Origin of the sequence: Burkholderia diffusa, assembly GCF_902499115.1 — a bacterium.
GTDB classification, from domain to species: Bacteria; Pseudomonadota; Gammaproteobacteria; order Burkholderiales; family Burkholderiaceae; genus Burkholderia; species Burkholderia diffusa.
Genome location: NZ_CABVPN010000031.1, coordinates 1 through 97,276, shown reverse-complemented (window position 1 = coordinate 97,276; position 97,276 = coordinate 1). Strand labels below are relative to the sequence as shown.

The following is a 97,276-nucleotide window of genomic DNA, read 5'->3' as shown; positions in this document are numbered from 1 at the left end:
TGATACTTGCGCTCGGATTCCTTGATCGGCATATCGTTGATGCACGCATAGCGGCGCTGCATGAGGCCATCCTCGCCAAACTCCCAGTTCTCGTTGCCGTAGGAGCGGAACCAGTTGCCCGAGTCGTCGTGCCATTCGTAGGCGTAGCGCACAGCAATGCGATTGCCGCCGAATGCCCACAGTTCCTTGATCAGACGATACTCGTGCTCCTTCTTCCACTTGCGCTCGAGGAACGCCTGCGCTTCCGCTCGATTGTTCGCGAACTCTGCGCGATTGCGCCATTTCGTGTCGAGCGAATAGGCGAGCGCGACCTTGGCGGCGTCGCGCGAATTCCAGCCATCTTCCGCGAGACGGACTTTCTCGATGGCGGATTCGCGTGTGAAAGGAGGAAGCGGCGGACGAAGTTCAGTGTTGGTCGACATGGTGTTACCTCAGTGGCTGGTGGATGAAGACCCGATACCGGGCCGAAGGGTGGATAAGAGCAGTGCTGCGTGTTCTCGATCGCTTAGTCTGGCGATATGTCCGTGTGCAGGGCGGACTTCGCCCGCTTACACCGCGAAGGTGATGTAACCGCCCGAGTGCGTCATGATGTGCGCCCAACGCACGGCTGCGTACAGGCCCTCGGCGGATGCAAAGTCGCTGCCATCAATCGCGACGACCCACTGGTCCTCTTTGAGGCGAAGCGCGAGTCGTTGGTTTTCGACCAAGTCGCTGTACCAGCGCCACGTGGCCGGATTCGACTTATCGGCCTGCAGAGCTTGATGAAGGGCAGTGACTTCGCAATCTGAGGGGCACATGACAGTCTCCTTGACGTACCGACCTTGAATGATTGAGACAGGTCTGTCTCAATATTGGTGTAGACAGGTCTGTCTGTCAAGAGGTTTTTTGAGCCTCTCGACGCCTGTGCAGAGACAGGTCTGTCTGCAATAATGGAGGCATGATTTGGTAAAAAAGGGGCCGAAATGTCACAACCCTCAGCACGCGATCGGATATTGGAAACCGCGGCGCGCCTGTTCTATCAGGACGGGTTCCGTGCCACGGGCATCGACAAGATCATCGCCGAGTCAGGCGTCGCAAAAATGTCGCTTTACCGGCACTTCGCCTCCAAGAGCGAACTTATTGCAGCGTTCCTGGACCGCCGTCATGAGTTCTGGATGCGCTGGTTTGTCGAAGAGGTGGAGGCTCGTTTTGCTCAGCGTGCCGAGTTATCCGTCGTCGCGGAAGCCTTAGGTGAATGGTTCGCGCAGGAAGACTTCCGTGGTTGCGCCTTTATCAATGTGGTCGCCGAAGCCGGATCGACGGGAGACGCGGGGCACCTTCAGCAGGCCGTATCCCATAAGCACGCGCTTGAGCAGTACATTTCTGAACTTGCTGGCCGCCTCGGGCTTCAGTCGCCTGCTGCCGTCGCCGCAGATGCTTTGCTCTGCGTAGAAGGCATGATTGTGCGCTATCAGATGACACATGATTCCACAGTGGTGGATTCGGGCAAGCGTGTACTGGCGAGAATCGAAGAAGGCGCGTCAACAAAGCGCAGGTCCAAAGCTGCCTGACGGGTCTTTTCTGCGTGGACATCAACACTGGTGTCGCGTTTCATGGATGCAGAGCCTCTCGGCCGAGTAACGCAGTTCCTCCACTTGCTCAGAGGCGCCCTGCCGTCGTCCGGCTTTCGCGCCACCGCCTGTCCACTTGCTTCCCGTGTGCACCGTTCGTACGTCTCAGCCTGCTCGGACACCAATGAAGCAGGTCGATCGACTCTCTACATCGGCGTGCGTCGGCGCTTCCCTGCCTGCGTCCCAGTCGCAGCGCAGGCACAGATGGAGCACAAGCTGCAGCTGATCGCGGAACTGCGCTACGAGGCCTATTTCCTGACCGTGTACGACATCGTGCAGTTTGCGCGCCAAAACGGCAACTTGTGCCAAGGCCGCGGATCGGCCGCGAACTCGTGCATGCGCCACGCGCGCGGCGTGACTGAGGTCGCCCCATCAGGCCAATCTATGGTTGACCGCAATCGGTAGGATTGGCGGAGATACCATATCGACGTCGATTTCGAGCATCAGCGTCGCGAAGAGGTCATGCAGTACATCTACCGCAAGTACGGCTGCGATCGCGCAGCGCTGACGGCTGCCGTCACGACATACCGGCCGCGCAGCGCATTGCGGGAAGCCGGCAAGGCGCTCGGCGTGGATCCGGCGATCGTCGATCGCGTCGCGAAGCAGCATCACTGGTTTGACTCGCGCGCCGATCTGCTGCAGCGGTTTGCCGAGGCCGGCCTCGATCCCGAAGCGCCGCTCAACCAGCAGTGGGCCGCATTCGCCGCGCAGCTGCTCGGCTATCCACGGCACCTGTCGCAGCACTCGGGCGGCTTCGTGATCAGCCGCGGCAAGCTCACCCGGCTCGTGCCGGTCGAGAACGCAGCGATGGAGGATCGCTCCATCATTCAATGGGACAAGGACGACATCGAGGCGCTCGGCATCCTGAAGATCGACGTCCTGGCGCTCGGCATGCTGTCGATGGTGCGCCGCGCGCTCGACATGATCTGGGAGAAGCGCGGCGAGACTTTCGAACTGCAGGACATCCCGGCCGAGGACAAGGCGACCTACGACATGCTGTGCGACGGCGACAGCATGGGCGTGTTCCAGGTGGAATCGCGCGCGCAGATGTCGATGCTGCCGCGTCTGCGGCCGCAGTGCTTCTACGATTTGGTGATCGAAGTCGCGATCGTGCGGCCGGGCCCGGTGCAGGGCGGGATGGTGCAACTGCGTACGCGGCTCTGCCGGGCCAAAGAGTGCGAGACCATCATGCGGGTCTTCGGCGGTCTGGCCATAGCCGAACTGAAGCAGAGGCTCGCCAAGGAAGTGAAATACGTCAGTCATGGTGCGGAAGCTCCGTCGCTCGAGGATGCCCGCGCTCACAGTCAGGAAAACACGGCGCTAGCAGTATTACTGGACGCTGCTAGCACTCTTGTGAACGCCGCTAGCAGTGATTGTGAACGCCTACATCATCGAACGGAGGCGGGTGCCGGCGCGCGGCGTTGCCCGATGCGCGGCATGCGGGACCGCGCACGCGATCGCCATGAACGCGATACCGCGCAGCAACCTTTCTGGAGCCTTGCGATCGTCATCGGGACAGGGGAATACCCTGTCTTTTTTTTCTGTTTCTGTTTTATGTATCATGACCTAACTTTTGCAGCATGTACTAATTACAATGATCGACGATTCCTTATCAGAAAAAGGACGATCGGCATGGAGACAGGCAGGACTGCGAATGGCGAACGTCGAGTGCCATGCGACCGATGGCTCGGCCGCATGCGGGCGCGGGTGTTCGCGAACCGGCTCGCGCATCGGGCTCGATGCCCGAGCCGGCGGCAGGGGAAGTTGCTTGAGGTTGTTCAGTCGTCAGATTCCGCGCGTGCGATATGCGCGTGCCGCCCAGGCGGCCGCCGCCCGCGTCATTTCAGGCTGTAACCCGGAAAGACATCATGTCCAGGAAGTCATCCCCCAACGGCGCGGCCAACCTGTCGCGCAGGCAGTGGCTCAAGGCCACGGGCGCCTCCGTCGCGATCGGCGGCCTTGCAATGAGCGCGTCGCGTGCGAGCGCCGATGCGGCGCCCGTACCGGGCGACGTGCTCGACGTCGCGATCGTCGGCGCCGGGCTGGCCGGCCTGACGGCCGCGCGCGACCTGCGCTACGCGGGCTGCGAATCCTTCGCGGTGCTCGAGGCGCGCGATCGCGTGGGCGGCCGCACGCTCAACTACGACGTGGGCGGCGGCTATGTGACGGAAGTTGGCGGCCAGTGGATCGGCCCGGGCCAGACGGCTGTCGCGGATCTCGCCCGCGAGCTGGAAGTCGGCACGTTCCCGAGCTATTACGCAGGCAAGACGGTCATTCTCGGCGGCGACGGGCGCGCCGAGATCGACCTGCAGGGCACGCTCGGCACCGACGAAGCCGTCGCGGCGAAGCTCGGCCGGCTGTCGCGCGACGTGCCGTCGGCCACGCCATGGACCTCGCCGAAGGCGGCCGAGCTCGACCGGCTGTCGGTCGGCGACTGGCTCGCGCAGCAGGGCATCCAACCCGAAGACCGGATGGGCTGGAACGCGTCGATCGCGCTGTCGGGCGGCGTCGCGCCGGCGAAGATGGGGCTGCTGCATTTCCTGTCGATGATCAATTCCGCCGATTGCGATTACGCGCAGCTCGACTCGATCAAGCACAGCGCGCAGGAAACCCGCTTCGTCGGCGGCTCGCAGGCCCTCAGCCTTCGGATGGCGCAGCAACTCGGCGACAAGGTGCGCCTGTCGGCACCGGTGCGCCGGATCGTCGGCTGGGATCGTGATGTCGTCACGCTGCAGACGGACCGCGGCACGGTGCGCGCGAGACAGGTCGTGATGGCGCTCCACCCGGCACTGTGTCACCGGATGCAGTTCGATCCGCCTCTGCCGGCGCCGCGCGCGGCACTGCAACGTGCGTGGCCCGCGCATTCCCCGGCGCGCAAGACGGCGATGGTCTATCGCCGCCCGTTCTGGCGCGACAAGGGGCTGAACGGCCACATCTTCCAGACCAATGGGCCGATCTTCTGGGCCTACGACAATTCGCCGCCCGGCGGCGAGATCGGCGTGATCAACGCGTTCGTCAAGAACGCGATGCTGCCGTCGGATCCGCAGGCGGCGAAGCAGATGCTCGCCGAGCTCTACGCGCAGGCGTGGGGTGCCGACGCGCTGCAGCCGGTGTCGTACCACGATCGTGACTGGGGGCTCGCCGACCCGTGGACGATCACGTGCGTTTCCGCGATTCCGCCCGGATTCTGGACCGCACACGGCGACGCGCTGCGCACGCCGTGCGGCAACCTGATCTGGTCGGGCACCGAGACCGCGAACATCTGGGCCGGCTACATGGACGGCGCCGTCCGCTCGGGTCACCAGGCCGCGCTTCAGGCGCTCAACAAACTGCGCCGCGCGTAGGAGACCGGAAATGAAGAAACGTATCGTGCTGCTCGCCGTGCTCGTGGTCGCCGGCGCGCTTCTGGCCGTCTACGGCCCGACGCTGCTCGGCTTCTATCGCCTGCAGCGCCATATCGACGAGACGGCACAGGCCGACGAGGCCGACGGCGGCCCGTGGCCGCGCACGACCGACGTGTGCATGGGCTGCCACGGCGTGAAGGGCTCGTCGCTGAACGACGCGTATCCGAGCCTCGCCGGCCAGCCCGCGCAGTACGTGGCCGCGCAGCTTCACGCGTTCGCGAGCGGACAACGCGCGAACCCGACGATGGGGCCGCTCGCGATGACGATGAGCGAAGCCGAGATCGCGCGTGTGGCCGGCTACTACGCGAAGCAGGCGCCGTTCGCGAACCGCTATTTCAAACCGGATGCGCGACTGCGCGCGAAGGGCGAGCAACTCGTGACGGGCGGCGCGTGCGTCGCTTGCCACGGCGCGCGACTGACGGGCCAGGCGCAGTTTCCGCGGCTCGCCGGGCAGGGGTACGACTACCTGCGCGTGCAACTCGACGCGTTCGCGAACGGCACGCGCAGCGAGGCGACCGGCACGATGCAGCGCGTCGCGCAGGCGATGTCGGCGGACGATCGGGCGGCGGTGGCCACCTATCTCGCGAGCGTCAGCCCGGTCACGCAGTGAATCAACGGTAGCAATCGACCTCCGGAGTTCGAACCATGGATCACAGATCACTTGTACTTTGTCTTTCCAGCGCGACGCTGGCGGCGACGACCGGCCTGTACGGCCTCAAGTTCGTCCGCAAGCGCAATTTCCTGCTCGGCTTCGAGTGGTGGATCGTGACGATCTCCGCATCCAATGCGGTGATCTTCTTCGCGACCGAATTACCGGTGTCGTACGCCATTTCGCACTTCCTCGACGCGTTCTCGCGCGGATTCGGGATGCCGGTGATCGCGGTCGCCGGTCTGATGGCCGTCACGCACGGCTACCGGCCGTCGATGCGGCAGGACGTGACGCTGTTCGTGCTCGCGACGCTCGGGACGATCGCGCTCGTGGCCGGCGTGTTGCAGAACGCGCTTCCGTACTTCTATGTGGCGATGTGGACGCTGATGTCGATCTATCTCGCCGGCTTCGTGCTGCGGCTCGCGCGTGCCGACCACGTGTTCCATGCGCTGACGACGACGATCGCGCTCGTCGCTTCGCAGGCGATCGCGTGCATCTACGATTTCTACAAGATCCCGGGCGAGGAAACCAACGTGGTGTTCAATTTCTACGTGCTTGCGCTGCTGGCCTGGTCGTACCTGACCGTCACGCTCTATTACGCGTATGGCGCATTGGAGCGCGACGCCGCACGCGGCAAGGTGAACGCGAACGTATTGTCGTATCCGAAATGAATAGGCGTACTGAGGAAGAGGATATGATCCGGACGAAGTGCGAACCCGGCCGCGGAGACCGCGGAGCGCGCGGATGGCTCCGGTCAGGCTGACCCGCGCGCAGCGACGCGATGCGACACGCGAACGCCTGCTCGGCGCCGCGCGCGCGATCTTCGCGGAGAAGGGCTATGCGGCCGCGAGCGTCGAGGATATCGCCGCGGCGGCCGGGCATACACGCGGCGCGTTCTATTCGAACTTTCGCAGCAAGACGGAGATGCTGTTCGAGCTGCTGCGGCGCGATCACGACGATGCCGCGACGGCGCTGCAACGGATCGCCGGCATGCCGGCGGGTTCGGCGGAGGACGCGCAGCGGACGCTGCTCGCCTGCTGGCGGCGGCGTGCCGCGCGGGATGCGTCGCGGCTGATATGGCTGGAAGCGCAACTGCAGGCGGCGCGCGATCCGCAGTTCCGTGCGCAGTTCGGTGCGTTGCTGCATGAGCGGCAAGCGCTCGCGACCGCATGCATCGATGCATTCGCGGCGCGTGCCGGCGTGTCGCTGCCATTGCCCGCGTGGCTGCTGGCGCTCGGCCTGACCGCGCTGTGCGACGGCGTGCACGCGTGTTGTGCGGCCGACGCGCGCGGCACCGTGGACACGCTGGCCGATGCCGTGCTGGTCGGCTTCGTCACGCATACGGTGTTCGACCGCATGCGCGGATGACGTGTCGGCGACGCCGCGGCCGGCGTCGCCGCCCGACTGTATGAAAGCTGAAAGCAGGTTGTCATGGCGGGACGGCAAACCGCCACGACGCACGTTCGAACAAGCAGACGAAACAGGGAATACCCCCTCTTTTTCTTTCTCGTACTTTTGTCATGATGACCTAACATTGTCACCATGTTCTACTGAAGGTGCCGGCAATGACCGATCACGGCCGGCAGTGGTTGGACGAATCAGGAGATCTACGATGGATGCACTTACACGCAAGGCTTTCTTCGAGGACGGCGCGGTTCTCGTCGAAGGCGTACTCGACGCGGCGCAGCTCGAGCAGTGCCGCGCCGCGTTCGACTGGGGGATGGAGAACCCGGGCCCGATGGCGACGGCGCTGCTCGACGGCACCGAATACCGGTCGCACAACGACAACGCGAACCCGTACGCGAAGGCGCGGCTCGACGAACTGGTCGGCACGCTGCCGTTCGGCAAGCTGTTCGCCGACCTGTGGGGCTCGAAGCACGTGTGGTACTTCGCCGAGGAACTGTTCATGAAGGCCGGTGGCAAGAGCGCGCGCTCGCCGTGGCACCAGGACACGTCGTACCTGCCGTGGGAGGGCATGCACTTCGGCAATGCGTGGATCAGCTTCGAGCACGTGCCGAAGCGCAACGCGCTGGAGATCGTGCGCGGCTCGCATCGCGGCGTGCGCCACGACGGCACCACGTTCCAGAACGCGGAGGACCCAACCGATCCGCTGCACGGCGGCGACGTGTGGCCGCGGCTGCCGAACATCGAAGCGGAGCGCCGCGCGGCGCCCGACGCGTACGACATCATTTCGTGGGAAACGAAGCCTGGCGACGTGGTGCTGCTCCATCCGGGCGTGCTGCACGGCGGTGGCGCGGTGGATGCCGCGTTCCCCGACCGCCACACGCTCGTGCTGCGCTTCTTCGGCGACGACGCGACGTTCAGCCCGCTGCCCGAGCAAAGCCGTTCGGGTTTCACGCCGGCCGGCGTGCTGTTCGTCGACGAGCTCGCCGGGCTGAAGGCCGGCGATCCGTTCCGCGCACCGTGTTTCCGTCAACTCGTCTGAGCAAGGAGTCTTCAATCATGTCAGCTACCCCGAAGCGGCAATCGATCGTTCCGCCGCCGTTCCAGCCGTGGTACGACGCATACCACTTCTCGCCGGCCACGCGCGTCGGCGACACGATCTGGGTGTCGGGCCAGGTCGGACTCGACGCGCAGATGCAGCCGGCCGACGGCGTGGCGGCGCAGGCGCGGATCGCGTTCGAGAGCTTGAAGATGATCCTGGAAGCGGCGGGCGCGAGTCTCGCCGACGTCGTCGAACTGACGACCTTCCATACGAACCTTCAGCAGGAAACGCAGGATTTCGCGGCGGTCAAGGACGCATATTTCCCGGACCGCTACCCGTCGTGGACGGCGGTCGGCGTGTCGCAACTGGCGCTGCCGGGGCTGTGCGTCGAAGTGCGTGCAGTCGCGGTGGCCGGGTCGGGCAGGGACTGAGACAGGCCGCAGTGCGTCATTCCTTCCAGACGGGCATTCGTGATGAATCGCAGTCCTGACGGAATGATGGAGGCGTATCGAAACAGGCAGGCGGCCGTCCGTCATCGGGGACGACCGTCATCAGGGAGCGATGCGATCGCCGGTCGGTGATCGCGAGCGGATTGAATGCGTCGCACCCGGGACGGGCGAGCGAACGCGCAGTGGGAAGGAGAACCATGATGAGCAAGCATCAATTCTGGGCCGCGTCCGCACTCGCGGCCGCTGCATGTCTCGCGCTCGGCACGGCCGTCGCGGCGGACGACCTGACGCCGGCCGGCGCCGATCGCTCGGCGAGCAAGGACGGCTCGGTGCCGGCCTACACCGGCAAGCAGTCGCCCGACGCGGGCTGGGAATGGGGCAAGGTGCGCGCCGATTTCTGGAAGCATCGCAACGAGAAGCCGCTGTACTCGATCGATGCGGCGAACGTCGACAAGTACGCGGACAAGCTGTCGCCCGGGCAGGTCGCGTTGATCAAGCAGAAGAAGGGCTACCGGATGGACGTCTATCCGTCCCACCGCGAATGCCAACTGCCGGATGTCGTCGAGCAGAACTCGAAGGCGAACCTGAGCGCCGCGAAGCTCGGGCCGGCGGGTGACACGCTCGGGGCGGCCATATTGCCGGGCGTGCCGTTCCCGCAGCCGAAGAGCGGCGTCGAGGCGATCCTCAACTACGAGATGCGCTATCGCGGCGAAGGTGTCGACTGGGGGCAGATGGCGACGACCGTGTCGCCTCGTCCGGGCAGCAGCGAATGGATCGACGCGGTCGGCCCGCAGACGTTCTTCTTCCCGTCCGGCAAGCTCGGCAAGCATTCGCCGCAGGACGTCGATCAGCTCAGCACGGCCGTGTACTTCCAGATGAACTCGCCGGCCGCGCTGGCCGGTCAGGCGTTCGTGCAGCGCCAGTATTTCGACAAGCCGTCGGAGACGTACTACTACTTCCCCGGCCAACGCCGCGTGCGGCGCATGCCAGCCTATACGCACGACGCGCCGCTGATCGGCTTCGAGAACCAGTACCTGATCGACGAAGCGAACATGATCAACGGCTCGCTCGACCGCTTCAACTGGAAGCTGGTCGGCAAGAAGGAAATGATCGTCCCGTACAACGCGTTCGGCATGTACAAGTTCAAGAGCAAGCTGCACGACGTCGCGACGCCGGACGGTGTCGCGGCGACGAGCCGGCGCTACGAGACGCACCGCGTGTGGGTCGTCGAGGCGACGCTGAAGCCGAGCGCACGGCACGTCGCATCGAAGAAGGTGTTCTATCTCGACGAGGACAGCTGGCTCGCGCTGGTCGGCGAGGACTACGACGCGCAGGGCAAGCTGTGGAAGGTGCGCGAAAGCTATCCGATCCCGGTGTGGGAGCTCGGCGGCACATGCGACAACGAACCGCTCGCGCAGTACGACATGAACAACGGCCGCTACGTGCTCGATGCGACGTCGATCGGGCAGGGCAAGGACGTTCGCTGGCTCGAACAGGCCGACGATCCGCGCTTCAAGCAGGATTTCTACACGGCGGAATCGCTGCGCTCGGTCAGCGAACGCTGACCGTCATCGGCTGAAGCACAACGGACCGGCGCGCGCAACGACCGTGCGCCGGCATCGCAAAGGGGTGGGAGACGGATCATGGAATCGGCAAGGTTGATCAGGAATACTACGGTATCGGTCGTGCTCGCGGGTGCCGCGGCGTCGAACGCATACGCTTACGACTTCACGACGGGCATCAACGATCTGCAAGGCTCGTGGGTGACCAACCTGACGGCCGGCGCCGGCATCCGTACCAAGAGCCCGAGCTGCTCGCTCACCGGCGATCCGAACGCATACGGCTGCGGCGCGGCGGCGAACACGAATCAATGGGGCTATGCGGACAACGGCGACCTGAACTACCGCAAGGGCCAGCCGTTCAGCACCTACGTCAGCGCGACCAGCGAGCTGCTGCTGAAGATGCCCAGCGAAGGGCTGAAGTTCATGGTGCGCGGCACCGGCATGTACGATTTCCTCGCCGGCAATACGGCGAGAACGCCGCTGTCGAGCACCGCTTCCGCGCAGGTGGTCTACAACGCACAACTGCTCGACCTGTGGGCGCAAAAGGACTTCAGGATCGGCGGACGCAACGCACACGTGCGGCTCGGCAACCAGGTGATCAACTGGGGTGAGAGCATGTTCGCGCAGAGCGGGATCAACGCGACCAACTCGCTCGACGTGCAGAAACTGCTGATTCCCGGCTCGCAACTCAAGCAGGCGCTGCTGCCCGCACCGATGGTGAGCGTTGCTGCAGACCTGTCGCACGGATTCAGCACCGAGGCCTACTATCAGTTCCAGTGGAACGGCAACCGTTATCCGCCGGTCGGCTCGTACTGGTCGGTGACGAACGGCTTCGGCCGCGGCGCGGAGCCGTTCACGCTCAACACGACCAACCTGAACGTGACCGGGCCGAGCGCCGGCTCGATCGCGAATGCGATCGGCGGCGGGGCCGCCGCGGGCAACCAGGGCACGTTGAACGCGATCAAGAACGGGCTCGTGAACGGCGACTATGCGGGGCCGCCGTTCAACGACATCGGGCTGCCGTCCGTCACGAACCTGCCGGCGAAATACCGGCCGCAGTTCGGCGTGAAGTTCAACTACTCGCCGCGCTCGTTCGACGCGAACTTCGCGTTCTATTACCTGAACTACACCGACAAGTCGCCGGTACTCGCGTCGCTCGCGAACGGCACCGAGCAGTGGTCGTATCTCGGCCGCCGCCAACTGTTCGGCGTCAGCGCGAACTTCGGGCTCGGGCCCTGGGCGATCGGTACCGAGCTGTCGTACCGGCCGCGCGATGCGGTCGCGCTGTCGGCCTGCTATGGCGCGGGGGGCCCGCTCGACCTGAACACGAACGGCGTCGCCGGCATCGACTGCCCGCAATGGGTCGACAAGAAGAAGTTCCAGTACGACATCAACGGGCTGCTGGCGCTCACGCGCAGCGAGTATCCGTTCCTCAAATGGCTCGGCGCCGATTCAGCCGCGCTCACGTGGGAGCTCACGTGGATCTACTACCCGGGGCTGAGTCCGAGCGGCGTCACGCGCACGATCAACGGGCAGACCGTCACGCAGGCGCCGCAGACCGGCTACCTGCCGTGGCTGAACAACGGCTCGGCGCTCGGCTACCCGATCGGGAAGGGGCAGGGCACCGCGAGCTCGGTCGGCGCGACGATCGACTTCAACTGGACCTATGACGGCACGCTGATCCCGGGCTGGCAGGTCACGCCGGGCGTGACGTTCTCGGATGGACTGTACGGCTACACGCCGACCTTCACCGCGAACTACATGCAGGGCGCGAAGTCGCTGAACGTCTACGTGCTGTTCAACCAGAACCCGCCGAACTGGCAGGCCGGCATCAATTTCACCGCGTTCTTCGGCGGGCACAACACGGTCGGCCAGCCGTACGCGGACCGCAATTTCGTCGGGCTGTTCGTCACTCGCAATTTCTGACGGTGACGTGCTTACGGGCGGTCGGCGCCGTGCGCCTCCGCCAATCATCAAGGGGTCATGTCGTGCTCAATCGTCTGGTCAGCCGCCTCGAAAGGCTCTTCTTCGGTCATCGCGCGATCGTGCTCGCGGCGATCGCGTTGTTCACCGTCGCGATGGCCGTGTTCGCCGTGCAGCTGCGCATGGACGCCGGCTTCGAAAAGCAGATGCCGATCGGGCACGAGTACATCCGCACGTTCCAGCAGTATCGGAACGACCTGCTCGGCGCGAACCGGATCACGGTGGTGGTGCGCGCGAAGCACGGGTCGATCTGGTCGAAGGAAGGGCTGACCCGGCTGTACGACGTCACGCAGGCCGTCACGTATCTGCCGAACGTCGACCGCATCGGCGTGCGCTCGCTGTGGACGCCGAACGCGTTCGTCAACGAAGTGACCGACGAAGGTTTTCGCGCGGAGCCGATCATCCCGGGCACCATCACGCCCGACCAGCTGACGCCGGACATCGTCGCTCGCGTACGCCGCGCGACGACGCTCGGCGGCTACGTCGGCACGCTCGTGTCGCACGGCGAGGACAGCGCGATGATCACGGCCGAGCTGAACGAGCGCGACAGCGCGGGCAAGGTGCTCGACTACGTCGCGTTCAACCACCTGCTCGAACAGAAGGTGCGCAAGCCGTTCGAGGATGCCGGCTACGAGATCCAGATCATCGGCTTCGCGAAACAGATCGGCGACATCGCCGACGGCGCGACGGCCGTGCTCGGCTTCTGCGCGGTCGCGCTGCTGCTGACCGCGCTGGCGGCGTACTGGTACTGCCATTCGGTGCGCTTCACGGTGCTGCTGATCGCGTGTTCGCTGACGTCGCTCGTGTGGCAGTTCGGCACGCTGAAACTGCTCGGCTTCGGCCTCGATCCGCTTGCGGTGCTGGTGCCGTTCCTCGTGTTCGCGATCGGCGTGTCGCACGGCGTGCAGCAAGTGAACTTCATCGTCCGGGAGATCGCGCACGGGCAGAGCTCGTTCGATGCGGCGCGCCACAGCTTCAGCGGCTTGCTGATCCCGGGCGTGCTCGCGCTGATCACCGCGTTCGTGTCGTTCATCACGCTGCTGCTGATCCCGATCCCCATGGTGCGCGAGCTCGCGATCACCGCGTCGCTCGGGGTCGCTTACAAGATCGTCACGAACCTGATCCTGCTGCCGGTCGCCGCCTCCTGCTTCAACTTCACGAAAACATACGCAGACAACTCGCTGAAGCGTGCGCAGCAGCGCGCCAAGCCGCTGCGCGTGCTCGCGCGGGTGGCCGAACCGAAGTACGCGGGCCTGACCGTCGCGCTGACCGTCGCGATCTTCGCGCTCGCCGCGTGGCAAAGCCGCGACCGCGTGATCGGCACGCTGCAGCCCGGCGCGCCGGAGCTGCGGGCCGATGCGCGCTTCAACCGCGACGCGACGTCGATCGCCGGCAACTACGACATGGGCCTCGACTGGCTGACGGTCGCGATCGAATCGACCGGCAAGGCGTGCGACAACCCGGCGGTCGGCCTGTACGAGGACGACTTCTCGGCCGCGATGCGCACCGAGCCGGGCGTGGTGTCGGTGCAGTCGTACTCGGCGATGCTGCGGACCTACAACCAGGGCTACAACGAGGACTACCCGAAGATGAACGTCGTGCCGATCGATGCGGAGAACTACGGCGCGGTGTCGGTCGACGTGTCGCGCGTGAAGGGCTTCATGAACCGCGATTGCGGGATGACGGCCGTGCACCTGTTCCTGACCGACCACAAGGCGACGACGATCAACCGGATCCTCGACGACGTGAAGCAGTACCGCGCGTCGCATCCGTTCCCGGGCATCACCGTGCGGCTTGCAGCGGGTAACGCTGGCGTACTCGCGGCGACCAACGACGAGGTCGCGAAAAGCGAGCTGCCGATGATGCTCTACGTGTACGCGGCGATCCTGATCCTCGTGTTTCTCGCGTACCGCGACTGGCGCGCGATGCTCGCATGCTGCGTGCCGCTGTCGGTCGCGACCTTCATCGGCTACTGGTTCATGAAGGAGCTGCAGATCGGGCTGACGGTGGCGACGCTGCCGGTGATGGTGCTCGCCGTGGGGATCGGCGTGGACTACGCGTTCTACATCTACAACCGGCTGCAGGTGCATCTCGCGGGCGGGCAGGACATCGTGAAGGCGGTGCAGCACGCGATGCTCGAAGTGGGTGTGGCGACGATCTTCACCGCGATCACGCTGGCGATCGGCGTCGCGACGTGGAGCTTCTCGGCGCTCAAGTTCCAGGCCGACATGGGCAAGCTGCTCGCGTTCATGTTCATCGTGAACCTGGCGATGGCGATGACGGCGCTGCCCGCGCTGGCGTCGCTGCTGGAGCGCGGGTTCCCGCGCCGCAAGCCCGCCCGCGCGCCCGGCCTGTTCAGCCATTGACGGCTGCGGCCACCCTCACGGAGATCCTTGCCATGATCAAGACGCTCGTTGCCTCTATCGGATTTTGCGTTGCCGCCGCGGTTCTCGCGCAACCACAGGAAGGAACCGTCGCGGCCTGGGCCGCGAAGCCCGCGCACGCGTGGGCCGCGCCGACCCGCATGATGCTGATGGACGCGACGCACGCCGGTTCGCGGATCGTCGCGGTCGGCGAGCACGGCATCGTGCTGTTGTCCGACGACGACGGAAAGACCTGGCGGCAGGCGCAGCGCGTGCCGGTGTCGGCGACGCTGTCGGCCGTGTCGTTCGCGGACGCGAAGCACGGCTGGGCAGTCGGCCAGTGGGGCGCGATTCTCGCGACCGACGACGGCGGCGACACGTGGGTTACGCAACGTGTCGATACGTCGGTCGACCAGCCGCTGTTCTCCGTGCTGTTCACGAGCGCGCAGGACGGCATTGCGGTCGGACTGTGGTCGCTGATGCTGCAGACCCATGACGGCGGCCGCACATGGACGCGCACGACGCTGCCGAGGCCGCCCGGCGGCGGCAAGGCCGACCGCAATCTCCATCACGTGTTCTCCGACCCCGCGCACGCGCTTTACGTCGTGTCGGAACAAGGGATGGTGCTCAAATCGGCCGACGGCGGCGCGAACTGGACCTATCTGCCAACGGGCGGCAAAGGCACGTTGTGGTCGGGCGTCGCGATGCCGGACGGCCGGATCGTGGTCGGCGGGCTGCTCGGCAGCCTGTTCGAAAGCCGCGACGGCGGAACGACGTGGGCCGCATTGAACACGGGCACGCGCAGCTCGATCACCGCTCTCGTTGCGACCGGCCGCGGGCTGGTCGGCGTCGGGCTCGACGGGATGACGCTGGCGCAGCGGGTCGCGGGCGGCCCGTTCGACGTCGCGCAGCGCGCCGATCGCGCGACGCTCACCGCGGCGTTGATCGATGCGCGCGGCAAGCCGCTTCTGTTTTCGCGGGACGGCGTGCTGGCCGCGCCGTGAGTTGAATCCACAAAAAAAGCCACGAAGGATGGAGTACGCAAGATGAATCGCAAGCACAAGCCGGACACGCAGGCCCGGCGGCAAATACTGCGCGTCGCGGCCGTGGGCGCCGCATCGCTCGCGGCCGGAGACATGTCGTTCGCGGAAAGCACGGCGCCGGCTTCGGCGGAGCGCGGCGTGTTCGATGTCGTCATCATCGGGGCCGGGCTCGCCGGGTTGACCGCCGCACGCGACCTGAAGCGCGCCGGTTGCGAATCGTTCGTCGTCGTCGAGGCGCGCGACCGCGTCGGCGGCCGAACTTTCAACCACGATCTCGGGCACGGTGTCGTGTCGGAAGCCGGCGGCCAGTGGATCGGCCCCGGCCAGACGGCGATCGCCGATCTCGCACGCGAACTCGGCGTCGATACGTTTCCGACGTTCTATGAAGGCAAGACGGTCGTGCTCGCCGGCGACACGCGCGTCGCGCAGGATTTCCACGGCGGCTCGGGCGGCGACGATGCGATCGGCGCGAAGCTCGGCGCGCTCGCGCGCGGCGTGCCGTCCCGCGAACCGTGGACGGCGCAGCACGCGGCCGAGCTCGACAAGCTGACCTACGGCGACTGGCTGCTGCGACAGGGCGTGACCTACGAAGACGGTTACTTCCTCGGCCTCGCGGCGAAGCTGTCGCTCGGCGGCGCGCCCGCGCAGCTCGGGCTGCTGCATTACCTGTCGATCATCAACAGCGCGGAGTGCGACTACGCGAAGCTCGAATCGATCAAGGGCGGCGCGCAGGAAACGCGCTTCGTCGGCGGTTCGCAGGTGTTGAGCCTGCGGATGGCGGGCGAGCTCGGCACGAAGGTGCGGCTGTCGTGCCCGGTGCGCAGGATCTCGGGCTGGGATCGCGACATCGTCGACGTGCAGACCGATCGCGGCGTGATCCGCGCGCGGCGCGTGATCGTCGCGCTGAATCCGGCGCTTTGCGAGCAGATCGCGTTCGATCCACCGCTGCCCGCTGGTCGCGCACAGCTGCAGCGCAACTGGCCCGCGAACGCGCCGATGCGCAAGACGGTGCACGTGTACGACCGCCCGTTCTGGCGCGACGATGGCTACAACGGCCAGATCTTCGAGGTCGGCGGCCCGGTCTTCATGGCGTACGACAACTCGCCGCCGGACGGCTCGGTCGGCGTGCTCGCCGCATTCGTCGCGCCGGGCGCGCTGCCGTCCGAGCCGAAGGCCGCCGAGCGAACGCTGTCGGCCGTGTTCGCGCGCGCGCTCGGCGACAAGGCGCTGCATCCGACGCAGTTCCACGACTACGACTGGGGCCGCGTCGATCCATGGACGCTGCAGTGCATCCATCCGCTGCCGCCCGGCTTCTGGACGAAATGGGGCAGGTTCCTGCGCCCGGAGGCCGGCCGCCTGATCTGGTCGGGAACCGAAACGGCCGACCTGTGGGCCGGCGCGATGGACGGTGCGGTGCGCTCCGGGCACCGCGCGGCGCTGCAGGCGCTCGGCAAGCTGGCCGGCCGCGGCAAGGAGGCGTGAATGAAACGAACCTGGATGATCGGCACCGCGCTCGTGATCGCGGGCGTCGCGACGGCCGGCACGCTGTACGGCCCCGACCTGGTCGACGGCATGCGTTACGAGAAGGCGATGGCCGCGATCGGCGGCGCGGACCACGCGAACGGCGGCGCGTGGCCGCAGCCGCAGGAGACGTGTGCGTTCTGCCACGGCACGCACGGGCAGTCGCGCAACGCATGGTATCCGTCGCTGTCGGGGCAGCCCGCGACCTACATCGCCGCGCAGCTGCGTGCGTTCGCGAGTGACGAGCGTCGCAATGCGTACATGGGGCCGCTTGCGCGTGAACTCGACGGCCCGAAGATCGACGCGCTGGCGACCTATTTCGCGCGGCAGGCGCCCGAGCGCAACGAGGCGGTACCGGCGGACGGGGCGCTCGCGCAGCGCGGGATGGCGCTGGTCACCGCACGAAGCTGCCAGGCGTGCCACGGCGCGGCATTGACGGGCAAGGATCACATGCCGCGCCTCGCGGGCCAGGGGCAGCAATACCTCGAGACGCAGCTGGCGGCATTCCGCTCGGGCCAGCGCCGCGATCCGACCGGCGCAATGAACGGCGTGGCCGCGACGCTGTCCGGCGACGACACGCGGGCCATTGCACACTACCTGGCCAGCCTGTCGCCGGACGGCGCGGGTGGTGCGGGGAGTACGGCCCGATGATGCGGACGGCGCGCCGGGGCCGGGAATACCCTGTCTTTTTCTTCGCTGTTTACTTTGTCATAGTGACCTAAGATTGGTAATGTGTTCTACAAAGAAGTACCCGAATGTGAAGCGGCAGTAGCGGCCGTTCGGCCGAACCGGTTTTCAACAACTCACGTTTCAGGAGACAACCATGGCTAAGCACCCCGTCGTCGTATATGGCGCAAGCGGTTACACCGGCATGTTGATCATGGACTGGCTGATCGACCAGAACATCCCGTTCACCGCGGTCGCGCGCAACGCGGGCCGCGCGAAGGAAATGATGGCGCAGCGCGTCGTGCGCCTCGAATCGGCGGAATACGAAATCATCGAGGCGGAACACAACGTCGATGCGCTCGTGAAGGCGTTTCGCGGTGCGAAGGTGGTCTGCAATACCGTCGGGCCGTTCTCCAGCTTCGGGCTGATCGGCGTCGAGGCCGCGCTGAAGGCCGGCTGCCACCATCTCGATACGACCGGCGAGCAGTCGTATATCCGTGACGTGCGCGAGCAATTCGGCGAGCAGTACCGGCAGGCCGGCCTGCTGGTGTCGTCGTCGAACGCGTACATGTACACGTTTGCCGAGATCGCCGCCGAACTCGCGCTCGAAACGCCGGGCATCGATGCGCTGGAGACCGCCACGCTGACGCGCGGCCCGCGCAACGCGGCTGGCGTGAGCATCGGTTCGACCGCGACGATCTTCGACGGCGTGCGCCACGAGTCCTATTACCTGTGGGAGAAGAAGCTCGTCCCGCATACGGCCGACGCGTCGTTCACCGTCGCGACGCCCGAACTCATGCAGCCGGTGTTCTGCCTGCCGTGGGGCGGCACGTCGCTGCCCATCTACTTCGAACGCGATCCGCGCGTGCGCAGCTGCATCTCGTGCGTGGGCTTCTACGACAACAACGTGATGAAGCTGGTGCACCAGTTCGGCCAGAAGTGGGAAGCCGAGTACAAGCACCTGCCGCGCGAGCAGCAGGACGCGGTGCTGAAGCAGGTCGTCGATTCGACCACGCCGACGATGCCGCCGCGCGAGCGCACGACGATCCAGCGCAGCGTCGACGTCGCGATCGGCCGCGGCCAGCTCGCGTCGGTGCGCGCGACCGTACACGGCATCACGCCGTACATCTCGACCGGCGCGATCCATGCGGCGGGCGCGCTCAAGCTGCTCGACGGCGAGTTCGCGCGCGCCGGCTTCGCGTCGGGCTCGAAGGCGTTCGGCCATCGCTACCTGCTCGGCTTCCTCGAACAGCGCGGGCTCGCGCGCGCCACGGTCACGCAACTGTGACGGCCGCCGCGTTGCCGGTACAGATTCAACGGGACATGTGAAATGGCCATTATCGATTTCTACGACCGCGGGTGGCGCATCAATCCCGACGGCATCGCGTACATCCAGGACGAGCGCAGCTACACGTTCCAGGAGATCGGCGAGCTGTCGTGCCGCATCGCGAACGGGCTGCTCGCCGCAGGCTTCGCGAAGGAAGCGAAGGCGGCGGTGTGGGCGGACAACGACGTGACCGGCTGGAGCTGCGCGCTCGGCATGTGGCGCGCGGGGCTCGCGTACATCCCGGTCAACGGCCGCAATGCGCCGGCCGAGAACCAGTACGTGCTCGACGCGTTCGACTGCGAGGTGCTGTTCTTCCACCATGCGTTCGCGGATGCGATCGACGCGCTGCGGCCGAGCCTGCCGAAAGTGCGGTTGTGGGTGTGCATCGACGCCGACCTGCCGTGGGCGCCGTCGCTCGCGACGTGGAGCGACGGGCAGCCGGCCACGCCGCCGGCCGTCGACTACGCGATGGACGACGTCGTCACGCTGTCGGCCACCGGCGGCACGACCGGCTTGCCGAAGGGCGTGATGAACACGCACCGCTCGTTCCAGACGTATTTCGCGAACTTCATGATCGCGATGTCGTACGGCGCGGAGCGGCCGGTGAACCTCGCCGCGGCGCCGATGACGCACACCGCCGGCATGATGTCGCTGCCGTGCACCGCGCGCGGCGGCACGGTCGTCGTGCTGCCGAAGCCCGATCCCGCGCTGCTGCTCGGCGCGATCGTCAGGCACCGCGTCACCGAGTTCTTCCTGCCGCCGACCGTGATCTACCGGCTCCTCGACATCCCCGGCATCGACAAGGTCGACTTCTCGTCGCTGCGCTACTTCCTGTACGGCGCCGCGCCGATGTCGGTCGAGAAGCTCAAGCGCGCGATCGACGTATTCGGCCCGGTGATGACGGGCGGCTACGGCCAGACCGAGGCGCCCGCGTCGATCTCGTACCTGACGCCGGCCGAACATTTCATCGACGGAAAGCTGGCGCCGGACGAACGGCTGGCGTCGGTCGGCCGCCCGAATCCGCTCGTGCGCGTCGAGATCGTCGGCGAACGCGGCGACGTGCTGAAGCAGGGCGAGACCGGCGAGATCTGCGTGCGCGGCGACCTCGTGATGAAGGGTTACTACCGCGCGCCGGACAAGACGGCCGAGACGATCGTCGACGGCTGGCTGCACACCGGCGACATTGGCCATCTCGACCGGGAGGGCTACCTGCACATCACCGACCGCAAGAAGGACATGATCATCAGCGGCGGCTTCAACGTGTATCCGAGCGAAGTCGAGCAGGTGATCTGGTCGCACCCGGCGGTGCAGGACTGCGCGGTGATCGGCGTGCCCGACGAAAAGTGGGGCGAGGCCGTGAAGGCCGTGGTCGAGCTCAATGCGGGCCAGCATGTGAGTGCCGACGAACTCATCGCGCTGTGCAAGGCGCAGCTCGGCTCGGTGAAGGCGCCGAAGAGCGTGGACTTCATCGCCGCACTGCCGCGCAGCACGGCCGGCAAGGTGCTGAAGAAGGACCTGCGCGAACAGTACTGGCAGGGCCAGCAACGCCGGATTTGATCCGGCTCGACAGGGATTCCAGACGATGAGCAACATCTACATCGCGGGCATCGCGATGACCGTGTTCGGCAAGCACCCCGACCGCAGCGTCGACGACCTCGCGCGCGAGGCGCTGCAGCGCGCGTTGCGCGACGCTGGCTGCCACGCGGATGCGATCCGCGCGGCGTTCTACTCCGGCATCACCAACGGCGCGTTGCAGGGGCAGCTGTCGATTCCCGGCCAGATCGTGTTCAGCAAGATCGGCCTCGACGGCATTCCGATGTTCAACGTCGAGAACGCGTGCGCGTCCGGCAGCACGGCCGTGCATCTCGCCGTGCGCGAGCTGCAGGCCGGCGCGTGCGACGTGGCGCTCGCGCTTGGCGCGGAGAAGATGAACGTCCCGGACAAGGCGAAATCGTTCGCGCTGTTCGAGGCCGGCTGGGACGTTGCGCGCGTCGACGAGAACTTCGCGACGCTCGCGCGGCTCGGCGAAGGGATCGAGCCGCCGCCCGGCTCCGAATCCGAGCGGCCGTACAGCCGCTTCATGAAGATCTACGCGGCGCTGTGCCGGCATCACATGCACACGTACGGCACGACGCAGCGGCAGATCGCGGCCGTGTCCGCGAAGAACCACGCGCATTCGGTGCACAACCCGTACTCGCAGTTCCGTCAGTCGTTCACGATCGACGAGGTGCTCGCGGCGCCGCCGATCACGTATCCGATCACGCTGCCGATGTGTGCGCCGCTGTCGGACGGCGCGGCCGCGGCGATTCTTTGTACCGAGAAAGGGCTCGCGCGCATCGGCGCCGATCGAGGCCGCTGCATCCGGATCGCCGCGAGCGTGATGCGCAGCTTCACGCGCCGCCGCCTCGACGAGCCGCACAAGCACATCGGCCGGCTCGCTGCGCTGCAGGCATACGAGCAGGCGGGCGTCGGTCCGGACGACATGGACGTCGCCGAGGTGCACGACGCGTCGGCGATGGGCGAGATCATCCAGGCCGAGAACCTTGGCTTCGTGCCGTTCGGCGAAGGCGGCCCGGCGGCCGAGCGCGGCGAGTTCACGCTCGGCGGCCGGATTCCGATCAACACGTCGGGCGGGCTCGAATCGAAGGGCCATCCGCTCGGCGCGACCGGCATCGGTCAGCTGTACGAGCTGGTTACGCAGTTGCGCGGCGAAGCGGGTGCGCGGCAGGTGGACGGCGCACGCCATGCGATCCAGGAGAACGGCGGCGGCCTGCAGGGCGTCGAAGAGGCGGCACTGGCGATTCACATTCTCAGCAGGGATTGACGGAGGCGGAAATGGGCGACGCACACGGCACAATCGCGCTCGGGCAAGGAGCGCAGGCAGGGCACACGACGCGACAGACGTCGGGCGGGGTCGGTGCGGCAGCGGCGATGCAGGCTGCGGGCACCGATGCGGGCGGGCCGCTTGCCCGCTGGGGCGAGGAAATGCGTGCCGACGCCGCGTTGCGGAAGTATCGCCCCGTCGGCGGCTGGATCGAGCCGCCCGAGCGTGCGCAACCGACGCTCGAAGGCGACGTGCAGGCGGACGCGATTGTCGTCGGCGCGGGCTTCGCCGGCCTGTCCACCGCGCTGGAACTGGCCGCGCGCGGCGCGAGCGTCGTCGTGCTCGAACGCGAATTCGCGGGCTTCGGCGCGAGCGGGCGCAACGCCGGCTATCTCGCCGGTGGCCAGGGCCTCGAATACGAGCTGTTTCTCAAGCGGGTCGGCCACGAACAGGCGAAGCGGATCGTCGGCTTCTACGACGAAGGCGTCGCGTACGTCGAACGCAAGTTCGCCGAATACGCGATCGACTGCGACTACCGCGCGTCGGGGATGATTCGCGCGGGCGTGCATCCGTCACAGGAAAAGCGCCTGCGCGAGAGCATGGCCACCGGCATCGAACTCGGCTCGCCCGCGCAGTTCCTCGACGGCGCGGCGATGCGCGAACGCGGGATTCCGCCGGCGTTCCTGTTCGGCGCGTACGTGCCGGGCGGCGGCACGCTCGATCCCGGCAAGTACGTGACGGGCTTGCGGCGTGCCGCGCTCGCGGCCGGCGTGAAACTTTACGAGAACACCGCGCTGCTCGATTTCGACGCGGGTGAGACGGTGCGCGTGCGCACCGCACGCGGCAGCGCGAGTGCGCCGGTGCTCGCGACCAATGCGTACACGCCGCAACTCGGCCTGCTCGGCGACAAGGTGATGCCGCTGCGCGTATCGGCGCTCGAGACCGAGCCGCTGTCCGATGCGCAGCTCGCGGCGCTCGGCTGGCCGAATCGAGAGGGCATCGTCACGCCGCATCTGACGATGGAAAGCCACCGCCTGACCGCGCGCAACACGCTGCTGTTGACGACCAAGCGGCTGCACTACGTATACGGCTCGCAGACGCCGAACGTGCCGGACGGCGACACGTATCGCGCGTTGCTGAAGACGCTTCACGCGCGCTTTCCACAACTCGGCAGCGTGCCGGTTCGTGCGTGCTGGAGCGGCTACATCTCGTTCGCGGGCGATGCGTTGCCGGTGGTCGGCGCGGTCGGCGCGCACGCAAACGTGCTCTACACGGCCGGGTGTTCGGGGCATGGCGTCGGCACGCAATCGCTGATCGGGCGCGTGCTGGCCGAGCGCATTCACGATGGACGATCGCCGCTGCTCGACACGTTGACGCACAAGACGCCGTCGGTGCCGCCCGAGCCGCTGCGATGGTGTGCGATGACCGCGATGCTCGGCGTCGCGAACCTGCTGGACGAACGCGTGAACCGCAAAGTGCGGCCGGTGTAGCGGCGCGTGCGATCGTCGCGACACGCCAACGTGCATCCGGCTGGCCCGCCCGATGGAAGGGCGGCTCGATGGAAAATGCAGCGCGCATCGGGTATAGTCGTTGGCGCTCCGTAAGGCAAGGAGTGTCCATTCGGCGAAGCCGAAACGCCATTTTCACGACGAACACGATGACAGTGTCCAACGAGCAGCGCAGCCCCCGAAAGCGGCGCACTTCGACTGCCACCGCCGCAGCGAGCAATACCGACGGCTTGCGGGCGCAAGGCCTGCGCACGCGCAACACGATCATTCGCGTCGCACGCAAGCTGCTGCTCGAAGGCGGCCCGCTCGAATTCTCGCAGCGCGCGGTTGCCGCGGCCGCGGGCATCAGCGTCAGCAATCTGCAGTACTACTTCCCGACCCGGATCGCCGTGTTGCGGGCCGTCATCGAGCCGGTCATCCAGGCGTATCTCGACGACATGAAGCGCGCGATCAGCAGCGATGCGTCGCCGCGCGACGTGTTCGAAGAGATCCTGCAGCGCTCGGTTTCCGATGCGAAGGATGCCAAGTACAACGCACTGTTCCGGCATTTGCTGTCGTTTGCGGCCACCGATGCCGAGTGTTTCAAGCTCTACGACGAGTGGTACGCGACGCTCACGCGCGACCTCGCGCAACTGCTGCGTGCCGTCAATCCGGCGTTCAGCGCGGCCGATAGCCGGCATGCGGCGACGATGCTGATCGCACTGGCCGACGGCCTCGCGATGCAGTACGGCACCGGTCGACAGACGCAGGCGCTCGATGCGTATTTCATCGCGACGTCGCGCGCGATCGCCTACGGCACGCTGACGGCGCCCGCGGCTAAATAGCGGTGCGATCCGCCGCTGCGGCCACGCGCACCGAGACAGGGGAATACCCTGTCTTTTTTTTGCTTCCTGTGTTTGTCATTATGACCTATGTTTAGTATGCATTACTAGATGTGGGATGGCCAGGCGCGTCCGCTGCCGGGTCGACATGATTCGAGTCCAGGAGGAGAACGGAGATGATTCGTCTGAACAAGTCCGCGGCGCTGCCCGTGGTCGGCATGACCGGCTTCGAGACACCGTTGAGCGAAGAGGAAAGCGCAATCCAGCACACGGTTCATCGTTTTGCGCGCGACGTGCTGCGGCCGATCGGCCGCGAGCTCGACCGGATGACGGCGGAGGACGTGATCGCCCCGGGTTCGCCGTACTGGGCCGCGATCGTCGAGAGCGCGAAGCTTGGGCTCGATCCGCAACTTATCGCGCAGTTTCCGCCGGAAACCGCAGTGCGCATTGAGTCGCTGATCGGCGAGGAACTCGGCTGGGGAGATTCGGGGCTCGCCGTGTCAATCGGCGCCGCGACGATGCCGCTGATGATGGCGCATTCGGTCGGCAACGCGGAACTGGTCGAGATGTGTGCGGGCAAGGTGGGCTGCTGGATGAACACGCAGCCCGACCGCGGTTCCGACGCGGCGATCCTGTATCGGCAGGAGCTTGATGCGAATGGTCGGCAACCGGTCGGCAACGTCACTGCGAGAGTCGGTGCTGACGAGATCGTGATCAACGGGCAGAGCTCGGCGTGGATCTCCAACGGCTCGGTCGCGCAGGTCGCGCTCGCTTACATGGCAGCCGACTACGGCGACGGTTTTTACGGCGAGGGGGAGCGTAGCGCGTTCACCAATGGCATCGCAATGCTCCTGCCGCTCGATCTGCCGGGAGTGTCCCGCGGCAAGCCGCTCGACAAAATCGGCCAGCGTTCGCTGCCGCAGGGCGAGATCTATTTCGACAACGTGAAGGTGCCGAGGCGCTTCGCGATCGCGCTGAAAGACGACTATCTCGGCAATCTTGCGTCAGCGTGGTCGTATGCGGGTACGCACATGTGCCAGGTTTTCGTGGGGGTCGCTCGCGCAGCGTTCGAACTCGCGCTTGCGTATTGCCACGAACGCAAGCAGGGCGGCGCACTGCTGATGGATCACCAGATGACGCATCTGCGCATCGGGGAGATGTTGCGCCGGCTGGAGATGGCGCGCGCAATCGCGCGGCGCAGCCTCGCGTTTTCGCGCATGTCACCGCAGAGTCATCCGTACGCGACCGCACAGGCCAAGGTGAGTGTGACCGAGGAGGCGATGAAGGTGACGCACGAGGCGTTTCAGTTGTTCGGCGGCAACGGCACGACGCGCGAATTCCCGATCGAGAAGCTGTTCCGCGATGTACGTTCCGCGCTGATCGAGGACGGAGAGAACTACATCCTCACGGCGCGGCTCGGCGTGCTGGCTGGGAAGCTTTATCAGGAGGGCTGGACGCGGGAATAGGCCCCGCTGAATTCGGTGCGGAGGAGGCGGTGGGACGCGATCCACGTCATGGCCCGCCGTGTCGCTCGCCGCATTGGAACCGTATGGATGGCGGCCAACGCATGTGCCAAGCGCTCGCTTTGGCAGTCGGTCCGAGCGCGAAATGATCGGGTTCCGGCCAGGTCTGCACGAACTCATTCTGGTTCGTGCGTTGCGTCCTGGGCCTGGTTGGAATCATGGTGGGTCGGCCAGCGAATTTCGAAGCAGCTACCGCCGTTGGCCGTCGGACGGCAGGTCGCTTTGCCGCCATGCGCACCTGCTATGGCGGCGACAACGGCCAGGCCGAGACCACTGCCGCCAGGTCGTGATTCGTCGACACGGCGAAAAGGCTTGAAGATCGCGCCTGCAAGGTCGCCGGCAATGCCTGGGCCTTGGTCTTCGACGCGCAGCACATACGTCCCGTTCCCGATGCTTGTTTCGATCCTGATGTCGCCGGATACGGCATAGCGGCGTGCGTTGTCGAGCAAAGCAAGGAGCGCCTGTCTGATCCGGATCGGATCGCAGCGCACCGGTGTCGTATCCAGGTCCACAATCAGATGATGTCCGCTCGACTGCAGCGTCGGCGCGAACGCGTTGGCGACATCCCGAACGTTGGCCGCAAGATCGGTCTTGCGAATGTCGATGCTGAGGTGGCCACTATCTGCCAGGCTGACCACCCGCAAATCCTCGATTAACCGTGTCAATCCTTCGACTTGCCCCAGCAGGCTTCGAAACTGTGCGTCGCTGGGCGTGAATACGCCTTCGGCAAGACCCTGCAGCCGTCCGCGCAGAACGGTGACGGGGGTGCGTAGCTCGTGCGCGATCGCGGCGTTCCAGAAGGCTTGTTCCTGACTCACGCGCTGCAGTTTGCTGGCGAGCTCATTGAAGTTGTCGGCAAGCAGCGCGGCTTCGTGGAGCGAGCGGTCGCCCACGATCGCGCGCGCGTCGAGGTCGCCGCGCGCGACGCGCCGGATGCCGTCCGTCACGGAATTGAGCGGCACGAGGATACGGTGCGCGAGTTGAGCCGCAACGAATACGGCGAGGGCGAGCCCAACCAGCGTGGTCGAGACCAACCAAATCAACTCGGGCCCAGTCGGCACCCATCGCGATGGGACGAACGCGTGTGGCCAGTACCTGTATGCGAAATAATAGAAAGCATAGGCGGTCACCACCACGAGTATAGTGACCGCGAACGCCATTGCAGCCATCGTCATCGCAATCAACCGACTCAGGCCTTCGAGCTTCATTCGCCGCTCCGGAGCTTATAGCCGACGCCGCGTACACTGACGAGGACGCCAGAGATGCCAAAGTCGTCCAGCTTTCGGCGCAGCTTGCTGATGTGACTGTCGACGGTGCGCTCAAGCGCATCGCCTTCCTGCAGACAAGCACTCATAAGCTCGGCTCGACTGAACACACGCTGCGGTGCACGCGCAAGCTGCGTGAGCAGCTTGAACTCGGTGAGCGTCAGAAAAAGGGAACGCTGCACGCCGGCAACGTCGACAGTCGCTTCGTGGCGTTCGAGGTCGATCTCGAACGGAGCCGCGCGCAATACCTGCAGTTTGTCCCCGCGTGAGCTGGGCATCGACCTGCGTAGTACTGCCTGCACGCGCGCGGCGACTTCGGCGGGATTGAACGGCTTGACCACGTAGTCGTCGGCGCCGATGCGCAGGCCGGTCAGCTTGTCGATGTCTTGATCGAGCGCGGTCAGCATGATCACCGGTGTGTTGCCGCGATGGCGGATTTCGGCGAGCACCTTCCAGCCGTCGACGAGCGGCATCTGCACATCGAGCAGCATGAGATCGGGTTTGAGCTGCAGATGCAGCGCCAGCGCGTCGCGGCCGTCGGCCGCTCTTACGCTTCGCAACCCGCTGCGTGAAAGGTAGGCCGTGAGAATGTCGGCGATGTCGGCGTCGTCCTCGGCGATGAGCACGAGCGGCTGACCAGCGGCGGACGAGGAAGAAAGGTCGGACATGACAACACGTTCAGTAGCGTCGAGGGCTTCGATTAAATATCGATACTACCGCATGCGGACTCGCCCCAACGCCTCCGTTTGCACTCGCAGGCCGATGCGCGAGCGACACGCGCCGTCTCGCCGGCACACTTGACCAGATCGACGATCGTCGAAATCAGACAGACGAGCAATACGGCTGCGAGCAACAGGTAAGCCGGCGTGTTCCGGACCATGATGCCAATCTCGTTGTCGGTCGACGTCGTCAGGAAAACCTGTACCGTGCCGTAGACGGCGAACCATCCGATCGCAATGGCCAGCACGATCGAGATCGCACCAAGAGCCCAGATGGTCGCGATCCGACGGCATACCGTACGATCGAGACTCATCCGGATTCCCGAAGACGGTAGCCGATACCGCGCATGACCTCCGGTATGCTGTCGGCCCGCGCAGCGTCGAGCTTCCTGCGCAGCCTGCTGATGTGACTGTCGACGGTACGCTCGAGTGCGTCGGCGTCGGCGAGGCAGGCATCGATCAGTTCGCTGCGCGTGAACACGCGGTTGGGCGAGCCGGCTAGGTGCGCGAGCAGCCGGAATTCGGTCAGCGTCAGCGAGACACTGGTTTCTCCGGTGTCCGTGCGGACCTTCGTCAGATAGCTTTGCATGTCGATTTCAAGGTTGCCGACCGTGATTAAGCGTCCCGACGCGGATGTTTCGTAACGACGTAGGATCGCACGGACGCGCGCGACCACCTCGGCTGGATTGAATGGCTTCGTGATGTAGTCGTCCGCGCCGAAACGCAAACCCTGCAAACGATCGATTTCGCGCTCGAGCGCCGTGACGATGACGATCGGCGTGTCGCCGCGGCGGCGCAGTTCGACCAGGACTTCCCAGCCATCCTTCTTCGGCATCATGATGTCGAGCAGGATCAGGTCGGGCTTCAGCACGGGCCGCACGTCGAGCACGGCCTGACCGTGACCGACGCGGTAGGTGCGAAAACCGTCGTGAGCGAGATAGGCGTCGAGGATCTCGGCGATCTCCGGATCGTCATCGGCGATCAGTATCAATGGGTTCATGGGTTTCACCGGAAATGAGCGTGACCTGTCGACGGGACGGCGGCGTGGCCCGTGTGCCGCCGTCTCTTGCCGGGCATTCGATCGTCACGAACGGAACGACGACCCGTGGCTCAGTGGTTCGCCACGCTGCCGGCCGGCGGCACGTCAGTGTCGATCAGGCCGCCGCCGAGAGCCTTGTAGAGCGCGACCGCGTTGCCCAGTTCGGCGTTGCGCAGATCCAGCAAGGCCTGACGCGCGGCATACAGCTGCCGCTGCGAGTCGAGCAGTTCCAGCCGATCCTCGATGCCGGCGCGATAGCGCAGGTTCACGAGATCGGTGCGGCGCTCGGCACTCTTGACGACCCGGCTTTGCGCGTCGATCTGGCGGCTGAAGGTCTCGCGCCCGGCGAGGCCGTCGGCCACTTCGCGGAACGCGGTCTGGATCGCGCGTTCGTACTCGACCACGGCGCTGGACTTGCGCACTTCCGCAAGATTCAGCTCGGAGCGCAGCCGGCCGCCCTGGAAGATCGGCAACGTGACCTGCGGCGCGAAGCTCCACACGCGCTGGCCGCCGTCGAACAGGCTGCCCAGCCCCGGGCTGAGGAAGCCGATCGACGAGGTCAGCGACAGGCGCGGGAAGAACGCCGCGCGCGCCGCGCCGATGTCGGCGTTGGCGGCGACGAGATTCTGCTCGGCCTGCTGGATGTCCGGCCGGCGGTACAGCAATTCCGACGGCAATCCGGCCGGCAGTTGCGTCATCACCGGCTGGCGTTCCAGCGACAGCGGGTCGGGCAGGGTCTTCGGCAGGTCGGTGCCGACCAGCAATCGCAGTGCGTTACCCGCCTGCTCGACGGCGCGCGAGCGCGCTTCGTGATCGGCGCTGGCGCTCGCGACCTGGCCTTCGGCCTGCGCGATGTCGACGCCGCTCACCTGGTCCGCGAGCTTGAGGCGGCGGGCGAGGTCGAGCGACTGGCGCCAGTCGTTCAGCGTGCGTTCGGACAATGCGCGCTGTTCCTGTGCGAGGCGCTCGGCGAAATACGCGTTGGCCACGGAGCCGACGAGCGCGATCTGCACCGCGCGGCGGCCGTGATCGGTCGCGAGGTAGCGCGCGAACGCCGCATCGGACAGCGATTTCACGCGGCCGAACAGGTCGATCTCGAACGCGCTGACGCCGATGTTCACGCCGTACTGGTTCTGCGTGTTTTCGAGCAGCGGCGGGTTCGATTGCGAGTCGGCCGCCGTGCGCTGGCGCGTGAAGCTCGCGCCAGCGCCGATCGACGGCAGGCGCGCGGAACGCTGGATTCCATACTGCGCTTCGGCAGCCTGGACGTTCAGCGCGGCCAGGCGCAGGTCGCGGTTGTTCTCGAGCGCGAGCTCGATCAGGCGCTGCAGGCGACGGTCGCCGAACATCGTGCGCCAGCCGAGATCGGCCGCGTTCGCGTGCTGGTCTGCCGCGGCAGCGGTCGTATAGGCGGTCGGCACCGGCATCACGGGCTTGACCAGCTTCGGCGCCATCGAGCACGCCGACAGCGCGAGGGCGGTGGAAACCGCGGCGGAAAGAAAAAGCAATCGCATGGCATCAACCTTCTTGTTCGTGGGTCGCGGCGGCGGGCTTCTTGCCGGGTGCCAGCCATGCCGAGATGCGTTCCTGGATGGTCATCACGAACACGAAGAAAACCGGAACGAAGAAAATGGCTAGCACGGTGGCGGTGATCATACCGCCCAGCACGCCGGTGCCGATCGCGTGTTGCGTCTCGGAGCTGGCGCCGGAGGCGATGACGAGCGGCACCACGCCGAGCCCGAACGCGAGCGATGTCATCAGGATCGGGCGCAGGCGCAGCTTCGACGACTGCACGGCAGCCTCGATCAGCCCCTTGCCTTCCTCGCGCAACTGCTTCGCGAATTCCACGATCAGGATCGCGTTCTTCGCCGACAGGCCGATCACGGTGATCATCCCGACCTTGAAGAACACGTCGTTCGGCAGCCCGCGGAGCATCACGGCGCCGAGTGCGCCGATCAAGCCGAGCGGCACCACCAGCATCACCGACAGCGGAATCGCCCAGCTCTCGTAGAGCGCCGCGAGCACGAGGAACACGACGACCATCGACAGCGCCATCAGCATCGGCGCCTGCGATGCCGATTCGCGCTCCTGCAGCGACTGGCCGGTCCAGGCGACCGAGAAGCCCGGCGGCAACTGCGCGGCCAGACGCTCCATCTCGGCCATCGCCGCGCCGCTGGAGTAGCCGGGCGCCGAACCGCCGGAGATGCGCGCGGACGGATAACCCTGGAAGCGCACCATCTGGAGCGGGGCTTCCGACCAGACCGGACGCACCACTTCGGACAGCGGCACCATGCCGCCGGTCGCGTTGCGCACGTAGAGCTTCATCACGTTTTCGATCTGCATGCGTGCCGGCGCATCGGCCTGAATGATCACCTGCTGCATGCGGCCCGCGTTGGGAAAGTCGTTCACATAGGTCGAACCCATCGCGGCCGACAGCGTGTCGCTGATGGTCGTGAACGACACGCCGAGCGCTTCGGCCTTCTCGCGGTCGATGTCGAGCTTCACGCTCGTACCGGTCGGCAGGCTGTCCGGATAGACGCCGGTCACCACCTTGCTTTGCGCGGCCAGTTCGAGCAGCCTGGTTTCGGCCGCCTTGAGCGCCGCGTGGCCCTGGTTGGCGCGATCCTGCAGGCGCATCGTGAAGCCCGAGCTGGTGCCCAGCCCGTCGATCGCCGGCGGCAACAGGCTCATGACCGTGCCTTCGGTCACGCCGCCCATCGCTGCCTGCGCGCGCATCGCCTCGTCCAGCGTGGAGGCACCGCCGCGCTTGTTCCAGTCCTTCAGCACCGCGTAATTCAGTGCAGCATTCGAGCCGAGGCCGGAGAAGCCGTAGCCGATGATGGAGATGCTCGACTCGATGGCCGGACGCGATGCGAGATGTTTCTCGAGCGCCTTGACCACGTCGCCGGTGCGCTCGACGGTCGAATCCGCCGGGAGCAGGACGCCGGTCATGAAGTAGCCCTGGTCTTCCTCGGGCAGGAACGACGACGGCAGCATCCGGAAGCCGAACACCAGCGCGGCAGAAATCGCGACGAACAGCAGCATCACGCGCCCGGTGCGGCCGACCAGCCGGCCGACGCGCGTCTCGTACCATTGCGTGAGGCGGTCGAAACGGCGGTTGAACCAGCCGAAGAAGCCACGCTTCTCGTGGTGCCCGTGTTCGACCGGCTTGAGTATCGTCGCGCACAGGGCCGGCGTCAGCGTCAGCGCGAGCAGGGCCGAGAACATGATCGACACGGCCATCGACAGCGTGAACTGCTGATAGATCACGCCGACCGAACCGCTCGACATCGCCATCGGCAGGAACACGGCCGTCAGCACCAGCGTGATGCCAATGATCGCGCCGGTGATTTCCTTCATCGCCTTGATCGTCGCGTCCTTCGGCGACAGACCTTCTTCCACCATCAGGCGTTCGACGTTCTCGACGACGACGATCGCATCGTCGACGATGATGCCGATCGCGAGCACCATGCCGAACATCGTCAGCACGTTGATCGAGAAGCCTGTCATCAGCATGACCGTGAAGGTGCCGAGCATCGCCACCGGCGCGACGATCGCCGGGATCAGCGTGTAGCGCACGTTCTGCAGGAACAGGTACATCACCAGGAACACGAGCACCATCGCCTCGAGCAGCGTGTGAACGACCTTCTCGATCGAGATCTTCACGAACGGCGCGGTATCGAACGGGATCGAGTAGGCCATGCCGGCAGGCATCGTCCTGGCGATCATGTCCAGTTGCTCGCGCACGGCCTCCGCGGTCTTCACCGCGTTGGCGCCCGGCGCCAGCTGCACGCCCGCGAAGGTGGCGGGTTTGCCGTTCTCGCTGTTGACGAAGGTGAACGCCTGCGGGCCGAGTTCGACCCGTGCGACGTCGCCGAGCACGACCTTCGAGCCGTTCGCATTCGCGCGCAGCACGATCTTCGCGAACTGCTCCGGCGTCGTGAGCTGGCCTTGCGCGGTGAGCGGCACCGTGACGCGCTGCCCGGACAGCGCGGGCGCCGCGCCGAGGCTGCCCGGCGCGATCTGCACGTTCTGCTGGCTGACGGCCGTCGTCAGGTCGTTCATCGACAGGCCGTAGGTGATCAGCTTCTGCGGATCGACCCAGATGCGCATCGCCTGTTCGGAGCCGAACAACTGCACCTTGCCGACACCTTCGACACGTCGCAGGTCTTCGACGACGTTGCGCGCCATGTAGTCAGCGAGCGCGTTTTCGTCGTAGCGGCCGCTTTCCGACTTGAGGCCGACGAACAACAGGAAGCCCGTGGCGGCCGATTGCACGATCACGCCGTTTTGCCGCACGACGGGAGGCAGGCGCGGTTCGACCGACTTTAGCTTGTTCTGTACTTCGACCTGCGCCATCGCCGAATCGGTGCCGGGCTTGAAGGTCGCGGTGATCTGCGCCTGACCGGAGGTATCCGCCGACGATTCGAAATACAGCAGGTTTCGCACGCCGGACAGCTCGCGCTCGATGAGGCTCAGCACGCTGTCGCTCATCGTCTGCGGCGTGGCGCCCGGGTAGGTGGCGGTAATGGTGACGGTCGGCGGCGCGACCGACGGGTAGCGCGCAACCGGCAGTTCGGGAATGGCGATCAGGCCCAGCAGGATGATGAAGAGGGCGATCACCCATGCGAAGACCGGGCGCCGGATGAAGAATTGGGACATGACTTGAGGCTCCCGTGACTCAGTGCGCGGAAGCGGTCTTGACCGTCTCGGGCGCCTTCCATGCGGTCGCCGTCACGGTCGCGCCGTCGCTCAGGCGTTCCATGCCTTCGACGACGACCTTCTGGCCTGCCTGCAGGCCCGACTTGATGCGGTAGCTGCGGTTCGTCAGCTCGCCCACCTCGACGGCCTTCAGATGCGCCTGGCTCTTCGCGTCGAGCACCCAGACCTGCGGCTTGCCGCCTGCGCGGACGATCGCCTGTTGCGGCACGGTCAGCGCGTTGTCATAGTGCCCACGCGGGATGCGGGCGCGCACGTACATGCCGGGCAGCAGCTCGCGCTTCGGGTTGTCGACCAGCACGCGCAGCAGCACGTCGCCGGTGCCCGGGTCGACGTTGACGCCCGAGAACAGCATGCGGCCCCTCACGTCGTAGCGCGAGTCGTCGCCGCGCAGCACGTCGACCGGCAGGCCATTGCCCGTCGCGTCCGGCTGAGCCGCGAGGGCGCCGCGCAGCGATTCGAGCGATGCGGCCGGCTGGCGCACATCCACGTATACCTGGTCGATCTGCTGGATGCGTGCCATCGGCTGGCTGTCGCTGCTCGCGACCAGCGCGCCCTCGGTCACGAGCGCCTGGTCGATGCGGCCCGTGATCGGCGCCTCGACGGTCGCGAACTTCAGGTCGAGCCGGCGTCGTGCGAGCGTCGCGCGGGCCTGTGCGACGTCGGCGGCGGCCTGGTCGCGTTGGGACACCGAGTCGTCATAGACCTGCCGGCTGATCGCGTCGGCCTCGACCAGCGGTTTTAGCCGCGTCGTCTGCACCTTGGCCCGTTCGAGCGCGGCTTGCGCGCGTTGCAGCGCCGCCGCGGCCGTATCCATGTCGGCCTTGAACGGCGCCGGGTTGATCTGGAACAGCGGCTGGGCCGCCCGCACTTCCGTGCCCTGTTCGAACAGCCGTCGCTGCACGATGCCGCTGACCTGCGGCCGGATCTCGGCGATCCGGACGGCCGCGACGCGGCCCGGCAGGTCTTCGGCCAGGTCGAGGGGGGCGCCTGCCAGCGTCATCGCTGCGACAGGGGTGGCCGGCGCGGCGGCCTGCTGTTCGGCGGGCCCGCAGCCCGCCAGCATTGCCGCCGCCAGCGCGCATACGGCGCTGTAGAGGCATCGTTTCTGATTCGTCATGTGGACTCCATGGGATGCAGGCACTCGACGGCCCGCATTTTCGGATCGCAGTGTGCGTGCGCCCGATGGAGTTTTTTGTGCGGAAAGATGGAGGTTTGATGGAGGTGGCGAAAGGTTGACGGTAGGGCGATGCGAAAGCGGGCGAAGCCCGAAGGCAACCGGCTGCCGGGCGACCGCGCGGCAGCCGGAAGCGGGGCGGGCGGCGAGCGTAGAGCAAAGGAAAGGTGTCAACTCGCGATGCCCGTTGCGGACGGCGTGCATCGCGTGAAGTGACGAGTTTATCGACAGTCTCTCCAAAATAATTCTGTCACTTCGCCTATGTCCGAAGCAAATTCGTCAATTCACGTCGCAGACATCGGCAGCCGGACCGAAAGTTACGGATTTCATAGTCGATCACTGTAAGGCGGCGTAGGGTCAACGACGAGCCACGGCCGACAGTCCCGCCCCAGAACCGTCGTAGAAAGATAGAATCTGAGCGGCTGCTAGAGGCTGCATGCGGTCGGTCAGCGTCTAGACTCGCGGTGACCGGTTCGCTGAAGAAAGCTGACGTCAGGGGATGCCTGATGAGTACTTGTGCGTCACTTGGGCAGTTTTCGTCGCGTTGGGATATTTGCCAGACCAACTGAGAGGAAACATGACGCGCGTCCGTCGCCTTGAAATTCGAAATTTCCGTTCGATACAGACGCTCGATTGGACACCATCCAACGGCGTGAATTGCCTTATTGGCCCCGGTGATAGCGGCAAGTCGACCATCCTCGATGCTATTGACCTGTGCCTTGGAGCGCGGAGGAGCGCACCTTTCGGCGACACTGACTTCTTCGGCCTGGACGTCACTCGGACCGTCGTGATTGCGGCCACGCTCGGCGCACTACCCGACGCGCTGAAGAACATCGACACCTACGGAGAGTTCCTTCGCGGATTCGACTGCAGCACCGGGCTGCTTGAAGACGAGCCGCGCGCAGGTCTAGAAACGGTTCTGACGCTGAAGCTCGAAGTCAATGGCGACCTCGAGCCGAGTTGGACGCTTTATTCCGACCGAGCCGCACACCAGCAACTGGAACGGTCTCTGGCCTGGAAGGACCGCGCCATCCTAGCGCCGGCCCGAATCGGCACCTACGCAAACACGAACCTTTCGTGGGCTAGGGGCTCGGTGTTGAACCGGCTCACGGAAGAGCGCGCGAACCTTGGCTCGGAACTCGCCGGCGCGGCACGTGCCGCCCGGGCCACCTTCGGCGCTCAAGCTGGCCCTCAACTTGCCCAGACCTTGCAAGTGGTCACCCAGACAGCGACAGGCCTAGGCGTAGCCGTCGGTGCGAGCGCTCAGGCGCTACTCGATGCTCACTCGGTGTCGATTGGCGACGGTGCTATCGCACTCCACAGCGAGATCGGCATTCCTCTGCGGTCGCTGGGTACCGGTTCGGGGCGGCTCCTTGTCGCGGGGTTGCAAAGAGCCGCAGCGGCGGCCGCCACAGTCGCGCTGGTAGACGAAGTTGAGTACGGACTTGAGCCACACCGGCTCATGCGACTGCTCGACTCACTCGGAGCGAAGGACGCGACGCAGCCGCTGCAGGTCTTTATGACAACCCATTCACCGGTGACGCTCAGGGAGCTCGCTGGCAATCAGCTTTTCGTCGTGCGCCAGCGTTCAGGCATCCACACGGCCACATGCGCCGGTACGGACGAGGGCATCCAGGGCACATTGCGCAAGGCGGCCGAGGCCTTCCTGTCCAAGTCCGTCATCGTCTGCGAAGGCGCCAGCGAGGTCGGATTCGCCCGCGGGATGGACCAGTGGTGGGTCCACTGTGGCGCGACGTCATTCCTGGCCGACGGAGGCTCATACGTGGACGCGGGCGGAGGAAGCCCCGACCAATGCTTCACACGAGGGGAGGTGTTCCTCAAGTTGGGCTATCGCGTCCTCGTCTTTGTCGACGCGGACAAGCCAGTTTCAACCGTCGGACTCGTCGAGAGATTCGTTGCGGCTGGCGGCCAATACCTCACGTGGCGGCCCGGTTTGGCACTCGAGGACGAGCTATTTCGCCATTCAAGCAACGAAGCGGTGCACGCGCTGCTGAATAAGGCGGACGAGATGGTCGGCCGCGAGCTCATGGCCGAGCACATCAAGTCGAAGTCAAACGGACAAGTCACCTTGGAAGCCATAGAGGCCGAACGGCTGAATGGCGGCTACACACCGGCGAGCCGAGCATTGCTCGGACTTGCCGCTCGCAACAACAAGAACGGCTGGTTCAAGTCAGTGAGCGGTTTCCAGGAAATCGCCAAGGACGTCGTCGGCCCTCATATAGCGAATGCAGAGCCGGGCTTCGTCCACATTACGAAGCGGCTCTGGGGGTGGACGAGTGCCGCCGCCTGAAATCGACATCTTTCAGGCGCGCCTAGGCTCAGTTACCGCCCCAGCCGGATGCGGCAAGACCCAGCTCATCGCGGACGCGCTGCATCAACACACCGACAACAAGCCAGTCTTGGTGCTAACGCACACCAACGCTGGAGTCGCCGCTCTACGCGCTAGGCTCCAGCGTGGCGGCGTCTCGAACTCAGCGTACAGGGTGTCGACCATCGACGGTTTCGCGATGCGGCTAGCGGGCACGTTTCCGCTCCGCGCGGGCCTCGACGCGCGTGTTCTCGAACTAGCCAACCCGAACGCCGACTACCCTGCTATCCGAGCTGCCGTGCAAGGGCTCCTGCAGGCCGGTCACATCAGTGACCCCATAACCTCGACATATTCGCGATTGCTGGTGGACGAATATCAGGACTGCAACACCTCGCAGCACGCCATCATCTGCTCCATCGCGCAGACACTGCCCACTTGCATCCTAGGTGATCCGATGCAGGCGATATTCGGCTTCCGCGACCCACTGGTCCACTGGGAGCGTGAGGCGCAGGTTGCATTCCCGCCCATCGGCGCACTGCAGACCCCTTGGCGATGGCAACTCGCAGGCATGGACGCGCTGGGCGCCTGGCTACTTCAAGCCCGCGCATCATTGCAGGCTGGTCAACCTGTGGACCTGCGCGGAGCGCCAGAGGGAGTCCAGTGGGTTCAGCTAATCCAAGGCACGGAACTGCAGCAGCGACTGATGGCCGCCAGGACTGAAGCGCCAAACCGAGACGGCCGCGTTCTGGTCATTGGCGACGCCATCAATGTCAATGGTCGCCACCAACTCACCATGCAGACTCCGGGCGCCACTTCCGTTGAGGCGGTCGACCTGAAAGACCTGGTGAACTTCGCCCGGCAGTTCGATTTGACTAGTCCCAACGCGCTGCGACAAATTGCCGAGTTCGCGACTTCACTAATGACCGGGGTGGGTGTTGCAAACCTCCTCACGCGAGTCGAAACAATACGAGGCGGTCGAGCCCGCACGCCCGCGACGCCCGCAGAAGACGCAGCAGTGGCGTTCATAGCGGCTCCCAGCCACACGACCTCAATTACTCTGCTCCTGTCCCTCGCGGATCAACGCGGTGCGCGTGTCTACCGACCCGAGGTGCTGCACTGCTGTATCTCAGCGCTGAGAGCAGCCGAGGGCGAAATTGGGTTCATTGCCGCGGCGATTCAGGCCCGCGAGCGGAATCGTCAACTAGGTCGGCCGCTGGGCCGGCGCGCCGTTGGAAGCACGCTTCTTCTGAAAGGGCTGGAGGCTGACGTCGTAGTTATTCTTGAGCCCGAACGCATGACTGCGCAACATCTCTACGTCGCTCTCACGCGAGGCGCAAGGCGAATCGTGGTTTGCTCGTCGACGCCTTTGCTAACGCCCATCATAGGTCGCTAACCGATGAAATGGGCAGGTGTTCTGATCGGCAGGTCGCACGCACGTTGTGTCGCGGCCGATGTCGTGAACCTATCGTAGCAAGGTTCGAGGGCGTCGAGTTTCAGTGCCGACAACACCACGCATGCTATCAACGATTCGATAGAGATGGAGAGATAAGCCTTGTTATCACGATAGTGTGATTACCCATTCAAACTCGGGCTCCGCGGAACGTGTAACCGCGACTGCCGGCGGTGCGAGGGCGTCCCGGGTGGGTTGACATCTGTCTTCGCAACGCCGGGGCCAGTGACGACTTTATTGCGCGACACTCAAGCCCATGAATTTGCGAAAGTTTTCCGATTCCGCGTCGGTGTCGGCCGGTAAAGTGACACTTTTACTTCGCAAATGGTGACAAATTTGCTTTGGTCTACGGCGGGCCGATCAGCGAGCGGCGAAGTCCGAACCGACGCGAAGGTTACGAGGGTGGTTGACGTATCGAGCGCAAAACCTGTGTGCTCGAACGGAAGGTCTCCCTGATTGCAGTTTTTGTCATATATGGCAATGAGATCTATTTTCGTTTGTGGATGCTAACAAAAACAATTCTCGTTTGCAATCAATGAGTTGCGCATGCAATTCGTAATGTTGATTACGTGATGCTTTCTTGTTTGTCAGGTTAATTCGCTCGTAATCTTTCAGTTCTCCATCCGATCGGCCTCGCCACGTTTAGTGAGAAGCTTCGCGAACATTTAGGCGTCGCGTGAAAGCAGGCCAAACCTCATCCGTCGGTCACACCCCCGCCCCGACCCAACGGAGCAACCGCGCACCGTACGACGCACTTGCGATCAGCAGGACAATTGTCAGTCCGACGTTCCACGCGAGAATCATCATCGTGGCGTCGAGCGGATGATAGAGCGATAGCGCGACCGCCGTCATCGCGGAGACGGCAACGCTTCCCGCCATGACCACAGGCACCGGCGCGAGACGTGCGGCATGGCGCAGCATGATCAGCAGCGTCAACGAAAGCGGCACACCGGTGAGCACGAGCGTCGCAAAACAGCGGGCTGTTTCGCCCGGCGACAGGCCGTCGGGGCCGATTTCGACCCAATTCGTCAGGCAACCGTAGCCGATCGTCGAGATCCAGACGAACAGAGCCGGCGACGGCAACAGAAGCCATCGCAGCGAGCGCCCCGGCACGCTCGCGATGAACGCGCCGATGGCGGCCAGAATTCCTGTTGCCGCCGCCGCTGCGATGCCGGTGACGAACGCTCGCTCGTGCAGCTTCAACGACAGATCCGGCCGCAAGCCGTGCGCGACGGCAATGGCAAAGAGCAGCAGCGCCGCGAACGTCAGCCAGCCGGTTGCCCGCCACAGCGGCCGGCGCAGCGGGCGGACCGGCGTGCTGTCCGCTACCAGCGATTCGATCAGTTCGGAGGTCGGCCGTTTCATTCAGCTGTCCCTTTTCTCGCCAGCAATTTACGTAATGCCTTGATCCCGCGATGGACCGCGACCTTCAGGGCGGCAACCGTCATGCCGCTCGCGACGGCCGCTTCCTTCAACGACATTTCCTCGAGTTTGAGCATCCGGATCGCGTCGCGCTGGCCCTGGGGTAACCGGGCAAGCGCGTCGCGCAGCACCCGCGCATCGGCTGCCTCCTCCATAAGATTCGCTCCGTCGCCGGCCAAGGTTTCGTGGTCGGGGTCGAGCGACATCTCGCGTGATGCCGCACGGCCCTGGCGACGCAGCGCGTCAACGATGCGGCGACTCGCTATCGATACCAGCCACGGCCCGAATGGCCGCGCGGGCGCGTAGGTGTGGCGCACTTGATGAAGGGTGATCAGTATGTCCTGCACCACATCCTCGATGGCATCGGGGTGGACGCCGTGGCGTGCAGCAAGTCGCCTCAAGTACGGGGTGACGCTCTCGAGCAGCCGGCGGTAGGCGTCCCGGTCGCCGATCTGTGCGCACGCCATCAGCATCGACCAGTCGGGCGATCCGTCCTCCCGAATCGCCGTCCGTCCGCTACCTGCCTCGGGCCCGGCTGCCGGCCGGACCAGACGGATACGCTTTGCACGATGGCTTTCGTCGTCGGTCATTTCCAAGGTATCCCGCTACAAGGTCCGGCGCAGAAAATTTTCCGGCGAGCTGCGTAACCTTTAGTCGCCGCGGAGCGAATTTTCTGACAAGGTCGCGCACCGGCGATCCCCCGATCTTCAGGAGAAGACACCATGAGCAAATCCGCCTTAGCCGTTTCCTCCCTGTCAGCCGCGATCGGACTTGCGCTTGCCATGCAAGCCGCTCCGGGACAGGCGCAGGGTATGAAGGATATGAGCAATATGCCCCAGGTCGTCAAGGACAACATGGCGAAGATGGCGCAGAACCATCTGGAAAAATGCTATGGCGTGAACGCGGTCGCCAAGAACGACTGCGCCGAGGGCGCACATTCGTGCGCGGGGCAGGCCACGCAGGCTCGTGATTCGAAGTCGTTCGTGCTGTTGCCGTCCGGCGATTGCGGCAAGATCGCCGGCGGCAAGCTCAAGGCCGGTTGACGGGCCGCCCCATCATGAGCGTATCCGCGCCGCATCGCCCGGCGCAGCGCCCGATTCCGGCCCGGGCGGGCGTCGGGTTGCGCTTCCGGCACCATCGGACGGTCATTGACGAGCGGCCGGCTGTCGCATGGTTCGAGGTGCACACCGAGAACTACCTGGGCGGCGGCACGGTGTCGCGATGTCTGGATGCGATTCGTCGCGATTACCCGCTGTCGCTGCATGGCGTGGGATTGTCCCTCGGCAGCGCGGACGGGCTGGACGCCGTGCATCTCGCACGGGTGCGTGCAGCGGTGCTGCGTTTCGAGCCCGACCTGGTTTCCGAGCATATGTCGTGGAGCGCGGTGGGCGGAACCTATTTGGCGGACCTGCTGCCCTTGCCGATGACCGAGGAGGCACTGGAGGTCGTATGCCGGCATGTGGACCAGGTGCAGACCGTGCTCGGGCGGCAGATTCTGGTGGAGAACCCGTCCACCTATTTGCGCTACGTCCACTCGACCATTCCAGAGTGGGAAATTCTTTCGGAAATCGCGCGGCGCACGGGATGCGGCCTGCTTTGCGACGTGAACAACATTTTCGTCAGCGCTTGCAATCATGGCTGGGATCCGCATACCTATCTCGCTACGCTGCCGCCGGCGGCGATCGGCGAAATCCATCTCGCCGGCCATAGCACGATGCAACTCGAGAACGGCCGAACACTGCGCATCGACGATCATGGCTCGCGCGTCGCGCCCCCGGTGTGGACACTCTATGAAGCGGCGCTACGGCGTTTTGGCCCGGTGCCGACGCTGATCGAATGGGACAACGACGTGCCCACGCTCGAGGTTCTGATTCAGGAAGCGGCCATCGCGGATGCCGTACGGGAGGCGATTCGAAATGAAACCGCAAACGCATTCGCTTGCTGACGTGCAACAGGCTTTCAGCCGCAACCTGCTGTGCGATGCCGATCACGATGCGAATGACGACGTTGCAGCCATGGTGCTCGGCGATGGGCTGGAGCCACGCGCGCGATTGAACGTCTACCGGAACACGGCGATGAGCGTGCTGGCCAATGCGCTGCGCCTGAGCTTTCCGGCTGTGCAGCGTCTGGTCGGCCCCGAATTCTTCGACGATGCCGCGCGCCGGTTCTGCAGCACGGCGCCGCCGCATCGCGCGTGGCTGGACGAATACGGTGCGCAGTTTCCCGACTTCCTCGCGCAAATGCCGCAGACCGCGTCGCTGCCGTACCTCGGCGACGTCGCACGCCTCGAATGGCAGGTCAATCTCGTGCTTCACGCACCGGACGATCCGATACTCGATCTTGCCCGCCTGGCACGACTCGACGACGTCGCGCTGGGCGAGTTGCGGCTGCGGCCCCATCCAGCTGCGCGGCTGCTGTGCTGCAACTCTCCCGCCGACGCGATCTGGCGCGCAGTGCTCGAGAACGACGATTCGGCCTTACGCGAGATCCGGCTCGACGACGCGCCCGCCCACCTGCTCGTGCAGCGCACGGCCGAAGATGTGGAGACGCTCCGCTTGAGTGTCGCCGAATGGCAGATCGCCACGGCGCTTTTTGCAGGCGAGGCGGTGAGCGTCGCACTCGCGAAAGCTCCCGAAGCGCACGGATACGCACTGCTCGCAACCTGTCTTGCACGCGGATGTTTTGCTGAAGCGTCGCGGTCGGCGAACGACTGCTCGTTCGACGGAGGCTCACGGACATGACTCGCCTGTCCCAAACCGCCCATACCCGGGCGAGCGCGGGCGACGCGCTGCTGCACGTCGCGCAGACGCTCGAGCGTGTTCCTTACTGGCTGCTCGCCATTCCGCTGCGGATCGCGGTGGCGTCCGTCTTCTGGAACTCGGCGATGACCAAGCTCGCGAACTGGGACGCGGCACTGCAACTCTTTTCGGAAGAATACCGGTTGCCGGTGCTGCCGCCCGAAATCGCCGCATACATGGCTGTCTCGATCGAACTGAGCATGCCGGTGCTGCTTGTAGTCGGCCTGGCAGTCCGGCCCGCCGCGCTGGTCCTGCTCGGGATGACCTCGGTGATTGAAATTTTTGTCTATCCGCAGGCGTGGCCCATACACATTCAATGGGCGGCGATGCTGTTCGTGCTGTTATGTCGCGGCGCCGGATGGTTATCGATTGATCATATGGTGCGCACGCGCTGGCTGCAGCGGACTTCAGCAGAAAAGTGAGCCGTAGGCCTTGACCCGAGAGTGCGCTCCAGGGTCTATCGTGAAGTGTACGGGTGGGGATTCAATGGACCGTCTTCCCGACATCGTGATCGGATCACGGGGGCGATTCCGGCAGTACTGGAAGACGCGGGGGGCGAGGTGGCGACAGGCCTGCTGGAATGGGGCATCGAAGCCCGTATTTCCGGGAAAGACCATGGCACGAAAAGGAACCTTACCACTACGCTCCGATTGCCCGCTCAAACTCAGGTTGCGCACAAGCGTTTTTCTCACAACAGTACGGTCGTGAGCCGAAGCTCGCGGGCTGGGCAACGCGCGGACTGCAACCACCCTCACCGAAATAGGCTGCGCGACAGTTGACAGTGTACTTCGCAACGCGGCGGCCGGTGACAACTTTAATTTTCTCTACGCCAACGGGTGCATTGCCCGCAAGTCCCGCTGGCCGGAACCGGACTCGCGGAACAGCTCAAATCAAGGTGCCGGACTGCAGGTGTGCTCGATATTTGAACCGTACCTCGCGCACATGCAAATTATCGCCGCCCCACTTTCTCGTAATGCATCCTCTGAAGCCAAGGATGCATCGCTTGAAATCGTTTTCAATAAACAGGGAATTATGGGCTGAGCTCATGAATTACGAAATGCATTCAGTGATTTTTATGTCGGGGAAATGGTCGAGCGGATTGTTCAATGTTCGCGATGGCGCGATTGGTTGAATTGGCGCTTCCTGTCAAAGAATACAGGTGGCGATTAAATCCTGGTGGTCTACTGTTGAAGACGGACAAAGAATGCTGGAAGAAAACAGGAAGAGGATGCCAGTATGCACTATACCTGAATAACATTGTCAAATGAGACGGTTTTCACTGCGCACTTCTCGCAGTTATGTAGCTTATGCAGCGTTTCGGGCCCGGTCGTCAAAAACCAGGGGGGCGGTTCACCATTCGTGATGCTGAATCATGGATTTTTCGCTAGCGGCGTGGAAATCGCGACACTGAATCTGACTGCATGTGGCAAAGCCGACGAGGAAACCGAAATGGTCGACCCGAACTCCGTGAAAATGTATATCAGCTGCTACAGCCTCTACCAGACCATCACCATCCTGGGGTTCACGTACCACTGGGGTCGACGCAAGGCGCCGCATCGGGCAGGCTCACCGTGAGCCTGGACCGAAACGTGTATGCCCTTAATGACGAGCTGATCTACGCTGCTGACGGGAGGCCGGAGCCGTCGATCAGCCAGTGGATGCCGTCGGCGTAATTGCCGCACGGAAAGTGGAATTTTCAATTCATCTGGAGACGATCAATCATGTCGAATGCCAGTCTCGAGCAAGCGCAGATCAATCTCACGTTAGCCTACATTGTCAACTATTCGGCCACCGACTATACGTCGGGAAAGCAAATCCCGAATCCAACTGCAGCACAGGTCAGTCAGAACATCAGGAATGGCCTGAGCAATTCCAAGATGACTCAGGACAAACAGTTCAGTATCGTCTGGGGGCCCGCCGTGCTTCGGGACGCCGATTCGGATGGCTATGCGGCCAACATCACTGTCGTACTGAAATCGAACGTCACTGATCAATATTCAGTGGTGACCAGTGGCACTGATTTCCAGTCTCCCCAGGACATTCTGGAGGACAACCTGTACGAAACCCTCGTGTCATTCCAGAAGTACGTGCCCTCGTGTGACAGCACGGCGGGCATATCGGTTGGAACGGATATCGGATTGTCGTCAGTTATCCTGACTACAGACGCAAACGGCGTGATGCTCGTCGACTTTCTCAAGACGGTGCGAGCCTCGAGCACGATCAATGTTATCGGGCACAGCCTGGGCGGGGCCCTGGCATCCGGACTGGTCTTGTATCTGAAGAACGCACGTTACCTACAGGCGCAGACGTTTAAATACACTTGCCAGACATTTGCCGCCCCGACGGCGGGTAACGATATGTTTGCCGGTTACTTCGACGAGCAAATGAAAGCCAACGCGATACGCGTGTGGAATACGTGCGACATCGTGCCGATGGCATGGAACGCAGACACCATCGGTGCCGTGAAAACGATATATGGTTCGGTAGCCCCGCCCTCGGACGTCATCAAGGAACTTATCGACGCGATAATTGTTACGGCAACCCCCCTGAATTACAGACAGTGGGGGAACTACGGCTCCCAGCAAATCAAGCTTGACGGGACGGTTGTAGGCAACATTACGGACTTCTTTATGCAGGCCGGATTTCAGCACATCCTCGGATACATCTTCCTTCTGGGGCTGGGTTTGGGCGACATCCATATGCCCCCGCCCCCCAACACCCAGGAGAAGTGATGCATTGAAGTTCGGCTCGACTGTCGTCAAAAATGTAATGCCGCTAATAAGAATTAGCGGCATTGACGGCGCGCCCAAAAAAACCGGCCGCAGCCGGGCGAGATCCGATTCAGCGTCGTTCGGCGCGCTTTACTGCGCGGTACCGGCCGATGCCGTCATGCGGTGACCGATACGACTGCGCTTGTCGCTGACCTTGCGCACTTTGCCGCCGGGGGCCAGCCGGTGCGTCGTACTGCGTGTGGTGTGGTTGACCCGGTGCGTCGTGCTGCGGGTCTTGCTGCCTGGCGCGGCGGCCCCGGCGGGCTGCGCCAATGCGGAATTGGCGGCCCCCGCATGCGACGGGGTGGTCGCAGCCGGCGTGGCCGTCTGGGCGAGCGCAGCAGTAGCGAACATCGTTGCAATCAGCGCGACGGTGAGCTTCTTCATGCGATGTCTCCGGAAAGAAAAGGTACGACGAATCGTCGTCGTCCCCCTCCATAACGCGACAGACGTCGGCCGGTTGACTTCAGGTGGCGCCACGCCGCGGTCCGGAATGCCAGGCGCCGGGATCGCGGCCGGCCGGTCAGGCCGGTGACTCGCCCCACGAGGCCTGATCGCGCGGCAAGGCGCCCGCAGGATCGATGACCTCCAGGCGATCGGCGGCGTCCAGTTGGTCGACGAACAGGACCAGGTTCGTGCCGCCGGCCGCCTGCGTTGACGAGAACAGGATGCCCTTGGCTCCGGCGGCGATCACCTCATCGCCCAGCACCCAGCTCGGCGGCTCGATCCGCGCGTTGAACCAGTCCCGGCGCCAGTCGCAGAAGAACGACTCCCACGATGGCGACCAGTGGTCGCCGCGATAGCCCGCCGTGAAGTCAACCACGGGCGCGGCCGTCACGCGATAGCTCACGAGCGTGCCAGGCGGCAGTAGCGGCGACAGCTGCTGGTACTCGGCCACCGCGGTGGCCACGTCGAGCGCCCGGTGTCGTAGAGCAAAATATTTCCGTCACTCCAGAATCCTCGTGGATCAAGGCTTCCGGCCCGCGAGTTGACGACTTTTCTGGCAGTCCCACCAAAACAATGTCGTCAACTTGCCTACGTCCACATCAAATTTGTCTACTCGCGTAGTGGACCTCGAGTTCCGGGGGTAAGCTCCTGATTTCTAGATCGATTCCCAACGTACAGTGCAGCCTGTTGCGACGCAAAATTCAAATCGGACGCTCTTTGTCACCGATGGTGGAAAGGCAGCGTTTGGGGGACTCCCAGGCCGACTGTATCCGACGGCTCTCGGCCATCAAGAGCCACTGCTCTTTTCGCCCTCAATGGCCAATCAGCGCCGCGTTCCGGCCGTTCGGCGCTCAAGGTAGACCCTCCCCGAGACACGAGGAGTTGCCGGTTCTGACACATTGGTCGACGTAACCTGTCAGCTTGCCGGATTGCGTGCCATGACGATCCACGCCGCGCCTTTGATCATCACCGACCGGTCGCCGGGGAGGCCCGCGAAGGCGGCACGAACCGCGGCCGAGGCGCGGGCGCGGATGTCGTCGGGCTGCTCAGCGAGCGCACGCGACAGCGGACCGACCTCAAGCGTCATCTTCACTGCGTCGTCGATCGCAGCGTCCCGCGTTTCGCCCTCGGCGAATGGGACGGCCGCGTCGAAGGGCGAGATAGCGATATCGGTAAAGCCGGCCGTCGTCAGGATGCGCGCTACGCGCTCCCGGTCGCCGAACGAAAACGGGCCGGGCGCTTCGGGATCGGGCAGCGCACTCGGCGGGAGGATGCCCTTGAGCGCGCCCACCGGCAGGCGCATCCAATCGTTCTCATCCGTACCGCGCCAGCAGACGAAGGCGACCCGGCCGCCCGGCCGGAGCGCGCGTCGCATATGGGTGAACGCCGCTGTCGGATCGTCGAAGAACATCACGCCGAAACGCGAGAACAGGATATCGAACGCGCCCTCGGGCAGCTCTGCGCTGCTGGCGTCGGCCACCTGAAACAGGGTCGGCGTATCGTGTCGCGCAAGCGCGCGCGCTCGGTCGATCAGCGGTTCGGATATGTCCACGCCCAGCACTTGGCCCCCCGCGCCGACGCGGACTGCCAGAGCCAGAGTCGACGCGCCCGCGCCGCAGCCGATGTCTAGCACGCGCTCGCCCGTCGCGGGGCGCGGCGGCTTCTATCGCGGCCTGGCCGAACACCGCCACCAGAGCGTCGAGCCGGGCCTGGTTGGCGACCCAGCGCTCCCCGCTTTGACCATTCCAGTCACCCACCTGATCCGCACGTTGCTTTGCCATGTCATCTCCTTGACTCGACGATCCACCCTTCACCGCGTCGATCTACGCCAACCTTTTCGAAGGCGGCGACGCAACAAGAGAAGGGAATCTGTGCTCTCAAACCACCATCGACTGCTGGGCGAAGATGCCCGCCATCGCGCCCTGCGAGGATGCCTGGGTAACCGATGGCAAGAAGGGCGTGGCGAGGTCGCCAGCGGCGTAGATGCCGGGCATGCTGGTTTGGCGGCGCTCGTCAACCTTGAGAACGATGCCGGTGGGCGTATCCACCGTGGCGAGGCCCAGTGATTCATGCAGGCTTGCCGACGGCTTGTTGCGCGGATTGGCGAACAGGACGTCGACCGCCACGTTGCGACCGGTATCGAGATTGACGGTGGTGACATGGCCTTTCTGATGGGCGACCTCGATGATCCGGCCATCGACGAGAGGTATGTTGCGGCGCGCCAGATCGGTCTGGATATCGGGCGCAATGTCATGCCCATCGGCGAAGACAGTCAACTTGTCAGTCCAATCGCGGAACAACTTGGCAGACTGGTACGACTGCGGGCTGGACCAGACGAGGCCCCAATGCTGGCCGGCGACTTCAAAGCCGTCGCAATAGGGGCAGGGCACGATGGACGTGCCCCAGCTTTCGGCAAAGCCCGGAACTTCAGGCATCTGGTCGGCGACGCCATAGCTCAGGATCAAGCGGCGCGCCCTCAGGCTTTCGTGATCGTCAGTGACGACGCAGAAATCGTCGATGGCACCAGACACGCTCTCGGCCCGGGCATTGACGAGACTGATCGTCGGATAGCGCGCCAGTTGCTGCCGCGCCTCGACCAGGATGTCCAGCGGCGGCTTGTGATCGTGGCCAAGCAGGCCATGCGAGTGGCCTGCAAAGCGGTTGCGCGGCCGGCCGGTATCGAGAACAGTGACCTTGCGGCGAGCACGGCCAAGCTGCAGGGCGGCGGCGAGGCCGGCAAAGCTGCCACCGATGATGATGACGTCATTCATGGTGATGGGCTCCGTGTTGTGGAGGGAGGGTGGGCCGAGCGTGGGGTGTAATATCGTCCGGCGATACGCGCTTGAGACGGTCAGCGAGCAGGGCTTCGGCATTGGCGAAAAAGTTGCCCATGCTGTATTGGCCGGCTCGACAATGCCGCTCGATATCGCCGGGCTGCCCGGGGAAACTGGATCTGGACAACCGGGTGAAACCTGCCCTTGGCTTGCACATTGAGATACTGGATGGTATCCTAATGCACGTATTTTAATACTGTCAAGTACTGGAATTGTCGTGACCGAAAATAGCCAGGGCCGGCGCGGTCGGCCCGCCAACGAGGCGCTTCGCCAAACGATCGTCGACGCGGCGTGCGAACTCTTCGTGGAATTGGGTTTTCAAGCGACGACCATGGACAAGGTCGCGCAGCGGGCGAAGATATCCAAGCTGAGCATCTATCGGCACTTCGAGAACAAGGAGGCGCTGTTCAGCGCGGCCATGGTGGCACGCTGCGATCAATTTGCACCGCAGGCCCTTTCTGAAGGTGTTGACGGTTCGGCCGAAGATCAGCTGGTGGCGGTCGGGGCCTCCCTGCTTCGCACGCTGTTGAGCCCGGACGTCCGCAGTGTCGAAGCCATGGTTTTGGCCGACAAGACGAATCAAAAGGCGTTAAGCAAGCTCCATTACGAAGCCGGGCCCGCCCGTGTCATCGCCCACATCGAGGCCGTGTTGCGTCAGTTGCACGCGAAAGGGATGCTGAACGTACCCGATGCTCTCCAGTCCGCCCGCTTGTTTGCCGCGCTTTTCAAAGGATCCGATCTCCTGCTTATTGCACGCTTCAATGAGGCGAGAGCAGAGGACGACAACGAAATCGAATCCTATTGCCGGTCGGCCGTCGCCATGTTCATCGCCGCGCACGGTGGCATCTGAAGGTGCGCTATCGCGGCCGATGAAGAACACGCAGCAATTGCATACGCTGTTCGCCCCGAGCAACCTCTGGATGATGCGTGGACGACTGACGGGCTAGGCTCATTGCCTGAACGCAAAAGCCGCCCGCGCGGGCAGGCAGAGGCCGCTTTACACACGATAGCGGTCGCTACTGCGGCCTGAGTGGAACGACAGAGAAGGGTCGTTCAGAGTCGTTCGCGTCGTCCCAGAACCGCCCTTTGCGGTCGTGTACCGATCGTGACGTCCGAATGAACGCGCCAGCCAGATAAGCCGACTTATTTCGAGATGGAACCTTATGACCATGTCACGATCGGCTGCTCCAATCGCACTGGACGGAGTTTCTTCGAGCGCTTGACCGGCCCCGATGGTCTGATCTCTTAGATTTGCCGGATGCTCAGGCGTCTCGTTCGCGAAGCATCCAACGCGTCAGTTCTCGAATCTGATCGGTCGTGACGCGCTCGTGCAGGATCAGTGTGCGTAGATAAACGGCGCCGATCAGGCAATGAAGCAGGGGCATTGGATCCACCCCCTGCGGCCACTCGCCCATTTTTGCGGCGCGATCGAAAATCTGCTGAACCGCCGAAAAGCGGTTCGTCCACAACCTGCGCAGTTCGCTCGTTACGGCCGCATCGTTGTACATGGCCAGCACAAACTGGATGGCAGACCTGCCCACGGCCGTTCGCAAGTACTGCGCGGTGGCAGACAGCAGCGCGACGAGATCCGCGTGAAGTGAACCCCGATCAGGTATCGCGATGTGCTCGGCAAAAAGCTCGAAGACGGCCTCCATCATCAGCCCTTCCTTGCTCTTCCAGCGGCGATAGATCGAACTCTCATGCACGCCCGCGAGCGCTGCGATGGCACCGATGTTGAGCCCCTCGAAACCGGCTGCCTGCAATTGGGCAATTGTTGCGGAGATCACGGCTTCACGGACACGTGCGCTGCGGCCGCCAAGGCGGCGACGTGGCGACGGCGATTCTTGTTCGGCTGACTTTGGCATGAGCAGATTTTACACATCGTTTCATCGACTGCCTGCCTCGTCACGGCAGTCCGGCCGCGACTACGACCACTCGACGGTCGACAGGCATGCGGTAAACACTAACGCAAGTTTACTTGCGTTAGTGGTGCGAGTCGGGAAACATGGCAACTCGTTCACCCGCGCTACGGAGGTTCAAGTGAAAGCAGTGACGTTTTTCAAGTCAGGTACAGAGGTGGCTTGCGAGGACATCCTCAGAATGGAAGTTAAAAGGGCGCGCTACATGATGGCCTTGCTCATGGAGAAACTGGGGGCGGACGGCATGGTCAGCCTGTTCGCGAAGGAGATCGCGGAGCACGAATCGAACGAGAAGGATTGGTCGCTGCGTGCGAGTGGTTGCTTCAGTTCGTCGGTTGCCGAAGCGCACGTCGCGGTGGGCACCAGCGCAGAATTCGTGAGTTGGTTCTGGGCGGGGTATGGCGGGCCGAACAGCCCGGCAATGCTCCGGGCCCACCCTGAGCATCTCGGTGCGCTACCACTCTCGGACGGGCGTGTCGGCATTCTGGAAGTACCCGGCCATACAAAGTCGCCGGCCCTCCTGAAGCTCCGCCATCTGGATGACTGGAATGGAATCCCGATCGAACTGGCGCCCGATATGCCGCATCGGATGATGGGGCGCGTCGAGACGCCCGATGGCAAGACCGTTGGTTACTTGCTGCACCAATTCAGGGACACGCTTCCGGGGTTCGATGCACGGTTGGAGATCTTCTGGCCATCGACCGCGCCCGAAGAACTCATTCATGGCCACTCGGACCACCTGATGGTCGAGTGGTGCAACTGGTTCGAGCTCTATGCCCTTTCGCGGACGCAAGCAAACGACTTGATGCCGTTGGCGCTTTCCGTGAATACATAACCGGCCCGTCGGTTCGCGTACTTCGCGCAGGCAAGTGCGGCGCGGGCCGCTTGTGCGGAGCGTCAAGCAGCGGAAACACGCTACTGCTTTGCCACGTCATCGAAGCCGTGGACCGATTGCGGCCGATGTGCGCTCAAATTTTCGATTCGAGCCCGTGGCAATGTCGCGAGGGACATCAATCCCGGACCGGCGGAGGTTCAAGAAAAACCAACGCCCCGGCGTGCACGCCTGGCAAGACTCCGAGGACAGAAGCCAAAACGGCCATCGGTCCGGTTTCATTTGATCGCCATACGTCGAGCGCCGCATAGAGGCAGACTCTTAATCAATTATTTTGTAGTCCTGGATAACTGGAGGAGACATTAAAACGTGAGCGAGATGCAAAAAATCCGCCCGATGCTGCTGATCCCTATCTCGATCGCAGTACTGGGCTTACCGCCAAAAGTGCATGCGCAAAGTAACGTCACACTGTATGGTGTCGTGGACTCCGGCGTGATGTACACGAGCCGCACCTTCGACGCTGGAGCGGGGGCGAGCGGCCCGCATCAGGTATCAGCAACGGATGGCGGGATCTCGGGTTCTCACTTCGGTATCACCGGTGCCGAGGATTTGGGAGCAGGTACAAAGGCGATCTTTACACTGGAAAGCGGCTTTACTACGAACAACGGGGCGCTGGGCAACTCGAACGGGAATCTCTTCGGGCGGCAAGCCTTCGTTGGTCTCTCCGGACACTTCGGTACCGTCAAGGCCGGCCTGCAATACTCGCCGTTCGGACTTGCGATCGTCGATACGGACGCGCGGCATGCGTCGTTCTTCGGGAGTCAGGCCGGCATTTACATGGGCAACTTTTTTGCGACCGGAATTTTCGTCGCCAATGCCGTGTCCTATACGAGCCCGACAATCGCCGGCATACAGGCGAGTGCATTGCTTGCACTGGGTGGCGATCCAAAGGGATTTCAGGCGGGGCGCCAATTTGCGGCTCGCGTGAGATACGAATGGAAAGATCTGGTCGTGAACGCGGCCCTGTTCAGTGGAAATCCCGGCGGGTCAGCCAGCATTTCTACGCCATTCCCGTCAACGATCGAATTCAGCGGTCGAACGATCGGCGCGAGCTATAGGTGGGGAGGCGCAACCTTCAAGGGATCGTACACAAGCTACAAGATCGCCGGTTCCTTCAATGAGAAAGTGTACGCTGCGGGCGGCGAATATCTGATCACGCCGACACTGTCCACCGACGTAGGCGTTTGGTACATGCGGGACAGCAACGACTCAGCGAATCATTCTTTGCTGGCGTCTGCCGGGCTGGACTACTTTCTGTCGAAACGAACGACCTTGTACGGCTCCGCGGCATGCGTGAACAACCACGGGTTGATGCACACCGGGTTCACCGTGAATGGTGCGCTGTATGAGCCAACCGGTAGCAGTGTGGGCATCGTCGTTGGCGTTCGTCACCTCTTCTAGCGCACCCGAGAAACATATGCCGTGAAATCGCCGCCAGCGTTATTTGCTGGCGGCGATTTCACGGATGCTTCCTGGCATTGGGGGGCGGTGTTCAAGCACGATGCGCGGACACCGCGAGTCCACGGGATCGGTGCTTCAAAGCGCGAGGACCACGAACGTGACCCTCGCATTGAATCAGTGGCCGGTTGCGAAATGACGTGCGGTCAATGAGCGCTTTCCGCGGCCGGCACCTGCAAAACGGTTCCGTGGTTGGTGCCGAAACCGATTCGTGCAAAACCATCGCGTTCGCACCAGCCCCGGAAAATGACGGTATCGCCGTCGTCGAGGAACGTTCGGCTTTCACCATTGCCGATATCCACGGGTTGCGCGCCGCCTGCCGTGAGTTCGATCAACGCACCGGCTTCGCCCGATGACGGGCCGGAGATGGTGCCGCTTCCCAGCAGGTCACCCGGCTGGAGGTTGCAGCCCCCCATTGTGTGGTGCGCGATCATCTGCCCCAGCGTCCAGTACTGGTGCCGGAAACTGGTGCGCGTCAACGTACGCGGTTGCAGCCCTTGCGTGAGCTGACGCGCGCTGAGGATCGACACCTCGAGCTGGATGTCGAACGCCCCGGCCGTGCTGTTGTCGCCTGAAGACAGGTAATCGAGTGGCTGCGGGCGTTCGGCGACGCGTGACCACGTGGTGCGGTAAGGCAACAATGCTTCGAGGGTTACCAGCCAGGGCGATATCGTCGTCGCGAAATTTTTCGCGAGGAATGGCCCGAGCGGCTGCATTTCCCACGACTGGATGTCGCGCGCGGACCAATCGTTCAGCAGGCAGAGCCCGAAAATGTGCCGTTGAGCCTCACGCAGCGGGATTGAAGTACCGCGTGGATTGCCGACCCCGATCACTGCGCCCAGTTCCAGCTCGTAATCGAGCCGGCGACATGCATCGTGAACGGGAGAGGCGGACGGATTCGGGCGATATTGTCCCATTGGGCGGTAGACCTGCTGACCGCTGACGCCAATCGACGACACGCGGCCATGATAAGCGATGGGTAACCAGTCGAAATTCGGGCTGATCGCCATGCCGAGCGGGCGGCTGCAGTTCACCGCATGATCGAGAGAGGTGTAGAAATCGGTGTAGTCGCCGATGCGCACGGGTACGGCGTACTCGGCTTCCGCTTGTGATACCAGCGTCTTCCGTACGCCCGACTCATGCGGACTACCGGCCCGAAGGAGTTCGAAGAGTGAGTGGCGCAGTGCCTGCCAGGCAGCCGGCCCCATATCGAGCAGTGCATTCAGCGTGGTTGCTGTTGCCGCTCGCGCGGCCTCGACTGCCAGACCGTCCATGCAGCCCACCTGCTGTAGCGCAGCGAGGTCAACGATCTGGTCGCCGATCGCGATCCCGCCGCGCCAAGTCTCGCCGCCGCCTCGGCGGCGAAACACGCCGATTGGCAAATTCTGCAACGGAAAGTCGGTCCCCGCCACGTTGGCCGCTTCGAGCCAGCTGCGTTGAGTGACGTCGTGTGTGTGATTCAGTTCCATTGAGGCTCCTCGCCTATACGGTTCGATGCAGGTCGCAAGCTGTTGCATTGAGGGCGTCGTCGAAGATCGCGACTGCGCGAGTCCAGCCAGCGGAGGCACCCCGGATTTTGTGCGGGAAGCACGAGATGAAGAAGCCGTGAGGTGGCAGCACCTCGAGATTGTGGAGTTTTTCCAGATGGCAATAGCCGATCTTGCGGCCGGCCTTGTGTCCTTCCCAGATCAGCGATGCATCACGCGTTTCGGAATATTTTTTTGCGGTATGTACGAATGGTGCGTCCCAACTCCACGCGTCGGTGCCAGTCAGGCGAACCCCTCGCTCGAGCAGGTACATGGTTGCGTCGAAGCCCATGCCGCAACCCGAGGAAACATAGTCGGGTTGTCCATAGCGCTTGCCTGCACGCGTGTTGATGACGACGATATCAAGCGGCTTGAGATCGTGGCCGATGCGCGCAAGCTCGAATTCGACGTCAGTAGCGGTCACGACGTAGCCATCGTCGAAGCCGGTGAAATCAAGCTTCACGCCGGGTTGGAAGCACCAGTCGAGCGGGACTTCGTCGATGGTTGTCGAACGCTCCCGCTCGCCCTTCGAATCGTTCATCGTGCTGTGGAAGTGGTACGGCGCATCCAGATGAGTACCGTTGTGTGTGCTCAACTGAATGTGTTCGATGGCCCAGCCTTCGTTGTCAGGCAGGTCGGTTTCCTGTAGGCCGGGAAAGAAGGCCGTAACGGCTTTGGCCGTATTCCGGTGCGTCAGATACTGAATCTTGGGGCCGTAACCCGGTGGATCGGAAATGACGTCGTTTTCCAGATAGATCGAAAGATCGACGAAGCGTCGTGTCATGTGCGGTTGCTCCTGGTTTGGGGGACTTGCCACCTACGCCGCATAGCACCGTTCATGTTATGCAGACTGTACGATCGTACAGTCAGTATTGTGTTGGTGTAAACTGGCGGCGCGTAATGAACGGAATGGCATTCGCGGTAATCGAGTCACAGGACAGCGGAGACACCATGCAATCGAAGGAAGTCACGGGACGGGCGACCGGCGTCCGGCGCGGGAAGGGAGCGCAACAGGCGGTCGAGACGAGCAAGCGCGAGCGGGTGCTCGACGTGGCAGAGCGGCTGTTCGCCGAAGGCGGTTTCGATGGCGTTTCGATGCGGGATATTGCGTCGGCGGCAGAGGTTGGGCTGCCGCTGATCGTGTATCACTTCGAGACGAAGATGGGCCTGTACCGCGCCCTGTTCGAGCGCCGCAAGACGGTGCTCGACACCCGGTTGGCTTTGCTTCGTGAACCAGTCGCCGAAGGTGAAGACCCGCTTGAGCATATCGTGCGAGCCTTCGTGCTCCCGGTGATGCAAATCCAGAATACCGAGTCCGGACTTGCGTATGCCAAACTCGTTGCGCGCGAAGCTTCCGATCCACGCGAGGCCGAGCGCGGCATCGTTGCTCAATATTTCGATCCGTTTGCGGCGGAATTCATCAAGGAAATCAGGAGAACGCTGCCAGGCCATAGCGCCAACTATGCGCACTGGGCCTACTTGTTCGCGGTGGGCGCGTTGGTGATGAGCGCGTTCGACAGTCGCATCGAGCGTATCTCGGGCGGCAAGATCAAGGCCGGCGCCCTGAAGCGCAAGGCCGAGCATCTGGTGACTTTCATTTCCGCCGGGATTCGCGCTGGCGCAACCTCTGACGCGCGTGCACCAGCCGCTTAGGCGGCACCTCGTCGTCGAACGCCACTTGCATTCCAGATGGTGTCTCGGTCCTCAACGCTTCGATGACACGGCTGGAGTCATTTAGGATCCGACTGTTGGCGTTCGACGTTTCCGTGAACCGTGACAGCAGTACCGCTAACGCGCGATTTATCGGCAGCGCCACCAGAACTCGCCGCGTAAACTACGAGACTAGGCGAGCCTAGGCTACGCTGCGGCAAGCGACAGTAGGGCGAGATCGATGGGGTTCTTGCGTGATGCAGTTCATTGAGCGAAATGCTCGCGAAATCAGAGAGATCTTTAACCGGGAATTCTTGACATGCAAATAAATCGATCTGATATGGCTGATCTGATCTATTTCCTGGCTATTGCTCGACAAAGGAGCTTTAGTCGTGCGGCGATAGAGCTCGGAGTAAGCGCCTCGACACTGAGCCATGCATTGAAGGGGCTCGAAGCTAGACTGGGCGTCCGTCTACTAAACCGTACGACGAAGAGCGTCACGCTAACCGCTGCGGGAGATGCGTTGGCAGCGTCGATCGGTATGCCATTCGAGGCGATCGACACGGCTCTGGAGACCCTGAATCGCTTCCGAGATGCGCCTACAGGCCGCATTCGGGTCAATGCGGCCGTCGAGGCTTCGACGTTGCTGTTAGCACCGGTCCTGCCGACATTTGTCGAGCGCTATCCTGACGTGGAACTGGATATCGTCGCGAGCAATCGTTTGGTCGACGTGACGGAGGGGGGCTTTGACGCGGGTATTCGCTACGGCGGAACGGTGCCGGAGGACATGATCGCGCAGCGCCTTTCGGCCAATATACGTTGGGTCGTTGCAGGGGCGCCCGATTATCTTGGCCGCTTCGGTATCCCCAATCACCCCAATGATCTGCTAGAGCATCGTTGCATTAGCAATCGCCTTGGTGACGATCGAATTTACCGATGGGAATTCAAACGCGGCGATGAGAGGCTCGAAGTGGCGGTACCGTCGTCGTTGACGGTCGATCATGCTGAAACCGGACTCGTCGCAGTACTCGGCGGAGCGGGGCTGATGTACTTTCCCGAACCGTTCGTCGCGACGTATGTCAGGGAGGGGCGGCTGCGTCTCGTGCTGAACGACTGGGCGCCTTCAGAACCGGGTTTCTACATTTACTATTCGAGCAGACGTCAGATGCCGACAGGCCTGCGCTTATTGATCGATCTTGTCCGCGAACTTCAACCGCTTGGATTGTAAGCGGTGCCGGTGACGAACACATGACTCTTGGCTCCGAGTCGCTGACGCTTGTCCATACCGGCGCGACGGGGCCCATGCCGATATCGAAAACAAGTATCGCGATCTGGTGGGGAGTACGATCGGCGCTGAGATTGCCGAGTCGTTGTCGGACCTGATCATGAATCTCGAAGAGGCAGAAAGCATTCGGCAGATAGGGAGCCTGTTCACGCGCACGCGATCTGGCGGCACCGCAACGACCATTTCACACCATCCGTGCGTGCTACGTCGCCGGAAGTCTATTCGGCATGGCCGGCCGCTTCATAGCGGGCGCGCTCACGGAAGCCGCCGCGGCTGTTCTGCGGCCGACCCCGATGGCATATGAGCAGCTCGTACCGAGAAGGGATCGCGCGTTCGTCAGGTCTGGGCGGGTTGGGGAGTATCAGTTTCGGCGCAGGCCTCATCCAGCCAGATCAGGGCCTGGGCCGCTTCGAACGCAACCAGCGACACCCCCATTCCGCACAGCAGCAAACCTTCGAGCTGCGCCTTGGTCACGCCGCGCGACAACGCGCGCAATGCATGAACCTTGAAAGGGATCTCGCGGCCCAATACCGCCAATTGCATCGCGAGCATGATTTCGCAGGTTGTTTCGTCGACATCCACGGGCGGAAACAGTTGGCCACGCATCTTTCTGTAGTGCGACATGGCGTCGGGATTGGCTTCAACAAGGCGTTGAGACGACGGTTTGCGATCGAATGTGTTCATGGCGGGTTTTAGTTGAATGTCACATATCTCTACACTCGACGGCTTCGCGAATCCGCGACCGGCACGCCAAGCGCTGGAGGGGCGTTCGGCGATGCAGATTCCATGCCACGCATGTTTGTGGTGATGTGGTCCGCTTCGGCTGCGTGCAAAGCTATGCACGGTCGAAACCGTTTCGCAGCGAGCGCGCGTCTGAACCATGTGCACGGCAAGATCGCACGACCGGATCGGTGCCACATTTCGCTGCAGACGGATACCCTTGAGCCGGCAGTTGGCGGATTCGCAATGCAAAAGAAGCGTTTCCGCGCCCCTTTCACTGATCGTTAATCCGCGAAGCCAACGATGCCCGCCGCCGCATGAATTGGCGTGTATTTCCCGCTATTCGCCATCGCACCCATGCCGACGGCGAAACTCCATTTCTCCGACGCATTTTAGGTGTTGCGAACCATCTGCACGGTAGAACGCGTTTCATTCGATCATAAAGATCGCGTAATGCCGTTGTCGACGTCGCGACTCAACGAGATTTTCAGGGAGCATCGGCGGCGTGTCTGCCTCGACGACATGTTTATACGCTTCGTCGACATGCTGACCATGCCGACGACACACATGCGAGTCGGGGGGGGCGCTTGCTAGCCGCACGGGGCGGTTATCTTGCAAACGGGTTTGGGAAGACGATCAGCGGCCGTATGGCACGGGACTTGCCGTGCGAATGCTGCTGCTACCAATTTTCCTGACGAAAAACATGAACGCATTCGACCCATTGCCCACTCTCTGCGAGAAAACCCCTTTGAAACTACTCGACGGGGTGCGCGTGCTGGACCTCACTTCGTCCGTTGCGGGACCGTACGCCACGCTGCTGCTCGCGGATTTCGGTGCGACGGTCGTCAAGATTGAGCCGCCTGGCCAAGGTGACGACGTGCGCGCTTGGGGCCCCCCGTTTCTTGATGGCGAGTCGCTTTGGTATCTCAGCGTGAACCGCAACAAGCACAGCCTAACGCTCGATTACAGCAAACCCCAGGGACTCGAGTTGCTCAAACGGATGGTTGCAAGCGCCGATGTCGTGGTTGTCAACAGGACTTCGCCAATTCAACGCAAGCTGGGTATCGACTACGCGAGTCTCCGACAGGTCAACCCGCGGCTTATCCATGCTTCGGTATCGGGTTTCGGTCTTGATGGCGAACGCAGCGACATGCCGTGCTACGACCTGATCGCCGAAGGTTATAGCGGCGTGATGGATCTGACCGGCGAGGCGGAAAGCGGTCCGCAAAAAATCGGTACGCCGGCCGCCGACCTGCTTGCCGGCAGCGATGCGGCGCTCGCGGTGCTCGCAGCGCTCGTCGATCGCAATCGTACCGGACACGGACATTGTATTGATGTCTCGATGATCGAGAGCATGACTCGTTTCATGACGCCGCGAATTGTTCCCTATCTCGGTTCCGGCGAGGCGCCTCGCCGTTTGGGGGGGCGAGACAGCGTCATCGCCGTCTACCAGGTTTTTCAGGCTGCCGACGCGCCGCTCACGATCGGTCTGGGCAATGATGGCATCTGGAAGCGATTCTGGCGCGCGGTAGGCGAGCCGGAATTCGGACAGGCTGCCTGCTACGCGAGCAACAGCGACCGCCGTCGTTTGCGTGACGAGATCGTCGAGAAGATTCAGTCCATCATCGGCACGAAGCGTCGCGATCACTGGCTCGGCATCTTCCGCGAAGCCCGTATCCCGGCCGGTCCGATCAATCGGATCGACGAAGTGGCAGCCGATCCCGAACTGCGGCGCCGCGGATTCTTTTATGTGGTCCCACGCGGTGAAGCGCAGATTCCGCAGGTCGGACTGGGCATCCATGTCGACGGAAACGCACATACGTTTCGCAAGCCGCCACCTCGCCTTGGCGAGGATAGCCAGGACGTGCTGCGTGCGTGGCTCGACATCGAAAGCGACACCGTTCGACAGCTGAAGGAGGATGGCATCGTGTGATCCCTACCGGCAGTCCGTGTCATTGGCAAGGTGGCGCGTGATTTGCGTGACTGCGACCGAGCCTCGGAACCATTCATATAAGTCCGATGGAGGAGACATGACATCGACATCTTCATTTCACCGTTCATGCGTCGTGGATGCAGCCCGCGCGTGCGAACGGCAGCCGGCTCGATACGGAGAAGTTCACCGAATCCGTCACGAGGCACACAGGGAGGCGGCATGGCGCACGCACGCGGCTTGAACAAGGACGTTTGGGGTGGCTTGCTGATGACGGGTATCGGGCTATGGGTCGCCGTCCATTCCGTTTCCTATAGCGTCGGGACATTGACCCGCATGGGGCCCGGTTATTTTCCGCTGGTGCTCGGCGTGGTTCTTGCGCTGACCGGCATTGCGATCGGTATCAAGGGGGTGAAGGCCGGTCCCGATGAGCGGCGCAGCGGGCACAGGCCAGAGTGGAAAGCATGGATGCTCATTTGCGCAGGCCTCGTCGCGTTCGTTGTATTCGCGGCATATTTGGGGCTGATTGCCGCGACTTTCGCGACCGTCTTCATATCGGCACTCGGTGACCGGAACAATTCGTGGCGTTCCGCGACCGTGCTTGCACTTGCGATGGTCGTCGTCGGCGTCGTCGTATTCGGATGGGCGCTGAAGGTCCAACTTCCGCTATTCACGTGGGGTGGCGCATGATTTGGCAAACGCTTCATGATCTCTGGTACGGCTTCTCGGTCGCGATGCTGCCGCAGAATCTGATGTGGTCGTTCTTCGGTGTGCTGGTCGGAAATCTGATCGGCGTGCTCCCCGGCATGGGGGCGCTGTCGACGATCGCAATGCTGTTGCCGTTGACCTACACGATGCATGCCGTGCCGGCATTGCTGATGCTGGCCGGGATCTTTTACGGATCCCAGTACGGTGGCGCAATAGGCGCGATTCTGCTGAATCTGCCATCTCACCCTCCGCACGCTGTGACCTGCATCGACGGCTATCCGCTGACGCAGCAGGGAAAGGGCGGCACGGCGCTCGGCATAACGATGATCTCGTCATTTTTCGCCGCATCGATCGGCATCGTCGTGATGATCGTCGCGTCTCCGCTGCTGGTGAAAGTCGCATTCGAATTCGGACCGGCCGAGATCTTCTCGATCATGCTGCTCGGATTGATCGCCGGATCGACGATGGCTCGCGGCTCTGCGCTCAAGGGAATCGCGATGACGACGCTCGGCCTCTTGTTCGGCATCGTCGGAACGGACGTCAACACCGGGGTCGAACGATTCACGTTCGGTTTGGTCGATCTGTCCAACCATCTCGAACTCGTTGCACTGGCAATGGGGCTGTTCGGTGTGGCCGATTTTCTCCGTAACGTTAACCGCGTGCACTTCGTCGGCACGAACGCGAAGGTACGTCTGCGCGACATGCGGCCGTCGCGCGCGGAACTGAAACGTTCGTTCATGCCGATGGTGCGCGGCACGCTCGTGGGCACGCTGTTCGGCGCGATTCCCGGCACCGGCCCGACGATCACGACGTTCATCGCATACGCGCTCGAACGCAAGATATCGAAAACGCCGGAGCGGTTCGGACATGGCGCGATCGAGGGTGTGGCGAGCCCCGAGGCGTCGACGCATTCGAAGACCCAAGTCGATTTCATCCCGACGATGAGCCTCGGTATCCCGGGAGATGCGGTGATGGCACTGCTGCTTGGCGCGTTGTTGATCCAGGGATATCAGCCGGGACCGCAGTTGATCACGGAGCATGCCGATCTGTTCTGGGGGTTGATCGCGAGTTTCTGGATCGGCAACGTTCTGTTGCTGATCCTGAATGTACCGATGATTGGCATCTGGGTAAAGGTGCTTCAGGTGCCGTACCGGTACATGTACCCGGCGGCGCTGTTCTTTATCGCCGTGGGGGTCTACAGCACGAACAACAGTCTGTTCGAGGTGGGCGAGGTATTGGTATTCGGCCTGATAGGCGCGGTGCTGCTGGCGCTCGAGTTCCCCGTCTCGACCATTCTGCTCGGGTACGTGCTGGGCCCGATGGTAGAAGAGAATTTTAGGCGATCGCTACTGCTGTCCCGGGGCGACGCGCTTGTGTTCTTCGAACGTCCGATCAGCGCTGCATTCATGGGCACCTGCGTCGTGTTGCTGATGGCGCAATTGTTCTTCGCATGGCGTGCGACCAGAAACCAGGGACAGGCCAGACCGTCGGACGATTTGCGCTCGATCGAGGGCGCAGGGGCTGAATAGTCCGGACGGTCGTACCGCCGCGCCGCGTGGCTGGTGTCGGCGGTCTCGCATGAATGGCATACCGGTCAACCTGCAGTTGTCGCGGTGGGCAACACGCTGTCTTTGGCGCGGACACTTCTGACCGTTTAAGCGTAGATATAGGCAAACTCCAGCGTTGGCGCGATGTTTGCTTATTCATGGTCGACCGGCGAAACGTCGCCATTCAAGAGTGGTCAGGAGAATGTCATGCCGATTCAAATCAGTGTCGAAGGTCCGATTGCGTATATCACGCTGAACCGACCGGAGGCACTCAATGCACTGAGCTTCGAAGTCCTGCAGGAATTGTCCGATGCCCTCGATCGCGTGTCCGCATCGGATGCACGCGCGCTGGTGATCACCGGCCACGGCGACAAGGCATTTTGCGCGGGCGCGGACATTCGTGAATTGATGGGACGGGATCTTATCGCGGAGCGGGACGGCGCATTGTTTGGCCAGGCGACGTTCGCGAAGCTCGACCGTTTGCGCATTCCGTCGATTGCCGTCATTCACGGCTATGCGTTCGGCGGTGGTCTCGAACTTGCAATGGCATGTACGTTCCGCATCGCCACGGTAAAGGCGAAGGTCGGCTTGCCGGAAATCAAACTCGGCCTGATTCCCGGTTACGGCGGCACGCAACGTCTGCCTCGCCTAGTGGGCCAAGCGCGGGCGCTCGACATCATCATGTCCGGGCGAACCGTTGGTGCAGAGGAGGCGGAGCGTATTGGCCTCGTGAACTGCATCGTCGAGGATGGCGATCCGCGGGCGCTCGGGGCCGAGTATGCGCAGCGCTATATCGGCTTCAGCACGTGCTCGTCGCTGTTGGCGCGTGAAGCCGTGCGCCGTGCCGCTGACGTCGATCTCGGCGAAGGACTCCGCATGGAAGCGGATTTGTCGACGCTCGCATACCGCACGCAAGACGCGGCCGAAGGTATGCGCGCCTTCATCGAAAAGCGATCTCCGGTATTCAAGGACGCTTGACGCGGGTATGAACGACGGCGTGCCGACGGCCGGTAGAGTGCCGTCGCCGATATCGGCTCGTCGATGGTTGCCAATCGAATCGGAACATGGAATGAACATACTGGAGAGAATCGATTCTCGCATTCGCCTGAACGACGACGAGCGGATGATCGTGGACAGCGTGCGCGCGCTCGCGCGGGATCGGATTGCGCCTTATGCGGCCGAGTACGACCGTACCGGTACGTTTCCGCAGCAGAACATTGACGCGATCAATGAACTTGGCCTGAATGCCATGTTCATCCCGGATGCGTACGGCGGTGCGCAACTGTCGTTCACGTGCTACGCGCTCTGCGTGCGGGAGATCGCAAAGGCATGCGCGGCGACCGGCATTATCTGGGCAACGAATTTCCACGCGATCAAGCCGCTGATCGAGTACGGCAGCGAAGGGCAAAAGCAGCGCTTTCTGCCGGCGGTGGCGGGCGGTGCGCTCGCATCGCTGGCGATTACCGAGCCCGGTGCCGGCTCCGACGCGACCGGTATGCGGACGACGTTTCGCGAGAATGGCGGCGAGATCGTGATCAACGGCGGCAAGACATTCATTACCAACGGGGATGTCGCCGACCTGTATCTGCTGTTCGGAAAGTGGGACGGCATCGACGATCCGAAACGCGCGATCTCGGTGCTGATCCTCGAGAAGGGGACGCCCGGCCTCAGCGTGATCGGCGTCGAAGACAAGATGGGAACGCGCGCGTCGGGGACGGCGACGCTGTCGTTCGACAATTGTCGCGTACCTCGTACGAATCTGGTGGGAGAACCTGGCGACGGATTGCGCATTCTGCTGGGTTCGCTGAACCGCTCCCGACCTAGCGTTGCGGCGCATGCGCTCGGCATCGCGCGCGGTGCCTTCGAGGATGCCGTGGCGTATATCAACGAGCGCAAGCAATCGGGCCGCAAGGTGATCGAGTTCCAGGGCATTCAATTCATGGTGGCGGATCTTGCATCGGAGCTCGCGCTGTGCGAATCGTGGCTTTGGCAGGTGGCCGGAATGGTCGACGCCGGGGAAACGGATTTCGGGATCGAAGCGTCGATGCTCAAGATGCGCGCATCGGACGCAGCAATGCGTATCACGACGGATGCGGTCCAACTGCTTGGCGGCTACGGATATTGCTCGGATTATCGCGTCGAAAGGCTGATGCGCGACGCGAAGATCACGCAGATCTGGGAGGGAACCAATCAGGTTCATCGCCAACTGATCGGTCGCAGCTTCATTCTCAAATAGGAGACGCGCATGGCGCAAATCAAGACAGTTGGAATCGCAGGTGGCGGAACGATGGGCACGGGTATCGCGATCGTCGCGGCCCGGGCGGGGTTCGTGACGCGCGTGTATGACACCAGGCAAGAGGCGCTCGAGCGCGCGCGCGGCCAGGCCGAAAGCTTTCTGAGGAAATCGGCAGAGCGTGGCAAGCTTCCTGCCGACGCGGTGCCGGAAATTATGTCCCGCTGGCACGGGACGACAAAGCTCGACGACCTCGCCGATTGCGACGTCGTGATCGAGGCGGTGTTCGAGGATCTGGCCGTCAAGCACCAACTGTTCAGTACCCTGGACAAGGTGTGCCCGGCACATACGCTGTTCGCATCAAACACATCGACAATCTCGATTACCGAGATCGCGGGCGGCTCGGGCCGGCCCGATCGCTTCGTGGGCATGCATTTCTGCTTGCCGGCCCAACTGATGAAGCTGATCGAAATGTCGCCCGGGATGAACACGAGCGATGAATCGTTCGAGCGCGCATGGGCTTTTGCCGAAGCGCTGGGTCAGCGCCCGGTCCGGACCCAGGACACGCCCGGCTTCATCCTCAACTACTTCCTGATTCCGTTCAACAACGACGCGATCCGGCTCGTCGAGCAGGGCGTGGCGGAGCCGGCCGACATCGACAAGGCAATCAAGACCGCGCTCGGCTATCCGATGGGTCCGCTCGAGTTGCTCGACCTGGTCGGCCTGGATACGCAGCGTCTGCTTTGCGAAGCGATGCACGGACTCACGCACGAAGCGCGCGCCGCGTGTCCGCCGCTCGTCAGACGGATGATCGCGGCAGGTCGCCTCGGCAAGAAGACGGGGCAAGGCTTCCACACGTATAACGACACGAAGATGTTCGGAGCATGACGATGAGCTATCGCATTATCCAGAGCGGCGAGAGCCGTTCCTTTCAGGGCGGTCACGCATTTGTGGAAGCGGCGCGCGATGACGCCGCGGCACGCGTTTACATCGGCTCGAAGGCCGGGACGGCATTCTCGCATGACATCGACGGCGGCTGGAACCCCGCAGATGTGCCTTTCGTTCTGGTGGAGCTCGGTCACGAGTGCCTCGCGGTTCATACCGGTGATTCCGCGTCGGCCGATCAGCGTGGCGGCGCAGCGCCGAACGTGTTCGGCTTTGCGCGCTTTCGACTGGGCGATGCCGAGCCGAGCCGGTTGATCGAGCTCGTCAAGCCGGCTCAGCCCGACGAATCGGCGCTCGCCCAGGCGAAGCAGGTGTTCGAGGACGCCTGCTTCGTAGTCGCCCTTTGTGGTGATTTTCCAGGCCGGATCGTCGATCGGCTCGTGCGGCCGTATTACAACGCGGCGCTGCGCCGTCTCGACGAGAAGCTGGCAACCGCATCTGATCTCGATACGACGCTGCGCCTCGGGCTCGGTTATCCGGAGGGGCCGATCGCGCTGCTCGAGCGTACCGGTCTGAATCATCACCACAGCGTGACGCGGGCGCTTTATGAAGCGTTGGGCGACAGTGCGTATGCGCCGGCGCGGCGGGCCCAGGTCGCACATCAGCGTGCGGAAGGCGGCGAGCGATGAATCAGCCTCTGAAGGGTGTCAAGGTTGTCGATTTGAGCACGCTGTTGCCTGGCCCGCTATGCACGCTGCTGCTGGCCGAAGCGGGCGCGGACGTCGTCAAGGTCGAAAGACCGGCCGGTGGCGATGAGATGCGCTCGTACGTTCCGAAGGCCGGGACCGACAGCGTCAACTTCGGTATGCTGAACCGCGGCAAGCGCTCGGTGGCGCTCGATCTGAAGAGCGTCGCCGGTCGAGAGGCGGTTCTGGCGCTGATCGACGATGCGGATGTACTGGTCGAGCAGTTTCGACCGGGTGTCATGGCGCGTCTCGGTCTCGGTTACGAGCAAGTGGCGGAACGAAATCCGCGCGTCATTTACTGCTCGATCACGGGCTACGGCCAAAGCGGACCGAAGGCGGGCGTCGCTGCTCATGACCTCAACTATCTCGCGGAAACCGGCATGCTGGCGCTGTCCTGCGATCCGGACGGCGCGCCCGTGTTGCCGCCGGCGCTGATCGCCGACATCGGCGGCGGAGCATACCCCGCGGTCATCAATATTCTGCTGGCGCTGAAGCAACGCGATGCGACCGGAAAGGGCTGCCGGCTGGACATCTCGATGGCAGACAACCTGTTCACGTTCATGTACTGGGCGCTGGGCAACGGAACGACGGGCAACGGCTGGCCCACGCCGGGGGGAGAGCTGGTGACCGGCGGCACCGCACGGTACCAGATTTACAAGACGCTAGATGCCCAGTATCTTGCCGCCGCTCCGCTCGAGGAAAAATTCTGGAGAAACTTCACCGAGGTGATCGGCGCACCGGAACTGGCGACGAAGAATGGCGACGAGCCCGGCGTCAAGCAGCGGGTGGCGCAACTGATTGCCGGCCAGACTGCCGATACATGGCTCGAACGTTTCGCAGGGACCGACACGTGCACCGTGCGTGTCGTCTCGCTCGAGCATGCGGTCACGGATCCGCATTTTGCCGGCCGGCGACTGTTCGATCGCAAAGTTCGGATGCCGGGCGGGCAAGTGATCGATGCGCTCCCGGTGCCGATCGTCGAGGCATTTCGCGGCGACGCTTCGAGTAGCGACGCCCCGGCACTGCGCGCGAGCGTCGGCAGTGCCGGACGTGACGAGTAAGCAACGACGGCGATATGCGGTGTGACCTCGGGGGCCGCGCGCCCCTGCTGCTCCGGCTCGCCGCACCTGATCATGCCTCCTCGGCGGCGCCGGCGTGAACGGAGACCACGCGCGCTTCAGGCGTCAACCGCGCAAAGATCAGTGCGGCCGACGCAGTGACGAGACCGATGCATGCAAATGTGGCGTGAAAGGCGGTGAGCGTCTGGAAATGTGTTTGGTGGCCGAACATCTCAGTGAACTGGTCGAGCAAGGCGCCCGCAATCGTCACGCCGAGGCTCATTGACAGCATTTGCGCCAGCGAGAAGAGGCTGTTGCCGCTGCTTGCGCCGACCGTTCCCAGGTCCCGCAGCGTAACCGCGTTCATCGCGGTGAACTGAGTCGCATTGACCGCGCCGAACATGGCAAACTGCGCGACATGCAGCCATGCCGGTTGCGACGGCGATATCAATGCGAAGCACGACATTGACAAACCCATCGCCAGCGTATTGATCAGGAGAACCTTGCGATAGCCGTAAGATGTGATCAGCCGAACGGCCGGCGGTCTGCATGCCATGCCGGCCGCCGCGATCGGGAGCATCATCATGCCGGCGTGAAACGGAGCGTATCCCAGGCTGACCTGGAGCAGGAGCGGCAGCAGATAGGGCATGGCACCTGCGCCTATTCTCGCCAGCACATTCCCCGATAGGCCGATCCTGAACGTGCGGATGTCGAACAGCTTCAGCGGAAACAGCGGATCCGGAATGCGCCTCGCATGGAAGCAGTACATGCCGATGCCGGCGAATGTCAGCGCGACAAGGCCGATCACTGCGCGGTGCGTGAGCCCGAATTCGGCTACTCCGTCGAGCGCAAGCGTGATCGACAGCATCGAGACGGCGAGCATCAGATAACCGGGGACGTCGAATCGGCCAGCGGTGGGCAGCGGTTCTCCCGGCATGTAGATCGCTGTCGCGGCACACCCGAGCACGCCGATCGGTACGTTGATCAGGAATATCCAGTGCCAGGACGCGGCTTCTGTGAGCCAGCCCCCGAGCATCGGACCGACCAGCGGTCCGACTAGGCCAGGTATCGCGATGAACGTGAGGGCAGGCAGGTAGCGTTCGCGCGAGAACGAACGAATGACGGCGAGCCGTCCGATCGGCAATAGCATCGCCCCTCCTGCGCCCTGTACGACGCGAAACAGCACCAGCTGCCACAGCGTTTGCGCGTTTGCGCACAACAGCGATCCGAGCGTGAAGATGACGATCGCGGAGAAAAATACCCGCCGCGTGCCGAACCGGTCCGCCAGACATCCGGAAATCGGAATCATCAGGGCCATGGTGAGCGAATAGGCGATGACCACCGATTGCATATGAAGCGGTGCTTCGCCGAGGCTTCGTGCCATGCCGGGCAGCGCGGTGTTGACGATCGTGGTATCGAGCGTCTGCATGAAGAATCCGGCGGCGACCAGCCAAAGCGTGATCGTCATTCGGCGTTCATGTGCGCTGCTCGTCGAGCGATTGCGTTGTTGCGGGGGGAGAGTGCCGCCCATGATTGATGATCTGCTGAAGGTGGAGGGGGGGATGGCTGGCGCAATCGCTATCGTGGTGACGGCGCGCTTCAGTCGGCAGTGGACTGCGTCGTTGGTTTGAAGTGTTGAGGCCACCGCTGCTTCACGACATCGCGATGATCCGCATAGGCGTAGCAACTGTTCAGGATCGTCGGTTTGCCATTCGCGTCGACGAATTGGCTCGGCACACCCCTCACGCCGCGAACGCCTTGCATCAGGGTCGTCGCGAGCGGAATCAGGACTTCTCTCAGATGCGTGCAACTCGCCGCTCCCCGCAGGCTGTCCTTGACGACGGATGACCACCCCTTGCCGATACGCTGTCCGACGAGCACGTTCAACGTCGTCTCGGCTTCCCTGCATAGCGCGAACGGCGTCGCGTCCGACGCCGCCTCGACGCGGTGAATCACGTATTGATCGTCGACGGTGACGCGAACCCGAAGGTCGTGCAGCGGCGCGCCGGCCGGTAGCGGATCCGGGCGCCCGGAATGCTGGAAATCGAACGGCTTGGTATCGACGAGATGAGCTTCGACTTCATAGAGACCGTCATCGCGCGCGTACGTCCTCATATCGATCGCGCGGTGATGGAGTTCGCGGCGACTGCGCGGTTCGGATAATGGCACTGAGATTCTCCCGGAAGTGAACGGCAACGACCGACACGGTTGGATCGACCATGTCTTCCGGAACGTCAGCAAGCGTCGTGCCATAGCGACTTCGCTACAGCAGCCGGTGTCCGCACGGCGCATTCACTCGCGAACGCGACGGTCAGTGTCAACGACAACGACACGGTGTCGTCGGATATGACACTGCAGACCGCGCGTGGACGCCGCCGGCCCTGTGGAGCTCGGCGCGCTCGACGATATCGGGAAGGCATGATGATTGCTTGCTCGTCAGCGATATTCATCACGCAAGGAGATCGGCAATGTCGACCAGACGAGGGTTGTACTGGGAGGATTTCGAAGTAGGCAAGGTCATTGAAACGCCGGCTCGCACGATTACGTCGACCGACATCGTGAATTTCGCCTGCCTGACGGGCGATTTCAACGAAGTCCACACAAATTGGGAGTACTGCAAGACGACCCAGTTCGGCGAGCCGATCGCTCATGGTCCGCTCATCTACGGAATCATGGGGGGGCTGCAATATGCGAGCGGCATCAACGACGGCACGTTGCTCGCGCTGCTTCAGGTGGACCAATGGCGGATGCTCGCGCCAGTCAAGCATGGCGATACGCTGCATGGGCAAATGACCGTGATCGAACGCAAGGAATCCAGTAAACCGGACCGCGGGACCGTCAAGATGGATCGTCGCTTCGTGCGACAGGACGGGGCCGTCGTGCAGCAGATGGAAGTGACTTTGCTTTATCGCCGTCGGCCGAAAGACGGCAGCGAGCAGGCGTCGAGCGCGGCCTGAATTGCGCCTAGCGCATCCGGCCTGACGACATTCGGCAGCAGGGAATGCCCGTGGGCGCCGCCGATCGCGGGCGGACCAAATGAAGGAGTGTGAGATGTCGGACTTGACGCCGAACGCGCATCAAACCATGGCCCGTCGAATGTATCCTCGCATCGGGCTACATATCGACGGCGAGTGGATTTACGATCGCGCCGTCTGCCATGCTGTCGAAAATCCGAGCGATGAAAGTGTGCTGGGTCCCGTGCCGCGCGCGACGCGAGAGGATCTCGAACGCGCATTGAGCGCGGCGCATCGAGCGTTTGGGATCTGGCGGGATACGGCGCCTGACGAGCGTGCGGCATTGCTGCTGCGCGTCGCTGATTTGCTGCGTGAGCGCGTCGACGCAATCGCATCGATCATCACGCTGGAGCAGGGCAAACCCATCGCGGACGCACGCGCGGAAGTCGAGCGCGCACACACGTTCCTCGAATGGGATGCGGCTCAGCTGCTGCGTGCCTATGGAACCATCGCGCCGTCTGAGCCAGACATGCTGCGGATGGTCGTCAGGCAGCCCATCGGGCCGGTAGCGGCATTCACGCCGTGGAATGTGCCGATCAGTTCTCCATCACGGAAGATCAGCGGGGCGTTGGCGGCGGGTTGCTCGATCGTCATCAAGGCTGCCGAGGAAACACCCGGCGCTGCGTGCGCATTCGTTCAATGCTTTATCGATGCGGGCCTGCCGTTCGGTGTGCTCAATCTCGTGTTCGGTGATCCCGCCGAAATTTCCTCGATCCTGATCGCGTCGCCTGCGATCCGAATGATCACGCTGACCGGCTCAGTGCAGGTCGGCATGCAGCTTTCCCAGCTTGCCGGCGCCGCGATGAAACCGGTACTGATGGAGTTGGGCGGACATGCACCGGTTCTCGTTTGCGACGACGTCGATGCGGCCCGGATCGCGCGGATCGCAGTTGCAGCGAAGATGCGCATGGCTGGCCAGATCTGCGCATCGCCTTCTCGCTTCATCGTGCATGAAGGCGTGTATGCCGACTTCGTGGCTGCGTTCGCCAAAGCGGCCGACGAAATTCGCGTTGGCGATGGATTCGAGCCGAACGTTCAGATGGGGCCGGTGATCAACGCGCGTCGGCTTGCCGCGATGGAATCGCTTGTCGCCGACGCCGCAACTGCTGGTGCGCGTATTGCCGCGGGCGGGCACCGAGTCGGCGAACGCGGTCACTTTTACGCGCCAACTGTGCTGGCGGACGTGCCCAGGCATGCAAAGGCGATGAGTACCGAGCCGTTCGGCCCGCTTGGGGTATGCGTTCCGATGAAGAACGTGAGCGACGGCTTGACGATCGCGAACAGCCTGTCGATCGGCCTGGCCGCTTACGCATTCACCAACTCGATGCACGATGCTGAGCGCTTTAGGCGTGAACTGGAGTGTGGCGCGTTGTCGATCAATCATTTCGGCGTGCCGGGCGCCGACATGCCGTTCGGCGGCGTCAAGGACAGCGGGATCGGGCGCGAAGGCGGGGCGGGATCGCTCGATGCCTACATGGTAAGCAAGACGGTGCTGCAGAAGACGGCGCGTGTTTGACCGCGCCGGTTGATGACGAAACTTGACGGAGACTGATTATGGACGTATCCCCGCTGCCGGCTCCGGTAGCGAATGCCGATTCGCAACCTTACTGGGATGCGGCGAGAGAGCGGCGCTTGCTGATTCGCAAGTGCAATGTGTGTGGAACGATGCACTTCATGCCCCGGCACCTGTGCCCGAGCTGCTGGTCCGATCAGCTCGAATGGGTTGAAAGCCGCGGGGCCGGCAGCGTGCATAGCTTTACGATCGTTCGGCGCGCACCGCTCGCCTCGTTCGGCGCTCACGCGCCTTATGTCGTGGCACTGATCGATCTCGACGAAGGTCCCCGGATGCTGACCAATATCGTCGGGGATGATGCGTTATCCGTACGAATAGGCGATCGGGTCGGCGTCACGTTCGAGGATCGCGGCGGTGGCGCGATGCTCCCGCAATTCCATCGGGTTAACGCTTGAGGTCGACGGTATGAAGAAAGCTGAATCGCTGAAGAACAAAATCGCCATCGTCGGTGTGGGCGAATCCGAAATCGGCAGGGTGCCCAATATGACTGGCCTGGGCCTGAACGCGCAGGCCGCAAAGCGCGCGTTGGATGACGCGGGTCTCAAGAAGTCGGACATTGACGGCGTACTGACTGCCTATTCCTTTACCGAGCCTTACTTCATGCTCGGTTCGGTCCTGTGCGAATATCTGGGAATCGAGCCTCGATTCAACGCATCGCTCGTGACGGGCGGGGCCAGTCCGGCCGTGATGCTCAAGCATGCGGCAGAAGCGATAGCATCGGGTCAGGCCGAAACCATTCTGATCTGCGCTGGGGAAAATCGCGCGACTGGTCTCACGCGCGACGCGGCAGTCGCCTCGCTGATGGCGGTGGGACATCCTTACTTCGAGCAGCCGTACGGCGCGTCCATTCCCGGGTTCTACGCGATGATCGCGCAGCGGTACATGCATGAGTTGGGCACCACGCGCGAGCAGTTGGCACACGTCGCGGTCAACACCCGCCAGCATGCGCTGCTGCATCCGAATGCGCACATGAAAACGCCATTGACGATCGAGCAGGTTTTGACGGCCAAGCCGATTGCGGACCCGCTCGGTATGCTCGATTGCTGTCTGATATCGGATGCGGGTGGAGCATTCATCGTCACGTCGGTGGAGCGCGCGGCGGATCTGAAGGCCACGCCGATCTATCTGCAAGGGATCGGGGAATATCATACGCACGAGCATCTGATGTGTGCGCCAAGTCTAACCGAATTCGGCGCCACGGAATCGGGACACATTGCGTACGAGATGGCGGGCCTCGGCCCCGGTGATATCGACTTTGCTGAACTGTACGACTGCTTCACGATCGTTCCCATCATCGAAATGGAAGAGCTTGGCCTGTGCGAGCGCGGCGAGGGCGGTGCCTTCTTCGCCGAGGGGCATGCGCGCATCGGTGGCAAGCTGCCGATCAACACGCACGGCGGTATGCTCTCCCACGCCCATGCTGGTGCGGCGGGCGGTCTTTTCGGGATCGTCGAGGCGGTGCGCCAATTGCGGGGAGGTCTCGGGCCGCGCCAGGTGGAGGGGGCGGAAGTCGCGCTGGTGCACAACGAAGGGGGGATCCTGTCGTCCCATTGCACGGTCATTCTCGCGAACGCAATGGGCTGACGCTCCCCATGGCTCGTCCACAATCCGGTCGATACCGCGACCGTGTGCCCGAGACGGAGCATTCCGGTACTCTCGGACACACGGTCGATCGTCGTTACAGCGGTTGCATTGCGGTCAGGTCGAGAGCCTGCTTCTGGGCGTTCGGATCGCGGGACGATCCGGCGGCGGTCAGTATGTAACTTCCGGGATTGACCTGCCATGCATGCGCGTCGGTATTCCACGTCGCGAAGCGTTGAGCTGGAATGACGACGCTGATCTGCTGAGCCTGGCCAGGCTGCAGCATCACTTTCTTCCATCCGACGAGGCGTTGCGGCGGTTCGTGGAGGATGGCCGGAAGCGACGCATAGATTTGCGCGACTTCAGCGCCTGCGCGAGCGCCGGTGTTTGTGATGGTCAGCGTGACGGTCACGTTGTCCGAACCGTCGCGCTGAGCAGTCATCCCGGAGTACGCGAACGTTGTGTACGACAATCCGAAACCGAATGGAAACAACGGCCGGATATTTTTTGCGTCGTACCAGTGGTAGCCAATGAGCAGGCCTTCGCCATAATTGACGTTCAGGTTGTTCGGATCGATCGATGGCTGCGGGAGATCAGAGTCTTGCTGCGCAAACGTGATCGGCAGCTTGCCTGACGGATTTGCATCGCCAAACAGCACGTCGGCAATAGCTTGGCCACCTTCCACGCCCGGGTACCAGGTCTCGAGTACGCCATGCACGCTCGCCAGCCATGGCATCAGGACGGCACTGCCGTTTTCGAGCACGACTATGACGCGCTTCGCTTTCGACGCGACTGCAGTGATCAGCGCGTTCTGATCGTAATGCTGATTGAATGGATCGGCATTCGCATCGGGCAGTGCGAGAGTCGAGAGGTCGCGTCCCTCCGTTTCGAATCGTGTCGCGAAAACGATTGCCACGTCGGCCTGCGCAGCCGCGTTCGCGGCAGCGGTTGCGTCCGTGCCATCGAGATAGGCGACGGTGGCATTCGGTGCTTTTTCCTTGATCGCGGCGAGCGGCGACGATTTGTACCAGATCGCACAATCGGGCGGGAAAAAGCTGGTCGATTGACAGCTTGTTACCGCATTGCCGTTTGCTGCAGGCACGGCGCCCGAGCCACCACCCGAAATGACTCCCACGTCCGCGTGTCCTCCGATCACGACGACCGAGGAAAGTGCGGATCCGAGGAGTGGAAGCACTGGTTGATTGCTACCCGGCGGCGTGCCGTTCTTCAGCAAGACGAATGACTGACGCGCGATCGACAGCGCATCGGTATTGCCGGCCGCCTGATCGATCGTAACGCCGGGGCTGGGTGGGTCGTCCATCACGCCAGTCGTGATCAGCGTTCGAACCTTGCGCAAGACCATATCGTTCAGTCGCGACATCGGAACGGTGCCCGCCGCGATCGCGGCCTTCAGCTTCGTGCTGAAGTACGAAATGATCGTGAACCCGGGAACCTCGTTCCAATCGGCTCCCGCGTCACCGGGTTGCTCTTCGTCGAGGCCGGCCATTGCTGCGGCGACCGTGCTATGCGTCCCGGTCCAGTCGGACTGAACCACCCCCTGGAAGCCCCACTCATTCTTCAGGACGGTGGTCAACAAATACGGGTTCTCGCACGCATAGATACCATTGACGAGGTTGTACGAGCACATCACGTTACCCGGTTTGCCTTCCTTGATGCCGATCTCGAACGCCAGCAGTTCGGTTTCGCGCATTGTGCGCTCGTTAACGACGGAATTACTCGTCATCCGATTTGTTTCCTGGTCGTTCATTGCGAAGTGCTTGATCGTCGCAATCACGTTCTTTGATTGGGTGCCGAAAGTGCGCGCGGCGCTCATTGCACCCGCGAGCACCGGGTCTTCCCCCATGTACTCGAATGTTCGGCCATTACGCGGTTCGCGAGCGAGATTGACGCCACCGCCCAGACCTTCGGCGTAACCGAGCGCGCGGAGTTCGGTCGCGATGCGCGCGCCGTACGTGGTCGCGAGTGGAGGATCCCAACTTGCAGCGAGTGCGATGGGGGCGGGCAACGCCGTCGCGCCGGAATTGGCAACGTTCACTCCACCTGCAGAGTCGGCACTCGCAATCGGTGGAATACCGAGCCTGGGGATTCCCGGTATATAGCCCGCGCCATTCGCCCACGATGGGAACGGGCCGCCCAAGTCCGCGCCGGGCATCCCGATTCCATGTACAAGCTGGATCTTCTCGTCGGTGGTCATTTGAGCGACGTATGCAGCGGCTCGGGAATCGACATTCGTATTGTTGGCCGAGGAGTCGGAGTTGGTATCGGAGCCGCACGACGCAAGCGCGACGATGAGCGGCGACACACTGGCGACAGCCAGATATCGTATCGAGGTATTCAATGAAATGTCTCCCAATGGAATCTCTAAAATAGATATTTCTGTTACGGCCGTAACGCTGATGACGTTATATTGGTGTGTGGATCTAGTCAAGCAACGTTGAAAACGTAGTTTTTAAAGAACATTATGTGGATGTTTAAAGATTAAGGTTTGTGGTTGTTGATTTTATTTGTGTCGTTTACGAGGGCACAAAAAATTACGCGACTGATTTCGGTAAGGACATCTTTGGAAATTCGTGTGCCACGGAGAGAAGAGCGGATGCCTACGGAGGTGGCTTGGGGCGTCGGAGGAGGGAGTGGTCTACTACGAGCCACGCAACGTTGAGCGGGTATCGGCGGACAGCCAGTCACGAATGGAAAATGATTGTCCCATTCATGAAAAAGACGCGAAACGGAAATATTCGAAAAATTGCACGCGGCACGGCTTCTCTCGAGGCGGCCGCGTGCAATCCGGATGCGAGGTTAGAATCTATGCCGCAGCGATGCGCGGATCAGGAATTGATGATTGTTCGACGAATCACCGAGGTTGTCGATGTCGGCAACGGCAGGCGCCCCCGTCGACGAGGTCCCGGACGCGCGCTGCCAGCCCACCGTGCCGTAAATATCGGTTCGTTTGGACAGCAGGTAGTCCGCCAGGATGGCGACCTGATTGTAGTGTTGCCCGCCCACAGTCGTGCCCGCTGCCGTATGCACGGCTCGACCGCTCAGATAGTCATAGGCAACGCCGGCGAAAAAGGTGGGGGCGAATTGATACTGCGCGCCCACATCGAAGTTGTTGAAACGCGCGGAGCTGCTCACGAACCCGCTGCCGAGTTGCCCGTATTGAACGTTCGAGTAGGAGGCCGCGAGCGTCAATGCGCCGACATTGTAGTTGGCGGCGATCATGGCCGTCTGATACGCTTGCGCGCTCTTGTATCCCTTGTTGAGGGAAAGCGCCAGCGGGGAGGCACCGCTCGCGTTATCGGTGAAGAATCCGGAGCCGGCGGTCGCCGCGGTCGGATTCTTGAAGTATTCGAAGCCAGCGCCGATCTGGAACGGGCCATATTGATAGGACGCTCCCAGGGAATACCCGCTGTTGGCGGTGAAATTCCCCGCAACGCCGCCTACGCTGTATTCGCCGCCGAATTTCAGGCCGTTGAAGTTCGGGCTCATATAGCGAATGGCGTTGTTGATGCGCACCGTGTTCGCACCGTTGTCGATATCTCCCGGGTGCACTGCGGCAGGGCCGCCGATCAGGCTGGCCGCAGTCAGCGGCAGGGGATAGTAGTAGATCATGTCGTACTGGCGGCCGAGCGTGAGGCTGCCGAGGCGGTCGCTGCTCAGACCGACGAACGCCTGACGGCCAAATGCGGTGCCCCCTTGGCCGAACGCACCGTTGTTCAGGTTGATGCCGGATTCGATCGTGAAGATCGCTTTCAACCCGCCACCCAGGTCTTCACGTCCGATCATCCCCCATCGGCTGCCGAAAATACCGCTCAGCGAGTCGAGGAAGACTCGCTTGCCGCCTGCGTTGTTGTTCTGATACATGATGCCTTCATCGATTACGCCGTACAGAGTGACATTGCTTTGAGCGTGTGCTGCGGCTGAAAATGCGCCGACGACGGCGGCACAGAGAAGTTGTCGTTTGAATGTCTTTTTCATAATTCGATGTACTGAATAATTGTATGACGAGTGGAATCGCGGGTCGGAATGACGCGGAGGTTGGGCTAGCGCTCGATGCCACCTCTGGGGTGAACGGGTTCGAGCGATGAAGGATCGCAATGTGTCGATAGGGATCGACTCGATTGCGCGGAAAGGCTGGTCGTCACGGTTGTCTCCAATGGATGGGTTCTTGTATTTGATTGGTTTGCCGAACGCATTCAGTCATGCGTGTCAGCTGTTACGGATAACGCAACGTCTGTGCCAGAGAAGCGGCTTGTCCGTCTCGTGCGGGAAGGTATGGTCCCGCCTCAACGAAGAGCGCGCCGCTCCATTGTTCGCCGTGCTGGCGTGTTTGCGCGTGTTTTTGATTCCGACAACGCTGTGCTCGAGGAAAACAGTTGGGCGATCTTGCGCGACGCGCCTGTCCGTCAGTGCGCGATTCCCTGGCCGCCGTCAACGTAAATCGTTTCTCCGGTCAAGAACGCGGCGCCGTGCGTAAAGAGCGTCGCGACGAGTGCGCCGACTTCTTCGGCGCTGCCCGGACGGCCACGTGGAATCCGCTTTTCGAGATACGTAGCCAGCGGGCCTGACGTGATCATGTCCGCGTTCAGATCCGTCTGGATGTAGCCGGGGGCGACGTTGATGACACGGATCCCTTTGCTGGCCCATTCGACGGCCAGGCAGCGCGTGATAGCGCCGACGGCTGCCTTGCTCGCGCAGTACGCCAGATTGCGTTTGACGCCGAGCTTGTCGAAAAACGAGCCAATGTTCACGATCAGCGTGTCGCCCGCGGCGACGAGGTGGGGGTACGCGGCCTGACACGCAACGACGACGGACGTCGCATTCATGTCCATCACCTGATGCCATTGATCGAGGGGAAGCTCCGCCGACAGTGCGTCGATATGGAAGCCCGCATTGTTGACAAGGCCGACGATTCGCCATCCCTCCTCGACGAGATCGCGCAATACTGCCTTGAGATCGTTCGGGCGCGTGACGTCCGCGGTGCGCGGCAGCCAGCGTGCGGACACGTCGGGCCGGACGTCGGTAAAGGACGGCAGGGCTCCCGATCGCGACAGACACGCGACATGGTGGCCTTGCTCGGCGAGGGCGCGCGAGATCGCGGCACCGATGCCGCGGCTTGCGCCTGTTACGACTATGCAATCACGAGTCATCAACACTACTCCAGGGGAACGATTGCGGTGCCCGGGCAGTCCGGCAGTCGTACGCGACCACCGGCGTGCCTGCTGGCTTTCCAGCCCGCGGCACCTGTGGAATTGCGGATCGGAAGTGAGTCAGGCGACGCGAAACCGTACGGGAGCCGGTTCGATGCGGCCGTCCCGTACCCACTGGACCAACTCGCGTTTCAGGATCTTGCCGCTCGGCGTCAGCGGAAACCCCGGCAGCACGATGAAGTACTCGGGCATGTCGAACTTCGACAAACCTTCCCGAGCCAGATGCGCGAGTAATTCGTCGGCGCTGGGCGGAGCACCGTCACCGATGATCGCGAGGCAGACTTTCTCTCCGAGGCGCGTGTCCGGCACGCCGAATGCCGCGGCTTTCTTGACGGCGGGGTGACGATGAGCAAACTCCTCGATATGCGACGGATGGATGTTGTGCCCGCCGCGAATGATGAGATCTTTCTTGCGTCCGACGATTTCGAGGTTGCCGTCATCGTCGAAGCGCCCCAGGTCCCCGCTCATGAACCAGCCGCTGCTGTTGAACGATGATTCGGTCGCTGCCTGATTGTTGAAGTAGCCGAGCATCAGCACGCCGCCGCGCCCGCCGATTTCGCCGACTTCGCCGGGAGCGGCCTCGAGGTCGGGATTGTCGGGTTGCCACAGGCGCACTTCGTATCCGTCGCACGCTTTTCCGCATGTCGCGGTAATGACTTCCACCGAATCACCAGGCTTGGTGTACTGATGGGAGCCGTTTTCGGTCATGCCGTAGACGTTTTGCGGCGTTGCGCCGAGGGCGAGCAGCTTTCGGGCGGTCTCGCTCGGAATCAGGCTCCCGGCCATATAGAAGACCTTGACCGAGCCGAGCCGGGTGATGCCGCGCCGGTCGATTTCCTGAAGCAGGTCTATCGCGTGTGTGGGGACGCCCATCACGTAGGTGGCTTCAGTGGATATGATCCAGTCCAGCGGGGCAATACCGGCAGTCGGGTCGAAAATGACCAGTTCGCATCCTGCAACGAGGGTTTGTTCGAATGCGACCGTGCCGACGTGATGACTCAGCGGACTCAGCGTGAGCAGCACGGTATCGCTGGTTTGCTTCCAATCGGATACCAGCGCACGTCCATTGGCGAGCAGCGTGTTATCGCTGTGCATCACCCCTTTGGGCGTGCCGGTCGTGCCGCTGGTAAAGGCCAGATAAACCACTTGGTCCGGATTCTGGCTGGGAGGCGGAAGCGGAATCTGCGATATGTGTCCCGGAATTGGCAACGATTGTGTCCCGGGCTGCGCGCACGGATCGGCCGCACGCAACGAAGGCAGCGCGTACACCCGTTTCATGTGGCTCAATGCAGCGGCGCCCGAGAATACGTCGGCGCTGTCTGCATCGGCCCCCCAGCCTGGCTGGGCAAACAACGCGCGGCATCCGATGCGATCGAGCATCGAAAGAATTTCGGCAACGGTATAGTTCTGATGCAACGAAGGATTGCAGACGTAACCGTTGCGCGAGCACGCAAGCATGATGACTGCCATTTCGACTCGGTTCGGCAGCCAGACAGATACCCGATCGCCGCTGCGAAGTCCACTGTCGTGGAGATCGGCAGCAACGGCGTCAGCCCATGCGACGAGCGCGCTCCACGTCAGGCGTCTGGTGCTGTCTCGTACCGCGAAGGCTGCCCCGCGCTCGGTGGCGTGGCGTCTCGCGAGCGAGTAAAGCGTGTCGGTTTGCCAGATCCCGGTCAGGTAGTGCTTGCGGGCCGTTGCCGGATCGTGCAGGGTAAGAAGATGCGACATGGTCGGGAACTCCACGAGTCGTATGCTTCAATGACCGAAGTGCGTTGCGTCGGGCGCCCGGCGATTGGCAAATGCGTCAGCCAGTTCCGCGTGTTCGTCCGAGTCGAGGTATCCGCGCAGCAGCAGGTCGTGCGCCATGCGCGACAGACCCGACACGCCGCCGTGGCGCGCGTTGAACGCGGCTTTGATCGACGCGAGCGCAAACGCTCCTCGATCCGCGATTTCGAGCGCCAGCTTGCGTGTTGCATCCTTGAGTTCATCGTCGGGAACCACGTGATTGATCAACCCCCATTCGAGTGCTTCTCGTGCGGTCAATTTGGGATTGCGGTACCACATTTCCTTCGCCCGCTTTTTCCCGATCAGATCTTCGAGATACCAGGTTCCATAGCCGCCGTCGAAACTGCCGACCATCGGACCGACCTGCCGAAATACGGCACTTTCCTTTGCGATCGTGATATCGCAAACGACTTGCAGCACCTGGCCTCCGCCTACGGCGAAGCCGTTGACTGACGCGATCACGGGCTTCTGCAGTCGGTCGATGCTCTCGTACATTTCCAGAGTCGGCAGGACGCCTGCATAAAGCAGCGAATCTTCCATGCCTTCCTTACGGCCTCCGGTACAGAAAAACTTGTCGCCGGCTCCGGTGATCACGATGACGCGGGTGCGCGTCTCCCGGCGGATTTCGTTGATGCAATCGCGAATCTCGTGGCACATGCGTGGCGTGAACATATTGCCGTCTTGCGGGCGATTCAGCGTAATGGTGCCGATCGGGCCATCTTCCTGATAGATGATTTCTTCGAATTGCATGGACTGTCCTTTCAGTTGGATGCGTAGTGCGCGAAGTTAAATATTTCCGGACGACAGCGGCAGACCGAAACAGCGCGATCAAAGTCTGGCGGCTGGCACGGGAAGGGCCGGCGCGACCATCGCGAATATCGTCACGGTGCATGTTCTGCAAGCTTCGTGCCAAACCGCGGAGCGGTTGGAGACCGCCACGTCTCCGTAGACTCGGCATCCGGAAATGGCAGAGTCGGCGGCGAGTGTCTGCGGCGACTACAGCGACTGACCGCGCTCAGGTGATTTCCGTGCAGACATCTCCGTTCGCGATGCGCTGCGAAGTGCCGATTGCCGATGTGCCGACGTACCGACGTACCGGGGCGAGCGTGCGTCATGCCGGCATCGCATGGCGGCGCGGGCAAAAAAGAACCCGCCTGTAGGGCGGGCAATAATCACGGCAACCGTGTCGGCGGCAAGTGCCGACGCCCGGGGCCGCGCGCCGGCCGCATGGTCGCATCAGGAGCGACTTGCAGCGACTTATCGATCCGACGCGGCTCGGCTGAAGTCAGCGGGGCGGCCCTCGAGGGCAGCGCCGAGTCCTTCATGAAACTCGGGACTCGACATGGCGAGAATTTGCCCAAATCCTTCGAACGCGAGCATGTCCTGAAGACTCGTTTCGAAACTCCGCGCCATCAGGTTCTTGGCCAGTCCCATGACCTCGGCGGGACCGTTCGCGAGGCGCACGGCTTGCGCGAGACCGACTTCATCGACTTGTGCGTCGGGCACCACTTGCGCGACCAGTCCTAGCTCGAGCGCCTCCTGCGCGGACAGCGTGGCGCCGCTGTACAGCAGCCGCTTCGCGGCTGCCATGCCGACCAGTCGCGGCAGGTGATACATCGTGCCGATGTCCGGCACCACGCCGATGCGGAAGAATCCGGGGATGAACTTCGCCCCCTGTCCGGCGATCAGCAGATCGCCCGTCAGCGCCAGACCGAATCCTCCTCCCACTGCCTGGCCCCGGACGCCGACAACGACCGGCTTGTCGAGCGTGATCAGCGGGGTAAGCCACCTGCTCATGCCGCGAAAGCGCCGGTGGACGGTCCATGGGGCGGACCCGTTCTTCAGCAGGTTGAGGTTTCCGCCGGAGCAGAACGTCGGACCTTCGCCGGTGAGATACACGGCGCGCACTGCGCGATTGTTCTGCGCGTGTTCGACGGCGTCGCCGAGCTGTTCGCGCAGTTCGTTCGTCAGGGCATTGCGGTCGCCCGGGCTGCAGAGCCTGATGACGAGGACGGAACCTTCGACCGAGGTGTTCACCAACTGCTGGGTCATGCGATGTCTCCTGGATGCGGCTTCAATGAGTGATGGTGCATACGATGCAATCGCCATGCCAATCTCCGTTGCTTGACATGGTCGGCGCTCGATGCCACCCGCGCGATCCGTTCGTTGCGTTGGCATTCAGTCCATCGTCAGCACGATGCGCCCCGTCGCGCGACGCGTGTCGATCAGATGGAGGGCTTCGGAGAATCGGTTCAACGGAACCGTCTGCATGATGTTGGCGCGCAATGTCCGTTTGGCCCACATGGAGGCCATGACGGTGTGCGCCTGCGCGACCTTCCATGGCTGTCGATCGCGGTAATCCGTCCATTGCAGCCCACTTACCGTGGCGTTCTTCACCAGCAGGTAGCCGGCCCGGACTTCGGGAATCCTTCCGGCGGCAAAGCCGACCGTAACGATTCGGCCATCCCAGGCGAGCGCGCGAAGCGACGCATCGAAGATATCGCCGCCGAGCATGTCGATCACGATGTCCACGCCCCGGCCCCGTGTCGCCAGATGAACCTGATCGCGCAGGCTGTTGCGCAGATCGGAGGCGCTCAGATCGACCATGCGGCACGACACGTCGTACAGCATGGCGCTTGCACGCTCGGGTGAATGCACGCCTGCGAGAACCGTGGCGCCCATCGAACTGGCGATCTGTACGGCGGCATGGCCGACCGCGCCCGTGGCGCCATTGACGAGCACGGTGTCGCCAGGCCAGCGGCCTCGTTCCATCAGCGCGAACCATGCCGTTTGAGCTGGAAGGCCGAGGCCGGCGGACTCGACGAACGCCATGCCGTCGGGGAGCGGCAGGCATTGATCCTCGTGCGCGAGCGCCTGCGTCGCGAAGGCGCCCCATTCCACATGGATGAGCACGCGATCTCCGGGCTTGAACCGCGTCACGCCGGGTCCGACGACGCGCACGATGCCCGCCGCTTCCTTCCCGGGTATGAACGGCAATGGCGGACGAGTCTGATATCGGCCGGAAATCACGAGCAGGTCCGGATAATTGACCTCGGCGGTTTTGACGTCAATAACGACCTCGTGATGTCCCGGTTCGAGGTCGGGAAGCGCCTCGATCGCGTGAGTTTCAGCCAAACCGTGCGTCTTGATCTGAATCGCGCGCATGCATGTTCCTCCAGTTGCTCGATACGGCGGCGTGAACTCCGAGGTGCCGGATGCGTTCGTCGGGGCGCGTGTGTTGATTGCAATGCGCGTGCCATCGTCCTCGCGGGGAAAAACGACGCGCGAGCCCGCACCGCATGTCGCTGGATCGTTCGCGACATTCAGTTCGTGTCCGTGCCGCGGACACTTCGAGGTGCGCCGTCCGCCCGATGGACACGACCGACAAGGCGCGAGTCGTCGTCTTGGCCGGCAGCGCACGGTCCGGCGGGCGAAAACGGTCCCGAAATGCACCGGATGGATCGATGGCATGCATGTTGCTGAGATGAACGTGCAGAAGATTCTGATCGCCGAGGATGTGTTGAGATACAAGCCGGCGGATCGCCATCATGAAAAGACGGAGTCGCGCGACATCCGCAAGGACGCCGTGCTGAAGCATTCGGAACAAGCGGAGAAGTGAGGATGACGAGATGTCGGAAGAACTGAAATTCGAAGTCGACCGTGGCATTGCAACGATCACGCTCAATCGCCCGGACAAGCTCAACGCCTTTACCGAGGCGATGCAGGATACCTGGCTCGAGGCGCTCGAGGAATGCCGCGCGAATCCGGACATTCGGGTTGTCGTGATGACGGGCACCGGGCGTGCGTTCACGACTGGCGGTGATATCGAGACCTTTTCCGCGTCGGCGGCGCAGACACCGGCGAATATCAAGGCGCGCGTAGCCGACGGCGTACAGCGTCTGCCACGCAAGATCGCCGAACTCGACAAGCCGGTGATTGCCGCGTTGAACGGCCTGGCGACGGGCGGTGGCCTGGACATCGCCCTTGCATGCGACATCCGTTTTGCGGCGCAGAGCGCGCGCTTTGCCGAGACCTACGTGCGCATGGGGCTGATTCCGGGCGTCGGCGGAGCGTATCTGCTGCCCCGTATCGTCGGGATGTCGAAGGCGCTCGAAATGTTCTGGACGGCGGATTGGGTGGAGGCCGGCGATGCGGAACGCATTGGTCTGGTGAACAAGGTATTTCCGGATGCGGAGTTGATGGGCGGGACGTACGCGTTCGCGCGCCGCATCGCGGACGGGCCGCCGCTTGCCGTGCAGTTGATCAAGCGAGTGATGCGGTTTGGCCTGGACAAGGATCTTCAGACGGCCCACGAACTGGTGGCGGCGAATTTGCCGATCGTGCGCACCAGCGAGGACCATCAGGAAGCGGTGAATGCGTTCCGGGAGAAGCGCACACCTCAATTCATTGGGCGCTGACAGCGCTGTCGACTCGAGAAAAAACGGATTATGGACAGACAGGCATTCGAAAAGTTTATTGAACCGCGCAGCGTGGCGATCGTGGGTGCGTCGCCGCAGCAGGGAAGTCCGCGCAATTCGCTGGTGCGTGTGCTGCTGAAGCACGGATTCGACGGCGCCGTGTATCCGGTGAGCCAGAACCACGCGGAGGTTGAAGGGCTGAAGGCGTATCCGTCGGTGGCGGCGCTGCCGGAAGTGCCAGACGTTGCGCTGGTGATCACGCCGGCTCACACAGTACCCGGCGTCATTGCGGAGTGCGGCCAGAAAGGGATACGCAGCGCGATCGTGTTCAGTTCCGGATTCGAAGAGACGGAAGCGGGGAAGGCACATGCGCAGCGCCTGGCCGAAGTGGCGCGAGAGCACGGCGTGGCGGTGATTGGTGCCAACTGTCAAGGCGTGTGGTCGGTTCGTCGGCGCGTCATGATGACGTTCGGATCAGCCGCAATGAATCTTGAGACGCTCAAGCACGCGCCAATCGCGGTCGTCAGCCAGAGTGGCGCGCTCGCCGGGGCGATCGGCAATTTTCTGCAGAGCAACGGCATCGGGTGCTCTTATATCGTCAGCGTCGGCAATGAAACCTGCGCCGATGCGCTCGACGTGCTCGAGCACATCGTCGAGCAGGACGACGTACGCGTGGTGGCGCTCTACATCGAAGGACTCGAGGAAGCCGGCCGGATCGTCGGGATCGCCGAGCGTGCGCGCGAACGAGGCGTGCAGATCGTTGCCTTGAAGGCCGGCCGCTCGGAGATCGGCCAGCAGGCGACGGCGTCCCATACCGGGAAAATTGCTTCGGCGCATGCCGTCTATGCGGACGTGTTGGAGCAGGCGGGGGTGATCACGGTCGACAGCCTGATTGATGCGATGTCGGCGGTGGAAGTGCTGGCTTATCTGCCGCAACCGCGCGTGAGCGGCGATCCGCAGGGCGGGCTCGCGGTGCTGAGTTCGTCGGGTGGCGCAGGCGCGCTGCTGGCGGATCACAGCAGCGAATACGGTATTCCGATGGCGGAGTTCGGTCAGCGGACGGCGCAAGAACTGGAACGGGTTCTTCCCGCGTTCGCGCGCACGGCCAATCCGGTGGATTTGACGGGGCAGATCCAGAGCGTGGCGACGCTGTTCCGTGACACGTGCTTCGCGATCGAGGCGGAGCCGAGGGCGGAGGCGCTGATCGTGCAGTTTGCCAGTAGCGGTCGCCGGTATCTCGAGCCGAACGCCGAGGTGTTCAAGAAGGTGGGGCAGTCCATGCCGGTGGTGGTGAGCTTTATCGGAGAGCTGCCGGATCACGAGACGCGCCGATCGTTCCGGGAGGCCGGTGTGCTGCTGGTCGCCGATCCTTCGCATGCGATGAAGGCGCTGTCGCTGCTGTACAAACGCCAGCGGATGTTGTCATTGCCGAAAGTGCAGGCGCGGACACCGTTGGCGGGCCGGGCGGCGCCGCAGGATTGGGCGGAGACGATGCGGTTCTGCGCGGAGAGCGGGATGACGCCGGCGAAGTGGGTCGTGCTTGGGCCGGAGGACCGCGCTTCGGACGCATGTGCCGGAATGGCGTATCCGCTGGTGGTAAAGGTGCTTCCGTCGGACTGTGCGCACAAGACCGAGCTCGGCCTGGTGAAGCTGCGCGTTCAAACCGCGGAGGGCATCGATGCCTGTGCTCGCGAGTTTCGCGAGCAGGTGGGCAGGCCGGATATGGGGGTACTGGTGCAGGAGATGATCAGTGACGGCGTCGAAATCGTGGTGTCGTGCATGAGACAGACGGATTTTGGACCGATCATTTCGATCGGAACCGGTGGCGTTGCGGTGGAACTGTACCGCGACATGTCGCATCTGGCGTTGCCGGTGACGGCTGATCAGGTCCGTCAGGCACTTCGGAAGCTCAAGCTATGGACCCTTCTGGAGGGATTTCGAGGAAAGCCCGCGGCGGACCTGGACGCGCTGGTCGAGGCCGCCGTGCGGTTTGGGGACATGTTCCTCGCGAGCCCGGCGGTCCGGGAGTTCGAGATCAATCCGGTGATCGTGAGGGCTCGCGGACGGGGGCTGGGTGCGGTCGATGCGCTGGTGACCGTGCAGTGAAGGAACGCTGGGCGCGCCGACGATACCGCGTCCGGCTGTTTGGGTTCGTGACGTTTGGGTTAGAGAATGAAAATCCTGGTGCCAGTGAAAAGAGTGGTCGATTACAACGTGAAGGTCCGCGTGAAGTCGGACAACACGGGCGTCGACATTGCGAATGTGAAGATGTCGATGAACCCGTTCGACGAAATCGCGGTGGAAGAAGCGGTGCGCCTGAAGGAAGCGGGTGTGGCGACCGAAGTGATCGCGGTGTCGGTCGGTGTGACGCAAGCGCAGGAAACGCTGCGCACGGCGCTGGCGATCGGCGCGGATCGCGCGATCCTCGTCGAATCGAACGACAGCGTCGAGCCGCTGGCGGTGGCGAAGATCCTGAAGGCGCTGGTCGACAAGGAACAGCCGCAGCTGGTAATCCTCGGCAAGCAGGCGATCGATGACGATTCGAACCAGACGGGCCAGATGCTGGCCGCGCTGGCCAACCTGCCGCAAGGCACGTTCGCGTCGAAGGTCACGATCGCCGACGGCCGTGCTACGGTCGCACGCGAAGTCGACGGCGGCGCGGAAACGCTGTCGATGACGCTGCCGGCGGTGGTCACCACGGACCTGCGCCTGAACGAGCCGCGCTACGTGACGCTGCCGAACATCATGAAGGCGAAGAAGAAGCCGCTGGAAACGGTGAAGCCGGAAGACTTGGGCGTGGACGTCACGCCGCGTCTGAAGACGCTGAAGGTGGCCGAGCCGCCGAAGCGCACGGCCGGCGTGAAGGTGCCGGACGTGAAGACGCTGGTCGAGAAGCTGAAGACCGAAGCCAAGGTGCTGTAAGAGGGAGCGAAAAGAAATGACGATTCTGGTGATGGCAGAGCACGAGACGACTCTGGTGATTGCAGAACACGACAACGGGTCGATCAAGGCCGCGACGCTGAACACGGTGGCGGCGGCAGCGAAGATTGGCGGTGACATTCACGTCCTGGTCGCGGGGCACAACGCGCAGGGCGCGGCCGATGCCGCAGGCAAGATTGCAGGCGTGTCGAAGGTGTTGTTGGCCGACGCGCCGCAGCTCGAAGCGGGCCTGGCGGAAAACGTCGAAGCGACCGCGCTGAACATCGCGAAGGACTACTCGCACATCCTCGCGCCGGCAACCGCCTACGGCAAGAACATCGCGCCGCGCATCGCCGCGAAGCTGGACGTTGCACAGATTTCGGACATCACGGCGGTCGATTCGGCCGACACGTTCGAGCGTCCGATCTACGCAGGCAACGCGATCGCGACGGTTCAGTCGAGCGATCCGATCAAGGTGATCACGGTGCGTGCAACGGGTTTCGATCCGGTGGCGGCGGAAGGCGGCAGCGCGTTGGTCGAGAAGATCGAAGCGGCGGCCGATGCAGGCAAGTCGCAGTTCGTGAGCCGTGAAGTGACGAAGCTGGATCGTCCGGAGCTGACGTCGGCGAGCATCATCGTGTCGGGCGGCCGTGGTCTGGGCAGCGGTGAAAACTACACGAAGGTGCTGGAGCCGCTGGCCGACAAGCTGTCGGCAGCGCTGGGCGCATCGCGCGCGGCAGTCGACGCCGGCTACGTGCCGAACGACTATCAGGTCGGCCAGACCGGCAAGATCGTTGCGCCGCAGCTGTACATCGCGGTCGGCATCTCGGGTGCGATCCAGCACCTGGCCGGCATGAAGGATTCGAAGGTGATCGTCGCGATCAACAAGGATCCGGAAGCACCGATCTTCAGCATGGCAGATTACGGCCTCGTCGGCGATCTGTTCGCGCTCGTGCCGGAACTCGTCGGCGAACTGGGCTGAAGCGCGCAATATCGTAACGTCGAATTTTGGTGACGCAACGCGGCCTTGCTTCATGAACAGGCGGCGCTGCCACCGGCCATCGTTCAGGCCAACGCACCTATCACGAGCCACGCAATGCCGCGATATGCGGTCGCGTCACCCACCGCGTGGAGGAACCGAGATGACTGTACCGAAACGTTCTCTGCGAGCAGCAATCGGAAAATGGTTGGGCAGCGGAGTTGCCGGGCGTTTTCGTCTCTCGCGTATCGGTCGATCGGATGAAAGCCGGTGGCGTTGCGTGCGAATCGACGTCGATTGCCCGTCCGGGCCCTTGTCGCTCGTGTTCTTTCGTCATGACGACGGTTCGTGGCACGTTTTCCCCCCGACAGAAGGCGGGCGGCGATCGGCGGATCGCCCTATGCCGGCCAGTTTCTCTTTGACGTACACGAACCAGGAAAAAATCTCGCACGCGTTTAGCGCGTCGGCGGCACACGAAACACTTCCGGATGACTGATGTTTGTCGATTGAATGAAGCGCAAATTGAATGGGAGATCGAGATTGGAACAATCTCTGAATAGCGTTGGCGTAGTAGGCGCAGGCGCGATGGGGCGCGGTATCGCACAAGTTTGCGCGGTGGCCGGCTGCGACGTGAATTTGTTCGATGTGAATGACGGCGCAGTGACACGGGCCGTTTCGGCGATACGCAACGATCTGGTGCGGTCGGTCGAACATGGGCGGATCGAGCAGCGCGACGCGGACGCCGCGTTGCGGCGGATCACCGCGGCAACCAGTCTGACAGAAATGGACGGGTGTGATTTGGTCGTGGAAGCGATCGTCGAGAACCTCGATATCAAGCAGCGGCTGTTGCGGGATCTGGAGTCGATCGTGTCGCCGTCGTGCATTCTGGCGACCAACACGTCGTCGTTGAGCGTGACGTCGATCGCATCCGGTTGTGTGCAGCCATCTCGCGTGGCCGGGTGGCACTTCTTCAATCCCGTCACGCGGATGCGACTGGTCGAGATCGTGCAGGCGCCCCGAACGGCAACAGAAGCGATCGATGCGCTGGTCGAGCTGTCGCGGCGCATCGGACATCGGCCGATCGTTGTGCCGGATTCGCCGGGTTTCGTGGTCAACCATGCGGGCCGTGCCTTCGTCACCGAAGGGCTGAAGCTGCTCGCGGAAAAAAACGCCGAGCACTCGGTGCTGGATGCGATCCTGCGCCAGTGCGCAGGGTTCCGCATGGGGCCGTTCGAGCTGCTGGATCTGACCGGACTCGACGTATCCGTTCCAGTGATGGAATCGATTCATGCGCAGTACTACGGCGACGATCGCTACCGACCGGTGATGCTCGCACGCACACGCCTTCACGCGGGTCTGTTGGGCCGCAAGGCAGGACAAGGGTTTTACAGCTATGACGGCAAGCCGGTGGCGGCGCATGCGCCGGCGCAGCAGGCGGTGCCGGTGGTCGACGTTGCGGTGTGGTGGCTGACGGAGGGGGCGGCGGCGTTGCCCGAAGCGGTCGTGCCGTTGCTGTCGCAGGTGACGCGTGCGGCCGACTTGCAAGCCGCCGACGTGGTGCTGATTGCACCACTGGACACGGACCTTTCAACCGCGATCGAGAATTTGCGGCTCGATCCGAGCAAGGTCGTCGGTATCGACCCCGTGTTCTGCGGGCCGTCGGGCGTGACGTTGATGACATGCCCGGGAACGGCAAAGTTGACGGTAGATCGCGCGCAGGCAATATTTGCAACGCAATCGATTCCCGCGTTTGTCATTTCGGATTCCCCTGGATTCGTTGCTCCCCGAGTGGTGGCGTGCATTGTCAATCTCGCTTGCGAAATGGCCCAGCAGGGCATCGCGTCACCGGAGGATATCGACGTATCGGTACGTCTCGGCCTCGGTTATCCGACGGGTCCGTTCGAGTGGGGCGATGCGCTCGGCACGCATCGGGTGCTCGACATCCTCAGGGGGCTTTACGAGACCTTCGGGGATCAGCGATACCGACCGTCGCCGTGGCTCGTTCGGCGTGCACGTCTCGGTCTGCCGTTGACGTCACCGGAGCGGGCCGCTGCCTGACGAACATCGATTGACGGACGACGGACTGCTCCGGCCGTTCCGCGTACCGTGCGTCGGGCAGCCGGAAATACAACGGGAGGAGATTGATGATGAAACTGCGATTTGCGCTGACGTGGACGCTCGCCGTCGCCGTGGCGATACCGGGCGCCTTTGCGGCTTCATCGGGAGAGCCGCTGAAGGTCGGCGTGATTGTCGATATGTCCGGTGTCTACTCGGGCATCGGCGGAACGGGTGGGGTGGCGGCGGTCAAGATGGCCGTGCGCGATTTCGGAGGCAAGGTGCTCGGCAGACCGGTCGAAGTGCTGTCTGCAGACTACCAGAACAAGGTCGATATTACGGCGACGCGCGCGCGGCAATGGTACGACAGGGATAACGTGTCGATGGTGATCGAATCGACCGATTCTGCCTCGGCGCTCGCGCTGCAGAAGCTTGGCATGGAAAAGCGCAAGGTGACGATCTTTGCCGGCTCGGCAACGACGGATCTGACCGGCAAGCAGTGTTCCCCGTACGGCGTGCACTATGTGTACGACACCTATGCGCTCGCGAACGGGACGGCCCGTGCGGTGGTATCGGAAGGTGGTAAGCGCTGGTTCTTCATCACGGCCGACTACGCATTCGGTCATTCGTTGCAGTCGCAGGCCACGCAGGTCGTCAAGTCGATGGGCGGACAGGTCGTGGGAAGTGTCGACCACCCTCTGGCGACATCGGACTTCGCGTCTTTCCTGATGCAGGCCCAGTCGTCGAAGGCCCAGGTCATCGGGCTCGCGAACGCGGGGCGCGACACGCAAAATGCGATCCGTCAGGCCGCCGAGTTCGGCATGATGACCGGCAAGCAGATCGTTGCACCGCTGCTGATTTTCGACGGCGATCTGAAGGGCATCGGTCTGAAGACGGCTCAGGGTCTTCAGTTCACCACCGCGTTCTACTGGGACTACAACGATCGGACGCGCGCGTTCGCGAAGGCATTCAACGCCGAGACCGGCAAGATGCCCACGATGGTCCAGGCGGGCATGTACTCCGCCATGACTCACTATCTCCAGGCCGTTCAGGCGGCGGGAACGGTGGACAGCGATGCGGTCATGGCAAATATGAAGGCGATGCCGATCAACGATTTCTTTGCCCGGGACGGCCGTATTCTGGCAAACGGCCTGATGGTGCACGACATGTATCTGGCCGAGGCGAAGAAGCCGTCGGAATCGAAAGGCGAGTGGGACCTGCTGAAGATTCGATCGGTGATCCCGAAGGAAACGGCGTTCCAGACGCTCCAGCAGAGCGGGTGCCTATTCACCACACATTGAGCGAGCGTACGTTGCAGGCGCGTGCCGGGCATGCCGATCAGGATGCCGCACCGCACATCGTGTCGGACTCGACTCGGGACATGTCTGTCAAAACGACATCTGGTGTAGAGACCGCATACAACGATGCATCGCTGTCGCGTGAACGTGATCATGTCGTGGCGCGAGGAGCGGGCGTCGCACGTCGGTGAAAGCCCGTTACGCATGTCTGCGCCGACCGCATTGGAACGCGAAAGCCGAATCCGGGCGTGACTGGCATGTTCATTGCAATAAGAGTGCGATTTCAACTTCTCGATGCGACGCCACGTCATGAGTACACAAGCCTATATTTGCGATGCAATCCGTACGCCATTCGGCCGCTATGGCGGCTCGCTTTCTTCCGTGCGCGCCGACGATTTGGCCGCGATTCCGATCAGGGCGCTGATGGTGCGCAATCCTGGCGTCGACTGGGAGGCGGTCGGCGACGTGCTGCTCGGCTGTGCGAATCAGGCCGGTGAGGACAACCGCAACGTCGCGCGCATGGCGAGCTTGCTCGCCGGCCTGCCGCTCGGCGTACCGGGCGCAACGATCAATCGACTGTGCGGCTCGGGCCTTGATGCGGTGGGCAGCGCGGCGCGCGCGATCAAGTCCGGCGAAACGGCGTTGATGATTGCGGGCGGCGTGGAAAGCATGAGTCGCGCGCCCTTCGTCATGCCGAAGGCGGAGTCGGCTTTCAGCCGTGCGAATGCGGTCTACGACACGACGATCGGCTGGCGATTCGTCAACAGGCTGATGAAGGAGCAGTACGGCGTCGATGCGATGCCTGAAACGGCGGAGAACGTCGCGGTCGACTACAAGATCGGGCGCGACGCTCAGGATCGGATGGCACTGGCTTCGCAGACGAAAGCGCTGGCCGCGCAAAAGCGTGGGTTCTTCGATAGCGAGATCACGCCTGTCTACATCCCGCAGAAAAAAGGCGAGCCGCTGGTCGTGAAGCAGGACGAGCATCCTCGCGAGACGTCGTTCGAAGCCCTTGCGAAGCTCAAGGGTGTCGTGCGGCCTGACGGCAGCGTGACGGCCGGCAACGCGAGCGGCGTCAACGACGGAGCCTGTGCGTTGCTGCTGTCCAACGAGCGCGCAATCGCCCAACACAGTCTCACGCCGCGTGCGCGGGTGGTCGCGATGGCAACCGCGGGTGTGCCGCCGCGCGTGATGGGTATCGGTCCGGCGCCGGCGACGGAGAAGGTGCTGACACTGGCCGGATTGCGGCTCGACGAGATCGACGTGATCGAACTCAACGAGGCATTTGCCGCACAGGGGCTGGCCGTGTTGCGCCTGCTGGGTCTGAAGGACGATGATCTCCGGGTCAACCCCAACGGCGGGGCGATAGCACTCGGTCATCCGCTCGGTGCATCAGGCGCGCGTCTCGTGACGACGGCAATCAATCAGTTGCACGCCACGAGCGGTCGCTACGCATTGTGCACGATGTGCATCGGGGTGGGCCAGGGCATCGCATTGATCCTGGAGCGCGTCTGAGTGCGATCGGATACGCGTAATGAATTCTGCTGAAACCGGCGAGTTCATTTCGCGAGCCGGCCGCTCGGCGTTCATGTAACACACGCGCCGCTCATCGTTGGTTCATCGCCGGCGTGACATCGAGCGTTGGTCCGCGTATCCGGTGCGCGGCAACAAACGATCATTTTTCTCAAGGAGCAGAAGTCATGCTGATAGGTGTGCCCGTCGAAACAACGCCGGGCGAAGCCCGCGTCGCCGTTACCCCGGAGACGGCCGGGAAACTGCAGGATCAGGGACACACGGTGCGCGTGGCTTCGGGTGCGGGGCTGGGGGCCAGCTATACCGACGACGCTTATCGGGCCGCCGGCGCCGAGATCGTGGATCAGGCGACTGCGCTCGGCTGCGAGGTCGTGCTGAAAGTCAGGTCGCCGCTCGACAGCGAACTCGCCGCTTTCGGCATGGGGGCCGCGCTGGTCGGGATGCTCAATCCGTTTGATGCAGCCGGTCTCGAACGGCTCGCCAAGGCGGGCATCACGGCGTTCGCGCTCGAGGCCGCACCGCGAACGACGCGCGCGCAAAGCCTGGATGTGCTGTCGAGCCAGGCGAATATCGCCGGCTACAAGGCCGTCATGATCGCCGCCGATCGATATCGGCGCATCTTCCCGATGTTGATGACGGCAGCGGGGACCGTGAAGGCGGCGCGCGTCGTGATTCTCGGTGTCGGGGTTGCCGGGTTGCAGGCCATCGCGACGGCAAAACGCTTGGGCGCTGTCATCGAAGCGAGCGACGTGCGTCCGAGCGTCAAGGAGCAGGTGGAGTCTCTGGGGGCGAAGTTCATCGACGTGCCCTACGAAACGGCTGAAGAAAAAGAGGCCGCGGAGGGTGTCGGCGGATACGCGAGGCCGATGCCGGCCTCGTGGCTGCAGCGTCAGCAGGTCGAAGTGGCCAGGCGTGTCGCGGCGGCCGATATCGTCATCACCACGGCGCTGATTCCCGGGCGGCCCGCACCGGTGCTGGTGACCGAGGCGATGGTGGAATCGATGAAGCCGGGTTCCGTCATAGTGGATCTCGCGGCGGCCCAGGGTGGCAATTGCCCGCTGACCGAGCCGGGCAGCACTGCGGTTCGGCACGGGGTGACGATCGTCGGCGAAACGAACCTGCCTGCTCTGGTCGCCACGGACGCCAGCAACCTGTATGCGCGCAACGTACTCGATTTCCTGAAACTGATTCTGCCGAAGGGCGGCGGCGTGACGATCGATCTCGAGGATGACATCGTTACCGCCTGCCTGGTTGCCCGGGACGGAATGGTCATGCGCGATCAACCTGCTCCCGTCCGGTCAACGGCGGAAGCTTCGACCACGAACTGAGAATTGCCATGGAAGCTGTCAGCCACATCATCACCAACCTGATCATCTTTGCCTTGGCCATCTATGTCGGCTATCACGTCGTCTGGAATGTGACGCCCGCACTGCATACGCCCTTGATGGCCGTGACGAACGCGATCTCGGCGATCGTCATCGTCGGTGCAATGCTCGCGGCGGGACTGACATCGAGCGGTCTCGGCAGAACCGCTGGCGTGCTCGCGGTTGCGCTCGCGGCGGTCAACGTGTTCGGGGGCTTCCTCGTCACGCGACGGATGCTGGAAATGTTCAGGAAGAAAGAAAGAAAGACGACTGAAAAGGCGGGGGCGTAACGATCATGAGCATGAACCTCGTTACCTTGTTGTATTTGCTGGCCAGCATCTGTTTCATTCAGGCGCTGAAGGGGCTGTCTCACCCGACGACGGCCATTCGCGGAAACGCATTCGGCATGACGGGCATGGCAATCGCAGTACTCACCACCGCGGCTCTGATCGTGAAGCTCGCCGCCACGCCGACCGGACTCGGGCTCGTGCTGCTCGGTCTGCTCCTGGGGGGAACCGTCGGCGCCGTGATGGCGTATCGCGTGGAAATGACCAAGATGCCGGAGCTGGTGGCGTTCATGCACAGCATGATCGGCTTGGCAGCCGTCTTCATCGCGGTGGCCGCGGTGACGGAGCCTTGGGCGTTCGGCATTACGCCTGCGCCGTTGGCTGCGGGCGCGGGGCTAGACGGTCTCGCGCACCCGTCGATCCCGACCGGCAACCGGCTCGAGCTTTTCCTCGGAGCGGCGATTGGCGCGATCACGTTCAGCGGATCGGTGATCGCGTTCGGCAAGCTCAGCGGTAAGTACACGCTGCGCGTATTCCGGGGCGCGCCGGTCCAGTTCAAGGGGCAGCATTTTCTGAACCTCGTGCTGGGACTAACCACGATCGCGCTCGGCCTGACGTTCATGGCGACCGAAAGCTGGTCCGTGTTTCTGTTGATGCTGGCGTTCGCGTTCGTGATGGGCGTGTTGATCATCATCCCGATCGGCGGCGCGGACATGCCGGTGGTGGTGTCGATGCTGAACAGCTACTCCGGCTGGGCAGCCGCGGGCATCGGCTTTTCGCTCAGCAATCCGATGCTGATCATTGCCGGCTCGTTGGTGGGCAGCTCCGGTGCGATTCTGTCCTACATCATGTGCAAGGCGATGAACCGGTCGTTCTTCAACGTGATTTTGGGCGGGTTCGGCGGCGAGGCCAATGCCGCTGCCGGCGGGGCCAAGGAACAGCGTCCGGTCAAGAGCGGCAGCGCGGACGACGCCGCATACATGCTGTCGAACGCGGAATCCGTGATCATCGTTCCGGGATATGGCTTGGCGGTCGCGCGTGCGCAACATGCGATCAACGAGCTGTCTCAGAAACTCACGGAAAAGGGTGTGACGGTGAAGTACGCGATTCATCCGGTCGCGGGGCGCATGCCCGGTCACATGAACGTGCTGCTCGCGGAAGCCGAGGTGCCGTATGACCAGGTGTTCGAGATGGAGGAGATCAACGGCGAATTCTCGCAGGCCGACGTCGCGATCGTGCTCGGTGCCAACGACGTGGTGAACCCGGTCGCGCTGGAAAAGGGCAGTCCGATCTACGGTATGCCGATACTCGATGCATACAAGGCGCGGACGGTCATCGTCAACAAACGTTCGATGGCTGCCGGATATGCGGGGCTCGACAATGAGTTGTTCTATATGGACAAGACGATGATGGTTTTCGGCGACGCGAAGAAGGTCGTCGAGGACATGGTGAAGGCCATCGACTAAACGGGCCGACGGACACGGACCACGCTCCGGTCCGCGTCCGTGTCCGAGTGATCGGGGAGGGGAAAATGTTTGGTTCGACGCTGGTACAAAGGCATGTCGGCAACACGTCGCTGACGGCCGAATTTCACGAAGGCTCGGGACGACTTCGCATATCGTCGAACGGCGTGCTGTCGCACGAATTTTTTCCGCCCCAGTCATGGATGATCGTGGCCACGAGCGCCGGTGCAAGCAATTGGGGCACGCGCCCGAGCAAGACAGACCTTCTGCATGTCCTCGAGCAGTTCGACGGATGACGCGAGACGGCGGTCTGCGATTCCGGGTTACGCGTCGCATGGGGCGCCGTCTCGCCTGCGCGCAGTTCGACCGTTTATTCAGAGAGATCGATGACAAATTCAGCTGTCGTGCATAGTGACGCAGCGCAACAGCGCGAATCCATGGAATACGACGTCGTGATCGTCGGCGGCGGCCCGGCCGGGCTGTCGGCGGCGATCCGGCTCAAGCAGCTGGCCGCCGAGAAAGGCACCGAGATCGGCGTGTGCGTGCTCGA

The 97,276-nt window shown here is 63.1% G+C and carries 83 protein-coding genes and 3 pseudogenes; 58 read left to right on the top strand and 28 right to left on the bottom strand.

The window, feature by feature from the left end; genetic code table 11:
• Positions 1-422: nuclear transport factor 2 family protein (locus BTE28158_RS27280; protein WP_174920185.1), on the bottom strand; the 422-nt coding region annotated here is incomplete at its 3' end.
• Between the two features lie 126 nt (positions 423-548).
• Positions 549-797 carry a hypothetical protein gene (locus tag BTE28158_RS27275; RefSeq protein WP_046549705.1) on the bottom strand — a complete coding sequence of 83 codons (249 nt, stop codon included), beginning with the start codon at positions 795-797 and terminating at the stop codon, positions 549-551.
• A 165-nt stretch (positions 798-962) separates the two neighbouring features.
• Between BTE28158_RS27275 and BTE28158_RS27270 the strand changes: the two genes are divergently transcribed.
• The 20 genes and pseudogenes from BTE28158_RS27270 to BTE28158_RS27175 all read left to right on the top strand — a co-directional run bounded on the left by BTE28158_RS27270 (position 963) and on the right by BTE28158_RS27175 (position 25,642).
• Entirely contained in the window at positions 963-1,550 is a 588-nt protein-coding gene (locus BTE28158_RS27270) for a TetR/AcrR family transcriptional regulator (RefSeq protein ID WP_151047611.1), read from the top strand.
• A 195-nt stretch (positions 1,551-1,745) separates the two neighbouring features.
• Positions 1,746-2,753 (top strand): annotated as a pseudogene (locus BTE28158_RS27265) (error-prone DNA polymerase); the annotation flags it as partial.
• Between the two features lie 725 nt (positions 2,754-3,478).
• Positions 3,479-4,954 carry a flavin monoamine oxidase family protein gene (locus BTE28158_RS27260; RefSeq protein ID WP_151047613.1) on the top strand — a complete coding sequence of 492 codons (1,476 nt, stop codon included), beginning with the start codon at positions 3,479-3,481 and terminating at the stop codon, positions 4,952-4,954.
• A 10-nt stretch (positions 4,955-4,964) separates the two neighbouring features.
• Positions 4,965-5,624, top strand: coding sequence for a c-type cytochrome (locus BTE28158_RS27255; RefSeq protein ID WP_069250409.1), 660 nt, complete (start codon positions 4,965-4,967; stop codon positions 5,622-5,624).
• 35 nt (positions 5,625-5,659) lie between these two features.
• Positions 5,660-6,334: a hypothetical protein gene (locus BTE28158_RS27250; RefSeq protein WP_151047615.1), complete on the top strand. Its 675-nt coding sequence runs from the start codon at positions 5,660-5,662 to the stop codon at positions 6,332-6,334.
• Positions 6,335-6,407: 73 nt separating this feature from the next.
• Positions 6,408-7,031 carry a TetR/AcrR family transcriptional regulator gene (locus tag BTE28158_RS27245; RefSeq protein WP_069250411.1) on the top strand — a complete coding sequence of 208 codons (624 nt, stop codon included), beginning with the start codon at positions 6,408-6,410 and terminating at the stop codon, positions 7,029-7,031.
• A gap of 244 nt (positions 7,032-7,275) precedes the next feature.
• Entirely contained in the window at positions 7,276-8,109 is an 834-nt protein-coding gene (locus tag BTE28158_RS27240; protein ID WP_069250412.1) for a phytanoyl-CoA dioxygenase family protein, read from the top strand.
• Positions 8,110-8,126: 17 nt separating this feature from the next.
• Complete coding sequence (locus tag BTE28158_RS27235) at positions 8,127-8,540, top strand: RidA family protein (RefSeq protein WP_151047617.1); 414 nt, start codon at positions 8,127-8,129, stop codon at positions 8,538-8,540.
• A gap of 215 nt (positions 8,541-8,755) precedes the next feature.
• Positions 8,756-10,123 carry a DUF1329 domain-containing protein gene (locus BTE28158_RS27230; RefSeq protein WP_151047619.1) on the top strand — a complete coding sequence of 456 codons (1,368 nt, stop codon included), beginning with the start codon at positions 8,756-8,758 and terminating at the stop codon, positions 10,121-10,123.
• A gap of 78 nt (positions 10,124-10,201) precedes the next feature.
• Positions 10,202-12,046: a DUF1302 domain-containing protein gene (locus tag BTE28158_RS27225; protein ID WP_089457261.1), complete on the top strand. Its 1,845-nt coding sequence runs from the start codon at positions 10,202-10,204 to the stop codon at positions 12,044-12,046.
• 62 nt (positions 12,047-12,108) lie between these two features.
• Positions 12,109-14,469, top strand: a complete 2,361-nt coding sequence (locus tag BTE28158_RS27220; protein WP_151047621.1) for an efflux RND transporter permease subunit — start codon at positions 12,109-12,111, stop codon at positions 14,467-14,469.
• Between the two features lie 32 nt (positions 14,470-14,501).
• Complete coding sequence (locus BTE28158_RS27215; RefSeq protein WP_151047623.1) at positions 14,502-15,470, top strand: WD40/YVTN/BNR-like repeat-containing protein; 969 nt, start codon at positions 14,502-14,504, stop codon at positions 15,468-15,470.
• Between the two features lie 42 nt (positions 15,471-15,512).
• Positions 15,513-16,991: a flavin monoamine oxidase family protein gene (locus BTE28158_RS27210; protein ID WP_151047625.1), complete on the top strand. Its 1,479-nt coding sequence runs from the start codon at positions 15,513-15,515 to the stop codon at positions 16,989-16,991.
• The gene (locus BTE28158_RS27205) at positions 16,992-17,681 is read left to right on the top strand and encodes a c-type cytochrome (protein WP_151047628.1); all 690 of its coding nucleotides are present in this window, start codon (positions 16,992-16,994) and stop codon (positions 17,679-17,681) included.
• Between the two features lie 172 nt (positions 17,682-17,853).
• On the top strand, positions 17,854-18,984 hold the full coding sequence (locus BTE28158_RS27200; RefSeq protein WP_151047630.1) for a saccharopine dehydrogenase family protein: 1,131 nt from the start codon (positions 17,854-17,856) through the stop codon (positions 18,982-18,984).
• A 42-nt stretch (positions 18,985-19,026) separates the two neighbouring features.
• Positions 19,027-20,580, top strand: coding sequence for an AMP-binding protein (locus BTE28158_RS27195; protein WP_151047632.1), 1,554 nt, complete (start codon positions 19,027-19,029; stop codon positions 20,578-20,580).
• Between the two features lie 25 nt (positions 20,581-20,605).
• Positions 20,606-21,847 carry a thiolase family protein gene (locus tag BTE28158_RS27190; protein ID WP_151047634.1) on the top strand — a complete coding sequence of 414 codons (1,242 nt, stop codon included), beginning with the start codon at positions 20,606-20,608 and terminating at the stop codon, positions 21,845-21,847.
• 11 nt (positions 21,848-21,858) lie between these two features.
• Complete coding sequence (locus BTE28158_RS27185) at positions 21,859-23,337, top strand: NAD(P)/FAD-dependent oxidoreductase (RefSeq protein WP_151047636.1); 1,479 nt, start codon at positions 21,859-21,861, stop codon at positions 23,335-23,337.
• A gap of 167 nt (positions 23,338-23,504) precedes the next feature.
• Positions 23,505-24,179, top strand: a complete 675-nt coding sequence (locus BTE28158_RS27180; protein ID WP_174920183.1) for a TetR/AcrR family transcriptional regulator — start codon at positions 23,505-23,507, stop codon at positions 24,177-24,179.
• A gap of 173 nt (positions 24,180-24,352) precedes the next feature.
• Positions 24,353-25,642, top strand: coding sequence for an acyl-CoA dehydrogenase family protein (locus BTE28158_RS27175; RefSeq protein ID WP_151047640.1), 1,290 nt, complete (start codon positions 24,353-24,355; stop codon positions 25,640-25,642).
• 173 nt (positions 25,643-25,815) lie between these two features.
• On the opposite strand, the gene BTE28158_RS27170 is transcribed toward BTE28158_RS27175, so the two are convergent.
• The 7 genes from BTE28158_RS27170 to BTE28158_RS27140 all read right to left on the bottom strand — a co-directional run bounded on the left by BTE28158_RS27170 (position 25,816) and on the right by BTE28158_RS27140 (position 34,561).
• Positions 25,816-26,907, bottom strand: coding sequence for an ATP-binding protein (locus tag BTE28158_RS27170; protein WP_151047642.1), 1,092 nt, complete (start codon positions 26,905-26,907; stop codon positions 25,816-25,818).
• Positions 26,904-27,632 (bottom strand): response regulator transcription factor, encoded by a 729-nt coding sequence (locus BTE28158_RS27165; RefSeq protein WP_151047644.1) that lies wholly within the window; start codon positions 27,630-27,632, stop codon positions 26,904-26,906. Before BTE28158_RS27165 ends, BTE28158_RS27170 begins: the two co-directional genes overlap by 4 nt.
• 32 nt (positions 27,633-27,664) lie before the next feature.
• Positions 27,665-27,931 (bottom strand): hypothetical protein, encoded by a 267-nt coding sequence (locus BTE28158_RS27160; RefSeq protein ID WP_151047646.1) that lies wholly within the window; start codon positions 27,929-27,931, stop codon positions 27,665-27,667.
• 62 nt (positions 27,932-27,993) lie between these two features.
• Entirely contained in the window at positions 27,994-28,683 is a 690-nt protein-coding gene (locus tag BTE28158_RS27155; protein ID WP_151047648.1) for a response regulator transcription factor, read from the bottom strand.
• Between the two features lie 110 nt (positions 28,684-28,793).
• Positions 28,794-30,236: an efflux transporter outer membrane subunit gene (locus BTE28158_RS27150; protein WP_151047650.1), complete on the bottom strand. Its 1,443-nt coding sequence runs from the start codon at positions 30,234-30,236 to the stop codon at positions 28,794-28,796.
• 4 nt (positions 30,237-30,240) lie between these two features.
• A complete protein-coding gene (locus tag BTE28158_RS27145) occupies positions 30,241-33,384 on the bottom strand; it encodes a multidrug efflux RND transporter permease subunit (RefSeq protein ID WP_151047652.1) in 3,144 nt (1,047 codons plus the stop codon).
• 19 nt (positions 33,385-33,403) lie between these two features.
• Positions 33,404-34,561 carry an efflux RND transporter periplasmic adaptor subunit gene (locus tag BTE28158_RS27140; RefSeq protein ID WP_151047654.1) on the bottom strand — a complete coding sequence of 386 codons (1,158 nt, stop codon included), beginning with the start codon at positions 34,559-34,561 and terminating at the stop codon, positions 33,404-33,406.
• Between the two features lie 634 nt (positions 34,562-35,195).
• Between BTE28158_RS27140 and BTE28158_RS27135 the strand changes: the two genes are divergently transcribed.
• Positions 35,196-36,929, top strand: a complete 1,734-nt coding sequence (locus BTE28158_RS27135) for an ATP-dependent nuclease (protein ID WP_151047656.1) — start codon at positions 35,196-35,198, stop codon at positions 36,927-36,929.
• Complete coding sequence (locus BTE28158_RS27130) at positions 36,865-38,340, top strand: UvrD-helicase domain-containing protein (protein ID WP_174920181.1); 1,476 nt, start codon at positions 36,865-36,867, stop codon at positions 38,338-38,340. Before BTE28158_RS27135 ends, BTE28158_RS27130 begins: the two co-directional genes overlap by 65 nt.
• Before the next feature lie 762 nt (positions 38,341-39,102).
• Here BTE28158_RS27130 and BTE28158_RS27125 read toward each other — a convergent pair.
• Both BTE28158_RS27125 and BTE28158_RS27120 read right to left on the bottom strand, forming a co-directional pair.
• Complete coding sequence (locus tag BTE28158_RS27125; protein WP_151047660.1) at positions 39,103-39,762, bottom strand: NrsF family protein; 660 nt, start codon at positions 39,760-39,762, stop codon at positions 39,103-39,105.
• Positions 39,759-40,409, bottom strand: coding sequence for a sigma-70 family RNA polymerase sigma factor (locus tag BTE28158_RS27120; protein WP_151047662.1), 651 nt, complete (start codon positions 40,407-40,409; stop codon positions 39,759-39,761). The genes BTE28158_RS27125 and BTE28158_RS27120 overlap by 4 nt, the downstream gene beginning before the upstream one ends.
• Before the next feature lie 132 nt (positions 40,410-40,541).
• Between BTE28158_RS27120 and bufA1 the strand changes: the two genes are divergently transcribed.
• The 5 genes from bufA1 (at position 40,542) to BTE28158_RS27095 (ending at position 45,349) form a co-directional block, all read left to right on the top strand.
• On the top strand, positions 40,542-40,862 hold the full coding sequence (bufA1, locus tag BTE28158_RS27115; protein ID WP_151047665.1) for a BufA1 family periplasmic bufferin-type metallophore: 321 nt from the start codon (positions 40,542-40,544) through the stop codon (positions 40,860-40,862).
• A gap of 14 nt (positions 40,863-40,876) precedes the next feature.
• Positions 40,877-41,764: an MNIO family bufferin maturase gene (gene bufB / locus BTE28158_RS27110; RefSeq protein ID WP_151047667.1), complete on the top strand. Its 888-nt coding sequence runs from the start codon at positions 40,877-40,879 to the stop codon at positions 41,762-41,764.
• Entirely contained in the window at positions 41,736-42,560 is an 825-nt protein-coding gene (locus tag BTE28158_RS27105; RefSeq protein WP_151047669.1) for an HvfC/BufC N-terminal domain-containing protein, read from the top strand. The genes bufB and BTE28158_RS27105 overlap by 29 nt, the downstream gene beginning before the upstream one ends.
• Positions 42,557-43,039, top strand: coding sequence for a DoxX family protein (locus BTE28158_RS27100; RefSeq protein WP_151047671.1), 483 nt, complete (start codon positions 42,557-42,559; stop codon positions 43,037-43,039). The genes BTE28158_RS27105 and BTE28158_RS27100 overlap by 4 nt, the downstream gene beginning before the upstream one ends.
• A 1,299-nt stretch (positions 43,040-44,338) precedes the next feature.
• Entirely contained in the window at positions 44,339-45,349 is a 1,011-nt protein-coding gene (locus BTE28158_RS27095) for a lipase family protein (protein WP_151047675.1), read from the top strand.
• 129 nt (positions 45,350-45,478) lie between these two features.
• Here the strand turns inward: BTE28158_RS27095 and BTE28158_RS27090 are convergent, their stop codons facing one another.
• The 4 genes and pseudogenes from BTE28158_RS27090 to BTE28158_RS27075 all read right to left on the bottom strand — a co-directional run bounded on the left by BTE28158_RS27090 (position 45,479) and on the right by BTE28158_RS27075 (position 48,606).
• Positions 45,479-45,775, bottom strand: coding sequence for a hypothetical protein (locus tag BTE28158_RS27090; RefSeq protein WP_124906439.1), 297 nt, complete (start codon positions 45,773-45,775; stop codon positions 45,479-45,481).
• 136 nt (positions 45,776-45,911) lie between these two features.
• Entirely contained in the window at positions 45,912-46,298 is a 387-nt protein-coding gene (locus tag BTE28158_RS27085) for an RES family NAD+ phosphorylase (protein WP_124906441.1), read from the bottom strand.
• 453 nt (positions 46,299-46,751) lie between these two features.
• A pseudogene (locus BTE28158_RS27080) lies at positions 46,752-47,616 on the bottom strand (class I SAM-dependent methyltransferase).
• Between the two features lie 96 nt (positions 47,617-47,712).
• Positions 47,713-48,606 (bottom strand): NAD(P)/FAD-dependent oxidoreductase, encoded by an 894-nt coding sequence (locus tag BTE28158_RS27075; RefSeq protein ID WP_151047677.1) that lies wholly within the window; start codon positions 48,604-48,606, stop codon positions 47,713-47,715.
• 280 nt (positions 48,607-48,886) lie between these two features.
• Between BTE28158_RS27075 and BTE28158_RS27070 the strand changes: the two genes are divergently transcribed.
• Positions 48,887-49,519, top strand: coding sequence for a TetR/AcrR family transcriptional regulator (locus BTE28158_RS27070; RefSeq protein ID WP_124905783.1), 633 nt, complete (start codon positions 48,887-48,889; stop codon positions 49,517-49,519).
• A pseudogene (locus tag BTE28158_RS27065) lies at positions 49,510-49,616 on the top strand (IS5/IS1182 family transposase); the annotation flags it as partial. The gene BTE28158_RS27070 and the pseudogene BTE28158_RS27065, both read left to right, overlap by 10 nt.
• A 315-nt stretch (positions 49,617-49,931) precedes the next feature.
• On the opposite strand, the gene BTE28158_RS27060 reads toward BTE28158_RS27065, so the two are convergent.
• Entirely contained in the window at positions 49,932-50,534 is a 603-nt protein-coding gene (locus BTE28158_RS27060) for a TetR/AcrR family transcriptional regulator (RefSeq protein ID WP_124905785.1), read from the bottom strand.
• 175 nt (positions 50,535-50,709) lie between these two features.
• Between BTE28158_RS27060 and BTE28158_RS27055 the strand changes: the two genes are divergently transcribed.
• Positions 50,710-51,423 carry a hypothetical protein gene (locus tag BTE28158_RS27055; protein WP_244108029.1) on the top strand — a complete coding sequence of 238 codons (714 nt, stop codon included), beginning with the start codon at positions 50,710-50,712 and terminating at the stop codon, positions 51,421-51,423.
• Positions 51,424-51,798: 375 nt separating this feature from the next.
• A complete protein-coding gene (locus BTE28158_RS27050) occupies positions 51,799-52,881 on the top strand; it encodes a porin (RefSeq protein ID WP_124905853.1) in 1,083 nt (360 codons plus the stop codon).
• 203 nt (positions 52,882-53,084) lie between these two features.
• Here BTE28158_RS27050 and fahA read toward each other — a convergent pair whose 3' ends face one another.
• Positions 53,085-54,407: a fumarylacetoacetase gene (gene fahA / locus BTE28158_RS27045; protein ID WP_151047679.1), complete on the bottom strand. Its 1,323-nt coding sequence runs from the start codon at positions 54,405-54,407 to the stop codon at positions 53,085-53,087.
• Positions 54,408-54,420: 13 nt separating this feature from the next.
• Entirely contained in the window at positions 54,421-55,248 is an 828-nt protein-coding gene (locus BTE28158_RS27040) for a cyclase family protein (RefSeq protein WP_124905789.1), read from the bottom strand.
• A gap of 167 nt (positions 55,249-55,415) precedes the next feature.
• On the opposite strand from BTE28158_RS27040, the gene BTE28158_RS27035 reads away from it, so the two are divergent.
• On the top strand, positions 55,416-56,117 hold the full coding sequence (locus BTE28158_RS27035; protein ID WP_059679966.1) for a TetR/AcrR family transcriptional regulator: 702 nt from the start codon (positions 55,416-55,418) through the stop codon (positions 56,115-56,117).
• A 337-nt stretch (positions 56,118-56,454) separates the two neighbouring features.
• Positions 56,455-57,342 carry a LysR family transcriptional regulator gene (locus BTE28158_RS27030; protein WP_239007392.1) on the top strand — a complete coding sequence of 296 codons (888 nt, stop codon included), beginning with the start codon at positions 56,455-56,457 and terminating at the stop codon, positions 57,340-57,342.
• Positions 57,343-57,735: 393 nt separating this feature from the next.
• On the opposite strand, the gene BTE28158_RS27025 is transcribed toward BTE28158_RS27030, so the two are convergent.
• A complete protein-coding gene (locus BTE28158_RS27025; protein WP_124905793.1) occupies positions 57,736-58,083 on the bottom strand; it encodes a carboxymuconolactone decarboxylase family protein in 348 nt (115 codons plus the stop codon).
• 739 nt (positions 58,084-58,822) lie between these two features.
• On the opposite strand from BTE28158_RS27025, the gene BTE28158_RS27020 reads away from it, so the two are divergent.
• The 8 genes from BTE28158_RS27020 (at position 58,823) to BTE28158_RS26985 (ending at position 67,229) form a co-directional block, all read left to right on the top strand.
• On the top strand, positions 58,823-60,052 hold the full coding sequence (locus BTE28158_RS27020; protein WP_124905795.1) for a CaiB/BaiF CoA transferase family protein: 1,230 nt from the start codon (positions 58,823-58,825) through the stop codon (positions 60,050-60,052).
• A 219-nt stretch (positions 60,053-60,271) separates the two neighbouring features.
• Positions 60,272-60,739, top strand: coding sequence for a tripartite tricarboxylate transporter TctB family protein (locus BTE28158_RS27015; protein WP_124905797.1), 468 nt, complete (start codon positions 60,272-60,274; stop codon positions 60,737-60,739).
• The gene (locus tag BTE28158_RS27010; RefSeq protein ID WP_124905799.1) at positions 60,736-62,286 is read left to right on the top strand and encodes a tripartite tricarboxylate transporter permease; all 1,551 of its coding nucleotides are present in this window, start codon (positions 60,736-60,738) and stop codon (positions 62,284-62,286) included. Before BTE28158_RS27015 ends, BTE28158_RS27010 begins: the two co-directional genes overlap by 4 nt.
• Before the next feature lie 225 nt (positions 62,287-62,511).
• The gene (locus BTE28158_RS27005) at positions 62,512-63,282 is read left to right on the top strand and encodes an enoyl-CoA hydratase/isomerase family protein (protein ID WP_124905801.1); all 771 of its coding nucleotides are present in this window, start codon (positions 62,512-62,514) and stop codon (positions 63,280-63,282) included.
• A 7-nt stretch (positions 63,283-63,289) separates the two neighbouring features.
• Positions 63,290-64,540, top strand: a complete 1,251-nt coding sequence (locus BTE28158_RS27000; protein ID WP_239007393.1) for an acyl-CoA dehydrogenase family protein — start codon at positions 63,290-63,292, stop codon at positions 64,538-64,540.
• 9 nt (positions 64,541-64,549) lie between these two features.
• Positions 64,550-65,425: a 3-hydroxyacyl-CoA dehydrogenase family protein gene (locus tag BTE28158_RS26995; RefSeq protein WP_151047681.1), complete on the top strand. Its 876-nt coding sequence runs from the start codon at positions 64,550-64,552 to the stop codon at positions 65,423-65,425.
• Positions 65,426-65,427: 2 nt separating this feature from the next.
• The gene (locus BTE28158_RS26990; protein ID WP_124905805.1) at positions 65,428-66,111 is read left to right on the top strand and encodes a 3-hydroxyacyl-CoA dehydrogenase family protein; all 684 of its coding nucleotides are present in this window, start codon (positions 65,428-65,430) and stop codon (positions 66,109-66,111) included.
• Positions 66,108-67,229: a CaiB/BaiF CoA transferase family protein gene (locus BTE28158_RS26985; RefSeq protein ID WP_124905807.1), complete on the top strand. Its 1,122-nt coding sequence runs from the start codon at positions 66,108-66,110 to the stop codon at positions 67,227-67,229. Before BTE28158_RS26990 ends, BTE28158_RS26985 begins: the two co-directional genes overlap by 4 nt.
• Before the next feature lie 70 nt (positions 67,230-67,299).
• Here the strand turns inward: BTE28158_RS26985 and mdtD are convergent, their stop codons facing one another.
• Together mdtD and BTE28158_RS26975 are read right to left on the bottom strand one after the other, a co-directional pair.
• The gene (mdtD, locus tag BTE28158_RS26980) at positions 67,300-68,694 is read right to left on the bottom strand and encodes a multidrug transporter subunit MdtD (protein ID WP_203249547.1); all 1,395 of its coding nucleotides are present in this window, start codon (positions 68,692-68,694) and stop codon (positions 67,300-67,302) included.
• A 131-nt stretch (positions 68,695-68,825) separates the two neighbouring features.
• Entirely contained in the window at positions 68,826-69,422 is a 597-nt protein-coding gene (locus tag BTE28158_RS26975; RefSeq protein ID WP_170296373.1) for a DUF2889 domain-containing protein, read from the bottom strand.
• A gap of 272 nt (positions 69,423-69,694) precedes the next feature.
• On the opposite strand from BTE28158_RS26975, the gene BTE28158_RS26970 reads away from it, so the two are divergent.
• The 4 genes from BTE28158_RS26970 to BTE28158_RS26955 all read left to right on the top strand — a co-directional run bounded on the left by BTE28158_RS26970 (position 69,695) and on the right by BTE28158_RS26955 (position 73,397).
• On the top strand, positions 69,695-70,183 hold the full coding sequence (locus BTE28158_RS26970; RefSeq protein WP_124905813.1) for a MaoC/PaaZ C-terminal domain-containing protein: 489 nt from the start codon (positions 69,695-69,697) through the stop codon (positions 70,181-70,183).
• Positions 70,184-70,277: 94 nt separating this feature from the next.
• Positions 70,278-71,756 carry an NAD-dependent succinate-semialdehyde dehydrogenase gene (locus BTE28158_RS26965; RefSeq protein ID WP_203249548.1) on the top strand — a complete coding sequence of 493 codons (1,479 nt, stop codon included), beginning with the start codon at positions 70,278-70,280 and terminating at the stop codon, positions 71,754-71,756.
• A 38-nt stretch (positions 71,757-71,794) separates the two neighbouring features.
• A complete protein-coding gene (locus BTE28158_RS26960) occupies positions 71,795-72,208 on the top strand; it encodes a Zn-ribbon domain-containing OB-fold protein (protein WP_124905815.1) in 414 nt (137 codons plus the stop codon).
• A gap of 10 nt (positions 72,209-72,218) precedes the next feature.
• Positions 72,219-73,397, top strand: coding sequence for a thiolase C-terminal domain-containing protein (locus BTE28158_RS26955; RefSeq protein WP_124905817.1), 1,179 nt, complete (start codon positions 72,219-72,221; stop codon positions 73,395-73,397).
• 94 nt (positions 73,398-73,491) lie between these two features.
• On the opposite strand, the gene BTE28158_RS26950 is transcribed toward BTE28158_RS26955, so the two are convergent.
• The 7 genes from BTE28158_RS26950 to BTE28158_RS26920 all read right to left on the bottom strand — a co-directional run bounded on the left by BTE28158_RS26950 (position 73,492) and on the right by BTE28158_RS26920 (position 83,575).
• On the bottom strand, positions 73,492-75,753 hold the full coding sequence (locus BTE28158_RS26950; RefSeq protein ID WP_124905819.1) for a beta-glucosidase family protein: 2,262 nt from the start codon (positions 75,751-75,753) through the stop codon (positions 73,492-73,494).
• 458 nt (positions 75,754-76,211) lie between these two features.
• On the bottom strand, positions 76,212-77,390 hold the full coding sequence (locus BTE28158_RS26945; RefSeq protein ID WP_124905821.1) for a porin: 1,179 nt from the start codon (positions 77,388-77,390) through the stop codon (positions 76,212-76,214).
• Positions 77,391-77,818: 428 nt separating this feature from the next.
• Complete coding sequence (locus BTE28158_RS26940) at positions 77,819-78,562, bottom strand: SDR family NAD(P)-dependent oxidoreductase (RefSeq protein WP_124905823.1); 744 nt, start codon at positions 78,560-78,562, stop codon at positions 77,819-77,821.
• Between the two features lie 120 nt (positions 78,563-78,682).
• Entirely contained in the window at positions 78,683-80,353 is a 1,671-nt protein-coding gene (locus tag BTE28158_RS26935) for a class I adenylate-forming enzyme family protein (protein ID WP_124905825.1), read from the bottom strand.
• Positions 80,354-80,380: 27 nt separating this feature from the next.
• A complete protein-coding gene (locus tag BTE28158_RS26930; protein ID WP_124905827.1) occupies positions 80,381-81,160 on the bottom strand; it encodes an enoyl-CoA hydratase-related protein in 780 nt (259 codons plus the stop codon).
• A 507-nt stretch (positions 81,161-81,667) separates the two neighbouring features.
• On the bottom strand, positions 81,668-82,462 hold the full coding sequence (locus BTE28158_RS26925) for an enoyl-CoA hydratase/isomerase family protein (RefSeq protein ID WP_124905829.1): 795 nt from the start codon (positions 82,460-82,462) through the stop codon (positions 81,668-81,670).
• A gap of 126 nt (positions 82,463-82,588) precedes the next feature.
• The gene (locus BTE28158_RS26920; RefSeq protein ID WP_170296374.1) at positions 82,589-83,575 is read right to left on the bottom strand and encodes an NADPH:quinone oxidoreductase family protein; all 987 of its coding nucleotides are present in this window, start codon (positions 83,573-83,575) and stop codon (positions 82,589-82,591) included.
• A gap of 31 nt (positions 83,576-83,606) precedes the next feature.
• Between BTE28158_RS26920 and BTE28158_RS26915 the strand changes: the two genes are divergently transcribed.
• From BTE28158_RS26915 to BTE28158_RS26855, 13 genes are all read left to right on the top strand, one after another.
• A complete protein-coding gene (locus BTE28158_RS26915) occupies positions 83,607-84,029 on the top strand; it encodes a hypothetical protein (protein WP_170296375.1) in 423 nt (140 codons plus the stop codon).
• A 10-nt stretch (positions 84,030-84,039) separates the two neighbouring features.
• Positions 84,040-84,828: an enoyl-CoA hydratase/isomerase family protein gene (locus tag BTE28158_RS26910; RefSeq protein ID WP_124905833.1), complete on the top strand. Its 789-nt coding sequence runs from the start codon at positions 84,040-84,042 to the stop codon at positions 84,826-84,828.
• A 30-nt stretch (positions 84,829-84,858) separates the two neighbouring features.
• Positions 84,859-86,934 carry an acetate--CoA ligase family protein gene (locus BTE28158_RS26905; RefSeq protein WP_151047685.1) on the top strand — a complete coding sequence of 692 codons (2,076 nt, stop codon included), beginning with the start codon at positions 84,859-84,861 and terminating at the stop codon, positions 86,932-86,934.
• 66 nt (positions 86,935-87,000) lie between these two features.
• Entirely contained in the window at positions 87,001-87,750 is a 750-nt protein-coding gene (locus BTE28158_RS26900; protein WP_151047687.1) for an electron transfer flavoprotein subunit beta/FixA family protein, read from the top strand.
• Positions 87,751-87,781: 31 nt separating this feature from the next.
• Positions 87,782-88,729, top strand: coding sequence for an electron transfer flavoprotein subunit alpha/FixB family protein (locus BTE28158_RS26895; RefSeq protein WP_124905859.1), 948 nt, complete (start codon positions 87,782-87,784; stop codon positions 88,727-88,729).
• A gap of 537 nt (positions 88,730-89,266) precedes the next feature.
• Positions 89,267-90,784, top strand: a complete 1,518-nt coding sequence (locus BTE28158_RS26890; protein WP_409360426.1) for a 3-hydroxyacyl-CoA dehydrogenase — start codon at positions 89,267-89,269, stop codon at positions 90,782-90,784.
• Between the two features lie 86 nt (positions 90,785-90,870).
• Positions 90,871-92,082 carry an ABC transporter substrate-binding protein gene (locus BTE28158_RS26885; RefSeq protein WP_151047689.1) on the top strand — a complete coding sequence of 404 codons (1,212 nt, stop codon included), beginning with the start codon at positions 90,871-90,873 and terminating at the stop codon, positions 92,080-92,082.
• Between the two features lie 306 nt (positions 92,083-92,388).
• On the top strand, positions 92,389-93,594 hold the full coding sequence (pcaF, locus tag BTE28158_RS26880; RefSeq protein WP_124905841.1) for a 3-oxoadipyl-CoA thiolase: 1,206 nt from the start codon (positions 92,389-92,391) through the stop codon (positions 93,592-93,594).
• A gap of 185 nt (positions 93,595-93,779) precedes the next feature.
• Complete coding sequence (locus BTE28158_RS26875) at positions 93,780-94,940, top strand: Re/Si-specific NAD(P)(+) transhydrogenase subunit alpha (RefSeq protein WP_124905843.1); 1,161 nt, start codon at positions 93,780-93,782, stop codon at positions 94,938-94,940.
• Between the two features lie 8 nt (positions 94,941-94,948).
• Positions 94,949-95,266 (top strand): NAD(P) transhydrogenase subunit alpha part 2, encoded by a 318-nt coding sequence (locus tag BTE28158_RS26870; RefSeq protein ID WP_059623733.1) that lies wholly within the window; start codon positions 94,949-94,951, stop codon positions 95,264-95,266.
• Between the two features lie 5 nt (positions 95,267-95,271).
• Entirely contained in the window at positions 95,272-96,729 is a 1,458-nt protein-coding gene (locus tag BTE28158_RS26865; RefSeq protein ID WP_124905845.1) for an NAD(P)(+) transhydrogenase (Re/Si-specific) subunit beta, read from the top strand.
• Positions 96,730-96,794: 65 nt separating this feature from the next.
• The gene (locus tag BTE28158_RS26860) at positions 96,795-97,022 is read left to right on the top strand and encodes a hypothetical protein (RefSeq protein WP_124905847.1); all 228 of its coding nucleotides are present in this window, start codon (positions 96,795-96,797) and stop codon (positions 97,020-97,022) included.
• A gap of 90 nt (positions 97,023-97,112) precedes the next feature.
• Positions 97,113-97,276 (top strand): FAD-dependent oxidoreductase (locus BTE28158_RS26855; RefSeq protein ID WP_124905849.1); only part of this gene is annotated, 164 nt, incomplete at its 3' end.

What these genes read in the sequence shown, in the direction of transcription:
- BTE28158_RS27275 (WP_046549705.1), bottom strand. Translation starts at nt 797, where the DNA reads ATGTGCCCCTCAGATTGCGAAGTCACTGCCCTTCATCAAGCTCTGCAG.
- BTE28158_RS27270 (WP_151047611.1), top strand. Translation starts at nt 963, where the DNA reads ATGTCACAACCCTCAGCACGCGATCGGATATTGGAAACCGCGGCGCGC.
- BTE28158_RS27260 (WP_151047613.1), top strand. Translation starts at nt 3,479, where the DNA reads ATGTCCAGGAAGTCATCCCCCAACGGCGCGGCCAACCTGTCGCGCAGG.
- BTE28158_RS27255 (WP_069250409.1), top strand. Translation starts at nt 4,965, where the DNA reads ATGAAGAAACGTATCGTGCTGCTCGCCGTGCTCGTGGTCGCCGGCGCG.
- BTE28158_RS27250 (WP_151047615.1), top strand. Translation starts at nt 5,660, where the DNA reads ATGGATCACAGATCACTTGTACTTTGTCTTTCCAGCGCGACGCTGGCG.
- BTE28158_RS27245 (WP_069250411.1), top strand. Translation starts at nt 6,408, where the DNA reads ATGGCTCCGGTCAGGCTGACCCGCGCGCAGCGACGCGATGCGACACGC.
- BTE28158_RS27240 (WP_069250412.1), top strand. Translation starts at nt 7,276, where the DNA reads ATGGATGCACTTACACGCAAGGCTTTCTTCGAGGACGGCGCGGTTCTC.
- BTE28158_RS27235 (WP_151047617.1), top strand. Translation starts at nt 8,127, where the DNA reads ATGTCAGCTACCCCGAAGCGGCAATCGATCGTTCCGCCGCCGTTCCAG.
- BTE28158_RS27230 (WP_151047619.1), top strand. Translation starts at nt 8,756, where the DNA reads ATGATGAGCAAGCATCAATTCTGGGCCGCGTCCGCACTCGCGGCCGCT.
- BTE28158_RS27225 (WP_089457261.1), top strand. Translation starts at nt 10,202, where the DNA reads ATGGAATCGGCAAGGTTGATCAGGAATACTACGGTATCGGTCGTGCTC.
- BTE28158_RS27215 (WP_151047623.1), top strand. Translation starts at nt 14,502, where the DNA reads ATGATCAAGACGCTCGTTGCCTCTATCGGATTTTGCGTTGCCGCCGCG.
- BTE28158_RS27210 (WP_151047625.1), top strand. Translation starts at nt 15,513, where the DNA reads ATGAATCGCAAGCACAAGCCGGACACGCAGGCCCGGCGGCAAATACTG.
- BTE28158_RS27205 (WP_151047628.1), top strand. Translation starts at nt 16,992, where the DNA reads ATGAAACGAACCTGGATGATCGGCACCGCGCTCGTGATCGCGGGCGTC.
- BTE28158_RS27200 (WP_151047630.1), top strand. Translation starts at nt 17,854, where the DNA reads ATGGCTAAGCACCCCGTCGTCGTATATGGCGCAAGCGGTTACACCGGC.
- BTE28158_RS27195 (WP_151047632.1), top strand. Translation starts at nt 19,027, where the DNA reads ATGGCCATTATCGATTTCTACGACCGCGGGTGGCGCATCAATCCCGAC.
- BTE28158_RS27190 (WP_151047634.1), top strand. Translation starts at nt 20,606, where the DNA reads ATGAGCAACATCTACATCGCGGGCATCGCGATGACCGTGTTCGGCAAG.
- BTE28158_RS27185 (WP_151047636.1), top strand. Translation starts at nt 21,859, where the DNA reads ATGGGCGACGCACACGGCACAATCGCGCTCGGGCAAGGAGCGCAGGCA.
- BTE28158_RS27180 (WP_174920183.1), top strand. Translation starts at nt 23,505, where the DNA reads ATGACAGTGTCCAACGAGCAGCGCAGCCCCCGAAAGCGGCGCACTTCG.
- BTE28158_RS27175 (WP_151047640.1), top strand. Translation starts at nt 24,353, where the DNA reads ATGATTCGTCTGAACAAGTCCGCGGCGCTGCCCGTGGTCGGCATGACC.
- BTE28158_RS27170 (WP_151047642.1), bottom strand. Translation starts at nt 26,907, where the DNA reads ATGAAGCTCGAAGGCCTGAGTCGGTTGATTGCGATGACGATGGCTGCA.
- BTE28158_RS27165 (WP_151047644.1), bottom strand. Translation starts at nt 27,632, where the DNA reads ATGTCCGACCTTTCTTCCTCGTCCGCCGCTGGTCAGCCGCTCGTGCTC.
- BTE28158_RS27155 (WP_151047648.1), bottom strand. Translation starts at nt 28,683, where the DNA reads ATGAACCCATTGATACTGATCGCCGATGACGATCCGGAGATCGCCGAG.
- BTE28158_RS27150 (WP_151047650.1), bottom strand. Translation starts at nt 30,236, where the DNA reads ATGCGATTGCTTTTTCTTTCCGCCGCGGTTTCCACCGCCCTCGCGCTG.
- BTE28158_RS27145 (WP_151047652.1), bottom strand. Translation starts at nt 33,384, where the DNA reads ATGTCCCAATTCTTCATCCGGCGCCCGGTCTTCGCATGGGTGATCGCC.
- BTE28158_RS27140 (WP_151047654.1), bottom strand. Translation starts at nt 34,561, where the DNA reads ATGACGAATCAGAAACGATGCCTCTACAGCGCCGTATGCGCGCTGGCG.
- BTE28158_RS27135 (WP_151047656.1), top strand. Translation starts at nt 35,196, where the DNA reads ATGACGCGCGTCCGTCGCCTTGAAATTCGAAATTTCCGTTCGATACAG.
- BTE28158_RS27130 (WP_174920181.1), top strand. Translation starts at nt 36,865, where the DNA reads ATGCAGAGCCGGGCTTCGTCCACATTACGAAGCGGCTCTGGGGGTGGA.
- BTE28158_RS27125 (WP_151047660.1), bottom strand. Translation starts at nt 39,762, where the DNA reads ATGAAACGGCCGACCTCCGAACTGATCGAATCGCTGGTAGCGGACAGC.
- BTE28158_RS27120 (WP_151047662.1), bottom strand. Translation starts at nt 40,409, where the DNA reads ATGACCGACGACGAAAGCCATCGTGCAAAGCGTATCCGTCTGGTCCGG.
- bufA1 (WP_151047665.1), top strand. Translation starts at nt 40,542, where the DNA reads ATGAGCAAATCCGCCTTAGCCGTTTCCTCCCTGTCAGCCGCGATCGGA.
- bufB (WP_151047667.1), top strand. Translation starts at nt 40,877, where the DNA reads ATGAGCGTATCCGCGCCGCATCGCCCGGCGCAGCGCCCGATTCCGGCC.
- BTE28158_RS27105 (WP_151047669.1), top strand. Translation starts at nt 41,736, where the DNA reads ATGAAACCGCAAACGCATTCGCTTGCTGACGTGCAACAGGCTTTCAGC.
- BTE28158_RS27100 (WP_151047671.1), top strand. Translation starts at nt 42,557, where the DNA reads ATGACTCGCCTGTCCCAAACCGCCCATACCCGGGCGAGCGCGGGCGAC.
- BTE28158_RS27095 (WP_151047675.1), top strand. Translation starts at nt 44,339, where the DNA reads ATGTCGAATGCCAGTCTCGAGCAAGCGCAGATCAATCTCACGTTAGCC.
- BTE28158_RS27090 (WP_124906439.1), bottom strand. Translation starts at nt 45,775, where the DNA reads ATGAAGAAGCTCACCGTCGCGCTGATTGCAACGATGTTCGCTACTGCT.
- BTE28158_RS27075 (WP_151047677.1), bottom strand. Translation starts at nt 48,606, where the DNA reads ATGAATGACGTCATCATCATCGGTGGCAGCTTTGCCGGCCTCGCCGCC.
- BTE28158_RS27060 (WP_124905785.1), bottom strand. Translation starts at nt 50,534, where the DNA reads ATGCCAAAGTCAGCCGAACAAGAATCGCCGTCGCCACGTCGCCGCCTT.
- BTE28158_RS27050 (WP_124905853.1), top strand. Translation starts at nt 51,799, where the DNA reads ATGCAAAAAATCCGCCCGATGCTGCTGATCCCTATCTCGATCGCAGTA.
- fahA (WP_151047679.1), bottom strand. Translation starts at nt 54,407, where the DNA reads ATGGAACTGAATCACACACACGACGTCACTCAACGCAGCTGGCTCGAA.
- BTE28158_RS27040 (WP_124905789.1), bottom strand. Translation starts at nt 55,248, where the DNA reads ATGACACGACGCTTCGTCGATCTTTCGATCTATCTGGAAAACGACGTC.
- BTE28158_RS27035 (WP_059679966.1), top strand. Translation starts at nt 55,416, where the DNA reads ATGCAATCGAAGGAAGTCACGGGACGGGCGACCGGCGTCCGGCGCGGG.
- BTE28158_RS27030 (WP_239007392.1), top strand. Translation starts at nt 56,455, where the DNA reads ATGGCTGATCTGATCTATTTCCTGGCTATTGCTCGACAAAGGAGCTTT.
- BTE28158_RS27025 (WP_124905793.1), bottom strand. Translation starts at nt 58,083, where the DNA reads ATGAACACATTCGATCGCAAACCGTCGTCTCAACGCCTTGTTGAAGCC.
- BTE28158_RS27020 (WP_124905795.1), top strand. Translation starts at nt 58,823, where the DNA reads ATGAACGCATTCGACCCATTGCCCACTCTCTGCGAGAAAACCCCTTTG.
- BTE28158_RS27015 (WP_124905797.1), top strand. Translation starts at nt 60,272, where the DNA reads ATGGCGCACGCACGCGGCTTGAACAAGGACGTTTGGGGTGGCTTGCTG.
- BTE28158_RS27010 (WP_124905799.1), top strand. Translation starts at nt 60,736, where the DNA reads ATGATTTGGCAAACGCTTCATGATCTCTGGTACGGCTTCTCGGTCGCG.
- BTE28158_RS27005 (WP_124905801.1), top strand. Translation starts at nt 62,512, where the DNA reads ATGCCGATTCAAATCAGTGTCGAAGGTCCGATTGCGTATATCACGCTG.
- BTE28158_RS27000 (WP_239007393.1), top strand. Translation starts at nt 63,290, where the DNA reads ATGAACGACGGCGTGCCGACGGCCGGTAGAGTGCCGTCGCCGATATCG.
- BTE28158_RS26995 (WP_151047681.1), top strand. Translation starts at nt 64,550, where the DNA reads ATGGCGCAAATCAAGACAGTTGGAATCGCAGGTGGCGGAACGATGGGC.
- BTE28158_RS26990 (WP_124905805.1), top strand. Translation starts at nt 65,428, where the DNA reads ATGAGCTATCGCATTATCCAGAGCGGCGAGAGCCGTTCCTTTCAGGGC.
- BTE28158_RS26985 (WP_124905807.1), top strand. Translation starts at nt 66,108, where the DNA reads ATGAATCAGCCTCTGAAGGGTGTCAAGGTTGTCGATTTGAGCACGCTG.
- mdtD (WP_203249547.1), bottom strand. Translation starts at nt 68,694, where the DNA reads ATGACGATCACGCTTTGGCTGGTCGCCGCCGGATTCTTCATGCAGACG.
- BTE28158_RS26970 (WP_124905813.1), top strand. Translation starts at nt 69,695, where the DNA reads ATGTCGACCAGACGAGGGTTGTACTGGGAGGATTTCGAAGTAGGCAAG.
- BTE28158_RS26965 (WP_203249548.1), top strand. Translation starts at nt 70,278, where the DNA reads ATGTCGGACTTGACGCCGAACGCGCATCAAACCATGGCCCGTCGAATG.
- BTE28158_RS26960 (WP_124905815.1), top strand. Translation starts at nt 71,795, where the DNA reads ATGGACGTATCCCCGCTGCCGGCTCCGGTAGCGAATGCCGATTCGCAA.
- BTE28158_RS26955 (WP_124905817.1), top strand. Translation starts at nt 72,219, where the DNA reads ATGAAGAAAGCTGAATCGCTGAAGAACAAAATCGCCATCGTCGGTGTG.
- BTE28158_RS26945 (WP_124905821.1), bottom strand. Translation starts at nt 77,390, where the DNA reads ATGAAAAAGACATTCAAACGACAACTTCTCTGTGCCGCCGTCGTCGGC.
- BTE28158_RS26940 (WP_124905823.1), bottom strand. Translation starts at nt 78,562, where the DNA reads ATGACTCGTGATTGCATAGTCGTAACAGGCGCAAGCCGCGGCATCGGT.
- BTE28158_RS26935 (WP_124905825.1), bottom strand. Translation starts at nt 80,353, where the DNA reads ATGTCGCATCTTCTTACCCTGCACGATCCGGCAACGGCCCGCAAGCAC.
- BTE28158_RS26930 (WP_124905827.1), bottom strand. Translation starts at nt 81,160, where the DNA reads ATGCAATTCGAAGAAATCATCTATCAGGAAGATGGCCCGATCGGCACC.
- BTE28158_RS26925 (WP_124905829.1), bottom strand. Translation starts at nt 82,462, where the DNA reads ATGACCCAGCAGTTGGTGAACACCTCGGTCGAAGGTTCCGTCCTCGTC.
- BTE28158_RS26920 (WP_170296374.1), bottom strand. Translation starts at nt 83,575, where the DNA reads ATGCGCGCGATTCAGATCAAGACGCACGGTTTGGCTGAAACTCACGCG.
- BTE28158_RS26910 (WP_124905833.1), top strand. Translation starts at nt 84,040, where the DNA reads ATGTCGGAAGAACTGAAATTCGAAGTCGACCGTGGCATTGCAACGATC.
- BTE28158_RS26905 (WP_151047685.1), top strand. Translation starts at nt 84,859, where the DNA reads ATGGACAGACAGGCATTCGAAAAGTTTATTGAACCGCGCAGCGTGGCG.
- BTE28158_RS26900 (WP_151047687.1), top strand. Translation starts at nt 87,001, where the DNA reads ATGAAAATCCTGGTGCCAGTGAAAAGAGTGGTCGATTACAACGTGAAG.
- BTE28158_RS26895 (WP_124905859.1), top strand. Translation starts at nt 87,782, where the DNA reads ATGGCAGAGCACGAGACGACTCTGGTGATTGCAGAACACGACAACGGG.
- BTE28158_RS26885 (WP_151047689.1), top strand. Translation starts at nt 90,871, where the DNA reads ATGATGAAACTGCGATTTGCGCTGACGTGGACGCTCGCCGTCGCCGTG.
- pcaF (WP_124905841.1), top strand. Translation starts at nt 92,389, where the DNA reads ATGAGTACACAAGCCTATATTTGCGATGCAATCCGTACGCCATTCGGC.
- BTE28158_RS26875 (WP_124905843.1), top strand. Translation starts at nt 93,780, where the DNA reads ATGCTGATAGGTGTGCCCGTCGAAACAACGCCGGGCGAAGCCCGCGTC.
- BTE28158_RS26870 (WP_059623733.1), top strand. Translation starts at nt 94,949, where the DNA reads ATGGAAGCTGTCAGCCACATCATCACCAACCTGATCATCTTTGCCTTG.
- BTE28158_RS26865 (WP_124905845.1), top strand. Translation starts at nt 95,272, where the DNA reads ATGAGCATGAACCTCGTTACCTTGTTGTATTTGCTGGCCAGCATCTGT.
- BTE28158_RS26860 (WP_124905847.1), top strand. Translation starts at nt 96,795, where the DNA reads ATGTTTGGTTCGACGCTGGTACAAAGGCATGTCGGCAACACGTCGCTG.